At 50.0% G+C, this 115,343-nt stretch carries 118 protein-coding genes and 1 other annotated feature (2 of these 119 running past the window's edge); of the genes, 12 read left to right on the plus strand and 106 right to left on the minus strand.

Annotated elements, in window-relative coordinates; genetic code table 11:
- From bsh to BQ7367_RS02090, 9 genes are all read right to left on the minus strand, one after another.
- Positions 1-536, minus strand: the 5' portion of a protein-coding gene (gene bsh / locus BQ7367_RS02050; RefSeq protein WP_072523980.1) for a choloylglycine hydrolase. It extends 598 nt beyond the left edge of the window; 536 of the gene's 1,134 nt are visible here — the first part of the coding sequence; it begins with the start codon at positions 534-536; the stop codon falls past the left edge of the window.
- Between the two features lie 72 nt (positions 537-608).
- Entirely contained in the window at positions 609-2,207 is a 1,599-nt protein-coding gene (locus BQ7367_RS02055; protein ID WP_072523981.1) for a xylulokinase, read from the minus strand.
- On the minus strand, positions 2,204-2,833 hold the full coding sequence (locus BQ7367_RS02060; protein WP_072526036.1) for an SIS domain-containing protein: 630 nt from the start codon (positions 2,831-2,833) through the stop codon (positions 2,204-2,206). Before BQ7367_RS02060 ends, BQ7367_RS02055 begins: the two co-directional genes overlap by 4 nt.
- A gap of 114 nt (positions 2,834-2,947) precedes the next feature.
- The gene (locus tag BQ7367_RS02065; RefSeq protein WP_072523982.1) at positions 2,948-4,105 is read right to left on the minus strand and encodes a Gfo/Idh/MocA family protein; all 1,158 of its coding nucleotides are present in this window, start codon (positions 4,103-4,105) and stop codon (positions 2,948-2,950) included.
- Between the two features lie 6 nt (positions 4,106-4,111).
- On the minus strand, positions 4,112-4,798 hold the full coding sequence (locus tag BQ7367_RS02070) for a KpsF/GutQ family sugar-phosphate isomerase (protein WP_083588849.1): 687 nt from the start codon (positions 4,796-4,798) through the stop codon (positions 4,112-4,114).
- Positions 4,755-5,447 carry an L-ribulose-5-phosphate 4-epimerase AraD gene (gene araD / locus BQ7367_RS02075; RefSeq protein WP_072523984.1) on the minus strand — a complete coding sequence of 231 codons (693 nt, stop codon included), beginning with the start codon at positions 5,445-5,447 and terminating at the stop codon, positions 4,755-4,757. The genes BQ7367_RS02070 and araD overlap by 44 nt, the downstream gene beginning before the upstream one ends.
- 18 nt (positions 5,448-5,465) lie before the next feature.
- Complete coding sequence (locus BQ7367_RS02080) at positions 5,466-6,434, minus strand: ABC transporter permease (RefSeq protein WP_072523985.1); 969 nt, start codon at positions 6,432-6,434, stop codon at positions 5,466-5,468.
- Positions 6,435-6,450: 16 nt separating this feature from the next.
- On the minus strand, positions 6,451-7,941 hold the full coding sequence (locus tag BQ7367_RS02085) for a sugar ABC transporter ATP-binding protein (protein WP_072523986.1): 1,491 nt from the start codon (positions 7,939-7,941) through the stop codon (positions 6,451-6,453).
- A 56-nt stretch (positions 7,942-7,997) separates the two neighbouring features.
- Complete coding sequence (locus BQ7367_RS02090) at positions 7,998-9,002, minus strand: sugar ABC transporter substrate-binding protein (protein ID WP_072523987.1); 1,005 nt, start codon at positions 9,000-9,002, stop codon at positions 7,998-8,000.
- Positions 9,003-9,398: 396 nt separating this feature from the next.
- On the opposite strand from BQ7367_RS02090, the gene BQ7367_RS02095 reads away from it, so the two are divergent.
- The gene (locus BQ7367_RS02095) at positions 9,399-10,247 is read left to right on the plus strand and encodes a MurR/RpiR family transcriptional regulator (RefSeq protein ID WP_072523988.1); all 849 of its coding nucleotides are present in this window, start codon (positions 9,399-9,401) and stop codon (positions 10,245-10,247) included.
- 48 nt (positions 10,248-10,295) lie between these two features.
- On the plus strand, positions 10,296-10,970 hold the full coding sequence (locus BQ7367_RS02100; protein ID WP_072523989.1) for a transaldolase family protein: 675 nt from the start codon (positions 10,296-10,298) through the stop codon (positions 10,968-10,970).
- Between the two features lie 6 nt (positions 10,971-10,976).
- Here the strand turns inward: BQ7367_RS02100 and BQ7367_RS02105 are convergent, their stop codons facing one another.
- From BQ7367_RS02105 to BQ7367_RS02145, 9 genes are all read right to left on the minus strand, one after another.
- Positions 10,977-12,260, minus strand: a complete 1,284-nt coding sequence (locus tag BQ7367_RS02105; RefSeq protein WP_072523990.1) for a sensor histidine kinase — start codon at positions 12,258-12,260, stop codon at positions 10,977-10,979.
- 54 nt (positions 12,261-12,314) lie between these two features.
- Positions 12,315-13,043, minus strand: a complete 729-nt coding sequence (locus BQ7367_RS02110; protein ID WP_072523991.1) for a LytR/AlgR family response regulator transcription factor — start codon at positions 13,041-13,043, stop codon at positions 12,315-12,317.
- Positions 13,044-13,125: 82 nt separating this feature from the next.
- The gene (locus tag BQ7367_RS02115; protein WP_072523992.1) at positions 13,126-23,364 is read right to left on the minus strand and encodes an InlB B-repeat-containing protein; all 10,239 of its coding nucleotides are present in this window, start codon (positions 23,362-23,364) and stop codon (positions 13,126-13,128) included.
- Positions 23,365-23,622: 258 nt separating this feature from the next.
- Entirely contained in the window at positions 23,623-24,504 is an 882-nt protein-coding gene (locus tag BQ7367_RS02120; RefSeq protein ID WP_072523993.1) for an Abi family protein, read from the minus strand.
- A 144-nt stretch (positions 24,505-24,648) separates the two neighbouring features.
- Positions 24,649-24,951 (minus strand): hypothetical protein, encoded by a 303-nt coding sequence (locus tag BQ7367_RS02125; RefSeq protein WP_143142939.1) that lies wholly within the window; start codon positions 24,949-24,951, stop codon positions 24,649-24,651.
- Complete coding sequence (locus BQ7367_RS02130) at positions 24,893-25,615, minus strand: nitroreductase family protein (protein ID WP_072523995.1); 723 nt, start codon at positions 25,613-25,615, stop codon at positions 24,893-24,895. Before BQ7367_RS02130 ends, BQ7367_RS02125 begins: the two co-directional genes overlap by 59 nt.
- 102 nt (positions 25,616-25,717) lie before the next feature.
- On the minus strand, positions 25,718-26,542 hold the full coding sequence (locus tag BQ7367_RS02135) for an anti-sigma-I factor RsgI family protein (protein ID WP_072523996.1): 825 nt from the start codon (positions 26,540-26,542) through the stop codon (positions 25,718-25,720).
- Positions 26,535-27,020: an RNA polymerase sigma factor gene (locus BQ7367_RS02140; protein ID WP_072523997.1), complete on the minus strand. Its 486-nt coding sequence runs from the start codon at positions 27,018-27,020 to the stop codon at positions 26,535-26,537. Before BQ7367_RS02140 ends, BQ7367_RS02135 begins: the two co-directional genes overlap by 8 nt.
- Before the next feature lie 50 nt (positions 27,021-27,070).
- On the minus strand, positions 27,071-27,433 hold the full coding sequence (locus BQ7367_RS02145) for a hypothetical protein (RefSeq protein ID WP_072523998.1): 363 nt from the start codon (positions 27,431-27,433) through the stop codon (positions 27,071-27,073).
- 234 nt (positions 27,434-27,667) lie between these two features.
- Here BQ7367_RS02145 and BQ7367_RS02150 point away from each other — a divergent pair, with 234 nt between their 5' ends.
- Complete coding sequence (locus BQ7367_RS02150; protein WP_072523999.1) at positions 27,668-30,145, plus strand: excinuclease ABC subunit UvrA; 2,478 nt, start codon at positions 27,668-27,670, stop codon at positions 30,143-30,145.
- Between the two features lie 65 nt (positions 30,146-30,210).
- Here BQ7367_RS02150 and recD2 read toward each other — a convergent pair whose 3' ends face one another.
- The gene (recD2, locus tag BQ7367_RS02155) at positions 30,211-32,358 is read right to left on the minus strand and encodes an SF1B family DNA helicase RecD2 (RefSeq protein ID WP_072524000.1); all 2,148 of its coding nucleotides are present in this window, start codon (positions 32,356-32,358) and stop codon (positions 30,211-30,213) included.
- A 93-nt stretch (positions 32,359-32,451) separates the two neighbouring features.
- Entirely contained in the window at positions 32,452-33,681 is a 1,230-nt protein-coding gene (locus tag BQ7367_RS02160; protein WP_072524001.1) for a hypothetical protein, read from the minus strand.
- 97 nt (positions 33,682-33,778) lie between these two features.
- Between BQ7367_RS02160 and BQ7367_RS02165 the strand changes: the two genes are divergently transcribed.
- Positions 33,779-34,459: an alpha/beta hydrolase gene (locus tag BQ7367_RS02165; protein ID WP_328586512.1), complete on the plus strand. Its 681-nt coding sequence runs from the start codon at positions 33,779-33,781 to the stop codon at positions 34,457-34,459.
- A gap of 70 nt (positions 34,460-34,529) precedes the next feature.
- On the opposite strand, the gene BQ7367_RS02170 is transcribed toward BQ7367_RS02165, so the two are convergent.
- The 8 genes from BQ7367_RS02170 to BQ7367_RS02210 all read right to left on the minus strand — a co-directional run bounded on the left by BQ7367_RS02170 (position 34,530) and on the right by BQ7367_RS02210 (position 42,770).
- Positions 34,530-34,892, minus strand: coding sequence for an arsenate reductase family protein (locus tag BQ7367_RS02170; protein WP_072524003.1), 363 nt, complete (start codon positions 34,890-34,892; stop codon positions 34,530-34,532).
- Between the two features lie 37 nt (positions 34,893-34,929).
- Positions 34,930-36,000 carry a DUF5714 domain-containing protein gene (locus BQ7367_RS14975; protein WP_442855331.1) on the minus strand — a complete coding sequence of 357 codons (1,071 nt, stop codon included), beginning with the start codon at positions 35,998-36,000 and terminating at the stop codon, positions 34,930-34,932.
- Positions 36,001-36,563: 563 nt separating this feature from the next.
- On the minus strand, positions 36,564-37,703 hold the full coding sequence (locus BQ7367_RS02185) for a DUF4062 domain-containing protein (RefSeq protein WP_072524004.1): 1,140 nt from the start codon (positions 37,701-37,703) through the stop codon (positions 36,564-36,566).
- A 28-nt stretch (positions 37,704-37,731) separates the two neighbouring features.
- Positions 37,732-38,598, minus strand: a complete 867-nt coding sequence (locus BQ7367_RS02190) for a KilA-N domain-containing protein (RefSeq protein ID WP_442855332.1) — start codon at positions 38,596-38,598, stop codon at positions 37,732-37,734.
- A gap of 41 nt (positions 38,599-38,639) precedes the next feature.
- A complete protein-coding gene (locus BQ7367_RS02195) occupies positions 38,640-38,933 on the minus strand; it encodes a hypothetical protein (RefSeq protein ID WP_072524006.1) in 294 nt (97 codons plus the stop codon).
- Positions 38,934-39,036: 103 nt separating this feature from the next.
- The gene (gene rlmD, locus BQ7367_RS02200) at positions 39,037-40,410 is read right to left on the minus strand and encodes a 23S rRNA (uracil(1939)-C(5))-methyltransferase RlmD (RefSeq protein ID WP_072524007.1); all 1,374 of its coding nucleotides are present in this window, start codon (positions 40,408-40,410) and stop codon (positions 39,037-39,039) included.
- 70 nt (positions 40,411-40,480) lie between these two features.
- Complete coding sequence (locus tag BQ7367_RS02205) at positions 40,481-41,425, minus strand: 3'-5' exoribonuclease YhaM family protein (RefSeq protein ID WP_072524008.1); 945 nt, start codon at positions 41,423-41,425, stop codon at positions 40,481-40,483.
- 64 nt (positions 41,426-41,489) lie between these two features.
- A complete protein-coding gene (locus tag BQ7367_RS02210) occupies positions 41,490-42,770 on the minus strand; it encodes a S1C family serine protease (RefSeq protein ID WP_072524009.1) in 1,281 nt (426 codons plus the stop codon).
- 141 nt (positions 42,771-42,911) lie between these two features.
- Here BQ7367_RS02210 and BQ7367_RS02215 point away from each other — a divergent pair, with 141 nt between their 5' ends.
- The 3 genes from BQ7367_RS02215 (at position 42,912) to BQ7367_RS02225 (ending at position 47,553) form a co-directional block, all read left to right on the plus strand.
- The gene (locus tag BQ7367_RS02215; RefSeq protein ID WP_072524010.1) at positions 42,912-45,287 is read left to right on the plus strand and encodes an endonuclease MutS2; all 2,376 of its coding nucleotides are present in this window, start codon (positions 42,912-42,914) and stop codon (positions 45,285-45,287) included.
- A 107-nt stretch (positions 45,288-45,394) separates the two neighbouring features.
- Positions 45,395-46,093 carry a response regulator transcription factor gene (locus BQ7367_RS02220; protein ID WP_072526037.1) on the plus strand — a complete coding sequence of 233 codons (699 nt, stop codon included), beginning with the start codon at positions 45,395-45,397 and terminating at the stop codon, positions 46,091-46,093.
- 53 nt (positions 46,094-46,146) lie between these two features.
- On the plus strand, positions 46,147-47,553 hold the full coding sequence (locus tag BQ7367_RS02225) for a sensor histidine kinase (RefSeq protein ID WP_072524011.1): 1,407 nt from the start codon (positions 46,147-46,149) through the stop codon (positions 47,551-47,553).
- Between the two features lie 190 nt (positions 47,554-47,743).
- Here BQ7367_RS02225 and BQ7367_RS02230 read toward each other — a convergent pair whose 3' ends face one another.
- From BQ7367_RS02230 to BQ7367_RS02415, 38 genes are all read right to left on the minus strand, one after another.
- Positions 47,744-48,499 (minus strand): aminoglycoside phosphotransferase family protein, encoded by a 756-nt coding sequence (locus tag BQ7367_RS02230; RefSeq protein ID WP_072524012.1) that lies wholly within the window; start codon positions 48,497-48,499, stop codon positions 47,744-47,746.
- A 236-nt stretch (positions 48,500-48,735) separates the two neighbouring features.
- Complete coding sequence (adhE, locus tag BQ7367_RS02235; protein ID WP_072524013.1) at positions 48,736-51,357, minus strand: bifunctional acetaldehyde-CoA/alcohol dehydrogenase; 2,622 nt, start codon at positions 51,355-51,357, stop codon at positions 48,736-48,738.
- Positions 51,358-51,602: 245 nt separating this feature from the next.
- Positions 51,603-51,740 (minus strand): LPXTG cell wall anchor domain-containing protein, encoded by a 138-nt coding sequence (locus BQ7367_RS14410; RefSeq protein ID WP_159431612.1) that lies wholly within the window; start codon positions 51,738-51,740, stop codon positions 51,603-51,605.
- A gap of 207 nt (positions 51,741-51,947) precedes the next feature.
- Positions 51,948-52,268: a DMT family transporter gene (locus BQ7367_RS02240; RefSeq protein ID WP_072526038.1), complete on the minus strand. Its 321-nt coding sequence runs from the start codon at positions 52,266-52,268 to the stop codon at positions 51,948-51,950.
- Between the two features lie 188 nt (positions 52,269-52,456).
- Positions 52,457-52,993, minus strand: coding sequence for a bL17 family ribosomal protein (locus BQ7367_RS02245; protein WP_072524014.1), 537 nt, complete (start codon positions 52,991-52,993; stop codon positions 52,457-52,459).
- Positions 52,994-53,315: 322 nt separating this feature from the next.
- A complete protein-coding gene (locus BQ7367_RS02250; RefSeq protein WP_072524015.1) occupies positions 53,316-54,275 on the minus strand; it encodes a DNA-directed RNA polymerase subunit alpha in 960 nt (319 codons plus the stop codon).
- Positions 54,276-54,337: 62 nt separating this feature from the next.
- Positions 54,338-54,931: a 30S ribosomal protein S4 gene (gene rpsD / locus BQ7367_RS02255; protein WP_072524016.1), complete on the minus strand. Its 594-nt coding sequence runs from the start codon at positions 54,929-54,931 to the stop codon at positions 54,338-54,340.
- A gap of 85 nt (positions 54,932-55,016) precedes the next feature.
- Positions 55,017-55,412 (minus strand): 30S ribosomal protein S11, encoded by a 396-nt coding sequence (rpsK, locus tag BQ7367_RS02260; protein ID WP_072524017.1) that lies wholly within the window; start codon positions 55,410-55,412, stop codon positions 55,017-55,019.
- Positions 55,413-55,552: 140 nt separating this feature from the next.
- Positions 55,553-55,921 carry a 30S ribosomal protein S13 gene (gene rpsM, locus BQ7367_RS02265; protein WP_072524018.1) on the minus strand — a complete coding sequence of 123 codons (369 nt, stop codon included), beginning with the start codon at positions 55,919-55,921 and terminating at the stop codon, positions 55,553-55,555.
- Between the two features lie 518 nt (positions 55,922-56,439).
- The gene (gene rpmJ, locus BQ7367_RS02270) at positions 56,440-56,553 is read right to left on the minus strand and encodes a 50S ribosomal protein L36 (protein WP_003497809.1); all 114 of its coding nucleotides are present in this window, start codon (positions 56,551-56,553) and stop codon (positions 56,440-56,442) included.
- Positions 56,554-56,698: 145 nt separating this feature from the next.
- Entirely contained in the window at positions 56,699-56,917 is a 219-nt protein-coding gene (infA, locus tag BQ7367_RS02275) for a translation initiation factor IF-1 (RefSeq protein ID WP_072524019.1), read from the minus strand.
- A gap of 3 nt (positions 56,918-56,920) precedes the next feature.
- Positions 56,921-57,238, minus strand: coding sequence for a KOW domain-containing RNA-binding protein (locus BQ7367_RS02280; RefSeq protein WP_072524020.1), 318 nt, complete (start codon positions 57,236-57,238; stop codon positions 56,921-56,923).
- Positions 57,235-57,888 (minus strand): adenylate kinase, encoded by a 654-nt coding sequence (locus BQ7367_RS02285; protein WP_072524021.1) that lies wholly within the window; start codon positions 57,886-57,888, stop codon positions 57,235-57,237. The genes BQ7367_RS02280 and BQ7367_RS02285 overlap by 4 nt, the downstream gene beginning before the upstream one ends.
- A gap of 86 nt (positions 57,889-57,974) precedes the next feature.
- Positions 57,975-59,327, minus strand: coding sequence for a preprotein translocase subunit SecY (gene secY / locus BQ7367_RS02290; protein ID WP_072524022.1), 1,353 nt, complete (start codon positions 59,325-59,327; stop codon positions 57,975-57,977).
- Entirely contained in the window at positions 59,327-59,767 is a 441-nt protein-coding gene (gene rplO, locus BQ7367_RS02295) for a 50S ribosomal protein L15 (RefSeq protein WP_072524023.1), read from the minus strand. Before rplO ends, secY begins: the two co-directional genes overlap by 1 nt.
- Before the next feature lie 20 nt (positions 59,768-59,787).
- Complete coding sequence (rpmD, locus tag BQ7367_RS02300; protein ID WP_072524024.1) at positions 59,788-59,970, minus strand: 50S ribosomal protein L30; 183 nt, start codon at positions 59,968-59,970, stop codon at positions 59,788-59,790.
- Positions 59,971-60,028: 58 nt separating this feature from the next.
- A complete protein-coding gene (rpsE, locus tag BQ7367_RS02305; RefSeq protein ID WP_072524025.1) occupies positions 60,029-60,538 on the minus strand; it encodes a 30S ribosomal protein S5 in 510 nt (169 codons plus the stop codon).
- Positions 60,539-60,554: 16 nt separating this feature from the next.
- On the minus strand, positions 60,555-60,923 hold the full coding sequence (gene rplR, locus BQ7367_RS02310; RefSeq protein ID WP_072524026.1) for a 50S ribosomal protein L18: 369 nt from the start codon (positions 60,921-60,923) through the stop codon (positions 60,555-60,557).
- 17 nt (positions 60,924-60,940) lie between these two features.
- A complete protein-coding gene (rplF, locus tag BQ7367_RS02315) occupies positions 60,941-61,483 on the minus strand; it encodes a 50S ribosomal protein L6 (protein WP_072524027.1) in 543 nt (180 codons plus the stop codon).
- A gap of 216 nt (positions 61,484-61,699) precedes the next feature.
- The gene (gene rpsH / locus BQ7367_RS02320; RefSeq protein ID WP_072524028.1) at positions 61,700-62,101 is read right to left on the minus strand and encodes a 30S ribosomal protein S8; all 402 of its coding nucleotides are present in this window, start codon (positions 62,099-62,101) and stop codon (positions 61,700-61,702) included.
- A 238-nt stretch (positions 62,102-62,339) separates the two neighbouring features.
- A complete protein-coding gene (locus BQ7367_RS02325; RefSeq protein WP_059067910.1) occupies positions 62,340-62,525 on the minus strand; it encodes a type Z 30S ribosomal protein S14 in 186 nt (61 codons plus the stop codon).
- 12 nt (positions 62,526-62,537) lie between these two features.
- Positions 62,538-63,077, minus strand: coding sequence for a 50S ribosomal protein L5 (gene rplE, locus BQ7367_RS02330; protein WP_072524029.1), 540 nt, complete (start codon positions 63,075-63,077; stop codon positions 62,538-62,540).
- Positions 63,078-63,099: 22 nt separating this feature from the next.
- The gene (gene rplX / locus BQ7367_RS02335; RefSeq protein ID WP_072524030.1) at positions 63,100-63,411 is read right to left on the minus strand and encodes a 50S ribosomal protein L24; all 312 of its coding nucleotides are present in this window, start codon (positions 63,409-63,411) and stop codon (positions 63,100-63,102) included.
- 12 nt (positions 63,412-63,423) lie between these two features.
- Positions 63,424-63,792, minus strand: a complete 369-nt coding sequence (gene rplN, locus BQ7367_RS02340; protein ID WP_072524031.1) for a 50S ribosomal protein L14 — start codon at positions 63,790-63,792, stop codon at positions 63,424-63,426.
- Positions 63,793-63,814: 22 nt separating this feature from the next.
- On the minus strand, positions 63,815-64,072 hold the full coding sequence (gene rpsQ, locus BQ7367_RS02345; RefSeq protein WP_072524032.1) for a 30S ribosomal protein S17: 258 nt from the start codon (positions 64,070-64,072) through the stop codon (positions 63,815-63,817).
- A 13-nt stretch (positions 64,073-64,085) separates the two neighbouring features.
- Positions 64,086-64,295 carry a 50S ribosomal protein L29 gene (rpmC, locus tag BQ7367_RS02350; protein WP_442855334.1) on the minus strand — a complete coding sequence of 70 codons (210 nt, stop codon included), beginning with the start codon at positions 64,293-64,295 and terminating at the stop codon, positions 64,086-64,088.
- Entirely contained in the window at positions 64,276-64,713 is a 438-nt protein-coding gene (rplP, locus tag BQ7367_RS02355) for a 50S ribosomal protein L16 (protein ID WP_072524034.1), read from the minus strand. The genes rpmC and rplP overlap by 20 nt, the downstream gene beginning before the upstream one ends.
- On the minus strand, positions 64,713-65,369 hold the full coding sequence (gene rpsC / locus BQ7367_RS02360; RefSeq protein ID WP_072524035.1) for a 30S ribosomal protein S3: 657 nt from the start codon (positions 65,367-65,369) through the stop codon (positions 64,713-64,715). The genes rplP and rpsC overlap by 1 nt, the downstream gene beginning before the upstream one ends.
- 9 nt (positions 65,370-65,378) lie before the next feature.
- Positions 65,379-65,765 (minus strand): 50S ribosomal protein L22, encoded by a 387-nt coding sequence (gene rplV, locus BQ7367_RS02365; RefSeq protein ID WP_072524036.1) that lies wholly within the window; start codon positions 65,763-65,765, stop codon positions 65,379-65,381.
- A gap of 31 nt (positions 65,766-65,796) precedes the next feature.
- Positions 65,797-66,078 carry a 30S ribosomal protein S19 gene (gene rpsS / locus BQ7367_RS02370; RefSeq protein ID WP_072524037.1) on the minus strand — a complete coding sequence of 94 codons (282 nt, stop codon included), beginning with the start codon at positions 66,076-66,078 and terminating at the stop codon, positions 65,797-65,799.
- A 26-nt stretch (positions 66,079-66,104) separates the two neighbouring features.
- On the minus strand, positions 66,105-66,947 hold the full coding sequence (gene rplB / locus BQ7367_RS02375; RefSeq protein ID WP_072524038.1) for a 50S ribosomal protein L2: 843 nt from the start codon (positions 66,945-66,947) through the stop codon (positions 66,105-66,107).
- A 304-nt stretch (positions 66,948-67,251) separates the two neighbouring features.
- On the minus strand, positions 67,252-67,551 hold the full coding sequence (gene rplW, locus BQ7367_RS02380; RefSeq protein WP_072524039.1) for a 50S ribosomal protein L23: 300 nt from the start codon (positions 67,549-67,551) through the stop codon (positions 67,252-67,254).
- A complete protein-coding gene (gene rplD, locus BQ7367_RS02385; RefSeq protein WP_072524040.1) occupies positions 67,551-68,171 on the minus strand; it encodes a 50S ribosomal protein L4 in 621 nt (206 codons plus the stop codon). Before rplD ends, rplW begins: the two co-directional genes overlap by 1 nt.
- Positions 68,172-68,201: 30 nt before the next feature.
- Positions 68,202-68,885, minus strand: coding sequence for a 50S ribosomal protein L3 (rplC, locus tag BQ7367_RS02390; RefSeq protein WP_072524041.1), 684 nt, complete (start codon positions 68,883-68,885; stop codon positions 68,202-68,204).
- Positions 68,886-68,970: 85 nt separating this feature from the next.
- Positions 68,971-69,288 (minus strand): 30S ribosomal protein S10, encoded by a 318-nt coding sequence (rpsJ, locus tag BQ7367_RS02395; protein ID WP_004607300.1) that lies wholly within the window; start codon positions 69,286-69,288, stop codon positions 68,971-68,973.
- A 299-nt stretch (positions 69,289-69,587) separates the two neighbouring features.
- Complete coding sequence (locus tag BQ7367_RS02405; protein ID WP_072526039.1) at positions 69,588-70,961, minus strand: MATE family efflux transporter; 1,374 nt, start codon at positions 70,959-70,961, stop codon at positions 69,588-69,590.
- Positions 70,962-71,124: 163 nt separating this feature from the next.
- Entirely contained in the window at positions 71,125-72,483 is a 1,359-nt protein-coding gene (locus tag BQ7367_RS02410; protein ID WP_072524043.1) for a sensor histidine kinase, read from the minus strand.
- Entirely contained in the window at positions 72,470-73,174 is a 705-nt protein-coding gene (locus tag BQ7367_RS02415) for a response regulator transcription factor (protein ID WP_072524044.1), read from the minus strand. The genes BQ7367_RS02410 and BQ7367_RS02415 overlap by 14 nt, the downstream gene beginning before the upstream one ends.
- A 188-nt stretch (positions 73,175-73,362) precedes the next feature.
- Between BQ7367_RS02415 and BQ7367_RS14280 the strand changes: the two genes are divergently transcribed.
- Positions 73,363-73,671, plus strand: coding sequence for an iron-containing alcohol dehydrogenase (locus tag BQ7367_RS14280; protein ID WP_143142941.1), 309 nt, complete (start codon positions 73,363-73,365; stop codon positions 73,669-73,671).
- 65 nt (positions 73,672-73,736) lie between these two features.
- Here BQ7367_RS14280 and BQ7367_RS14865 read toward each other — a convergent pair whose 3' ends face one another.
- The 23 genes from BQ7367_RS14865 to BQ7367_RS02520 all read right to left on the minus strand — a co-directional run bounded on the left by BQ7367_RS14865 (position 73,737) and on the right by BQ7367_RS02520 (position 91,773).
- A complete protein-coding gene (locus tag BQ7367_RS14865; RefSeq protein WP_268874763.1) occupies positions 73,737-73,862 on the minus strand; it encodes a hypothetical protein in 126 nt (41 codons plus the stop codon).
- 51 nt (positions 73,863-73,913) lie between these two features.
- Entirely contained in the window at positions 73,914-74,057 is a 144-nt protein-coding gene (locus BQ7367_RS14415) for a hypothetical protein (RefSeq protein WP_159431613.1), read from the minus strand.
- Positions 74,058-74,296: 239 nt separating this feature from the next.
- A complete protein-coding gene (locus BQ7367_RS02430; RefSeq protein WP_072524047.1) occupies positions 74,297-74,764 on the minus strand; it encodes a nitroreductase family protein in 468 nt (155 codons plus the stop codon).
- Between the two features lie 87 nt (positions 74,765-74,851).
- Positions 74,852-77,143 (minus strand): transglutaminase-like domain-containing protein, encoded by a 2,292-nt coding sequence (locus tag BQ7367_RS02435; RefSeq protein ID WP_072524048.1) that lies wholly within the window; start codon positions 77,141-77,143, stop codon positions 74,852-74,854.
- A 15-nt stretch (positions 77,144-77,158) separates the two neighbouring features.
- A complete protein-coding gene (locus BQ7367_RS02440; RefSeq protein WP_072524049.1) occupies positions 77,159-78,256 on the minus strand; it encodes a DUF58 domain-containing protein in 1,098 nt (365 codons plus the stop codon).
- Positions 78,253-79,209 (minus strand): AAA family ATPase, encoded by a 957-nt coding sequence (locus BQ7367_RS02445; protein WP_072524050.1) that lies wholly within the window; start codon positions 79,207-79,209, stop codon positions 78,253-78,255. The genes BQ7367_RS02440 and BQ7367_RS02445 overlap by 4 nt, the downstream gene beginning before the upstream one ends.
- Positions 79,210-79,232: 23 nt before the next feature.
- A complete protein-coding gene (locus BQ7367_RS02450; RefSeq protein ID WP_072524051.1) occupies positions 79,233-79,829 on the minus strand; it encodes a flavodoxin in 597 nt (198 codons plus the stop codon).
- A gap of 122 nt (positions 79,830-79,951) precedes the next feature.
- On the minus strand, positions 79,952-80,638 hold the full coding sequence (locus BQ7367_RS02455; protein WP_072524052.1) for a DUF4405 domain-containing protein: 687 nt from the start codon (positions 80,636-80,638) through the stop codon (positions 79,952-79,954).
- A complete protein-coding gene (locus BQ7367_RS02460; protein WP_072524053.1) occupies positions 80,635-80,997 on the minus strand; it encodes a MerR family transcriptional regulator in 363 nt (120 codons plus the stop codon). Before BQ7367_RS02460 ends, BQ7367_RS02455 begins: the two co-directional genes overlap by 4 nt.
- Before the next feature lie 221 nt (positions 80,998-81,218).
- Positions 81,219-82,094, minus strand: coding sequence for a LysR family transcriptional regulator (locus BQ7367_RS02465; protein WP_072524054.1), 876 nt, complete (start codon positions 82,092-82,094; stop codon positions 81,219-81,221).
- 59 nt (positions 82,095-82,153) lie between these two features.
- Complete coding sequence (locus tag BQ7367_RS02470; RefSeq protein ID WP_072524055.1) at positions 82,154-82,570, minus strand: EamA family transporter; 417 nt, start codon at positions 82,568-82,570, stop codon at positions 82,154-82,156.
- Between the two features lie 45 nt (positions 82,571-82,615).
- Positions 82,616-83,164: a flavodoxin family protein gene (locus tag BQ7367_RS02475; protein ID WP_072524056.1), complete on the minus strand. Its 549-nt coding sequence runs from the start codon at positions 83,162-83,164 to the stop codon at positions 82,616-82,618.
- 12 nt (positions 83,165-83,176) lie between these two features.
- The gene (locus BQ7367_RS14700) at positions 83,177-83,398 is read right to left on the minus strand and encodes a hypothetical protein (protein ID WP_328586513.1); all 222 of its coding nucleotides are present in this window, start codon (positions 83,396-83,398) and stop codon (positions 83,177-83,179) included.
- Positions 83,328-83,699: a hypothetical protein gene (locus tag BQ7367_RS14705; protein WP_235837523.1), complete on the minus strand. Its 372-nt coding sequence runs from the start codon at positions 83,697-83,699 to the stop codon at positions 83,328-83,330. Before BQ7367_RS14705 ends, BQ7367_RS14700 begins: the two co-directional genes overlap by 71 nt.
- An 88-nt stretch (positions 83,700-83,787) precedes the next feature.
- A complete protein-coding gene (locus BQ7367_RS02485) occupies positions 83,788-84,825 on the minus strand; it encodes an aldo/keto reductase (RefSeq protein ID WP_072524057.1) in 1,038 nt (345 codons plus the stop codon).
- Complete coding sequence (locus tag BQ7367_RS02490; RefSeq protein WP_072524058.1) at positions 84,822-85,373, minus strand: flavin reductase family protein; 552 nt, start codon at positions 85,371-85,373, stop codon at positions 84,822-84,824. The genes BQ7367_RS02485 and BQ7367_RS02490 overlap by 4 nt, the downstream gene beginning before the upstream one ends.
- Positions 85,374-85,785: 412 nt before the next feature.
- Positions 85,786-86,013, minus strand: a complete 228-nt coding sequence (locus BQ7367_RS14710; protein WP_235837524.1) for a hypothetical protein — start codon at positions 86,011-86,013, stop codon at positions 85,786-85,788.
- 27 nt (positions 86,014-86,040) lie between these two features.
- Positions 86,041-87,075 (minus strand): helix-turn-helix domain-containing protein, encoded by a 1,035-nt coding sequence (locus tag BQ7367_RS02495; RefSeq protein WP_235837525.1) that lies wholly within the window; start codon positions 87,073-87,075, stop codon positions 86,041-86,043.
- A gap of 270 nt (positions 87,076-87,345) precedes the next feature.
- Entirely contained in the window at positions 87,346-88,197 is an 852-nt protein-coding gene (locus BQ7367_RS02500) for an aldo/keto reductase (protein WP_072524059.1), read from the minus strand.
- 39 nt (positions 88,198-88,236) lie between these two features.
- Complete coding sequence (locus BQ7367_RS02505; RefSeq protein ID WP_235837526.1) at positions 88,237-89,313, minus strand: alpha/beta hydrolase; 1,077 nt, start codon at positions 89,311-89,313, stop codon at positions 88,237-88,239.
- 91 nt (positions 89,314-89,404) lie between these two features.
- Positions 89,405-90,022 (minus strand): flavodoxin family protein, encoded by a 618-nt coding sequence (locus tag BQ7367_RS02510; protein ID WP_072524060.1) that lies wholly within the window; start codon positions 90,020-90,022, stop codon positions 89,405-89,407.
- Between the two features lie 81 nt (positions 90,023-90,103).
- On the minus strand, positions 90,104-90,901 hold the full coding sequence (locus tag BQ7367_RS02515) for an EFR1 family ferrodoxin (RefSeq protein WP_072524061.1): 798 nt from the start codon (positions 90,899-90,901) through the stop codon (positions 90,104-90,106).
- 20 nt (positions 90,902-90,921) lie between these two features.
- Complete coding sequence (locus BQ7367_RS02520) at positions 90,922-91,773, minus strand: aldo/keto reductase (protein ID WP_072524062.1); 852 nt, start codon at positions 91,771-91,773, stop codon at positions 90,922-90,924.
- A 127-nt stretch (positions 91,774-91,900) separates the two neighbouring features.
- Here BQ7367_RS02520 and BQ7367_RS02525 point away from each other — a divergent pair, with 127 nt between their 5' ends.
- Positions 91,901-92,734 (plus strand): LysR family transcriptional regulator, encoded by an 834-nt coding sequence (locus BQ7367_RS02525; protein ID WP_072524063.1) that lies wholly within the window; start codon positions 91,901-91,903, stop codon positions 92,732-92,734.
- Positions 92,735-92,833: 99 nt separating this feature from the next.
- The gene (locus tag BQ7367_RS02530) at positions 92,834-93,865 is read left to right on the plus strand and encodes a 3-deoxy-7-phosphoheptulonate synthase (RefSeq protein ID WP_072524064.1); all 1,032 of its coding nucleotides are present in this window, start codon (positions 92,834-92,836) and stop codon (positions 93,863-93,865) included.
- Positions 93,866-93,983: 118 nt separating this feature from the next.
- Here the strand turns inward: BQ7367_RS02530 and BQ7367_RS02535 are convergent, their stop codons facing one another.
- From BQ7367_RS02535 to BQ7367_RS02575, 9 genes are all read right to left on the minus strand, one after another.
- Positions 93,984-94,997, minus strand: a complete 1,014-nt coding sequence (locus tag BQ7367_RS02535; RefSeq protein ID WP_072524065.1) for an aldo/keto reductase — start codon at positions 94,995-94,997, stop codon at positions 93,984-93,986.
- Between the two features lie 78 nt (positions 94,998-95,075).
- A complete protein-coding gene (locus tag BQ7367_RS02540) occupies positions 95,076-95,612 on the minus strand; it encodes a flavodoxin family protein (RefSeq protein ID WP_072524066.1) in 537 nt (178 codons plus the stop codon).
- A 12-nt stretch (positions 95,613-95,624) separates the two neighbouring features.
- A complete protein-coding gene (locus tag BQ7367_RS02545; RefSeq protein WP_072524067.1) occupies positions 95,625-96,791 on the minus strand; it encodes an iron-containing alcohol dehydrogenase in 1,167 nt (388 codons plus the stop codon).
- Between the two features lie 107 nt (positions 96,792-96,898).
- Positions 96,899-97,804 (minus strand): LysR family transcriptional regulator, encoded by a 906-nt coding sequence (locus tag BQ7367_RS02550; RefSeq protein ID WP_072524068.1) that lies wholly within the window; start codon positions 97,802-97,804, stop codon positions 96,899-96,901.
- 115 nt (positions 97,805-97,919) lie between these two features.
- Positions 97,920-98,807: a prolyl oligopeptidase family serine peptidase gene (locus BQ7367_RS02555; protein WP_072524069.1), complete on the minus strand. Its 888-nt coding sequence runs from the start codon at positions 98,805-98,807 to the stop codon at positions 97,920-97,922.
- Positions 98,808-98,868: 61 nt separating this feature from the next.
- Positions 98,869-100,233, minus strand: a complete 1,365-nt coding sequence (locus tag BQ7367_RS02560; protein ID WP_072524070.1) for an MATE family efflux transporter — start codon at positions 100,231-100,233, stop codon at positions 98,869-98,871.
- Positions 100,234-100,247: 14 nt separating this feature from the next.
- On the minus strand, positions 100,248-101,393 hold the full coding sequence (locus tag BQ7367_RS02565; protein ID WP_072524071.1) for an iron-containing alcohol dehydrogenase: 1,146 nt from the start codon (positions 101,391-101,393) through the stop codon (positions 100,248-100,250).
- 191 nt (positions 101,394-101,584) lie between these two features.
- Positions 101,585-103,081, minus strand: a complete 1,497-nt coding sequence (locus BQ7367_RS02570; protein ID WP_143142942.1) for a beta-barrel domain-containing protein — start codon at positions 103,079-103,081, stop codon at positions 101,585-101,587.
- Positions 103,078-105,276 carry a peptidase domain-containing ABC transporter gene (locus BQ7367_RS02575; protein WP_072524073.1) on the minus strand — a complete coding sequence of 733 codons (2,199 nt, stop codon included), beginning with the start codon at positions 105,274-105,276 and terminating at the stop codon, positions 103,078-103,080. Before BQ7367_RS02575 ends, BQ7367_RS02570 begins: the two co-directional genes overlap by 4 nt.
- Positions 105,277-105,625: 349 nt before the next feature.
- Between BQ7367_RS02575 and BQ7367_RS02580 the strand changes: the two genes are divergently transcribed.
- On the plus strand, positions 105,626-106,894 hold the full coding sequence (locus BQ7367_RS02580) for a sensor histidine kinase (RefSeq protein WP_072524074.1): 1,269 nt from the start codon (positions 105,626-105,628) through the stop codon (positions 106,892-106,894).
- A 120-nt stretch (positions 106,895-107,014) separates the two neighbouring features.
- Complete coding sequence (locus tag BQ7367_RS02585) at positions 107,015-107,797, plus strand: LytR/AlgR family response regulator transcription factor (RefSeq protein ID WP_072524075.1); 783 nt, start codon at positions 107,015-107,017, stop codon at positions 107,795-107,797.
- On the opposite strand, the gene hydF is transcribed toward BQ7367_RS02585, so the two are convergent.
- The 8 genes from hydF to BQ7367_RS02625 form a co-directional block, all read right to left on the minus strand.
- A complete protein-coding gene (hydF, locus tag BQ7367_RS02590) occupies positions 107,751-108,986 on the minus strand; it encodes a [FeFe] hydrogenase H-cluster maturation GTPase HydF (RefSeq protein WP_072524076.1) in 1,236 nt (411 codons plus the stop codon). The genes BQ7367_RS02585 and hydF overlap by 47 nt on opposite strands.
- Positions 108,987-109,021: 35 nt before the next feature.
- Positions 109,022-110,245: a tyrosine--tRNA ligase gene (tyrS, locus tag BQ7367_RS02595; protein WP_072524077.1), complete on the minus strand. Its 1,224-nt coding sequence runs from the start codon at positions 110,243-110,245 to the stop codon at positions 109,022-109,024.
- A 235-nt stretch (positions 110,246-110,480) separates the two neighbouring features.
- Positions 110,481-110,725 (minus strand) — a binding site (T-box leader).
- A gap of 98 nt (positions 110,726-110,823) precedes the next feature.
- Positions 110,824-111,591, minus strand: coding sequence for a copper homeostasis protein CutC (locus BQ7367_RS02600; RefSeq protein WP_442855335.1), 768 nt, complete (start codon positions 111,589-111,591; stop codon positions 110,824-110,826).
- Between the two features lie 116 nt (positions 111,592-111,707).
- Positions 111,708-112,439, minus strand: coding sequence for a glucosamine-6-phosphate deaminase (gene nagB / locus BQ7367_RS02605; RefSeq protein WP_072524079.1), 732 nt, complete (start codon positions 112,437-112,439; stop codon positions 111,708-111,710).
- 178 nt (positions 112,440-112,617) lie between these two features.
- The gene (gene truA, locus BQ7367_RS02610) at positions 112,618-113,439 is read right to left on the minus strand and encodes a tRNA pseudouridine(38-40) synthase TruA (protein ID WP_072524080.1); all 822 of its coding nucleotides are present in this window, start codon (positions 113,437-113,439) and stop codon (positions 112,618-112,620) included.
- 43 nt (positions 113,440-113,482) lie between these two features.
- Positions 113,483-114,307 (minus strand): energy-coupling factor transporter transmembrane component T family protein, encoded by an 825-nt coding sequence (locus BQ7367_RS02615; RefSeq protein WP_072524081.1) that lies wholly within the window; start codon positions 114,305-114,307, stop codon positions 113,483-113,485.
- 38 nt (positions 114,308-114,345) lie between these two features.
- Positions 114,346-115,209 carry an energy-coupling factor transporter ATPase gene (locus tag BQ7367_RS02620; protein ID WP_072524082.1) on the minus strand — a complete coding sequence of 288 codons (864 nt, stop codon included), beginning with the start codon at positions 115,207-115,209 and terminating at the stop codon, positions 114,346-114,348.
- On the minus strand, positions 115,185-115,343 hold the end of the coding sequence (locus tag BQ7367_RS02625) for an energy-coupling factor transporter ATPase (RefSeq protein WP_072524083.1). The gene runs 702 nt beyond the window's last position; the window shows 159 of its 861 coding nt (coding positions 703-861); its start codon lies off the right edge, out of view — the gene reads right to left on this strand; the stop codon is at positions 115,185-115,187. Before BQ7367_RS02625 ends, BQ7367_RS02620 begins: the two co-directional genes overlap by 25 nt.

Below are 115,343 nucleotides of genomic sequence, written 5' to 3' on the forward strand. Positions count from 1 at the left end.
CCGACCGGATTTTCATAGATCTTAAGTCCTCCTTCCATCTGTTCCAGAACCAGGCACTGTTCCCGATCCGCCAGCATCCAGTGCAGCGGAGCCGGAGGCATATCCGCCGAAAAGGCGTCATCCGTAATATTGAGTGTCCGAAGCTGTTCCTGTGCCTCACGGACCGTGCCACAGGTTCCCAGGATCCACGGGATCAGCTCAAAGGAAGCCAGATTCCTGCCGCCCTCTGCCGGCTTCCTGTAACAGGCGCTGCCGGGAAAGTTCAGTCCCGCCATGCACAGCCCTTTCTCATTGACCGCCTCTGCATAGAGCGGAAACGGGGAAGTCCCCCCGCCGCTCTTTTTTCCGGCGGTTGTCATACCGGCCGATGACGCCATCCCGATCATCGCGTAATGGGCCGCCTGATCCGGAGCATGGCGGAATTGAAGATGGAAATTCCTGGGAGTCACGACGATCTGCTCTCCAAAGGAATACTCCAGATCCAGGTTCCTTCCAAAATAAAAGTCTCCGTTTTCAAAAGTAATACATGTACACATAAAATGTCCCTCCCGGAATGATCTCTGTCTCTCATTCTGACCGGAAGGGACATCTCTGTCAAGCACCCATTCTTATTCTGTTTTTATTTTTTCGACAGCGGTCCTTTCAATATCCAGCCCCGCCCGGAATCTTTCCATAAAAGTACAAAATCCCCTGCTTTCTCCGCCATCCGGTTGTATCACGGTTCCTTCCGCTCCCCGGAAGACTTTCTGCTCCAGATAATCTGCCAGCGTCTCCCCCAGCTCCCGGCAGATCATATAGGACGCCAGGACCGCAATCCCCCAGGCACCTCCTTCGCCTGCGGTGGCCATGACTTTTACGGGCACCTCCAGGGCATCCGCCATGATCTTCTGAGTGGTCCCTTTCGTCTTGAAGAATCCGCCGTGCCCGACGATAACATCTACTTTTACGCCTTCTGCCGCCAGGATATCCATCCCGATTTTAATGGTTCCCAGCGAAGCATACAGATTCGTCTTCATAAAATTGGCCAGATCAAACCGGCTTTCCGGAGTGCGGATAAACATCGGCCTGCCGTCTTCCAGCCCGGTGATATGTTCTCCGGACAGATAGTTGTAAGCCAGCATGCCCCCGCCGTCGGGCTCTCCTTCCATTGCCTTGTTATACAGGATCCGGAAAATATCCTCTCTTTTTATCTGCAGTCCCGCGGCTTCGGCAAACTCCCGGAAAAGCCCGATCCAGGAATTCAGGTCGGAGGTCAGATTATTGCAGTGTACCATTGCTACCAGATGGCCGTCCGGAGTCACCACCTGGTCGATCTCCGGGTATACTCTGCTCAGCTCTTTTTCCAGAACCAGCATGGCGAAGACAGAAGTTCCTGAGGAAATATTTCCAGTGCAGGGCCTGATGCTGTTGGTCGCCACCATTCCCGTTCCCCCGTCACCTTCCGGCGGACAGAAAGGAATTCCCGCCTCCAGTGTACCGGACGGATCAAGAAGTCTGGCTCCTTTTTCTGTCAGTTCCCCGGCATTTTCTCCCACGTCTACGATCTCCGGAAGAATATCTCCCAGTTTCCACGGATACCCTTTTCCCCGGATTGCTTCCTGGAACTTACCGATCATCGTACTGTTAAACTTCCGGGTCTTCAGATCAATGGGGAACATTCCGGACGCTTCGTTAAGCCCCACTGCCTTCCGGCCCGTCAGCTTCCAGTGCACGTACCCCGCCAGCGTGGTCATAAACGCGATCCGGGGCACATGGGGCTCCTCATTTAAGACAGCCTGATACAGGTGGGCGATACTCCACCGCTGGGGGATCGGATAATGGAACAGCTCCATAAGCTCCTCCGATGCTTCCTTTGTGATCGTATTTCTCCATGTCCGGAACGGTACCAGCTGATTTTCCGCTCTGTCGAACACCATGTATCCGTGCTGCATGGCGCTGATCCCGATGGCTCCGATTTTCGTAAGTTCCGCCCCGTACTGACCTTTCACCTGTTCTTTCAGATTCTGATAGCTCCCCTGAAGTCCCTTCCAGACATCCTCAAGAGAATAAGTCCATATCCCGTCCAGGATCTGATTTTCCCATTCAAAACTTCCCACGGCAAGGACGTTCGTCTCAAGATCCGTGAGTACCGATTTTATGCGTGTTGACCCCAACTCGATTCCCAGAACGGTTCTTCCGTGTTCTATCTCATACTTTTTCTCGTTCATAACATCACACCTTCACTTCGAAGAATATCACCGACCCCGCCGCCGGTATGGATCAGATAAAACTCTTCCTTTGTATACCCTGTCTCTTCCATGGCAAGAAATGCTGCCGCGTCAAATGCCGAAATAAACGCCAGCGTGCTGGCCGAGGAAATGATCCCCCATTCATCCGGTTCTTTACCGATATCAATCCGGAGAACAATATCACTTTCCTTCCCAAGCCGGGAGTCCTCGTTTTCTGTCACCCCGATAACTGTCAGGCCCTTTTTATGTGCCGCGGTCAGATAATTTAATATTTCCTGTGTGTTCCCGCTCTTGCTGAAGAGGATCAGGATATCTCCCTGCTGCATGGCTCCCATTCCGCCGTGGACCGAATCCGCAGGTGATAGGAAAAATGCGGGAATCTCTACGACACACAGCGTGTGGGCAACCCGCCTGGCCGCCATCCCCGCGGTGCCACATCCGGCCAGGATCACCTTCTTACTGTTCTTCTTCACCGAACAGAGCAGTTCTGTGATCCGGCACAATACAGAATAGTCAATCTCCCCGGCCATTTTCAGGATCGCGTTTCCCTCGTCCTGTATCACTTCTTTTAATCTTGCCTGTCTTCTCTCTTCCGTCTGTCCCAAAATCTCTTTCCTCCACTGAAATGCTTTCCGAAATATAGCCCGTTCTTCCACAAAAAGACTCCTGAACGGGCAAAGCGGCCCGCTGTTTCCCGCAGCAGACCGCCCAAGATCAGACTAGTTCACTTTTACCCACACATTGCCCTGTTCCTGGCTGTCTACACAGGCATTGAAGAATTTCACTCCGTCTACGCCCATGTCGATCGTCGGATAACCATAATCGTCCTCGTTGATCTCTTTTCCGTCCATTTTATCGTAGATCGCGTCGCAGAAGGAACGGTAGATATTGCCGAACGCCTCTGTCAGTCCCTCCGGATGTCCCTTGGGTGTCCGGACATATTTCAGTGATTCTTCCGTACAGTAAGTACTTCCTCTGGAAATTCTCTCCATTGGTTTGTTTCTCGGCCGGAGAATCAGATAGTTGTTGTCCTCCTGCCAGAATTCCATGGATCCCTTCTCGCCCAGAAGCATGACTTTAAAGGCATTGTCATATCCTACAGCCACCTGGGATCCCCAGAAGAACCCGGATGCCCCGTTCTCATATTTTACGATTACCTGGAAGTTGTTGTCCAGCATGGTGCCGGCGCCGACCGCTTCCAGATTAGCCAGTACTTTATCGATCTTCAGTCCCGTTACAAACTCCACCCAGTTCTGCATGTGGGACCCGATATCTCCAATGGACGCTCCTCTTCCAGACATTTCCGGGATCGAACGCCATGTCTTTTCATCTTCTGTCTCTTTCTCAAGCGCGTCTACGAGCCAGTCCTGGGGATACTCAACCACGACCGTCCGCAGATCTCCGATAACTCCTTTCCTGTACAGCGCCCTTGCCTCCCGGGACATCAGATGGCCGGTAAACGTATGGGTCAGACAGAAAAGTGTCTTTGTCTTCTCAGCTGTCTTCTTCAGATCTTCAGCTTCCTCCGGGGTCAGGCACAGAGGTTTGTCACATGCCACATGGATCCCCTTCTCCAGAAAAGCCTTCGCCGCCGGATAGTGGAAACAGTTGGGGGTACAGATCACGACAAAATCAATACCGTCCTCTCTGGCTGCTTCTGCTTCGGCCATTTCCTCATGGGACCGGTAGATCCTGTCCGGATTTACACCAAGCTCTGCTCCCACTGTTTTTGACTTTTCAAAGTCATGAGAGAAGGATCCTGCCACCAGATCCGCGTCATTGTTCAGGCGAAGAGCATTCCTGTGGATCACTCCCACACTGCCCTGCGAGCCTCCCCCTACCATTCCGTATCTCAAACGTCGTCTCTTGTCTGCCATAATATCTCAAGCTCCTTTCTTCTCTCCAAATTTTATAACATCCGTCTCTTCTGATAATTTTTCTCCGACCGCTCCGCCCGGATGGATCATGGCGAAATCTTCTCTGGAGAACCCGGTCTTCTGCATCACGCATACAGCGATGGCATCCATCACAGAGATGACGGACAGTGTGCTGGCAGTAGCCAGCATATTGAATTCATCCGGCTCTCTGTCTACCCTGACTTTCAGCCAGATGCCGCACACATCGGTCAGAGGTGTTCCATCCTTCTCTGACACTGCTACCGTCGCCGCGCCTCTCTCATTACAAATGCGTGCCAGCCGGACCAGTTCCGGCGTAGCGCCTCCCTTTGACAGAAACACCGCCACGTCTCCCGCCGCGACTACGCCCAGACCGCCATGGGGCGCGTCTGCCGGATTGAGATAGACAGCCGGACGGTCGATACAACAGAGTGTATGGGCGATCTTTTTCGCCGCGGCTCCGGAAGTACCGCATCCTGTGACAAGGATCTTGCCACGGCAGTCACAGAACAGATCCACCACTTTCGCGGCGGCATCCATGTCGATCACGTTCAGCTGATCCATAACAGCTCTGCTCTCCGCAGTGATCACATTTTTGATTATTGTCTCTATATTGATCATTTCCATACCTCTATTCCTGTCCGTAGTAAGCGTCCTCTCCGAATTTTCTGTCATAATGCTTTTTCAGCTGAGCGCTTCCCAGTTCCTTCGTTCCGGAATCCGCCGCCATTTTTGTAAACAGATCCATCTTGGCCACATTTTCCAGCACGATGGCGTTGTGCAGCGCGTCGGAAGCGGAACTTCCCCATACGAACGGCCCATGGCCTTTCACCAGAACAGCCCGCATTACCTCAGGATCAATGTCCCGGAAGGTCTCCACAATAACTTCCCCTGTGCTTTTTTCATAATCCGCCTTGACCTCATCCGGTGTCAGCTCCCGCGTTACCGGGATCACGCCCGGGAAATAATCCGCATGGGTCGTTCCATAGCAGGGAATCCCGGCCCCGATCTGGGCCCACACAGCCGCGAAAGTAGAATGGGTATGTACGATCCCATGGATATTTTTAAAATTCCGGTACAGTACCAGATGTGTCGGGAGATCGGTTGACGGGTGAAGTTTTCCCTCCACGACATTTCCCTCCGGATCTACAACAACAAGATCATCCTCGGTCATGATGTCATACCGGACTCCGCTTGCCTTGATCACGATCAGCCCTGTTTCCGGATCCCGGCCCGAGACATTTCCCCACGTCAGCACGACCAGATTCTCTGTCTGCAGGCGCTTGTTGGCCTTAAGAACTTCTGTCTTTAATTGTTCAAGCATATTGAATTACCCCATTTCTTAAACCACTACATTTTTCGCCTTAACGCGCTGTGAAAAACTGTCAAACGCGACTGCCGCGATCAAAACAAGTCCCTTGATCACCTGCTGCGCGTAGTCATTGATGTTGTTCATGACCATTCCCGTAGTCAGAGTTCCCATGATCACGACTCCGACGATCACAAGCCAGATATTTCCCTTGCCTCCGTTCATGCTGACACCACCCAGAACGACCGCCGTAATAGCGTCCATCTCCGCGCCGTCCGCGGCAGAAGGCTGTCCGCTGTTTGTCCTGGAAAGAAGCACAAGGCCCGCTACAGCTGCCAGAAAACCGCTGACAACATATACAATGATCTTCGTCTTTACCACTTTTACTCCGGACAGCCTGCTGGCTTCCTCGTTGCCGCCGACTCCGTAAATATAACGTCCGGTCCTGGTACAGAAGAGAACAAACGCTCCGATGATAAAGATCACAAGCATCAGGATGACCGGATAGGGTATCCCGGCGATGCTTCCCTGAGAAAAGTTTTTTATATTCGGATCAAACCCGTAGATCGGACTTCCGTTTGACAACAGGTACGCGGCTCCTCTGAGGGAGGTCATACTTCCAAGAGTCGCGATCAACGGCGGAATATGGAATATTGTCACGCAGATACCGTTGATCAGGCCGCAGACCGCCCCCACCAGAAGACACAGAAGACATGCCGCCACTGTCGGCAGTCCGCCTGATGTCATCAGCCATGCGGCGAGAACGCCTGCCACCGCCGCTACGGAGCCCACGGAAAGATCGATCCCTCCTGTCAGCATGACAAAGGTCATACCAACAGAAATAATACCTGTCACGGCCACCTGTCTCAGTATGGTAAATATCGTGCTGGAAGACAGAAATCTGTCAGACAGCAGAGAGAACAGGATAAACAGAGCGATCAGTACGATTACGATCCCGTAATCCAACAGATAATTTATTGTCTTTTGATTTTTATTTTTCATGTTCATTTCCTCCAATTCAGACTTTACTGGACGCATATTCCAGAATCGTTTCCTGGGCAAATTCTCCCCGGTTCAGTTCTCCGGAAACACTTCCGTTGCTCATAACGATGATCCGGTCCGACATGCCGATCAGTTCCGGCATATCTGAGCTGATCATAATGATGCTCTTTCCCTTGGAGGTAATTTCCCGCATCAAAGTATAAATTTCCTGTTTCGCGCCGACGTCGATCCCTCTGGTCGGCTCGTCAAAGATCAGTACATCACAGTCTGCCGCCATCATCTTCGCAAGTACGACTTTCTGCTGGTTTCCGCCGGACAGATTTTTGACCAGCTGGCCGGCCGACGGTGTCTTGATCTTGAGTTCTTCTATATATTTTCTGCTGCACTCGTGCTCTTTTTTCTTATTTAATGAAATATGGTTCGTAACCATCTGTTTCAGTATGCTGATCGTTGTGTTGCCCTCCACTGACATTTCCATGATCAGTCCCTGGGTCTTTCTGTCTTCCGGGATCAGACCGATCCCATGGGCAAGGGCATTTGACGGATTTTTAGGGCTGTACGGTTTTCCTTTCAGGATAAGCTCGCCTTTTTTGACCGGATCCGCCCCGAAAAGAGCCCGGGCCATCTCCGTCCTTCCCGCTCCTACCAGACCTCCAAATCCGAGCACCTCTCCCTTTTTCAGGTAAAAGCTTACATCTTTGAGCTTTGAGTTGGTAAGCCCTTTCACTTCCAGTATGTTTTCTTCCGACGCCATGTCCCCTTCCGGGTAGGTATCGGCCAGCTCACGCCCTACCATATAGGAGATAAGCTGTTTCCGGTCCACGTCTTTTACATCTTTTGTTACAACGAACTTTCCGTCACAGAATACAGTCACTCTGTCACACAGTTCAAAAACTTCCTCCAGCCTGTGGGAGATAAAGATGATCGTCGCTCCGTTTTCCTTCAGCTGACGGATGATCTTGAAAAATGTCTCCGTCTCATTCACAGTCAAAGGCGCCGTGGGCTCGTCCATAATGAAAAATTTTGCCTTGTTGGACACAGCCTTTAAAATTTCCACGATCTGCTGCTGCGCGATTCCAAGCGATTCGACTTTTGCCTTTGGATCAATGGAAATTCCGATGGATTCACAGAGTTTTCGCGTCTCTTCTTCTGCCTTTTTTCTGTCTCTTATAATTCCTTTGACAGGCTCCCGTCCGAAAAACAGGTTATCGGCCACCGAGAGGTAGGGTACAAGAGTAAACTCCTGATAGATCGCCCTTATCCCGGCCTCCATGGCCTTTCCTGGATTCATTTCCGTATAGGTCGCGCCGTCAAATTCAAAATTTCCACTTGTGGGCCGGATGGCGCCGGTCAGGATCTTAATCAATGTAGATTTCCCGGCGCCATTCTCCCCGCACAGAGCATGCATTTCGCCTTCCTGTATTTCAAAGCTGACATCATCCAGAGCCTTTACACCGGAGTAATATTTTGAGATGTGGTTCACCTTTAAAATACTTCTTGCGCTCATAATTTATTCACTTTCTTCATTCTTTCATGATTTGTTTTGATCACTGATTATCTGTTTTACTCGCTGTCCTCATTCATCAGATCTTCTTTTGTCACAGGACCCATGTCGAGCGTCACACTCTCGTGTTCTTCCGGCAGCCCGTTCTTAAGATATTCAAGAATCATCTCCACTGCCTGATAACCGCTCTCATACGGATAAAGATCTGCTGTCCCACGGTAGATGCTGTCCGGGATCTTGATGTATTCTGCAGCTTCTGTCGTATTGTCCCCGGAGAAGATCGCGCGGTCCGCCTCTGTAGCCAGTCCGGCGTTCTCAAATGCCTGGTAAGCTCCGATTCCGCCGGAGTCATTGCAGGCGATGACCACGTTCAGGTCCGGATGCTGGATAAGGAGTGTCTCAACAACGGAAAGGCCCTGTTCAGGAGTATTTCCCTGCTGCCTTGCCACGATCTCCATATCCGGGCACTGCTCTTCGATCGTATCGACAATAGCGTCACCTCTGCGGATAGAAGATTCAATATTATCCTCCGCAAGAACGGCTACTTTTCCCTTTCCTCCGAGAGTCTCATTGATCCACTCTACCGCGTTTTCAGCGATGACCTGGCCATACGCATAGTCGTCAAGTTCGATGCCTGCCGTCGCCGCGTCCGCTTTCTGAGCTACCGTCACACTTGCAATCCCTTTTTCTGTCGCCTGATTCAGCACGGATTCAAGCGCGTTCCCGTCGATGGGGTTAAAAACGATCCCGTTGTATCCGCCTTCGATAGAGTTCTCGATATCTGACACCTGCTGCTCCACATCGCTTCCCGCGTTCAGAGACACGCACTCGATCCCGTTGTCTTCGCAGGCCGCTTCAAATCCGTCTTTTACCATGACGACCCAGGGGTTCGCCAGGTCAGATCCGGAGAAGACCAGTTTATATTCTGATGATGATTCTGTATTTTCTGTTTCGGCGGAAGAATCTGCATTTGTGTCGTCTGTGCTGTTATTTCCGCATCCGGCTAATCCCATAGCCGCTACCATTGACACTGCAAGTACCATTGATAAAATTTTTCTCTTCATAATTTACCTCCATTAAATTTTCTCCCCGGCCGTACGCTTCCGGGAAAAACGCGTTTTCTGTTGTGGATATCTTACTACAGACGTTATTTTTTGTCAATTATTATTTTATATTTTGACAACTTTTTAATGTTTTATTTTTGATTTATCCCTATTTTACGCTATTTTAAAATCTTATCCGGTTAATTTTTTGTCATTTTTAAACATAAAAAATGTTGATTTTGTTTGTTTTTTATTTTATAATACTTTCAACACATATGCGGTTTAAAAAGTATTTCACGGTGTTCTCCTGAAATAAAGTTTGCTATAATAATGCTAAAATTATGAGCGTTTTATAAAATACCCTTCCGGGGGGAATCCGGAAAATTTCAGGGGATTGTTTATGGAAAGGAGATCTGTATGGACAATACAAGCAGTGAAATTTTTGTCAAGATCAAATTCTTGTACCCATCGCTGACAAAATCTGAAAAAAGAGCGGCCGACATTGCTCTGGAAGAGCCGGAGAAAGTCATAAACTACACTTTATCCGACTATTCAAAAAATGCCGACTGCAGTGACGCTTCCATTATGCGTTTCTGCCGTAAGCTGGGATTAAGCGGACTGAAAGAACTAAAACAGCAGCTCTCGGATGTCAGCAGTACCGCATATGACAACGGTGTCAATAAAATTCGAAGCGGAGACGATGCCTATACCATCTTTAAAAAAATTGTCTGGCAGTATGAGAAGACCCTGCAGGATACACTGTTTCTCTGCAATGAAGATTTCGACCGGGCCATTTCAGCCGTAGCCGAGGCGAAACGCATTGTTTTTTTCGGGATCGGCGATGCCTGGGTCGTATGCAACTTCGCCTTCACCAAATTTCAGCGGCTGGGGCTTAATGCCGCCACCTACACCGACACAGCACAGGCTCTTGTATCTGCCGGTCAGCTGAGGGAAGGCGATCTGGCCGTCGGCATTTCCTTTTCCGGAGAGACAAAACTGGTGGTAGACGCTCTGAGACTTGCAAAAGAAAACAGGGCGACCACTCTGTGCATCACCCACTATCCCAGCTGTGAGCTGGTCAAATATTCGGATATCAAAATATTCACGGCGACCACAGACTATACGCCGGGACATGAGGAGATCGCCCGCAGGACAGCTGAGTTTGCGATCATCGACACTCTGTATATGGGAGTTGTTGTAAGAAATTCAGATGGATTTGACAAGAACAGAAGAAAGGCGATCCAGGTCATTATTGACAATAAATAACCAAGCGAAAATTTTATCGCAGCGCACTTGATTGTTAGGAGGCAGACTATGAAATTTCTAATTGATAATGCAGACCTGGATAAGATCAGAAAGATCTACAATTACTATCCGGTGGACGGTGTAACAACCAATCCGTCTATTCTCGCAAAAACAGGAAGAAAACCTTATGAGGTTCTGAAAGAAATCCGAAAATTTATCGGACCCGGAGAGGAACTCCATGTTCAGGTCATTTCCCGCAAAGCAGAGGATATGGTTTCAGAGGGGCGCAGCATCGTCCGGGAGCTGGGAGACGGCACCTATGTAAAAGTGCCTGCCGTACCGGAGGGCATCAAGGCGATCGGACTGTTGTCCGGAGAAGGGATCGCGGTCACAGCCACAGCAGTCTACACACCTATGCAGGCTTTCCTGGCAGGCAAAGCAGGAGCCGACTATGTAGCCCCTTATGTAAACCGGATCGATAACCTTGGGGCGGACGGGATCCGGACCGCCCAGACTATTCATGACATTTTCAGGATGAACGGTCTGAAAACCCAGGTCCTGGCCGCAAGCTTCAAAAACTCTCAGCAGATTCTTGAACTGGTCCGGTATGGCATTGGCGCGGTCACCGCTGCTCCGGACGTGATTGACGGACTTCTTCGCTGCGCGGATGTGGACCGGGCTGTCGAGGATTTTACCTCAGATTTTGAAAAACTCTGCGGGGAAGGGAAAACGATGCTGCTGTAATCCGTTTTACGGCAGTTCCTCAGCAGATGATCTCCTGGGCAGGTTCAGAATGATCCTGCAGATGAACCTGCCCTTCTCATTTCTAAAATCCGCGTCTCCTCCATATTTTTCTACGCTTTTCATCACACTGGAAAGACCGATTCCCCGGCGGGGGGATTTTTGACCGGATCCATCCCCCGTATCCGTCTGATCCGCACATGTATTTTCCACAAGAAAAGAAAGCTTCTGTTCTTTTGTGCGGATCTTCACATGCAGATACATCCGGCTTTTCCCAGAATTAAGGCAGCCGTTTATGGCGTTCTCCATAAGATTGGCCAGGATCGCCACCAGATCTACGTCACGGATGCCGATTTCTTTGTCTGTCTTCACGTCAAAATCTGCCTCGATCTCATTCTGATCTGCCCGGCGGGCATACACTGTCAGTATATTGTCAACCGTCTGATTCGCGCACAGATGGTTCGACTCTGTCCCCTCTATATCCGCGCCGTATTCTTCGAGATAAGAAAGCAGAGCCGCGTTTTCTCCCTTTCTCGCATATTCCGCTATATTTATCATGTGATGCCGGAGATCATGCCGGAGACGTTTTGCTTCCCGCTCAGATTCCCGCATGATTTCCAGCTTTTGTTCCAGGATCTTTTCATGCTGTTCGATCTCTCTGTTCAGAAAGGCTTCCTTCATGTAATGGATCGTATGGAAGATGACTCCATATCCTGTGATCATCACGGCCAGCAGAAGCACAAACAGCACCATCTCTGTCTGGCCAAGCCGGTTCACCTGCGCCCTCATGCTGAGATAGCCGATAAATCCGGTATACAGAACGGACAGCAGGCACATCGGCAGCCAGCCCTCCGTGATCCGCGCCTTGATGTCATCCACTTTCTTTTTAAACAGCGCGACATACAAAATAAGAAACGCGATGTGCAGGAACGTGCGGATCCACATCGTTGCGTCGAGGTCTGAACCAAAACAAAACTTCGAGATCAGATTGGACAGAAAGATCAGGACCAGAAATACCTGTGAATACGTCATTGCTACAAACAGGGACTGCGCGGGCGGTTCTGAGGATACAATAAGACAGTTTGCCATCATAACTACAAATGCCAGGCCAAACAGCGGATATGCCCAGGCTGCACTCCTGTCGGGCGAAGGAAGGCTAAACAAGATTATGATCTGCGCGGCCGCCATGCCTCCGCAGATCAGCAGCGTCTTCTTCCGGCTGAACCGGGAACGGCAGAGCAGAAACACAGCTGCAGAATGGAGCAGATATACAATAGAGATTCCGATATACATATCAATATCTTCCTTTCCTGTCCGGATTCCGATTTCTCCTGAGCGGAAGAACCGTCACTCTTCTTCACAATAATAGCGGAAATACTGCTCCCGAAGGGGTTTATATGATCCCCTCGGAAGATAGATGATTCGCTGTCCCGCCATCTGTATCTGGCGGGCATTCAGGTTCTCTACGTGCATCAGGTTTACGATATACGTAGCTCCCACTCTGACAAATTCAGAACAGTCTGAAAGTTCCCCGTATAAAGCTGTCATCGTCATATGGAGCCGAAGCTGCGTCCCGTCCGTCAGATAGATGATCTGATATTTTTTCTGGGCTTCACAGAAGACAATACTCTGGGGCGACACCCTGCGGATCCCGCCTTCCGTTTTGAACAGAAAATATTTTTTCTTTTCTTTGTCAATCACATCCCAGAGCCTTTCCAGAACAGGAAATAATTCCTGCTCTGTAACGGGCTTTACCAGATACTGGACCGCCTCTACCTGAAACGCCTCCAGCGCATGTTCTTTCGAAGTGGTCAGAAAAATGACCCCGGCCCCGCTTCCCAATTCCCTCAGTTCCCGGGCCGCCTCTGTTCCAGACTTTCCCGGCATATAAATATCCATCAGGATCAGATCCGGACGGTAATCCTCTTTTTCTACTGCGCAGAGCAATTCCTCCGCGCTCTCAAACCGCTGTGTCAGGACAGCGGTGTCAGGACGGCTCTCACAGTACGTCCTTAGCATCGCTTCCATTTTATCCAGTTCCAGTTTCTCATCATCGCACAATGCCGCCAGATACATATCCTGTCTCCCTTTTCGCTGTCATCTGTTGTGCCTATTATATCTCCCGGGATAACGACTATCAAGTTCCGGCCTTATTCTTTTATCTTCTTTTCTTATTCCGGTATCCCAGCGCGCCGAATCCCGCGGCTGCTGCTCCGGACACGATAAGGAGAAGGAGCCAGGCCGTAACTCCGGCCCCGTCCCCGGTGTCTGCCGCTCTGGCCGCCTCTACGGTCCCATCTGCCGCCGCGCTTAACTGACCGGTATAAGCCTCTATTCCATATACTGTCAGTGAGATGGTATGGCCGATATCGTCTGCCGTCAGCCGGTAAGAGCTCTCTGTCCCAAGGATTTCATCGCTTCCGCTCCGTCTCCACTCATACCTGACGTCCGCGTCCGCCGGAAGGACTCCGGACAGGTCTGCAGCCAGGGTCTCCCCGCTGATCATTTTTCCGCTGATCCGGAGGATCCCGCTGATCTCAACCGGCACATACTCCGGCACGGAGATCTCGGAACACGGGGAAGCAAAGGCCGTTTCTGTGGCCTGGTAACGCACCTCGTACATTCCCGCGGCCAGACCTTCAAGAACGTCGCCTGCCAGCATGTCTTCCGTAACCGGGATCCAGGTCTCATCTCCGGATCTGCGGTACTCCATGGCTGAAGTGACGCCGCTGATGGTTCCGTCCTCCGACTGATAGGACACGGCTGTCCCTTCAAGGCCTTCAGGCGCGTCCGGCCTTGCGTCCACTGTCAGGATCTGGGCGCCGCTGTCCCGGCGGTCAGCCCCGTTCCCATTTCTTATGATGACGAGTTCCTGTCCCATCCATCGCTCCGGGATATCCGCTGTGCCGTCTGCAGATGCCGTGACCGTCCCGCTTTCCAGGGCGTTGCTTTCTATCGTATAGGATCCTTCCGGGGCCAGGCCGGTCAGCGTTTCCGCTCTGTAATCAATCACTGCCTGAGGCATCTCCCACTGTTCGCTGATCCGGACCGTGATCTGCTGTGTATTCGTATTTCCTGCATGATCCACTGCAGTGACGCTCAACAGATGCTCTCCCCTGCCGGAGATCTCCACAGTAAAATCACAGGACTCCGTAAGGCCGTCTGCTCGTCCTTGGCTGACCGGCACGGCTTCTTCTCCGTCCAGCGACCAGGTCACCTCCGCGATCCCGGAAGAGACCGCAGGAGACGCTTCTGTCCCGGCATCGGCAACTTCCACGATCACAGTTTCCTGATCCGGCAGCCATTGGGTCAGGTCAGCCCCTTCTGTGGCCGCCCGGAAACAGATCTCCGGGGCATTGTCCTCTACGATAATGCCGCCCGTACTGCTCAGATTCTTTGCGTCGGATACATTCCCCGCCGTATCTGTACAGGTGATGTCTGTCACCGTTCCCTTCCAGTCCGCTTCAAAGGTAAGTTCCGCCGCCTGGCCGTCGCCGTTATCTTCAAGCCGGACCGTCACGGTCTGTCCTTCGCCGCCGTCCTCCCGGACTGTACAGGTGACCGCATCCGCCCCGCTTCCGTTCTCCTCCACGGGGATCCGGATGACCAGGCGCTCTTCCCCGACGATCCAGCCGGAAACTTCTTCTTTATACTCACAGGTGATCTCCCCGATCACAGGAGCTGCGGTATCCAGATTTACGGCAACAGACTGTTCCGTCCGGTTCCCTTCCGCGTCTTCCGTCCGGAACGTATAGGTGTGCTTTCCTTCCTGAAGATCCGTGTATTCATACTCCGTATCCACAGTCGTCCCATCTCCTGTCCCGGCCTCCGCGATTTCTGAGTATTCTCCTTCATCCACCTTTACATACAGCGCCGCCACGCCCTCATTGTCCGAATAAGTGAGCCTGATCTCCGGCTCGGTCTGCGCATTGTGCCAGACTGTTCCGTCGTCCGCTTCTCCTCCCTCCCGGGTAAGTTCCACAGACAGCGAGGGGCTGGCGATATCTGTCCACCCCGCGTAAAGTGTCAGATCGTCTTCCACTTCATCCCGACTGAAATCCCATGCATCCTGCAGCGCGCTGTCCTCATACCAGCCGTCAAACCTGTATCCTTCCCTGACAGGTTCTGCCGGCTCTGTCACCCTGTTATGCCATGACAGCCCTGTCTCATTTTCCACAGCGCTGCCGCCATTGCTCTCAAACGATACGGTCAGCGTCCTTCCCTCCCGGATCACAAATGTTTTTACAGGGCCGGGTTTGCTGACCTCTGTTTCCTGACAGCGTACATCATAGCTGCCCGGAGCCAGCCCCGTCAGCGCCCCTTCCGTCAGCATCTGCTCTGTGACCGCAATATATGCATCTTCTGTGGACAGCTTATATTCCATGGCCGTTGTGATGCCGGTGATGGTGCCGTCCGTTCGATTGCGGATCGTCTCATCTGTACTGCCGGCTCCGCTGATCTCCGCTCCGTCCGCTTTTTCCACCCGGGCCGTCTCAGCGCTCAGTTCCCCGGTATAAGCCTCTGTCCCGTATACTGTCAGAGTGATCGTATGTCCGATGTCGTCCGCCGTCAGAAGATAGGTCTGCTCTGTCCCGAGAACGTCCGCACTGCCGCTTCGCTTCCACTCATACCGGATGGTCGCCTCTCCCGGCGTCATCCCGGAGATGTCTGCAGTCAAAGTCTCCCCGTATTTCAGGCCCCCGCTGACCGCAATGCTTCCGCCGATCTCAACCAGCGTATATTCCGGCACAACGACACTCTTCGTCGGCGACACAAAACTGCTGTCTGTCGCCTGGAAACGCACCAGATATGTCCCTGCGGCAAGACCGGTCAGGCTGCCTTCCGTCAGCATGTCTTCCGTGATCTGGATCCAGGAAGTCTCTTCGTATTTCCGGTATTCCATCGCTGCAGTAACATTGGTGATGGTCCCGTCCTCCGACTGGTAAGACACGGACGTTCCTTCCAGGCCTTCGGGCGCGTCCGGTCTCTTATCCACCGGCAGATACTGCTCCTCACTGTCCCTGTAGTCGGTTCCGTTTCCCTGTCTCACGATCACAAGTCCCTGGCCCATCCACTGCTCTTTGATATCCACTGTACCGTCATCGGAAGCAGTGACTGTCTCGCCTGCTGCCACGCTGCTTTTTATTGTGTAAGAGCCGCCCGGCTCAAGGCCGGTCAGCGTTTCTTCCCTGTAATCAATGCCCGCGTCCGGCGTTTCCCGCTTCTCGCTGATCTTCACCTTAATGCTCTGTGTATTTGTATTTCCCGCATGATCCACCGCAGTTACATTCAGCGTATGCTCTCCCCTGCCGGTGATCTCCACAGTAAAATCACAGGAATCTTCAAGGCTGCTGTCAAATCCCTGATCACTTACGGACACTGCGTCCCCGCCGTCCAGCGACCAGGTCACCTCCGCAATCCCGGAAGAGATCCCATCGCCCGTTTCCTCCCGGGTATCGGCGACCTCCACGCTGACCGTTTCCTTATCCGGCAGCCATCCGGACAGATCCGCTCCTTCTGTAACTGCCTCAAAACTGATCTCCGGGGCATTGTCCTCCACGATGATGCCGCCCGTGCTGCTTAAGCTCTTCACGGCGGACACATTCCCCGCTGTGTCGGTGCAGGTGATGTCTGTCACCGTCCCCTTCCAGTCTGCTTCAAATGTGAGCACAGCCTCCCGGCCGCCGTCGGTATCCGCCAGTTCCGCAGACAGTTTCTGCTCTTCACCGCCGTCCTGCTGAAGTGTATAGTCGATGGTTTCCGCCCCGCTTCCGTATTCTTCCACAGGGATCGTGATCACCAGGCTTTCCTTCCCGATGATCCAGTCAAGAAAATCTGCCGCCTTATATTCATAAGTGATCTCTCCGATGACGGGCGCTGTGGTATCCAGGTTCACCGTGACAGACTGCTCCTTCCAGTTCTCTGCCGCGTCTTCCGCGCGGAACGTATAGGTATGCCTGCCCTCCTGAAGATCTGCATACTCATACTCTGTATCCTGGGGGGTTCCGCTTCCTGTCCCGGCCCCGGAGATTTCTTCAAAGTCTCCGTCGTCCACTTTTACATACAGGGCGGTCACGCCTTCATTGTCTGAATAGTTCAGTCTGATTTCCGGCTCGGTCTGCGCATTGTGCCATACTGTACCGTCGTCCGCCGCGCTGCCCTCCCGGGTAAGTTCCACAGACAGCGAGGGATCTGTCACATCGATCCAGCGCCCGTAGAACGTGCGTGTTCCGGTCTCCTCCGCTCCGATAGCTGTCTGGCGCTCCCCGTCGCTGTAATCGGACTGCAGATACCATCCGTCAAATGTATAGCCTTCTCTCGCCGGCTGGGGCAGGGTCAGCCCGACCCCGTAAGTATAGGACTGATAAGAGATGTCCGGCGTATAGGTCTCCCCACCGATCTGGTAGGACACGGAATACTCTTCCGCCTCCCACTTTGCGTAAAGTGTCGTGTTTTCTTTTATCTGCGTATCAAAATCATAGGCCTCTGTGCAGTCCTCGTCCGTGTACCAGCCCTCAAATGTATGGCCGGTGAGTTCCGGATCTGACGGTTTCTGCACTTTGCACTGTACAGAAGTATCCTCCGATCCTTCCGGAAGAGTCGTCCACACCAGCTGAGAAGAGACACTGCTGCCTTCCCCTGTATCAAACGTCACCTCATGGACATAGACCGTGTCATATCCTGTATTTCCCGCTCCGGTCATATATCTGAAGTAATAAGTTCCGGAATCTTTCACCGTATATGTGTCCGTCAGAGCACCGCTGTCCTGTCTGGAGTCCAGTTCTTCCATGGCTTCCGCGTCGCTGCTGTCTCCCGCCAGGATGCTCCCGCCGGAGGGTCCGTACCCTTCCGCTGAAACTGTAAAGGTAATGCCGTCCGCAGCCGTCTGCCCGGCGGACGGTCCCGAAACCTCGAGCTCCGGCTCTGAAGAATCTTTCTTGATGGCCTGGGAATATCCGCTGGTACTGTTTCCCGCCTGATCCGTCACCAGGTAATACAGATACCAGGTCCCGTTGGCGGAATCTGCCGCCGCTGTCCCCAGAGAGACCGTCCCGCCGCTGGCGGGCAGATCCTGCAGTTCTTCTTCCGCCGGCACGTCCGTATTGCCGGTCACAAAAGCGTATTTCGCGTCTTCAATGCCGCTGGGCTCTCCGCCCTCGCTGCCGTTGGCGCCATCCGCATAGGTTACGGCAACGGAAACCGGCGTGGTCTTAAACCATCCGTCCTCCCCGTCGGGCGTCAGGCTTCCCAGCGTCACGGTGGGATCCGTAGTGTCGATCCCGCTTACTTCTACGGTATATGTCCTGCTGTTTCCCGCCTGGTCCGTCAGCCTTACACTGTATGTGCCGTTGACCGCCACGGTAAATGTATTTCCGGTAAACGCTGTCCAGCTGCCGCTGTTTCCCAGCCGGTATTCCCGTGTCCGGATGCCGCTTCCCGAACGGCCGGTATAGTTTCCGCTGCTGTCATACTGAGAAGTATTGTCATCTGTCGGCGTCGTAAGAGTAACTGTCGCCGTCTGCCCCTGGGATGAGGCGCTGATATTCCCCAGAGAAGGCGCTTCATTGTCCAGATAATTGACGATAATCTCCTCCGTGTCTGTATTTCCGTATTCATCGATCACAGAGAACACGTACATGCCGTTTTCCGTCACTGTACAGCTTCCGGAAGAAGGAAGCGCCGTCACGCCGTCGCTGATGCTCATTCCGTCCGGTGTGACAATGGAAGAGATATCTCCCGCCCCCGTTCCCGTACCGGCGGTCACGCTCCATTCCAAAACAGCGGAACCTGAAGTCCAGCCGGTGGGGTTCCCCGTGACCGTGATGGACGGGAGCGCGGTTCCCGATGCCGGAGCGATGACGTCGTATCCGTCGGAATGTGTGGTAAAGGTATTCCCCGCCCCGTCCGTGGCTCTGACATAAAGGTATCTGGTCGTCCTTGTGCTTTCCGTGGCGGTGTATTCCGCTGTATAACTTCCGTCCGCCCGGGGGTTCAGCGTACTCCATGCCGACGGTTCGCTCTCACTTGTGGTCCAGGCATACTCCACCGAGGCAATGCCGCTCCCTCCGGTATCCGAAGGGCTCACGGAGAAGGCAAGCTCATTGTACACCGCGCCCGTTCCGCTTCCGCTCCGCAGTGTGACCGACGGCACTTGCGTATCGATCATCTGTACATTCACCGTCCTGGTCAGGACATTCCCGAAAGAATCTGTCAGCGTGACCGTATAAACGCCGTTCTCCGTCACTCTCAGATAACGGGTCCCGCCGCTGTCCCGGAAGGTCTGGCTGTCGTTCTGGGGCCCGCTGAATGTCAGCGTAGTATCGGAAGCAGACTGGGTCCCGGTGTATTCCACCACGATGTATTTATATGGCCTCCATACACTGGACACATCTGCGCCGGAGGCAGATCCGCTCTCCCGGACAGACACGCCTGTGATGGCCGGCTGCTGAAAACTGAAACTTTCATAAGTATGGGCGGAAGCTCCTGTATCGGTTGTCGCCAGCACATGGAGATACCACGTGGACACCGCTCCGGCTGTCCCGGAATCCTGGGCCGCCGTAATGGTCTCCCCGCTACTCACCTCTGTCCACCCGTAGGCGGGCAGGGCTGTATCCGTCGTCCACACATACTGGACGCGATCCGCGTTCGCCGCAGTGATGGTCGCCGTGTGGCTGGGACGCGCCCCTGTCGTATTGGCCGTGATCGTCGCAGAAGGCTGCGAGGCATCCACGGTTACGTTCGTATTGCCGCTCACGGCGGATGTGGTTCCCGTCGTGGCGCACATATCCTTGATCCCGCCGGCATTGCTGACCGACGTCACCTGCAGCGCACTGCTGCCGTCCAGGCTGACGGACGTATCTACCTCACCCGTAAAATACAGCACATTTGTGTCCGCTCCTCCGGCATAAGTCAGAGTACCCACATTGGTGGTGATGGTGAGCCCGTTCAGGGTGCTGTTCTGACTGTCCACGATCTCGTCAAAGACCAGGGACACCGTGATGGTATCGCCCGGGAGATAGGTTCCTCCCGCCATGGGCGCCACGCCCAGCAGCCGGGGTTCCGTCCCATCGCCCACAACGGCATAGCTGGTCAGCCCGTCCAGGTACCATCTGTCCTGGCCGGAGCCATTGGCCCCGAAATAGATGTACGCGGTCTGGTCCGTGGCCAGAGAGACATATTCCCTGCCATTGTAGGACGTGGCGCTGTTGGAGATCCTGTGGGGACGATAGCTGTTTTCACCGCCTCCGCTGCTGGAAGACGGGAACGAGTACTGCCCGGCAGCATCCCTCTGCCCCTGCAGGAACGTACATGCCCAGAGCTGTCCGGCAATGCCGGACACCGCATTTGCGCTCCCTCCTTTGTCGTAATACCGGTCCTCCACAGGCTGGGTGCCGATATAAGCGTTCTCATAGCCGTCTTCATCCTCATAGACCCACATCTGATACCGGTAGTACCAGTTCCCGGCCGTGGCGCTTATGTATTCCCGTTCCCGGTCTGTATAATAATCCGATAAGTCGGCGTCATCATGCCAGTTCTGTACATTGTTGCGGTTGGTCAGGAAATTTACATTGTATTCTCTGGCTCCCTGTCCTCTTTCTCCGTCCGCGATATACTGCCCGTCCGTCGTCTTGTTCGCCGTCTCCGCCAGCTGGACCAAAGACCGCTCGGAGGTATAGATATCCCGGCTGACCGTGTAATCTCCGCTGCGGGTCATCGTGCGGGTCATGGACGCACCGTCCCCGTCGATGGACGCGCCGCCCTCCACACGGAAGATCTCCAGGGAATAGGTGCGGTCCGCGTTGGAATACCGGGTTCCCGCGTCGCCGTCATAAGCCGCGGTCACCCCCTGTTCGGTGACAGTAACTGTCTTCGCGGAAGCATCTCCGTCCGCAAAGGTCACCGATCCGGACGCATGGGTAAAGTGGGTCCCTCCCACAGCGGATCCGTTGACGGTGCGGTAGTACACGGTCTGCGCCCCGTCGGATCCTCCGGTCCGGCTGATGGTAAAGACCGCCTGCCCGCTCCCGCCGCTTACTCCGCTTATGGAGATGGTTCCATAGTCCGGGATCCCGGATCCAAACTGGAGGGGATCACTGTACACCACATCACCGTCAGAAGTGCGGGCATAGGCCCGCGCATAGTACACAATACCGCCGGCGATCCCTGTGGCCGTCCCGGACAGCGTCCCGCCTTTCACCGTTACAGGGCCTGATGTCTGAACAGTCCCGTTGTTCAGATCCAGCGTGGGATTGGCCGTCACTCCCCAGACAAAACCGGTCTCAGTAATCGCCTCTCCCCCGGTATATGTCAGCACGGCGGACAGAGCAAAGCTGTCCCCTGTGCCCTCCTGGGCCTCCTCCATCGTCAGCGTCAGCGGCAGCGGCGTCACTGTGACGGCACAGTCTTCCTGCGCCGTGTTCCCCACTGAGTCCACAGCTGTCACCCGGACATACTTTGTCCCGGGAGCGCCGGTGATATCATCCGGGATGGTGTAGGAAAGAGGCTCCTCCGCCAGCCTTACATTGTCAGAGACGGTCAGCTCTTTCGCGAAAAGCTCCCTTAGTTCCTCTACATCCGTCTCCTCTGTCACAGACACTGTATGATACTGGATCTCCGGCGGCGTCTTATCAATGTTTGTGACCTGCACCGTATAGGTACATGTTGTGTCAGTCCCATCCAGCTTATAACGGACCACAAACGTATATATCCCGTTAACTTCTGCTACTTGTACCGGTACTGGCACAGACACATCCGTGACTCCCAATTCTTCCGATCCCTCCGCGCTCACCGTGATGGTCACGCTGCCCGCCGTCGTCTCCTCTGTAGACAGCGTATGGGTGATCCTGGGACCCAGTCCGGCCCCGCTGACAAAATAAAAGGTGATCTCGTCTGTCGCCTTGATCTGTTCATTCTCATCCTTCAGAATTCCTGTGATCCTGTAAAGTCCGGACTCCGAGTTCAGCGGCATGTCAAGTCCGATGGTCTCGGCCCCGTTGCCCGCAAGGCTTCCGAAACAGGCGTCCAGGGCGTTGCCTGTGGCGTCCTGGATCAGCGTATATTCCGTCATATACGTCTCATTCCCGTTCTGGCGGACTTCCACGTCTGCCTCTACAGTCACTGTACGGTCCGCCACAGAGGCATCTGCCAGATCCAGAGAGAAACTTTCAATGTTCTCATCCGATTCGCCGCCGTCCAGGATCAGCTGCATCCAGTCTATCTGAACACACCACCCGGTGGCGATGGTGACAGAGATTACATTTTTCCCGAGCTGGAGTTTTTCCAGAGGGATCTCAAGCACGGTCGTGTTCCACGTATTATTGGTTCCGGACAGATACCCGATAGTCCCGTCATTATAGGAGTGTTCGTGACTGTTCTCCTGATCCATGGGGTCGTAAATATCGTCGTTGATGTATACATAGTCGGTCTCCCCGGAGTCCTCGTCCACGTCGTACGCTTTGACCGCCAGGTAAGCGCTCTGGGTGGGCAGTTCATCCAGTGTAAAAGCGATCTCTATGGGATGGGACGAACGCCACTCGGACATGCTGGCATCAATATCCCCGTCGCGGCTTCCGGTATGGGCGTTGTTCTCATTGTCCTCGGTGACCATCAGCGTCTGTGGATGCGTCTCCTCTGACTGAAGTGACACGGCCGTACTGTTCCTGGAAAAACTGCGGAGCATGGAGGAAGTCTGTGTATTCTCCTCGGGAAGCGTTACCCCGTAGTCTTCCACAAGATCTTCCAGCGTCAGAAGTTCCGGCACTTCATCCTGTTCCATCTCTTCCCTGACAGCCTCCGGATAATGGATGGGACAGTCCAGATCCATACAGTCCCCTTCCGTCTCCGCGATGTGGCGCGCCGCCTCGTCATCTTCCGATTCCTGATCTGTACTTTCTCCACTTTCTCCGGACGTATCCTGATCCGGTACATTGCCGTCATTCCCGTCTTCCGGCACGCCGGCCGTCCCGTTATCCGCCGCATCATCCGTCACTGTTACAGAGACCGCCGGAAGGCTGACATCCTCCGGCAGGACATATTCCTCCGGGAGCACAGGCGTGAATACATATTCTCCCTCAGCCAAGCCGTCATACTCCGGTTCGCTCTCCCATGTAATATCCGTAATACTGACCGTTTCATCCGCCGTATCCTGTATGTATGCTTCCAGCTCCTCCGGCAACGGCAGATCTTCCTTCTGCGTCCCCACCGGCACCGTCTGCCGGGCTTCCTCTTCCGAAAGTTCCGCGAACCCGGCCACGCTGACAGTTTCATGCCCCGAAAAATCTGCTGATTCAGCCGTCCCGGAATCTGTCCCCGCAGATACCGCAGTGATCCCCGCCTGTCCTGACAACAGCGCGGCGGCCAGAATTCCCGCCAGTACTCTCTGTCTCATATATCTCATATCGACGTTCTCCTCTTCCGTATCTCAGTTTATTTTGTCCCCCCGCCGATCCCTGATCTGTAACAGCCCGCAGCAACCTCCCGAAACATGCGGAGGAAATATGCTGCGCAGCCGTTGCTTCTTATATTATATCAATATTCCATTTCCCCGGAAAATCAGGGGAACAATCTGCGCTTTTTCGGGTATAATCTGCATAAAAAAAGAGACCTATGAAAGTCTCTCTTCTGTCCGGTATTTTTGTTGTCATACTGTTATCATCTAAGTATCATGTTGCAGCAGGTCTTTCCAATTTAGAGGAAATCCCATCGTTTTTATTTCAACACTCTCATATTTCTCAAATAGTAACTCGATCCTTTCCACAAACAAATTCCAATGTCTGTCATTCATCAGCAGATGTTTTAAGCATAATAACACTCCAAATATCCTATTATTTCTAATTCCAGCTTTTGAATATTCTTTATATAATATTGGGGTCTTTGACAATTTTGCATTATATAAACGTCCATAATGTGCACATATATTTCGGACATATGCAATGCACTCCATCCAGCTTTCGAGATATGTATATCCAACACCAAATGATTTTGCTACTATCTTTTTATCTCCATTCTTCATATTCTTGTAAAATTTTGATAATGTACCAAAGCTGAACACCTCAACCAGCGCATAAATCGGCAATTGTCCACCTTCATAATTCTCTCGAAAATTTCTCACAGACGGAGCCTTAAAGTTTCTATGTATTTCCGCCTCTATATCATTTAAAAAACTTTTATGGTATTCCGGATTTATAAATTTATCCGAATCCAAATAGCCTAAAACACCATAGTTTTCCGCAAAAAAATTTGAAATCCGGCATCTTACATTAATTTCTACTTTTTCTATTTCCGGAAATATCAATTGACGGAAATTTGAATTAAAAAGATATAAATCTACAATCTGTTCAAAAGTTACACCTTTATAATAATTCCCATTCTTCGGCTTTAAATTCAGGCTGTAAGCTTTAATTAATCTAAAATAAGATATGTCATTCAATATTTGTTTTGCGTATTCTTCATCGTTGACAATCAGTCCTATACTTTTTAGATTTTCTACTTGTTCATCAATTGTCATAGGCGGCTGATGTATTTTTTGTTCACCCATACAATATTCTCCCTGAAATTAAAAGACCCAACGTGGTCCGCATCGTTGAGAGGCGTGTTGGGTTCTGTTAATATGTATTATATGCGCCCATGACAAAAAAATCAACCCGAAAATCAGCCTTTGGGAATTTTTCCGCTCTGCTCATTACCTACGCGAACATTGACCGGTAATAGATACCGCTGTATCTGATTCTAGCATTCGGCCACTCTCATGGAGAGCGAACATCTCTTCGCAGATCTTTCTCCCGATCCCTGTCCTGAATATTTTATCCAGGACAGACTCCGCGCTGTTTTTGCCCATCTGGTCTTCATACAGGTTCACAAGGAAATCTGCCTCCACCAGAATCTGATAATCCGCTCCGTGAATATCTGTATATGTGACACTCCCTCTAAAACACGGGGCGATGGATGCGGTTCTCACCGACTGTCCTCTGTGCGCCTCTGGCATAACGAATCTCCGGATATCCGAACCCGATCAGCATCCCGACATAATGATCTCCGGGGATTTCGAGCATTGCCTTAATCTCCGGCATCCGGTCCAGAGCCCCCAGCGGAAACGTCAGCATCACTGCCCCCAGTCCCCGGGAGGCACAGAGCAGTTCAAAATACGTTCCCGCGATCAGCACATCCTGCACCGGTTCCCCCTGTCCCGCCGGTGCATGAGGAATCAGCAGGTGAGGCGCGCCGCAAAATAACATATCCGGGCGGACGGTCCCTTCCCAGCGCTTCATATCTTCATAGGAGGCCCGGTCAAACCCTTCTGGATAGATTCCCTGTCCGGCCAGGCGTTCTGTTTCCTTCCGGACTGTCTGACGGAAACGGGCCATCTTCTCTTTGTCATCGATCAATGTGAACTCCACCTGCTGCTTATTCCCGCCATTGGGAGCGTTTGCAAGTCGGTGGATCATGTCATCAATTACTTCAGGAGCAACATTCCGGTCCTGATACCGTCTGCAGGAATGTCTGTTGGCGATCAGTCCATCCAGCATCGGCGCGGCTTCTTTTGTATTTACAGGCGTCAGGCTGTCCTCCGGCCTGTGCCCGAAAATAGAGACCGCCCCGGTGGGACAAACCGCCAGGCAATGTTCACATTTCCAGCATCCTTTCTTCAAATATCAGTCCGATGTTTCATTGCTCTGATCTTACCTGTTATACATTCTGAATGCAAGTACGCACTTTTATCTGCCTTAGTCACCTCCCGGTAACCATTCGTTTCACTGGCTCTGTGTCCTCCCGGACGCAGAGCCATGGCGCCGGTTTCCACTGCTGTTTCCGCCGTTCTTTCCACTGTTTCCTTCATTGTCTTCCCCGTTCCATCCATGGCCGTGGTTCCCGGCATTGTCCTCTTCCGCCATATCTTCTCCGGAACCGGACAGTTCTCGGATCAGCTCCCGGATTTCTCTCATGGTCATGCCCTGCACTTCTTCCGGCGTTATGTCCGGATCCAAAGCCTGCACTTCCAGAAAGACCCGGTATTTTCCAAGGGAAAGACCGGCTTCATGGGCATTTTCCACATCTTCCATGGAGGCAGAGTAGCAGCGGGCATTCGCTTCATCCTCCGTGGACGTCTCCAGCTCTGACAGGATCCTGCCGCACTGCGCGTCATTGTTTCCCGCAACCGTGATCTCCAGGATCCCGTCCCCGGATATCAGGCCGGAAACCGTCTCGCTTTCCAGGATCTGGGCTACCGCTTCCTCACAGTCCATGAACCGGATGGCCAGAGAATCTGCCAGTTCCTGTCCGTCCTCATTGAATCCGATCACTGAGAGCACCCGGTCAAACCGGTTGACCTCCAGTTCCACGGACGGGTTGATATCTATGCTGACGGCAGCCGTCGGCGTGAAATAAAGCTTCCATCCCCCGGCACAGACGCAGACCAGCAAAAGACAGACCGCGGCGGCGACAGCAGGCCCGAAATGTTTCCACACTTTCCGGCTCTGCTTTTTCCGCATATATTCCAGGAGGTAAGTTTCCGTATGCGCTTTCAGTTCCTCCTCCGCGCGGATCCCTTCCAGCGCTTTCCTGATCCTGTCATCCATCGTCCTCACCTCCCAGCCTTTCTCTCAAAAGACCCTTCGCCCGGGTCAGCAGCGTATAAACAGTATTGGCGTTCTTCCCCAGGATCCGCCCGATCTCCGGGGCTGTGTATCCTTCATAATAATGGAGATACACGACATCCTTATATTTCCCCGGCAGCGACAGCACGGCCTCCAGCACCTCCCTGTCCTCCCCTGTAGGAGCCGCGGCCGGTTCTCTCACCAGTTCCTCCAGAGGGACGGTGCGGCTGCGGAAAAAACTTTTCAGAAGATCCCTGCAGGCATTTACCGTGACCCGGATGATCCAGGCCTTCTCATGCTCCTTGCTTTCAAAAGAAACGGAACTTAGGACATACTTCAAAAATACCGTCTGAAATATGTCCTCCGTATCCGCGTAGTTTTTCAGATGAATCATACAGATCCTCCGGACTGTGTCCGCATATTGTTCTACAGCCCGGACTGCGTCCGCTTCACTCCGCATAGCTCTTTCCCCCGAAGTCTCTATGGTTCCGTTTCATCTTTCTGTCCTGTCTATCTGTTCCGTCCCCCTCGGAATCCCGCATGACACCCGTTCCCCGCATGACGTCCTGTTCCCTCCTGGCGGCCGACGCAGTTCCCGGTCCCGGCATTTCCCGGCGTATTCCCGGCTCCGGTGTTTCCTGTCCCGGCGTTTCCGGTTCCATAGTTGTCACAGATCCCATCTCCGTCCTCATCCGTAAAGTTCATCCCGCCTCCCCGGATGCCGTCCGTCAGGGATGTCTCCAGATGATCACAGATCCCGTTTCCGTCGCTGTCAGTAAAATTCTGTCCGCGTCCGGGAGCCGCCAGCACACCTGTCCCTCCGATACACAATACTGATGCCGCAATCAATGTTCCTGCCAATAATTTTTTCATCGTCTGTTTCCTCCATCATATCACAGCGCTTACTTCTGTTACACTCTTAATACGACTGACAGAGGAAAATCCATTCACACTTTTTAAAATTCTTTTTAATTCTTTCATTATCAACGCCGGACCCGCTCTCTTTGCGGATCCGGTCTTGTAACTGCCGTTCTCCTGATCTATACTGTAAGCAGTGTCCGGTATATGAATCGTGCAGAGAAGGATACAGAAAGAAGGAGAAATCCCATGCCTGACAAAATACTGATCCGCGGCGCGCGGGTCCATAACCTGAAAAATATAAATGTAGATATCCCCCTGGACCGGATCGTCGGCATTTCCGGTGTCTCCGGTTCCGGCAAATCCTCCCTGGCCCTGGGAGTCCTGTACGCGGAGGGGTCCCGCCGGTATCTGGAGGCGCTGTCCACCTACACCAGACGGCGGATGACTCAGGCCGCCAAGGCTGATGTGGACGAAGTCCTGTATGTTCCCGCCGCTCTTGCGCTGCACCAGCGTCCGGGCGTCCCCGGCATCCGCAGCACATTCGGCACTGGAACGGAGCTTCTGAACAGCCTGCGGCTGATGTTTTCCCGACTTGCCAGCCACAGATGTCCCAACGGGCATTATCATCCTCCCACACTTGCAGTGGCCGCTGAACAGGAACTGGTCTGTCCGGAGTGCGGCGAACATTTCTATGCACCTTCCGCGGAAGAGCTGGCCTTCAACAGCCAAGGAGCCTGCCGCACCTGCGACGGCACCGGAATCGTCCGTACGGTGGACCGTTCGACTCTTGTCCCGGATGAATCCCTGACCATCGATGAAGGCGCCGTCATCCCCTGGAAAACGCTCATGTGGTCATTGATGACAGAAGTGTGCCGGGCAATGGGTGTGCGTACCGATGTGCCCTTCCGCGATCTTACAGACCGGGAAAAAGACATCGTCTACAACGGCCCTGCGGAAAAGAAGCACATTTTCTATAAAGCAAAAAATTCAAACGATGCGGCAGAGCTGGATTTTACTTATTTTAACGCTGTTTACACCGTGGAAAACGCCCTCTCGAAAGTCAAGGATGAGAAAGGAATGAAGCGGGTCGCAAAATTCCTGAAGGAAGATCTCTGTCCGGACTGCGGCGGCTCCCGTCTGTCCGAAGCGGCAAGGGCGCCCAGGCTTAAGGGCATCTCCCTGGACGAAGCCTGCAGGATGACTCTGTCCGACCTGACCGGATGGGTGGCAAAAGTCCCGGATTCTCTGCCCGGGGAAATGCGTCCCATGGCAGAGAGCATCTGCGAATCTTTCCAGACCGGCGCCAGACGGCTCATTGACCTGGGCCTGGATTATCTGACCCTGGACCGTGCCTCCTCCACCCTCTCCACCGGTGAACGCCAGAGGATGCAGCTCGCCCGGGCCGTGCGCAACCGCACCACCGGCGTCCTGTATGTGCTGGATGAGCCGTCCATCGGACTCCATCCCTCCAACATCACCGGGCTTACCGGAGTCATGCACGACCTGATCGCGGACGGGAATTCTGTCATCCTTGTGGATCACGACACCCAGATCCTCCGGGAATCCGACTGGCTCATTGAGATGGGCCCGGGAGCCGGCTCCGACGGCGGACTTGTGATCGCGGAAGGAACTGTGGACGAGATCCGAAGAAATCCAGAGTCAAAGATCGGCCCGTTTCTTTCTGAAACAGCGGAGATCCACAGCAGAGACCGGGCTTTGGCCTCTGAAATGTTTGCCGGCGGAACGGTCCATCTGTCCACCGGCCCGATCCATACCGTAAAGCCTCTGGACGTGGATATCCCGAAAGGGAAACTGACCGTGGTGGCCGGTGTGTCCGGCTCCGGCAAGACCACGCTGATCCTGGAAAGTCTGGTTTCGGGGCTGGAGGCCTCCATCCAGGGGAAAAAACTTCCGGACCATGTGCGTTTTGTGGAGGCGGAGGGCATCCGGCAGGTCAAGCTCATTGACGCCACGCCCATCGGCATCAACGTCCGTTCGACTGTGGCCACCTATGCCAATGTCCACGACGAACTGCGGAAGATCTTCGCCCGGACTCCGGACGCAAAGACGCAGGGATACAAAGCCGGAGATTTCTCCTACAATACCGGCCGGCTCCGCTGCCCGGTCTGCGACGGGACCGGACAGATCAGCCTGGATGTCCAGTTTCTTCCCGACGTAAATATTCCCTGCCCTCAGTGTCGGGGATCCAGATACGGAAAAGAAGCGGGGAAAATAAAATATACCGATAAAAAAGGACACCGCTATTCCCTTCCAGAACTGATGTCCATGGATATCAATCACGCACTGGAGGCCTGCCAGGATCTCCGTCTCGTCCGCCAGCGTCTGCAGGTCCTTAAGGATCTGGGGCTCGGATATTTGACCCTGGGAGAAGAAACGCCCAGTCTGTCCGGCGGAGAAGCGCAGCGCCTGAAGCTGGCCAGCGAGCTTGGAAGGACTCAGTCTGATTCCCTGTTCATCTTCGACGAGCCTACCATCGGCCTTCATCCTCTGGATGTACAGACACTGATCGGCGTTTTTCAGACACTGATCGAAAACGGCGCCACTGTGGTGGTCATCGAGCATGACCTGGATGTCCTCCGGAACGCGGATTATGTGATCGACATGGGGCCCGGCGGCGGAGAGGCCGGAGGCAGGATCGTAGCCGCGGGAACCCCGGATGAGATCCGGCAGGATCCTTGCAGCATTACCGGGAAATATCTGTAAAAGAGGCATTCAGAATAGACATTCAGAACAGGCAGATAAAATGTGGAGCCCGCAAAACGCGGGCTCTATTTCCCGTCCGGCAGGTTCCCTTCCGAGAGCCTCCCGGCCAGCTTTGTATTCCGGGAAGCTGTCGTCTCATTCCGGACAGCGTAATACAGAGCTTTCTTCTCGCCGATCAGCACCAGGATCTTTTTTGCCCTGGTGACCCCGGTGTACAGAAGATTTCTCTGGAGCATGACAAAATGGCTCATGGTAAAGGGCATGACCACAATGGGGTACTCGCTCCCCTGGGCTTTGTGGATGGTAGTGGCATATGCCAGGGTCAGCTCATCCAGTTCACTGACGTCATAAGGCACTTCCCGCCCGTCAAAGTCCACCCGCAGTTCCCGGTCCTCCAGATCCACTCTGGAGACCCTTCCGATATCACCGTTGAAGACTTCCTTGTCATAATCGTTGCGGATCTGCATGACTTTATCTCCCAGCCGGTACTGGGTCCCTCCTCTTTTCAGACAGACGGTGGAAGGGTTCATTGCTTCCTGCAGCACCTGATTCAGGTTCGCCGCGCCGCAGACTCCCCGCTGCATGGGCGTCAGCACCTGGATATCCCGCATCGGATCCACATGATAATACCGGGGAAGGTTGACCGTGCAGTATTGTACTACCGTCTCCACCACCTCTTCATTGGTCTCCTTTGACGCGAAGAAGAAATCGGCGTCTTTCCCGCCCCGCAGATCAAGGGGCTCACCCCGGTTGATCCGGTGGGCGTTCATGATAATCCTGCTGCCCTGCGCCTGCCGGAAGATCTTTGTCAGCCGGACCACCGGGATCCTGCCCGAGGCCATAATGTCCTTCAGCACATTCCCCGCTCCGACACTGGGCAGCTGGTCTGTGTCGCCTACCAGGATCAGGGTCATATGATCCGGAACGGCCTTCAGCAGATTGTACATCAGGATCACGTCGATCATGGAACACTCATCCAGGATCAGCACATCGCCTTCCAGCGGATTCTCTTCCTTCTTCTGATATCCTTCCGGCGGCTTGTATTCCAGCAGCCGGTGGATCGTTTTCGCCTCCATGCCGGTCGCCTCTGACATCCGCTTGGCCGCTCTCCCTGTAGGTGCGGCAAGAAGGATCCGGCATCCGGACATCCGATAGGCGGAAATGATCCCCAGAGTCGTGGTGGTCTTCCCGGTGCCGGGGCCTCCGGTCAGGACCATAACCTTGGAAGAGACTGCGGTCCGTATGGCTTCCAGCTGTACTTCGTCGTAAGGGATCTCTGTGTCTGCTCTCACCCTCTTCATCACATTTTCCACATCCGGCCGCACATTGCGGTCCGCGCTGAGGAGCCGGAGCAGGCGTTTTGCGCACCCGGATTCTGAGAAATAAAACGGTGGCAGGTAGATGGCCTCCTGATCCTGGATCACATCCTCCGTGCGCAGCATTTCGTCCAGAGTGATCTCCAGCTCCGCCGGTTCTACCTCCAGAAGCTCCTCTCCTTTCCCGATCAGCTGTTCCCGGAGGGCATAGCAGTGGCCCTCCTCCGACAATTTGTTCAGAGTATAGAGCAGGCCGCTCCTGAGCCGGACAAACCGTTCCTTTCCGATGCCCAGCTTCTCCGCGATCGTATCCGCCGTCTTAAACCCGATCCCCCAGATATCATCCGCCAGACGGTATGGATTTTCCCGGACAACCTCAATGCTCTCGCTCCCATAGGTCTTAAAGATCTTTGTGGCATGGGAGGTGCTGACCTCATGGCTCTGGAGAAAAAGCATGATATTCTTGATCTCCTTCTGCTCCTGCCAACTCTTCTTGATGCGCTCCACCCGGATCTTCCCGATTCCTTCCACTTCCAGCAGGGCGTCAGGATCCTCCTCTATGACATCCAGCGTATCCTTCCCGAATTTCCCAACGATCCGCTTCGCGAACTTGGGCCCCACGCCCTTGATCAGACCAGAGCCCAGATATTTTTCAATTCCATACACTGTGGCAGGAAGGGTCTCCTCAAATTTCTCCACCGAAAACTGGCGGCCGTACCTGGCATCCATCTTCCAGACGCCCTCCAGCGACAGTACAGAACCCACATGCGTATCCGGCATGACGCCCACCACGGTCACCAGATCATGGTAATCCTTTACCGCAACCTTCAGCACAGAATACCCGTTTTCCTCATTCTGATATGTGATCCGCTCCACAACACAGCGCAGACGCTCCATGGCAGGTCCCCTCCTGTTCTTTCTCTGTTCTTTCTCTTTTCTCCCTGTAGTTCCCCTTTTTCTCTGGTGTTCTCTTATCTCCTGTTCCCGCGGTCAGCGGCCTGTTTCATGTCCGGCCAGGCGGGGGATGATTTCTGACAGGTAGTTTCTTAATGACTCTTCATTTAAGACAGTACTCTGATCCCGGATATACACTTCCACGTTGCGCAGCCAGAAATTCAGGGAAACCTCCCCGCCTTCCTGCATAAGACAGATCAGGTCTTTCAGATATTCCTGCATCATAAAATCCGGATCCCCGCTTTTGATCCGTTCTTTGTATTTCTCTGTAAAATCACATTCCGGGACCAGATTCCCGACAAAATAGCCCGGCTCGATCTCCCCGGAGCACCTGATCTGATGCAGCATCAGATACGCATAGTGCAGCACATAAAGCAGTTCGCTTTCCGAGAGTTCTCTCTCCCGGGCCAGCAGGATCAACTGGGAAAATGCCCCTGTAAGATCCCCTTTCTTTAAAAAAGCCGCAGCGTCATTCAGGATGCTTTCCCTGTAAGAAAAACGGTCTTCAGAACGGGAAGCGTGAACTGCCAGAAGCTCCGCCAGACTGCAGTACCGGTCGCTTCCGATATATCTGACGATATTGGATTCCCCGGCGCCCTTCTTCCTGTAAAAATGCCACCCGGTCCTGATACAGGGCAGATAGACAAAATATACGCTGTCATTTGCCGCAGTCACCGCAGACAGAACGAACCATCTCAGGCCTTCCGCCGCGCCCGCGCCTTCTGCAAAGCGGTCCGGGCTTATTTCATCTCCGTCTACGGAACCACCTATATAAACCGTTTTTTCTGAACAGATCTCCCCTTTCGCCCGAATATCATCTAAAATGGTAAAATCATCTTTGATCCATCCCAGTTCGATCTTCACATTTAAAACAGGTGAGCTGTGCGGGCTTCTGACAAACACAGCCCTGTCCTTTACATAGAAAAACGGCAGGGATCTTTCAAATTTATCTCTTTCAGCCTTTTCTTCTTCCTTCTGCTTTTCCTCTTCTTTTTTCCGTTTCTCTTCTTCTTTTTCCGCCCGGTCCCGTGCATCTTTATTCCGCTGATAAAAATAGACCAGACTTGGGATCGTCAGAGGAAGGGTCAGCTCAATAAATCTGATAAATGCCTGCTGTCCGTTTAACAGATCTGTGATCGTATCATTGCCGAAATAGATCATAATCAGAACGATAATGTAACTGAATATAAATACAGGGAGAAACATCCGGATACCTCTTTTCCGGAGCAGCCGCAGAAGATCCTTTCCTCTTCTGCCCGGCTCCATTGTCAGCGCATTTGATTCGTCTGATCCAATGCGTTTGATTTTACATCTGGATATAGTATAATTTTTATGAAAATAATCGTCAATAAGAAAGAGGGGAATGAAAATGATCTCGTTTACACTGGAGAAGGAAAAGATTTCTGTTTATCCGGCTTTGATCCCTCATGCTCCTGTGATCTGTATTCACACATTCGGAGACGACGGAGACCAGATTTACCGTCTGCTGCAGAACATGGATTGTCCGGACTTTTCCCTTGTGGCTGTCAGCGGTCTTCACTGGGAACATGATATGGCGCCCTGGGATTGCCCTCCTGTCACAGAATCCGGCTCTCCCTTCACCGGCGGCGCGGACGATCAATTGAGCCTTCTGACCGGAGAAATCCTGCCGGCCGCAGAACAGTATATACCCGGGCCTGTACTCTGGCGGGGCATCGCGGGATATTCCCTGGCCGGACTGTTCGCTGTATATTCTCTCTGGCGCACTGATCTGTTCTCCCGGGTAGCCAGTATATCCGGCTCTCTGTGGTTTCCCGGATTCCGGGAATACATCCTGTCCCATGAAATGGCTGGAAAGCCGCAGCATTTATATTTTTCTCTTGGAGACAGAGAACACCGGACACGCAATCCCTCTATGAAATCCGTGCGCAGAAACACGGAAGAGATCCAGGCCTTCTTCCAGAGAAAGGGGATTGATACGGCCTTCCGGCTCAATCCGGGCAATCATTTTCAAGACGCGGCTGAACGGACCGCGGCAGGGATCGCCTGGCTCCTGGACAGATAGAAATATTCCCGCAATATATTTATGATATTCCTACAGTATTCTCCTGTATCCGGAGCCTGCCGTTGTCTGGTCACAGCAGCGCCTCCTGCCACTCCGGTTCCCGGAAACCGACAAGAACCTTATCGCCGGCCACCAGGATCGGCCGTTTTACCAGCATTCCGTCAGTGGCCAGCAGCTGTAGCTGTTCTTCCTCGCTCATTTCCCCCAGCCTGTCCTTCAGGTTCATGGACTTGTACAGCTGTCCGCTGGTATTGAAAAAACGCTTCAGGGGAAGCCCGCTCTTCTCTTTCCATTCCCTGAGCTCTTCGCAGGACGGATTCTCTTCCCTGATGGGGCGTTTCGTGTAGTCGATCTTGTTCTCATTCAGCCATTTCTCGGCCTTTTTACAGGTACCGCACCTGTCATAGCAAATAAAAGTATAAAAAGTATTCATAGTCTCCTCCTTTATTTTTCTCTGTGCAGGGAACTGATTACTCCCGCTCTCTTAAATCCCTTATATTTCTTTCGATCTTCCGGATCACATCCAGAAAGGCATCATCGACCTTTCCCGTTGGATCATCCAGCCCCCAGTCGATCATTTCTTTTCCGGGAATATTCGGACAGGCCACATTGCATCCCATAGACACATAGAGATCCATCTCCGGAAGATCCCGGAGCATCTTCGGGCGCTGATCCCTTTCCATATCGATTCCGTATTCCTGCTTCATCAGCCTTACCGCGTCCTGATTGATCTGCGGCCCGATCTCTGTTCCGGCTGAATAACAGTCATAAAAATCAGACAAATATTTCCGGCCTAACGCTTCTGCGATCTGGCTCCTGCATGAATTATGGACGCAGACAAAGGCTATCTTCTTTTTCTTTTTGCAAAACGGACAGCGCTTTCCGATACACTGATTATTCTGGCTGCTGTAGGAACAGCAGATCTTTGGCCGCTCCATATGGATCCCCAGGTTTTCCCTGACAAAATCAACCGCCTGAAGGATAGAGAGATAAGAATCCCTCTTACAGCACCGAGGCCCGCCGATCTCCCCGATGGTCCCAAGCGCGCTGGCAGTCATCCTGTGGGACAGCCCAAAATTCTCGTTCCCCAGGGGCGTAGAACCTGTAACAATGGAAATAAACATTCCCGTACTGATCCCGGCGCCGCAGGCGCCCCAGAAACCGCATGCTCCTCCCGGCACCAATCTGCCCCTGCTGTTCATCTCGACCAGCGCTTTTTTCAGGTCAAGATCCCCGCCGGAATTTCCGTAGGCCGTCAGAAGCGCCATCCCCACCATGATGTGATGCTCCGGGCCGTGCATATGGCAGAAAGGCTGGGCCATCATTTGATTCAGGATGATCGCCGGATTTCTCGACGTCTCCTCCAGGCAGATCCCAATGAGGCTGTCAATCCCCTGCATATGACATTCATTGCATACATAATGCCCATTCACACATCGGGTTTTACTATTTTCCTTTTTATGGCACAGCTCGCACTCCATTTCAATATCTTCCCTGAGATATTCCAAGGGCGCTTTGCAGATCAGACATTCCTCTTTCATGTTCATATATTCCTTTTACATAATGTATATTCCGGTACTGTTTTGGCTACCGGGGTATGTGTTGTTGTCTGGGGTGATTATAACAAAGATCTTTGGAGGGTTCAATCATGGATGCTTCGGATAGTCTGGCTTTAATCCGTCTGGCTTTAATCCGTCTAGCTTCACTGTCTGGCCGTTTACAATCTCAGACACGTACCCCTACTGGATCGTAAAACTTACGCCTGATTATTTACGGTCCTGATGTCTACCAGCCTTCTGCCACACAGCGCTTTCTGGAGATAATATCTCTCCTTTCAATCCTTTCCAACTATCACTAAAGAACACGCATAGGAATGATTTGTGATCTTGATCTGATGCAAAATGATGCCAACAGCCCAATAATAGAAGTTACGTTATAAAAGAAAATTTTGTCTGCCTTTTAAAGTTCGGGCAGACAGGAGGTAGGCAAAACACTTTATTTCAACCTCACATTTCTCAAAAATTCTCGGTTTTACGGGACAGCAGGCATACAGTCTCCACGGTATTATCCTTTTCCCACAAAATCTTTTACTGATTTGCTTTCTTTATTTTTTATTATCATAGTATCTTTCAAACTCTTTTAACTCGTCAAGCGGGTCTTTTGAAGTATCAATCCCCATATTATCTTTCAACCAATCAGCTTTATTGTAACCAGTTCCTGTCAATTCGAATATTTCTCCTTTATACCCTAAAGCTTTAACCCATCCCCATTCTATAAGTCGGTCTAACGCCTCTATCCACCTTGCTGATTCTCTTTTTGAGTTATCAGCCATAAACTGCTTACCCGATGTAAAAATCTGAGCAGGCGAGGCAAGTGTCTGTATCTTTATGATTTGACCATCACCATCAGCTGCGTACACTAACAGAAAAGCCGAGTCCAACGGAATATTGCCAACATTATCTAGACCTAGAACTGATTTATCTCCCTTTGGATTTTCACTATTTAATGTCTCATTTTCAACCTGAAACAATTTATTGATATCTTCATTCGTTACTGTGGGAATTTCCTCCCAGGTTAACTGGTTATTCTCTAGTTCACTGAGTCTACTTCCAAATTGAGAAAACATCTTTTTCATATCTTCAAACATTTTCTGTTGATGCTCTACAACTTCAGCATTAATCTTATTCCGCCCTTCTGCCTCTTCATTGATTATGTCTACTATATCTCGATATCGAACCCATCCAGCATTATCATCAACATAATCAATGACATTCCTGAATGTCGGTGATGCCACATATTTTAAACTGTTGAGATCCGTAAAATGATCAACAGTATTTCCATCATTTTTGACCCTTTTTCTGAACTCATCAAGTCTTTTCATTTTATCATATTTGTCGTCTCCAGTATCCTTTTCACTTTCAGCAATAGCTGAAGACTCTTTAATCAATACAAGCACTGGTAGTCCTCTGGTTTTTGCGTAATTGTATTCCTTCTCTGTGTAACTTATTCCAGTTTCTTCATCGATTGATCCATACCTTCCTCCAATAACAAGAAGGTACAAATCGCACTCATCAATCATCTTTGTTATAACATTCCATTGGCTTGTAGGAGCAGCATGAAATTGCTCCATTCCTACAGGGATGAAATTATTCTCAAGTGCTACACCTACCAATGCCTGTCTTTCTTCTTTAAGGTCTTCATAGGTAGAGCTTATAAAAATAGAAAACTTTCGTCTATTCTTCATATCAATATTCTCCTCGTATATTTGCCGTTTATCTCCTCTGCATTTCCATTTCAATTCTCGGTAAATCATTTAAACTTACCGTCTCCAATGTCCGCAACTGCTGTACCGCTAACTGTCTTAATAATTCCATTCGTTCTTTTTGACTTTTTCCCTGATTAATTAAAACCGCATTATAACTTTCCAAATTCGCAAGTACCAGTAATTGATTCAGAGTTGCTACATCCCGCATATTTCCTTTCGATGTTGGATTTTCATCTTTCCACTGTTTTGCGGTTTTTCCAAATAAAACAACATTCAACATATCTGCTTCATTCGCATAGGTATATGCCACCTGTGCAGGCGTTAATTCTGGGGGAATCAGATTTTCTTTAATCGCATCCGTATGTATCCTATAATTCAATTTAGAAATCTCTCTATTCAAATTCCAATTCAAAGACAATCGACTGTTTTCATCTGTCTTTAAACGCCTATAGTCTTTCATAATATATAACTGGAACTCTGGAGAAATCCATGTTGCAAAAGACATGGCAATATCGCTATGAGCATATGTTCCTCCATAACGTCCTGCTTTTGAAACAATGCCAATGGCATTCGTGGCTTCTATCCACTTCTTTGGTGACATTGTAAAAGCATTCGCTCCAGCCTGCTTTTTAAACCCCTCGAATTCGAGGGGTTTAAAATCTGGATTATGCAGCCTTTCCCAGAGACCTAAAAATTCTATCACATCCCGATTCCTCATCCAGTTTTGAATAACTGCTGCCGGATCATCGCTCTTATATCGAGCAATATCCGTCAAGGAAATAAATTCATTTTCAAAATCCTGCGTATAAATTCCAATATCAACTCCAGCCGCATGAATTGTATCTTTAATTATTTTCCCCATTGTACCTCCCATAAGCAAACCATAACATTTTGAAACACCGTATCCTTTTCCCTTTAAGAGAAATCTGCTGAGTAACTATCTTCATCTTCCCACATTTCCCGATATGCTTCAATATAATCCCTAATACAACCGGGATATACATCCAAATACTTTCTACATACCCTTTTGTACAATCCCAACATTTTTTCATCACACGCAAAGTCCAGTAAATAATCTAACAAATGTGACAATTCATCTTCTGACACAGTTCTATTGCACACATCTTCAACCAATGGCAGATAAACCTCATAGGCTTTCTGATGTAATTGGACTATCTGCTCCGCAATCTGGTAAATATTTTCCTCCATTTAGATTACCTCAAAATACTTAAGCGCCTCCATTATCGCTTCTGCCTTTTCTTTCGGCGGACGTTTCCTCGAATGCTTCAATTCCTCTGTCGCATTAGGCGCATCATACACTGTCCGGGGATTTATGGGATAACAGTACTACCGTCTCCACATGGACAGTCATCGGGAACATGTCCACCGCCCGCACCTTTTTCAATTCATACCCTCCCCCGCACAGCACTTTCAGATCTCTCGCCAGTGTCGCGGGATCGCAGCTTACATACACAACTTTCTCCGGCTGCATCTCCAGGATCGTCTCCAGCAGCGTCCGATCGCATCCCTTTCTCGGCGGATCCACTACGATCACGTCCGCCCGCTTCTCCGGGAACCGGGGCAGCACTTCCTCTGCCTTCCCCACATAAAACCGGGCGTTCTTTATCCCGTTAATCTCTGCATTCTTTCTTGCGTCCTCAATGGCCTGGGGCACGATCTCCACCCCATATACCTGCCCGGCTTTCTGTGCCAGAAAAAGAGAAATGGTGCCGATGCCGCAGTACAGATCCCACACGGTCTCCCCGCCTTTCAGGTCTGCGTATTCCAGTGCCAGCTCATACAGTTTCTCTGTCTGGACCGGATTCACCTGATAGAAGGAAAGCGGTGAGATCTGATATCGGATCTTCCCGATATAATCTGTGATATACCCTTGTCCCCAAAGTACTTCACAGCGTTCCCCCATGATCACGTTTGTCTGTTTCGTATTGGGACTTATAGTGATGCTGGTCATTCCATCTATCTCAGTCAATCTACGGATCAGCCTGTCCACATGGGGGATCCGGTCCCCGTTGATCACAAAGCAGACCAGGATCTCTTTTGTCGTAAATCCGGACCGGATCAGTACATGGCGGATCAGTCCCTTTCCAGTCTTCTCATCATACGCAGCGATGTGCTCTGTTTTCATAAAGTCCAGGATGATCTCCAGGATCTCCCGGTTCACAGGCAGTCCCAGCGCGCAGTCTGTATTGGGAATGATATCATGTGTCCTTCCCGCATAGAATCCGGTTATCGGGTTTCCCTCCCGGTCTGTGCCGAACGGAAACTGTGCCTTATTCCGGTACCCGAACGGCTCCTTCATCCCGATAACGGGATCCATGATCTGATTCAGAAGCTCTCTGTCAAATCCTCCCAGACGCTCCAGATTCCCGCGGACTTTCTGTTCTTTGAAAGCCAGCTGTTTCTCGTAGGACATTTCCTGGATCTGGCACCCGCCGCACTTCCTCGCATAAGGACAGCGTGGCTGGACTCTGTCCTCAGAGGGACGGATCACTTGTACCAGTCTGGCATACCCGTAATTCTTCTTTGCCTTCACCACTTTCACTTCCGCCAGATCGCCGATCACCGCGTCTTTTACAAACAGGGTGTATCCGTCCACTTTCCCGATTCCTTCCCCGTTGACTCCAATGTCCGTGATCTCCACCACGGCCGTATCATTCTTCTGCATAGCATTCTCCTGTAATAAATCCTGTGATAAAGAAAAGGCTGCGCCTCCAAGCGCAGTCTTTCTGACGTTTCTAAACTCCTGATGTCCTTCTGAGATTGGATTCAAACAGCCGGTTATATCCGATCCAGTCCGTTCCTGTCTTGCCTTTGAAGATCTCTGTCAGCGTCTGCATCTTCGCATCCGCGTTATCTGCCAGATTAAGAGCCAGCGCTTCTGCCAGCGCCGGTTTCTTGGGCGACCCGTACTCCAACTCGCCATGATGGGCGATCACACAGTGCTTCAGCTCATTAGCCAGGCGAGCCGGGAAATCTGGCAGAGTCCGCAGAGCCTCGTCGATCATCTCCACTCCGATCACGATATGTCCGATCAGCTGTCCTTCATCTGTATAATCGTTGTCAGGGAAGGAAGACAGCTCCCTCGTTTTGCCGATATCGTGGCACAGCGCCGCCGCAAAAAGCAGATCCCTGTTCAAAATAGGATATGCCCCGGCAAAATATTCGCACAGATGCAGAACACTCAGCGTATGTTCCAGCAGTCCTCCGGAAAATCCATGATGTACAGTCTTCGCGGCGGAGTGTTCTTTGAATTTCCTGATAAAATCCTGATTGCTGACAAAGAAGTATTCCAGCAGCTGCCGCAGATGAGAATTCCCGATGCCCCGGATATACGCAGTCAGCTCCTCGTACATCTGGTCTACATTTTTCTCTGTCACAGGCATATAGTCCGCCGGATCATATTCCCCGGTCTCTGCCTTTCTGATCTGCTTGATATTAATCTGAAGATTCCCGTTATAGCTGATGACTTCTCCGTAGACCTCAATGAAGTCCTTCTCCTCATAGTCCGAGATCCCCTGAGAATTGGGATCCCATACCTTTCCGTCCAGAATTCCTGTCTTATCCTGCAAAAGCAGATTGTCATAGGGTTTACCATTTCTCGTCTCCGCAGACCGCTTTCCTTTGCACAGATAGACATTGCGGATCGTCTCACCTTCATGCAGCCCGTTAATATATCTCATGTCTTTCCTCTTTCTATTCTGTTAATCTATTTTTTATGATAACGGATCACTTTCTGTCCGGCATCTATTCTTTACTGCCGACTGTGACCGTAAAGTCCACATCCACATAGCCCCCGGCTCCCAGGCGCTGACCTCTGATCCTGACGTCTGTCCCGGCCCGCGTCTCAAGGACAGCCTCCCGGTATGTCACGATGCTGGAAACGTCCGTGTCGGAAACCTGGCAGATAATGTCTCCACTCTGGATTCCTGCAGCCATCGCCGGAGAATCCGGATCCACGTCTACCACATAGATACCCGCAGGCATTCCCTGATTCTCTTTCAGCTCAGTGGTCACTGTCGTCCCGTAGATTCCAATGTATGGAACGCTCTGTCCGTTTGCCATCAGCTCGATCACTGATTTCAGATCTGAAATGGCACAGGCATTTGCCGTATTATTCCCGCTGTCATCCCAGACGGAACCGAGGATCAGCCCGATTACTTCCCCTTCCATGTTGAACAGGAACCCGGTTCCATTTGAGCTCACCGGTATATCAGTCGCCAGCACATCACAGCCCCCATCAAAAAAGGCTTCTTTATAATCAGTGGAACTGATCAGTCCATATCCCATCCCATCCGGATAGCCGAACATATTTCCCAGAGCCATGACAACATCCCCCTGGACAACCAGATTGGAATTCCCGAGCGCCGCCACTTTTATATTCGACCACGTAGATTCGGAAATACTGGTTCTTGGAATACTGAACATAGCCAAGCCTGTGTTTTTATCCTGTTTTTTTAAAGCGGCGCCGCAGCTTTTCCCGTCCTGAAATGTAACGGTCCACTCCGCAGCTCCCTCACACACAGAATTATCCGCAAGGATCAGCAGTTCCTGTCCGTTGTCTGCCGTGATCACTCCGGAAGAACCGTTTCCCACCCCGGTCATCTGTGCGTTCCAGTCATCTTCATCCGTCACTGCCTCAACGGAGACAACACACTTTCCCGCTTCCGCAGCCCGTTCATTCATACTGGCCAGCATTTCCTCATAACTCTCAGCGGTCAGGGTCGGAACAGTCTCTTCTTCTGCAGCCTGTACATCTTCCTGTTCTTCTGCCGGCTCCTCATCTTCCGGGATCGTCACAGTCTCCGGATTTCCCCTGAACCAGTTCTGAGCCCATGGTCTGAGCGCAAAAAAACCAAGGCAGGCAAACACACCCAGAATCACTCCATACAAAGCGATCCGGATAATCTGTTTCACAACCTGTTCCCTGCTCATCGGTTTCGATTTTATCGTCTCCTGGAGGAAAGAATATTTTTTCTCTTCAAAGCCTTCCTCCTGACTCTGCTGCTGGTCTTTCTCGTTGGGCATGGATCTTTATCTCCTCGAACTCTAGTATAACCGATTCGCCCGGATTGTTCAATCCTATGTTACTTTCGGAAAAACCTTTTCTTTATCCTGAGAATAGGGTAAAATATTTAGGGTAAATCATTTAGGACATAAGGTGGGTCAATGAATCAGAAGACATTAATCAAACTGGAATTTGACAAGATCATCGCTCTTCTTGAGGAAGAGGCGGGCTCTTTCCGCGGCCGTCAGCTGTGCCATCGGTTAAAGCCCGTAACAGATATTGAAAAGATCGATACCCTTCAGGAGCAGACTGCTGCCGCATACACACGCATCGTACAGAAAGGCCGGGTCTCTTTCGGCGACGCTTCCCCTGTGGAAGAGTCCATGAAGCGTCTGGAGATCGGAGGCGCTCTTAGCATCCCGGAACTGCTGCGGATCTGCCGTCTCCTGTCTAACGCCGCCCGTGTGAAATCTTACGGCCGGCATGATACCCAGGAGGATTCTGCGGACTGTCTGGACATCTATTTTAATCAGCTGGAGCCTCTCGCTCCCCTCGTGTCGGAGATTGAACGGTGCATCCTTTCCGAAGATGAGATCAGCGACGATGCCAGCAGCACGCTGAAACATATCCGCCGGAACATTGCGGGGATTAACGACCGGATCCACTCTACTCTCTCGGGTCTGGTAAATGGTTCACTGCGCACTTATCTGCAGGACGCTATCATTACCATGCGGGGAGACCGTTACTGCATCCCCGTTAAGGCAGAGTACCGGTCACAGGTACAGGGACTCATCCATGATCAGTCATCCACCGGATCCACACTGTTCATTGAGCCCATGGCTGTTGTAAAACTGAATAATGACCTGAAAGAACTTTATGCCAAAGAGCAGGAAGAGATCCAGGTCATCCTGGCCCGCCTGAGTGAAGAAGCCGGGCAGTATGTCGAAGAAATCCGCGCAGACTACCGGGCCCTTACTGACCTGGATTTTATATTTGCAAGAGGGGCTCTTGCTCTGTCTATGAAGGGCAGCCGTCCTGTTATGAATCAAGAAGGCCGGATCCATATCCGGGAAGGACGGCATCCGCTTCTGGATCCCAGAAATGTCGTGCCTATCACGGTTTCTCTGGGAGAAGATTTTACGCTCCTGATCATCACCGGGCCAAATACCGGAGGCAAGACCGTTTCTCTGAAGACGGTAGGACTTTTTACCCTCATGGGCCAGGCCGGGCTTCACATTCCCGCCGCAGACCGCTCTGAACTGGCTGTATTTCACCAGGTCTACGCAGACATTGGGGATGAGCAGAGCATTGAACAGAGCCTGAGTACGTTTTCCTCGCATATGACCAATATCGTTTCTTTTCTCAAAAAGGTGGATGAACATTCTCTCGTCCTTTTTGACGAGCTTGGCGCGGGGACAGATCCTACAGAAGGAGCAGCTCTGGCCACGGCCATTCTTTCTTCTCTGCACAGCAGGAATATCCGTACCATGGCGACCACTCACTACAGCGAGCTGAAGGTGTACGCCCTGTCCACTCCGGGCGTGGAAAATGCCTGCTGTGAATTTGACGTGGAAAGCCTGCGCCCGACGTACCGCCTGCTCATCGGAATTCCGGGAAAAAGCAACGCCTTTGCCATTTCCGGGAAACTGGGGCTTCCCGATCATATCATTGAGGATGCCAAAAAACGGCTGAGCGAGCAGGATGTATCATTTGAAGATCTGCTCAGTGACCTGGAATCCAGCAGACGCACGATGGAAAAAGAGCGGGAAGAGATCGCCGCTTACAGGCAGGAGGCAGAGACCTTAAAACAGCAGGCCGCACAGCGCCAGGAAAAGCTGGACGCGCAGCGGGACCGGATCATCCGGGAAGCCAATGAGAAGGCCAATGCTATCCTCCGGGAAGCCAAGGAAGTAGCGGATGAGACGATCCGCAATTTCCACAAATTCGGAAAAGAGAACATATCTGCGGCAGAAATGGAAAAAGAACGGGAACGTCTCCGCAAAAAGATTAAGGATACATCTTCCGCCTCCGCTCTGGAAACCCATCGTCCGAAAAAGACTCACAAACCCTCCGACTTCAAACTGGGAGAATCCGTGAAGGTTCTCAGCATGAATCTTACCGGCACCATCAGCTCTCTTCCGGATTCCCGAGGAAATGTCACAGTTCAGATGGGCATCCTCCGGTCTCAGGTGAATATTTCTGATCTGGAGATCATCGAGGAGCCGTCCTCCTATGCTCCCAGAAAATTAAACCGGACCTCTAAAGGAAAAATCGGTATGAGCAAGTCCCTGTCCGTAAGTCCGGAGATCAACCTGCTGGGCAAAACAGTAGATGAAGCAGTCATGGAACTGGATAAATATCTGGATGACGCTCTTCTCTCTCACTTGAACACCGTCAGAGTCGTACACGGGAAAGGCACCGGGGCTCTGAGAAAAGGCATCCATGAATATCTGCGGAGACAGAAACATGTAAAATTCTACCGGCTTGCCGAATACGGTGAAGGTGATGCCGGTGTGACGATCGTAGAACTGGCGTAAAATTGTTACAAAATTGTAAAGGGGCCGTGTACCTGTTAAAAGGAGCCTGTCCCCTTTTTCCAATGTATTCTGAATATTCTGACATCAATTATAAGGAGGTACTGAACATGCCCGGAAAACAGAAGATTCTGATCGTAGATGACGATGAGAACATTGCAGAACTGATCTCCCTCTATCTGACGAAGGAGTGTTTTGACACGAAGATTGTATATAATGGCGAAGATGCTCTGTCCGCTTTTGAAACTTACCAGCCCAGCCTGATCCTGCTGGATCTGATGCTGCCGGGGATCGACGGCTATCAGGTGTGCCGCGAGATCCGGGCGCATTCATCCACCCCAATCATTATGCTGTCAGCCAAGGGCGAGGTATTCGACAAGGTTCTTGGCCTGGAGCTGGGTGCAGACGACTATATCATGAAGCCGTTTGATTCCAAAGAAATGGTGGCCAGAGTCCGCGCTGTCCTGAGACGTTACCAGCCCGTCCGTCAGGAAAAAACAGAGGACAAGACAAAATGCGTTGAGTACGAAGATCTGGTGATCAATCTTACCAACTATTCTGTTCTCTGCGATGGACAAAATGTGGAAATGCCGCCTAAAGAACTGGAATTGCTTTACTGTCTTGCCTCTTCTCCAAATCAGGTGTTTACCCGGGAACAGCTTCTGGACCGGATCTGGGGCTACGAATATATCGGTGACACACGTACTGTAGATGTACATATCAAAAGGCTCCGCGAAAAAATCAAGGATCATCCTCGCTGGAGTCTGAGCACAGTCTGGGGGATCGGCTATAAATTCGAGACAAAATAGTAATTGAAACGAAATATCGTCCGGTTCAGAGCCGGACGCGGAGAAGCGTTGCCATGAAAAGTTTACTTCACCTTAAATTTATCGCTTTATATATCATATTCGGCTTCCTGTGTCTGTTCACAACAGCTACTCTCACAACACAGCTTGTGACAAATCGGCTCGAGGAAGACACTTCCCGAACTCTTTACCGGGAGGCCACCCTGATTGCCAGCGATTATCTTCCTTCGTATTTTACAGATGATTCCTCCATATACGCCGTGCAGGCACAGCTGGCCGCAATGCGTCTGTATCTGGAATCTTCTCTGTGGTTTGTGGACAGTACAGGAACCATGATCACATCTTCCAATATAGAAAATACTTCCGCGCCCGAAGCCATCGAGGAATTTGATCCCGCAGAAATTGGAGGAAATCAGTATATTTCCGGTACTTACCACGGATACTTTGACGAAGAAGTCATCACTGTAATGGCGCCGGTCACCCAGGGATTTTCCACAAAAGGATATCTTCTTATCCATTCGCCGGTATCCAGTATCGAAGAAAGATGCCGGCCGATCATGGTGCCGATCTATATTTCTCTGGGCGTCATTTATATCCTGTCCTTTATTTTTCTTCTGGGCTTTCATTTTCTTGTATACCGCCCGCTGCGCAGGATCGTTGAGGCCGCTCAGCAATACGCTCTGGGAAATCTGGATTATGAAATTCCCGTTACATCCCACGATGAAATGGGCTATCTTTCTGCCTCGTTGAATTATATGTCAGCTCAGCTAAGTGATATGGATGACTATCAAAAGAAGATTGTGGCAAATGTTTCTCATGATTTTCGTTCCCCTCTTACTTCAATGAAGGGGTATGTAGAGGCCATGGCCGATGGAACAATCCCGCCGGAGCTTTATGGAAAATACCTCAATATTATCCTGTTTGAGACAGAACGCCTTACAGATTTAACGGGAGATCTCCTTACCCTGAATGAATTTGATACAAAAGAACTTATGCTGGACAAAGAAAAATTTGATATTCAGGAAGTGATCAAAAATACTGCCGCGTCCTTTGAGGGCGTTTGTACACCGAAACATATTTCCATAGAGCTTCTCCTTCTCCCCGGAACAGTCCTCGTTTATGCTGACAGACGCAAAATTCAGCAGGTGCTTTACAACCTCATCGATAATGCGGTAAAATTCAGCGAAAATGAATCTACTGTCACTATTGAGATAACCGGAAGAAATGACAAAGTGTATGTTTCCATAAAAGATCATGGCATCGGGATCCCCAGGAGAGAGCAGAATAAGATCTGGGAACGTTTTTATAAATCTGATCTTTCCCGCGGGAAAGATAAAAAAGGAACCGGGCTCGGACTTTCCATTGTCCGGGAGATCATCCAGGCGCACGACGAACATATCAACGTGATCAGCACTGAAGGTGTAGGCACAGAATTTATTTTTTCTCTGAGCCGCGCAGAATAAGCGCTGCAGCACAGTTGTAAAAAATAAATATTATTATCAAAGAAACGACCTTAAACAGATGGCAGGCGTCATACCGTATTTAACAAAAACGTGTATGGCGCCTGCCACGTACTGCTATAGGAGGTTTATATCAGATCAGCAGTTCGGCTGTCGGTCAGCTTTCGGATCTGACCTCGCCGTCAATATCATCTTATTGATAATCGATAACATCGATCCATTTCATCAGGAATTCCTTTTCCAGCGCATTATCCTTCGTAAGCTGGGCAGCAGCCACGATCGGAAGCCATTGCTGCACATACTGCCTCGCTGTATCACTTCTCTTACAAAACAGATTCAGATACAGATCTGCCGTCTCCTGATCTTTCAGGGCAAATAAAAGATAGGTCATTGCAGCATCGGCGCTGGCATTTCCCTGGGTCGCATGAGCCCAATCGACTACTGTCATCTTCCCGTTCTTTCCTACGATCACATTACTGGGATTAAAGTCGCCGTGGCAGACTTTGTTATGCTTCGGCATACTCTCAAGCCGGGTCAGAAGCTCATACCTAGTGGTCGCGTCCAGCTCTTTGAGCCCGTTGATCTGACGGGACATCTTATCTTTCATTCCTTTGAGCAGAGGCGATACTTTTTTATGCACCTGGATCTGAAGATCAACAAAATCTTCCATATATTTTTCTATGTTTTTCTTATCCGACCGCATCATCTCCTCCAGCGTTTTTCCGGATTTATATTCAATCTCGATTGCCCACTTCCCCTCAATCTGAGTAACTCCTTTCACCTTTGGGATGTCAAGTCCGGTCTCTTCGATCCTCGAAGTAATCAATGCCTCATTAAATACATCTGATTTAGGGTGAGACTCTGCAAAAACTTTTACAATACTGTCATCACATTTATAGACAGTCTTGTAAGGACGTTTTACAATAATATTTTTTTCTTCCAGTTTCATAGGGTGTTCCTCCTCAATTCAACTTTCTGCTGCCTTTGTGATGGTCTCATTATACATCAGAAATCCCTGCAAAGTAACCCCTATCAGATGTTTTTGTATAATTTTTAACTAATTTTTTTGTTCTATATTTATTGTTATTTTTTTATCATTATTAGTAAAGGGGCCGTGTACCTGTTAAAAGGGGCCTGTCCCCTTTTAACAGGTACACGGCCCCTTTTATCACTTTACCACATCATCTATTTACCATAATAGCATTTCAGATAGATCTCTTTGATCTCCTTAATAAGCGGGTATCTCGGATTTGCCGCAGTACACTGGTCATTGAATGCCTGCTCACACATATCATCCAATGTATCCAGGAAGTATTTCTCGTCAATACCGTAATCTTTGATTGTCTTCTTGATACCGATCTTTTCTTTCAGATCCTCCAGTCTTGCAATGAAATCTTCAAAAACTTCTTCATCTGTATTGCCCTTGCAGCCCGCGAATCGTCCCAGCTCCGCGTATCTTGCGAGAGCGTGCGGATACTGATACTGAGAGAATGTTCCCATCTTTGTCGGCGCCTCTGCCGCATTGTATCTCATGACCTCTGTCAGAATTAGCGCATTTGCGACACCGTGTGGCAGATGATGGAAAGCGCCCAGTTTATGTGCCATTGAATGATTGACTCCCAGGAACGCGTTGGCAAATGCCATACCGGCCATACAGGATGCATTGTGCATTGCTTCACGAGCCTTCGGATCATTTGCGCCGTTCTCATAGGCAGACGGCAGATTCTCAAATACCATCTTCACTGCCTTCATGGCAAGGCCGTCTGTATAGTCTGTCGCCATGATGGATACATAAGCTTCGATGGCATGTGTCATTACGTCGATACCGGACGCGCTTGTCAATCCTTTCGGTGCGGTCATCGCATTGTCCACATCCACGATCGCCATGTTCGGAAGCAGTTCATAGTCCGCGATCGGCCATTTCACACCGGTTGTGGCATCTGTAATGATCGCGAACGGAGTCACCTCAGATCCAGTTCCAGAAGATGTGGGGATCGCCACGAAGTAAGCTTTTTCTCCCATCTTCGGGAAAGTATACACCCTCTTGCGGATATCCATGAAATCCATGGCCATATCCTCAAAGTTTGCCTCCGGATGCTCATACATCAGCCACATGATCTTGGCCGCGTCCATCGCGGACCCACCGCCCAGTGCGATGATCGTATCCGGCTCAAAGGATCTCATCTGTTTCACGCCTTCCTCCGCGCACTGCAGTGTCGGATCCGGTGCCACATCGTAGAAACATGTATGCTGAATTCCCATTTCATCCAGTTTATCCTCGATGGGCTTTGCATATCCATTTTTATAAAGGAATGTATCTGTCACGATAAACGCTTTCTTCTTGTGCATCACTGTGCCAAGCTCATCCAGAGCAACCGGCATGCAGCCTTTCTTAAAGTATACCTTTTCAGGCGTCCTGAACCACAGCATATTCTCTCTCCTCTCGGCAACAGTCTTCACATTCAGAAGATGTTTTACTCCAACGTTCTCTGATACGGAGTTCCCGCCCCAGGATCCACATCCGAGGGTCAGCGACGGAGCCAGTTTGAAGTTGTACAGGTCGCCGATACCGCCGTGGGAGGAGGGGGTATTGATCAGAACACGGCAGGTCTTCATCGCCTCATAGTGTTTCTGGATCTTCTCCTTCTCTGCCGGATGGATGTACAGGGATGAGGTGTGCCCGTATCCGCCGTCTGCCACAAGCTGCGCTGCTTTTTCAAGCGCTTCGTCAAATGTTTTCGCCCGGTACATGGCAAGCACAGGCGAGAGTTTTTCATGAGCAAATTCTTCCGAAATATCAACAGACTCTACTTCGCCGATGAGGATCTTCGTATTCTCCGGCACTTTCACTCCTGCCAACTTCGCGATCTCATACGCGGACTTCCCGGGGATCTTGCTGTTCAGCGCGCCGTTTATGATGATCGTCTTACGGACCGCGTCAAGCTCTTTGCCGGGTTTCAGGAAATAGCACCCTCTGTACTCAAATTCTTTCTTTACTTCATCATAGATACTGTCCATTACAGTCACAGACTGTTCAGAAGCACAGATCATTCCATTGTCAAATGTCTTGGAATGGATGATAGAATTTACCGCCATCCTGATATCTGCCGTCTCGTCAATAATGACCGGTGTATTCCCCGCGCCAACTCCGAGAGCAGGTTTACCAGAGGAGTATGCTGACTTCACCATTCCCGGCCCTCCGGTCGCCAGGATCAGATCCGACTCCTTCATAACTGTTGTGGTCAGCTCCAGAGACGGAGCGTCGATCCATCCGATAATCCCTTCCGGAGCTCCGGCCTTTACTGCTGCGTCAAGCACTACTTTCGCGGCCTCGATCGTGCATTTCTTCGCCGACGGATGGGGACTGATGATGATCGCGTTTCTTGTCTTCAGACAGATCAGAGTCTTGAAGATTGCTGTGGAAGTAGGATTTGTCGTGGGGATCACTGCCGCGATCAGTCCGATCGGCTCTGCTACTTTCTTAATGCCGTAAGCCGGATCCTCTTCGATCACGCCGCAGGTCTTTGTATTTTTATACGCATTGTAAATGTACTCTGCCGCATAGTGGTTCTTGATCACCTTGTCTTCCATGACACCACGCTGCGTTTCCTCTACTGCCATCTTTGCAAGGGGGATACGCTGTTTGTTAGCCGCCATAGCTGCCTCGTAAAAAATCTTGTCCACCTGCTCCTGAGTAAATGTGGCGAAAACTTTCTGCGCCTCGCGCATCGCTTTCATCTTAGCTTCCAGCGCCTCTACATTGTCGATAAACTCAGGCACTGTCGCTTTTTCCTTCTTTGCTGCCATTTTGATAACGCCTCCTGTTATTTTTTAAATCTGTTTTTCTGTCTGACCTTAGTATAATCCCATCGTTAAATAATTGTCAATATGATATTTGTTAATATTTTAACATTATTTTTCTGCTTTTATTTGTGTATTTTTAACAAGACCACAGTAATCCCCCAAAATTGAAAAAGGGACCGTCAACTTACTGTTAACTGTCCCTTTCTTAGATATACGCTCTCAACTGCCGGAAGCTTTTTACATAAGATTTATCCTTTTTTCTCTTTCCTTTTCAGGATAGCAGAAGCTATGGCTATGAATCCACTCATAAACAAGATAAGCACGTACAATCCTAATTTCAAGGTATCCCCTGTCTGCGGGGTGGCACCATTTTCTCTGCTTCCCATGCCTGTCTGATCTGTCCCTGTAATATGAAACTGAAATCACATCAATGGAAAATACTCTTTATACTTTTAATAATTACGGACATGTAGAAATACATTTGAAAGAACATATGGATAAAAGAGGAATCACCCGAAATGCTCTGGCACGTGCTGTAAATACACGTTTTGAGCTGGCAGACAGTCATTTTTTATTTTATACACTATATTTCTTCAATGCCCCGATGTCGCTTTCAGCCCGATAATCCCGATCAACAGCAGTGATACGAAAAAGATCCTGGCCGCCGTCACCGGCTCCTTAAATAGCACGATACCTACGATCACCGCGCCCAGCGCTCCGATACCGGTCCAGATGGCGTACGAAGTTCCCAGAGGAAGCTGCTTTGTTGCCTGGGAGAGGAACAGAAAGCTGAAGATCATTCCGACAACCGTCAGGATTGTATACTTCAAATCTGTAAATCCTTCAGAAAATTTCATACATGTAGACCAGAACACTTCCAGTCCGCCTGCAATGATCAAACATACCCATTCCATAATTTCATCCTCTCTTTCTTCTCTTTTGAAATATATAATCAGATGCTTTACCTGCCGCCGCAAAAGAAAAGCGCTGAACCTGTATCTTCTATGGCCTAATGATACAGGATCAACGCTTTTATTTACCCGGCGGTAAATTTTCTCTTTATAACTGTTTTTCTTTACTCAGTCTGTTCTCTTTCTGATCTTTAAACGAGTTCGATCAGAACTTCCATGGCCGCATCGCCCTTACGCTGGCCGATCTTGACGATTCTTGTGTAACCGCCGTTACGGTTTTCATATTTGGGAGCGATCTCTGTAAAGAGTTTCTCCACCATGTCTACTTTCTTTGTGTTGGCTTTCTTTCCGGCAGCCTTTGTCGGAACTTCCTTCACGGGGCAGAGAACCTTGAGCATCTCACGTCTTGCGTGAAGTCTGCTGGGCTGATCTTTCTTGATCTTCTTCTCTGTCTCGTCATAGACCGTTACCTTCTTTCCGTCTACGACTTCTTTTACTCTCTTGCCGTCCTTGTCCTTGCGCGCAACTTTCGCTGTCACTGTCACTTCGTCATAATTGTCTTTCTCTCTGACAGCCATAGCGATCAGGCCTTCTGCTATCTTACGGATTTCTTTTGCCTTTGCCTCTGTTGTAATGATCTTTCCGTTATTTAACAGCGCTGTTACCTGATTTCTCAGCAATGCCTTTCTCTGGTTCGATGTCCTGCCAAGTTTTCTATACTTTGCCATTTTAAATATCCTCCTAAACTTTCCGTTATAGTTCAGACGCGTCATTCGCAAAACCGCACTTACGTGCTGCCCACGGCTGCCGCCGCTTTTTTGCTCATGAGCAGGCGCTCAGAGCATACATATGTCCGCTCGAAAAAACATGCAAGCATGTTTTCTTCTCCCGCCCAATGTATGCATGAACTATAACCACACATTTGGTTATGCATCTTCGGGCTTATTAATCAAATGCCCCTGCCGCGCTCTTCGGGCTTACCGGCAGAGTATTCTCTCCCCCGGGATATCTCATTTTAAGATTCCCCGGACTGTTTCAGGACCTTTTATGCTATTCATCGTCCTGATTTAATTCCAGGTTAAGCTCTTTGAGCTTCGCAAGCACTTCTTCCAGAGACTTGCGCCCCAGATTACGGACTTTCATCATATCTTCCGGAGTTTTATTGGTAAGCTCTTCCACGGTATTGATCCCGGCTCTCTTCAGACAATTGTAGGAGCGGACAGAAAGTTCCAGCTCATCAATGCTCATCTCAAGAACCTTCTCTTTCTCGTCATCCTCTTTCTCGATCATGACTTCCGCTGACTGCGCAACTTCTGACAGATCCACAAAGAGTTTCAGGTGCTCGCTCAGGACTTTCGCCGCAAGGCTGACAGCCTCATCCGGAAGCATGGTGCCTTTTGTCCAGACATCCAGTGTCAGCTTGTCATAATCCGTGATCTGCCCCACACGGGTATTCTCCACTGTCAGGTTCACACGGTCCACCGGTGTATAGATCGAATCAATCGGGATCACGCCGATTGGCATGTCCTCTGTCTTGTTCTTATCCGCGCTTACATATCCCCTGCCCTTTGTAATAGTAAGTTCCATGTAAAGCTTGCAGTCTTTCCCGCCGCTGAGTGTAGCGATGACCTGCTCCGGATTCACGATCTCAATATCGGAATCCACCTGGATATCGGCTCCTGTCACAACACCCTCGCCCTCATATTCGATATATGCGGTCTTCACTTCATCGGAATCAGATGTGCTTTTAAGCGCCAGAGATTTCAGGTTCATGATGATCTCTGTCACGTCTTCTTTTACTCCCGGTATGGAGCTGAACTCATGGAGCACGCCGTCAATCTTCACCGAGCTGATTGCCACACCAGGCAGAGAAGAGAGCATGATCCTTCTCAGGGAGTTTCCAAGCGTTGTCCCATAACCTCTCTCCAGAGGCTCAACGACAAATCTGCCATACTTCTTATCATCTGAAACATCCGTAATTTCAATATTCGGTTTATTAAAATCAAACACTACACAGACCCTCCTTATGGGTTTTAAAATGTTGAGGGATTCATACACTGCCGCAGCCGATATTACTTGGAATATAACTCGACGATCAGCATCTCATCTACAGGAACATCAATAGCTTCTCTTGCCGGAAGCTCTTTTACTGCCCCTTTCAGATTCTCGGAGTCAACGTCAAGCCAGTCGGGGATCATATTTCCGCCTGTCACTTCGAGGATCTCTTTGTATCTCTGTGAGCCTTTTTTGTTTTCTTTGATCTCGATCGTATCTCCGGCCTTTACAAGGTAAGACGGAATGTTCACCTGTTTGCCGTTCACAAGCACATGCTTGTGGTCAACGATCTGTCTTGCTTCTTTTCTTGTTCTGGCAAATCCCATACGGAATACAACGTTGTCCAGTCTGGACTCAAGAAGTCTCATCAGGTTGTCACCTGTCATACCTTCCATCTGTTTTGCCTTAGCATAGTAATTTCTGAAAGGTTTCTCCAGAACACCGTAGATGAATTTTGCTTTCTGCTTCTCACGAAGCTGAAGGGCATACTCACTCATCTTTCTGTTTGATCTTTTCAACTGTCTCCTAGATTTTTTATTGATGCCAAGATAAATCGGATCCATGCCCAATGAACGGCATCTTTTAAGAACAGGAACTCTGTTTACTGCCATGTCTATCCTCCTAATTTCATACACAAGCGGTATCTGCCCGCTTTCACTTTTACTTTCCGTTATCCATCAGTGATCAGAACCGCAATTATACTCTTCTGCGCTTAGGCGGACGGCATCCGTTATGCGGAACCGGAGTTACGTCCTTGATGCTCACGACATCAATACCGCACGCCTGAAGGGCACGGATGGCAGCCTCTCTGCCTGATCCCGGTCCTTTTACAAATACGTCTACAGTCTTAAGCCCATGTACCAGAGCAGCCTTAGCCGCTGTCTCAGCCGCCATCTGCGCTGCATACGGAGTAGATTTCCTTGAACCTCTAAAGCCCAGGCCGCCGGCACTTGCCCATGAAAGAGCATTTCCCTGTGTATCTGTTAATGTAACGATCGTATTATTAAAAGATGACTGGATATGTGCCTGCCCTCGTTCAACGTTTTTCTTGACACGCTTTTTTGTTACTTTTTTTGCAACCTTCTTTGCCATTTAAACTAACCTACTTTCTTTTTTCTTAAAAGGTGGTTCGCTCAACTAAGCTCATGCCACGCATTCGCCAAGGTTCGCGAACGGCCTCGCACTAAATTCAAACTTCGCTTTCAGCTCGTTTTCACTAAGTTGCTTTCGGCCTACTTCTTCTTGTTTGCTACAGTTCTCTTCGGACCCTTGCAAGTTCTTGCATTTGTCTTTGTCTTCTGACCACGTACCGGAAGTCCTTTTCTGTGACGGATTCCACGGTAGCATCCGATCTCTTTGAGTCTCTTGATATTGAGCTGGATCTCTCTTCTGAGATCACCTTCCACCATCTGAGTCTCATCAATTACTGCACTGATCTTCTTTACTTCCTCACTTGTAAGATCTCTTACGCGGGTATTCGGATCCACTCCGGCCTCTGCCAGGATGCGGTTAGAGCTTGCTCTTCCGATTCCGTAAATGTAAGTCAACCCGATTTCTACACGTTTGTCTCTTGGTAAGTCTACACCTGCAATACGAGCCATGTGTCTTTCCTCCATTTTCTTTGTTGATATTTACTTTAACTGAGGCTGCGGATGCTCTGAAAGGCTTTTTATGCCCGCTGGTGTTCTGCATCCTACCAGGCTTTCACACCTCCTGCTTTAAGGCAGAGGCATCATCCGCCCGATATCCCAGCCCAGGCGCGTTTTTCTCTTCGCGCCCTTTCCCGGCACGGACCTTTCTTCATGATCCGCCAATGCAAATGCCGGGTATTAGAAGCAATATACAATCGCATTTTCCCTGGTCATGTCTTTTAGTCCTGTCGTGAAAATGCCAGAACACGCGCCCTGCGGTACCTGTTACAGGTGCGGTGTATCCTTACTTGTATATGAAACAGCCCTACACACTGCCTTGTGTGTCGCGCTGTCAGCCGCCTAAATTAAAATCCGTTAGCATCGATTGATATATTTTCAACCAATCGCCACTCGTCCGTGCGCCTATATCTGCATAAGGAAGATACACCCTCATTTCATTCGGGGTATCTGCTTTCGCACTAAGTGTTCTAGCCTTGACGCTGTTTATGCTTCGGATTTTCACAGATTACTCTGATGCTTCCTTTTCTTTTAATAATCTTGCATTTTTCACAAATTGGTTTTACTGATGATCTAACCTTCATGTCAAATCCTCCTTCCCTTCTTTGCTTTGCCTGCATTTCCCGGTCGTTTGGGCACACCATCCCAATCGTGACCATCTCACAGTATAGCATCAAATGCTTGTTGAAGTCAACTGTTAATTTTTCCGCTTTTAAGAAGCGCTTTCGATCATTTATCTCTCCAGATAATCCTTCCCTTGCTCAGGTCATACGGAGACATTTCCAGCGTCACCTTATCCCCCGGCAGGATCTTGATGAAATTCATCCTCAGCTTTCCGCTGATGTGGGCGAGAACAACATGCCCGTTCTCCAGTTCCACTTTAAACATTGCGTTTGGAAGTTTCTCCACTACAACTCCCTCGATCTCGATTACGTCAGCTTTTGACATATATTAATTCCTCCTGCGCCCTGGCCCCTCTGCCAGACTCTCATACGATGTTCCCCTGTCCGGGGTGTTTCCGTTACAGCCCACCCGCGCGGCATATTGCCTGATGGCCTCACATATGGAGCTGTCATCTGTACCGCCGGCAGTTCCCATCTTCAATATAGGCTGAAGATGCCTGCTGTTTTTGCGTTTTGCATGGCGGAGGGGTCTTTTCTCCCCATCCGCCACATACACATATTCATTTTCCACATATACAACAGCGTAAATCTTGTCTTTGTCCCGTCCTGCCTTTGACTTTACCAGCATTCCCGGTTCCAGCTTCATCCGGCCTGCTCCCCCAGAATCTTTACGATATTGGCAAATACATCATCGATATCAACCGTGCCGTCAACCTCTCTGAGAATCCCCGCCTGTGTATAATATTCGATCAGAGGCTGTGTCTGCTCATGATAAACACCCAGTCTTTTAAGAACGGTCTCCGGTTTGTCGTCATCCCGTAAGATAAGGCTGCCGCCGCACTTGTCGCAGATCCCCTCTTCTTTCGTGGGGGCATATACAATATGATAAGTAGCTCCGCAGTCAACACAGGCTCTTCTTCCGGACATACGGTTTACGATATTGTCATCGGGCACTTCCACATTAATCGCATAGTCCATTTTCTGCCCCATCTCAGCAAGAGCCGCGTCCAGCGCTTCCGCCTGGGGGATCGTACGCGGGAATCCATCGAGGACATATCCGTTCGCGCAGTCGTCCTGTTTCACCCGATCCACTACCAGATCAACCACAAGCTCATCAGGTACGAGAAGTCCCTGATCCATATAGGTCTTGGCCTTCTTTCCGAGTTCCGTGCCGTTCTTGATATTGGCGCGGAAGATGTCACCGGTCGAAATATGCGGGATCCCATATTTGTCCGCGATCTTTTTCGCCTGCGTCCCTTTTCCTGCGCCGGGTGCTCCCAGCATGATGATCTTCATAATCTTACCTCCCGTCTGATACACCATGAGCCCGCTAAGTCCCATCCCTTTCAAACGGGACAGAACAAGGCGAGCTGTATGGTAATTTAATATCCAAGAAAGCTGTTTGTCATATTGCTTCCTTTATTATTTAAAAATCCTGTATAATTTCTCACAAGCATCTGTGACTCGATCTTCTTGATCGTATCGAGTACCACTCCCACGATGATGATGATGGATGTTCCTCCGAAGGAAACATTGGCACCAAACACACCGTTAAAGAAGAACGGGATGACCTGAACGATGACCAGCCCGCAGGCGCCTATGAAAATAATGTAATTGAGGATCTTCTGGAGATACTCAACCGTCGGCTTGCCCGGGCGGATACCCGGTATGAAACCGCCGCTCTTCTTCATGTTATTCGCGATCTCCAGCGGATTGAATGTGATCGATGTATAAAAATACGCGAAAAATATGGTAAGAATGATATACACGATCAGCCCGATCGAATAGATCGGCCTTGACGGATCACACCAGTTGCTGGAATTCATTCCCGCCAGTATCTGGCTTCCGATTCCGTTTCCATCTCCTTTTCCGAGAAACTGGGCGATCATGATCGGAGTCTGCATCAGTGACGACGCAAAGATAACCGGAATAACTCCCGCTGTATTCACACGCAGCGGAATATGCGTGGACTGTCCTCCGTATGTCTTTCTTCCCAGCACTTTCTTGGAGTACTGTACCGCGATCCTTCTCTCACCGCTCTGAAGGATCACAACAAATACTACGACCGCCAGGATGATCGCCAGGATAATAACAGCCGCAAGCGCTGCCTGCGCGATCTTTTTGCCGCTGATGAACTGTTCATACAGTGTCACAAAATCATTGGGCACCCGGGATAAAATATTGATCAGAAGAACAATAGAAATTCCGTTGCCAACACCATTCTCTGTAATACGCTCACCGATCCACATAAGGAACGCGCTTCCCGCTGTCAGTGTACATACTACGATCGCGCAGTTTACGAAATTATATTCTTCAAGAAGTCCCTGCCGGCCCAGTCCTACCGCGAGGGCGGTAGACTCGATCAGCGCCAGCCCGACTGTCACATATCTCGTAATAGCCGCGATCTTCTTTCTTCCCTCTTCCCCTTCCTTCTGCATCTCCTCAAGCTTCGGTATAGCGATCGTCAGGAGCTGCATGATAATGGAAGATGTGATGTACGGCGTAATGCTCAGAGCAAATACCGAAAAATTTGTAAAGGAGCCGCCGGTAAACGCCTCAAAAAAGTTGAGGGCGTCACCGGTCTGCTGCTCAAAAAACTGCTGAATAAAGGTTGGATCCACCCCTGGCGTCGGAAGCTGTGATCCAAGCCTCACAACGATGAGCATTGCAAATGTATAGAGGATCCTTTTTCGGATATCTTCTATCTGAAATGCTCTGCGTACTGTCTTAAGCATTAGATCACCTCTGCTTTTCCACCAAGTGCTTCAATCTTCTCAGCTGCCTTCGCGCTGAACGCGTTTGCCTGAACTGTAAGCTTCTTAGTTAACTCTCCATTCCCAAGAATTTTGACTCCGTCTCTCGGATTCTTAACAATACCGCTCTCGATCAGTGTCTCTACAGATACTGTCGCGCCGTCCTCAAATCTTTCCAGCGCCCCCAGATTGATCCCTATGATCGTCTTGGAGTTCCTGCAGGTGAACCCTCTCTTCGGTATTCTTCTGTATAAAGGCATCTGGCCACCTTCAAATCCAGGTCTTGCGCCGCCTGAACGGGCTTTCTGTCCTTTATGGCCTTTGCCGGCTGTCTTGCCGTTTCCTGAACCATGTCCACGGCCTCTTCTGAAATTATCGCTCTGTTTAGACCCGTCTGCCGGTCTCAAGTTTGATAAGTCCATGACGTTACCTCCTTATCTTTCTATGCCTCTTCTTCAACCTTCACCAAATGTCTGACCTGCTGCACCATACCTCTGGTAGCCGCATTGTCCGGCAGCACGACTGTCCTGCCTGTCTTTCTGAGACCAAGAGCCTCAACTGTCTTTTTATGCTTTGGTATGGCGCCGATTGTAGACTTTACTAACGTAACTTTCAAGTTTGCCATTTCAATCTTACCTCCTTATGTGATAGATCTGATCTTTCAATAAACAGATCCTATCCTCTTAGCCCGTGATCTCCTCAATTGACTTGCCGCGCAGTCTTGCAACATCTTCCGGTGATTTTGTCTCTTTCAGGCCTTCGATCGTGGCGAGCACCACATTCTGCTTGTTATTTGAACCAAGAGATTTTGTACGGATATTCTTGATCCCCGCCATCTCGATCACGGCACGCGCCGGACCTCCGGCGATCACACCGGTACCGTCCGGAGCATTCTTAAGGAGTACGGACGCGCTTCCGAACTTTCCGATCACATCGTGGATCACACTTGCGTTGTTGTCAAGTGCCACTGTGATCATCTTCTTCATCGCGTCTTCTTTTCCCTTGCGGATCGCTTCCGGGATCTCGGTAGCTTTTCCCAAACCTGCACCAACATGGCCGTTGCCGTCTCCGACAACAACTAAAGCTGTAAAACGGAAGTTACGACCACCTTTAACAACTTTGGTAACACGTTTGATCGATACTACTTTTTCTAATAATTCCATCTGACTAGCATCAATACGTTCCTGTCTCATCTGTGTTCTCCCTTCCCTAGAAATTCAGCCCGGCTTCTCTTGCCGCGTCTGCCAGTGCCTTGATCTTACCCTGGTAAATGAAGCCGCCTCTGTCAAAGACAACTTCCGTGATGCCTTTCTCTTTTGCCTTCTCAGCGATCACTTTGCCGAGATATGCAGCTGCCTCAACATTGTTTGTCTTCTCCAGCTCTGCCTTCACATCTTTCTGAAGAGTGGAGGCTGCGACCAGTGTATTTCCAACCGTGTCATCAATGATCTGAGCATACATATGATTGTTGCTCCGGAAAACAGCAAGACGTGGTCTCTCTGCTGTTCCGCTGAAACGGTTGCGTAATTTCATGTGTTTTTTTCTACGAACTTCGCTTCTTGATTTCTTACTAACCATTTTCACACTCTCCTTATTTATTTCTTACCAGTCTTACCGACTTTGCGTCTGATCACTTCATCCGCATACTTGATACCCTTGCCCTTATACGGCTCAGGTCTCCTCTTGTCTCTGATCTCTGCGGCATACTGTCCGACTTTCTCTTTATCGATCCCTTTTACAGTGATCTTGTTCTGGCCTTCCAGAACCGTCTCGATGCCTTCCGGATCCGTCATCTCGACTGGATGAGAGTATCCAAGGTTCAGTGTCAGTTTATTTCCTGATTTTGCTGCTCTGTAACCAACACCATTTACTTCAAGAACTTTCTCATAACCCTGAGTTACACCTACCACCATGTTGTTGATCAGTGTTCTCGTCAGGCCGTGAAGAGATTTCATCTTCTTGAGATCATTCGGTCTTGTTACAGTTACTTCTTCGCCTTCAACTTTAATTTCCATCTCAACCGGGAGTTCTCTTGTCAGAGTTCCCTTCGGACCTTTCACGGTCACTACATTGTTCTCTGCAACTTCCACAGTAACTCCTGCGGGAATCGCAACCGGCAGTCTTCCGATACGTGACATACCTGTTTCCTCCTTAACTTAGATTTTCGGAGCAGCGGCTTTAGGCTGCTCTGTTTTCAGTTACTTCGCGCCTGTCGGCGCAGCGCCTTTTATAAGGAAGTTCTTTTCGCTAAGCTCGGGCTTCGCCTACAGCTTGCCCTTGCCAATCTCAAAGAACGGCCTCGCACTAAATTCACCGTTCGCTTTACAGCTCCGGTTCATTAAGTTGCTTTCGGCCTACCAAACGAAGCACAATACTTCTCCGCCTACGCCCAGTTTTCTTGCTTCTTTGTCTGTCACCACACCTTTGTTGGTGGAGATGATCGCTGTGCCAAGGCCTCCGAGCACTTTCGGGATATCTTCCGAGTTTGCGTAAACACGCAGGCCCGGCTTGGAGATTCTCTTGAGACCGGAGATTACCTTCTCATTCTTGTCAGCGCCGTATTTCAGCGTGATATGGATCGTCTGGAAATGTCCGTCTTCTACAAGGTCATATTTTGCGATATATCCTTCATCCAGCAGGATGTTTGCGATAGCAATCTTCATCTTGGATGCCGGTACATCTACTGTATCATGTTTTGCAGTATTTGCGTTACGAATTCTTGTAAGCATATCTGCAATCGGATCGCTCATAGTCATGTGTTGTTTCCTCCTATATTTTTCTCAGTTTATAATCATGCTGAGGTTGGGGATGTTCCGGGCCGGCAGTAAATGTGTGTACTTTTCCGGGGCCGGACCAGTTCCGTGCGCCTAAGCTGCCCGCGCTGTCAAGGAAGTTCTTCTCGCCGGGCTCGAAAATACCTCGCCAGGCTCCAAGAACGACCTCGCACTAAATTCGTGCGGCGCCTTCAGCTTGCACTCATTAAGTGCTTTCGGCCTACCAACTTGCTTTTTTAACACCGGGGATCTGTCCTTTGTATGCCAGTTCACGGAAGCAGATACGGCAGATTCCATATTTTCTCAGATAAGCGTGCGGACGTCCGCAGATCCTGCAGCGGCTGTACTCTCTTGTAGAGAATTTCGCCTTGCGCTGCTGTTTGATTTTCATTGATGTCTTTGCCATGAATTTCCCTCCTTACTTTGCAAACGGCATATTGAACTGTGTCAATAATTCACGTGCTTCTTCATCAGTCTTGGCTGTTGTAACGAAGATCACGTCCATACCTCTGACTTTGTCGATCTTATCGTACTCGATCTCAGGGAAAATCAGCTGCTCCTTGATTCCAAGTGCGTAGTTTCCTCTTCCGTCAAACGCGTTCGGGTTTACGCCTCTGAAGTCACGTACACGGGGAAGTGCGAGGTTGATCAGACGGTCAACGAACTCATACATTTTCTCCCCTCTTAAGGTAACTTTGCATCCGATCGGCATTCCTTCTCTGATCTTGAAGTTAGCCACGGAATTCTTCGCTCTTGTAATAACGGCTTTCTGTCCTGCAATCTTCTCCATATCAGCGACCGCGGACTCTAAAACCTTTGCATTTTCCTTTGCCTCGCCGACGCCCATGTTGATAACAACTTTGTCGAGCTTCGGCACTTCCATGATATTCTTATATCCAAATTTCTTGATCATTGCGTCAATGATCTCATTCTGGTACTGTTCTTTCAGTCTACTCAAAGTCCTGGACCTCCTTCCTCAATTAATCGATCACTTCGCCGGTCTTCTTGGCGAAACGCACCTTCTTGTCACCGTCCATCTTGAAGCCGACTCTCGTCGCCTGTCCTTTGTGCACATACATAACATTGGACGCGTCGATGTAGCTTTCCTGATGTACGATACCGCCATTCTGGTTCGCCGCACTGGGTTTTGTGTGCTTCGTCACCATGTTGACGCCTTCGACCAGGACCTTACCGTCTTTTTTATTCACGGCAATTACTTTGCCTTCTTTGTCTTTGTCTTTTCCGGCGATGACCTTTACAGTGTCGCCTTTTTTAATCTTCATTGTTGACATCTTGGGCACCTCCTACAGTACTTCCGGAGCCAGTGAAACGATCTTCATAAAGTGTTTCTCTCTGAGCTCACGGGCTACTGGTCCAAAAATACGCGTTCCACGCGGATTCAAATCGTCTTTTATAATAACAGCAGCATTTTCATCGAATCTGATATAGGACCCGTCTTTACGGCGTGCGCCTTTTACAGAACGGACAACTACAGCTTTCACGACATCTCCTTTTTTAACAACGCCGCCTGGTGTTGCATCTTTGACAGTCGCAACGATGATATCACCGATATTTGCATATCTTCTTGTAGAACCGCCAAGCACACGGATGCACAGCAGCTCTTTCGCGCCTGTGTTGTCTGCTACTTTCAGTCTGCTTTCTTGCTGTATCATGCAGGTAAACCTCCTTCAAAAATTATTTTGCTTTCTCCATGATTTCCACAAGTCTCCATCTCTTGTCCTTGGACAGCGGCCTTGTTTCCATAACTTTTACTGTATCTCCGATCTTACACTCATTGTTCTCATCGTGAGCTTTCAGCTTGTAAGTTCTCTTTACAATCTTCTTATAAAGCGGGTGTTTTACATGGTCCTCAACTGCAACGACGACTGTTTTGTCCATCTTGTCGCTGACAACCTTGCCCACACGGGTTTTTCTAAGATTTCTCTCTTCCACGGCTTACTCCTTCCTATCGCCCAGCCTCTGTGATCAGAGTCTGAATACGCGCGATATTCTTCCTTACTTCCTTGATCCTGCTTGTGTTGTCCAACTGGTTTGTGGCATTCTGGAACCTTAAGTTGAAGAGTTCCTTCTTAGCAGCTACTAATTCCTGATTTAATTCCTCTACGGATTTTCCTCTTAATTCTTTTACAAATGTATTAGTTTTCACTGTTATCACCGCCTTCTAAGTCTGCGCGAGAAACAATTTTGCATTTGCAAGGTAACTTATGCATTGCAAGTCGAAGTGCCTCTCTAGCTGTTTCCTCTGGTACTCCTGCAATCTCAAACATTACACGGCCCGGCTTCACAACTGCTGCCCAGTACTCCACTGTACCTTTACCGCTACCCATACGGGTCTCAGCCGGTTTTGCAGTGATCGGCTTGTCGGGGAAAATCTTGATCCAAACCTTACCGCCACGCTTGATGTAACGTGTCATGGCAACACGGGCTGCCTCGATCTGGTTGGAACGGATCCAGCACGGCTCTGTAGCGATGATGCCGTACTCACCATATGCGATCGTGTTACCTCTGAGGGCCTTGCCCTTCATGGTGCCACGGAACTGTTTACGACGTTTTACTCTTTTTGGCATTAACATTATTTATCTCTCCCTTCCTTATCTGCTTTAGTCGGAAGAACCTCGCCTTTGTAAATCCAAACCTTTACACCGACTTTTCCGTAAGTTGTGTCAGCTTCTGCGAAACCATAATCAATGTCAGCTCTTAAAGTCTGCAGCGGAATTGTACCCTCGCTGTAGAACTCTGTACGCGCCATATCAGCTCCACCGAGACGCCCGGAAACGGAAGTCTTAACACCGAGTGCGCCTGCCTTCATTGTCCTTGACATACAGGACTTCATCGCGCGGCGGAAAGAGATACGGTTCTCAAGCTGCTGGGCAATGTTCTCAGCCACGAGCTGCGCGTCCTTATCCGGTCTCTTGATCTCTTTGATGTCAACGATAAGCTTCTTGTCAGTGAACTTTGTAAGCTCAGCCTTCACCTTCTCGATCTCGGAACCGCCCTTGCCGATGACAACGCCCGGCTTGGCTGTATATACAACGATCTTCACGCGGTCGGAAGCTCTCTCGATCTCGATCCTGGAGATTCCGGCGCTGTATAATCTCTTCTTTAAAAATGTTCTGATCTTGTGGTCTTCAACCAGGTTGTCAGCGAAATCTTTCTCTGCGTACCATTTGGAATCCCAGTCTTTGATAACGCCGACTCTCAAGCCATGAGGATTTACTTTCTGTCCCATAATGCCCTCCTATCTTTCATTCAGCACGATCGTTATGTGGCTCATTCTCTTCTCGATCCTGTAAGCCCTGCCCTGTGCTCTCGGTCTGATTCTCTTCATTGTCGGTCCTTTGTTTGCGTAGCACTCCTCAATGTAGAGGTTTGCAGCATTCATGCCATTGTTGTTTTCAGCGTTGGCGATCGCTGACTTCAGCAGTTTCTCTATCACTGTAGAAGCATATCTCGGATTGTACGCCAGGATTCCGAGTGCTGTTGTTACATCCTTGCCTCTGATGGCATCAAGAACAAAGCACGCCTTCTGAACAGATACTCTTGCGTAAGAGATCTTGGCTGAAGGTCTTGTATCTCTCTGCTCGTTTCTCTCTCTCTTGATCTGGGATCTGTGTCCTCTTGCCATGGATGTACCCTCCTTTCAAAATATAAGAATCTTATTTGACTTTTGATTTTTTCTCGTCTTTTCCATGCCCTCTGTAAGTTCTTGTAGCAACGAACTCACCGAGCTTGTGTCCTACCATGTCCTCAGTAACATATACCGGCACATGTCTCCTTCCGTCGTGTACGGCGAATGTATGGCCTACAAATGACGGGAAGATCGTAGAACGGCGTGACCATGTCTTAATAACTGATTTATCACCTGATGCATTCATAGCGTCTACTTTTTTCAGCAAGCTTTCGTCTGCAAATGGTCCTTTTTTAAGTGAACGAGCCATAGGTTCTAACCTCCTTGTGAATCTGATTATTTAATCGCTCTGCCATCTCTTCTTCTTACAATCAGCTTGTTGGAAGATTTATTCTTCTTGCGGGTCTTAAGGCCAAGTGCCGGTTTACCCCACGGTGTACACGGACCCGGACGGCCGATACCGGTCTTTCCTTCACCACCACCGTGCGGATGGTCATTCGGGTTCATGACAGAACCGCGGACTGTAGGTCTGATACCCATGTGACGCTTACGTCCTGCTTTACCGACATTGATCAGATTGTGCTCCCCGTTTCCTACCACACCAACTGATGCGCGGCAGATGATCGGAACCATTCTCATTTCACCTGACGGAAGTCTCAGTGTCGCGTATTTTCCTTCTTTCGCCATGAGCTGCGCGCTGTTTCCCGCGCTTCGCACAAGCTGTCCGCCCTTTCCGGGATAAAGCTCAATGTTGTGGATCTGCGTACCAACCGGGATCTGGGAAAGCGGCAGGCAGTTCCCTACTCTTACTTCCGCGTCCGCGCCGTTCATAACAGTCATGCCGTCTTTCAGGCCTTCCGGAGCCAGGATGTATGCCTTCTCACCATCCGCGTAGCAGATCAGGGCGATGTTGGCGCTTCTGTTCGGATCGTACTCGATCCCGATAACCTTGGCCGGAATGCCGTCCTTCTTTCTCTTAAAGTCTACAATTCTATATTTCTTTTTTGCTCCGCCGCCACGGTGTCTTACAGTAATCTTGCCCTGCGCGTTGCGGCCGGCCTGTCTTTTCTTGGAATCCAGGAGGGATTTCTCAGGAGTTGTCTTTGTAATCTCAGAGAAATCAGAACCTGTCATCTGTCTTCTGGAAGGTGTATATGGGTTATATGTTTTGATTCCCATTACTTTCTCTCCTTTCGTTAGCTCTAATTATTCATTTCACGGAATTGCACCGTATATCCGGGATAAACAGAGTGAGGATGATTTCAGATAAGACTGCCATGCTTGCATGAGCAGGATTATATGAAATTATCTGAGCGTGTAACGCGACCGAGAGGCTTTTGCCTCGAGGGTGCTCTGTTTATCTGTTACTATTTCATCAATCGGCTTACAGTCCGGCTCGCTAAGCTCGATAAGACCTCGCTAAGCTCCCCGAACGGGGTCCGACTAAGCCTCAGCCTGCGCTGACGCTTGCCTTCGGCAAGTCTTATAACCCCTCAAAAATCTCGATATCTTTGCTGTCTTCTGTAAGCTGTACGATCGCTTTCTTTGTCTTAGCTGTCTTTCCGAATGTCATACCACGTCTCTTGTTCTTTCCCTCAAGATTCATTGTGTTGACGCTCTTTACCTTTGTTCCGTCGAACATTTTTTCAACAGCTTCTTTGATCTGATTCTTTGTAGCCTCTGTGTGTACAAGGAATGTATATTTCTTGTCAGCCATCAGATCCATACTCTTCTCTGTGATGACCGGTTTCAGGATCACATCATAATACTGAATGTTTGCCATTATGCGTACACCTCCTCGATTGCAGCAACAGCAGCTTTCGTCGCGATAACTGTGTTGTATTTCAGGATGTCATATACGTTGATCGTGTTTGTGCGGGCCGTCTTCACGTCCGGGATGTTCTTTGCGGAGATCTCTGCGTTCGCGTTTCCGTCTTCCAGAACGACAAGCGCTTTGCTCACCTTCAGATTGTTCAGGACATTCTGCACGTTCTTTGTCTTGATCTCATCAAATTTCAGCTCGTCAACTACGATAAACTTGTTCTCTTCTACTCTGGAAGTAAGCGCAGACTTGAGAGCCGCTCTCTTCTCTTTTCTGTTCATCTTGAAAGAGTAGTCTCTCGGAACCGGAGCGAATACTACACCGCCGCCTGTCCACTGCGGAGCTCTTGTTGAACCCTGCCTTGCATGGCCTGTTCCTTTTTGCCTCCACGGTTTTCTTCCGCCGCCGGAAACTTCAGAACGTGTCTTCGCTTTCTGTGTTCCCTGACGATTGTTTGCAAGCTGATTTACAACTGCCATGTGTACCAGGTGCTCGTTTACCTCAACACCGAATACAGCATCATTCAGTTCGATGGTATCAACTTCTTTACCTTCGATATTGTAAACAGATACTTTTGCCATCTGTGTGTTCCTCCTTTCTTATTGTCACCCTTAGCAGCCCTTAACGGATTCTTTGATCGTTACGAGGCACTTCTTCGGTCCCGGTACAGATCCCTTTACAAGAAGAAGGTTGTTCTCTGCGTCAACTCTTACAACCTCAAGATTCTGAACTGTGATCTTCTTGTTACCCATCTGTCCAGGCATCTTCTTGCCCTTGAACACCTTGCTCGGATCAGATGCAGCGCCGTTAGAACCAGCGTGACGATGGAACTTGGAACCGTGTGTCATAGGTCCTCTGCTCTGTCCGTGACGCTTGATCGCGCCCTGGAAACCTTTACCTTTGGAGATTGCCGTCGCATCGATGTGATCGCCTTCCGCGAAGATGTCAGCCTTGATCTCCTGAGCCAGAGCATATTCCTCTGCATTGTCAAATCTGAACTCTTTTACATATCTTTTTCCGGATACGCCTGCTTTGTCAAAGTGGCCTTTCTCAGCTTTTGTCACACCGTTTCTGTGCGCAACCTGCTTTCTTCCGCTTCCGTCTTTTGTGACAATCTTTTCTTTCTTGTCAACAAATCCGACCTGAACTGCATTGTACCCGTCATTCTCAACAGTCTTGATCTGTGTCACCACACACGGACCTGCCTGCAGCACCGTTACTGGAATCAGAACTCCGTCTTCGTTGTTGAAGATCTGAGTCATGCCAACCTTTGTAGCCAAAATAGCTTTCTTCATTATTAATACCTCCTGTGATTTACAGCGGAGCGCATCTCGCGCTCATCCTAAATGTTAGGATCGTTACTGTTAGTGGATGTTCACCTTACTTATTTTTCATCTTGATATCAATGTACACACCTGCCGGCATTTCCAGTCTGGAAAGCGCGTCCACAGTCTTCTGTGTCGGCGTGATGATATCGATCAGTCTTTTATGAGTCCTCTGTTCGAACTGCTCTCTGGAGTCTTTGTACTTGTGTACCGCTCTTAAGATGGTCACTACCTCTTTCTTTGTCGGCAGCGGCACCGGTCCGCTCACCTGTGAGCCATTCTTCTTTACAGTTTCGATGATTTTCTTTGCGGATGCATCCACCAGCTGGTGATCATACGCTTTCAGTGTGATTCTCATTACTTGACTTGCCATAAAAAAAGTCGCCTCCTTTTCGTACTTTTAACTTCAGTACGACAAGCGGTGACTGTACACTCTCCCGTGTGTGTCGTGAGAAACATACACGGCGCTCCCGCTTTTCAACTCCTGCCGCGGTATTGTACCGCACACAAAAACGGGATACTGTTGTGATTCGTACAGTGACTTGTCGCCAGTTTCCTAACTTGACATTCGCTCCACGGAAAACCTGCCTTCGCTTATTTCTTCGCTGGGCAGCAACCTCACGCTTCACAGCTATCATGTCACAGCCCTATTAGTATATCTGATGGTGGAATTTATTTCAAGTAGTTTTTGATGAATATTGTATTTTTTTTAGTACAATCTGTGTCTTCTGATTTTCCCGTATATTTAAGCATTCTGTTTACCACATATACTGCCACGATCACTTCTGTGAACACCATGGCAAACCAGATCGAGTCCGCTCCGGCAATAACCGGGAGGAAGTATATAAAGATGCCGCTGATCACAAATCCTCTACCCACCGAAACGATGAACGCCGCCTTGGGTTTGAGCATTGCCTGAAAGTAATAAGTAGAAAATATATTCAACGGCAGCAGCAGGAATGAGACAGCGTAACATCTTATGATCCCGGGCGCGATCCGCAGGATCTCTTCCGTCGGCGACATAAAGACCCTGACATATACATTAGGCACTGCCAGGCTGAGGGCCGTCCAGAAGATGCTGAAAAACGCCGCGGTCCCCAGAGCAAATTTCAGAGCCTCCCGGATCCTCCCGCCGTGACCGGCGCCAAAATTGGTGGAGATGATCGGCTGAGCCGCCTGTCCCACGCTGTAGGCACAGCACTGTACAAAGGAACTGATATTCACGATAACCCCGTACACTGCCAGCGCGTCGGTGCCCAGATATTTTACGATCTGTCTGTTAAACAGGATCGTAAGGATCCCCATTGCCACATCGATAAAGAATGTAGAAAATCCGGTCACGCTGATCTCTCTGAGTTTCACAGAGAGCCGCCGCGGCCTCATCAACCGCAGAGTATTCTTCTTTGTAAAAAAATGGGACAGCATCACGAGAAAGGTGATCCCTGATCCGATGGCCGTGGCCAGCCCCGCTCCAAAAGCTCCCATATCACATGTAAAGACAAAGAAATAATCCCCGAATATGTTAAAAATACCGCCGGACAGCACGGCCGCCGTGGCCAGGCCCGGGTTCTTGTCGTTTCTCAAATACGCCGCCAGCATCTGGTTAAACAGGAAGAGCGGTATTGCAGGTTTGATCGGCTGTACATATTCTCTCGCCAGAGGAAGCAGATTCTCTTTTGCCCCGAAAGCGATCAGAAGCTGCCTGTCAAAAAGACCGATCACGATCCAGACGATCACGGCCAGAATGACTGCTCCGATCACAGAGGCCGTAAAATATTCGTTTGAGCGGTCTTCTTTCCCTTCAGATTTTCCTCTCATGGCACTGAAAAGAACAGAACCCCCGATTCCCATAAGGAGACCCAGACTGTATATGATGTTCCAGACCGGGTTCACCACCGCCAGAGCCGCAGACCCGTCCGGCCCATGGTACTGTCCTACCATCGCCATATCGACGATCGAATAGATCGAGGTGATCAGCGCACTTCCAAAGGCTGCCGCCAGGTACTTAAAATAGATTGTTTTGATCCTGCTATTCAGAAAATCCATGGTAACTGCCTCCTTGTAAACAAAATAAAAAAGCCGGATAAGGTGCAGGCATTCCAGCCTGTGCCTTATCCGGCTTATCATTTCTTCCGAATGATTCGCCTCCGAGCAAGCATCCCCTATTATAATACTTATATCTTTATTGTCAACATATTTTTTTAGTTTTTTATGCCTCTCCATGGCATGTTTCATCTGTTTTTCTGTCGTTCCACGGAAACATCAGTATGATCTCAAACATCTCTCCGTTCTGCTGCGCAGCGCACGACCCGTTCATGCTCCGCATCATGTTTCTGACATTGTGCAGCCCGATATTTGTACTCCCTTCTGTCCTCTTCTTATCTTCCGCATCATCACAGACCCTGTTCTGAAATTTCAGTCCTCCGGATACATCTGTATATACCGTACCTATTTTTACCGGAGCCTTCCTGTCCGCATACTTTATAATATTGGAGACCAGATTGTCCAGGATCCTGTTTATAAACTCCTGATTCACGCAAACCTTCCTTTCGTCCTTATCTATATCTGTCTGGATCATATACTCCCTCTCCTCCAGATATGCTGTCATCTCTGACAGCGGATCATGAAAAGCTTCCCAAAGCGTCTCCGGCTCCCCCGGTTCTGTTTCTGTTTTTTCCGTGACCAGCGCATATTCGAAAATATTATCGGACAGACGTTTGATCTGCTGCGCTTTTTTTCTGATCTTCTGTATATACTCCTGCAGTTGTCCCGTATCCCTGATTTTCTTTTTCTCAAGGATTTCCGTATAGATCAGAAGGGAGGTAAGAGGTGTGCGCAGATCATGAGACATTTCTGTTATCATCCTGTGGTTGGCAAGCATCAGTTCCGCTTCCTTGCCATTGCTCTCTCTGAGGGCTCTGCGCATGCTGTCCATGCCCGCGGCCAGCAGGGCAAGTTCATCTTTTCCCTGTATGGTGACCCGGTAGTCCAGATTCCCACTCCCCAGGATCTCGCACTCATCTTTCAGTTTTCCGATATACCTGACTCTCCTGCGGATTCCAAGTATCACGATCGTGATCAGAAGAAGTACGGACAGCAGGATCTCCAGTATAAGGGCATAGCTGTAGAACGGATAGGAAAAAAATCCATACAGAAACACATCCGCGTTTCCGTCCGTAAATTCTGCCGTATAATAATCCTCCCACTCATAATATTCCCCCTCTGCTTCGGCATCTTCCACGGGAGCGTCAGGATAATTGGAATCATAAGTAAGGATCCCATCTTTATACACCTGGATTGACAGGATCTTCTGTTTTCTGACCCATTCTGTCAGCTTTTCAGAATCATTTGACGCCACCTGATTTTCATCAATATAGGCCTGAAGCTTTTCGATAGATTCTGTACTCAGTTTCCGGATATAATCACTGTCCGAAAACCGCTCTGAGATGACAAGGATTCCCGTCTGATTGATCAGGACAAAAAAAACTCCCGAGATCACTACTGCGGCAAGCACAAGCCCCGCCAGTTCAAAATACAGAGAATGCAGTTTTGATCTAACGTTCGCCAAACCGGTACCCCTTTCCCCACACAGTTACAATAAGCTTCGGGTCTTGGGGATCTTCTTCGATCTTTACCCGGAGTCTGCGGATATGCACCATCACCGTTGAGTTGCAGTTATAAAAATACGGTTCATTCCAGATACTTTCATACAGATTCTGGGCAGAAAATATTTTTCCCGGATACTTCATCAGCAGAAGGAGGATGTGATACTCTAAATCCGACAGTTCAACAACATTTCCTCTTACATGCACTTCGTTGAAATCTACATTGACCCGTATCCCCGCCAGCTCAATCTGCTTTTCCTTCGGATCACCCTCTGGTTCTTCCTTGCCCCGGTACACCTTCCATCGTCTGACCAGCGCCTTGACCCGCCCCAGCAGTTCAGAATAAGTAAAGGGTTTGGGCAGATAGTCATCTCCCCCGGCCATCAGCCCGATCAACTTGTCAGATTCCTGCGACCTTGCTGTCAGGAACAGAACCGGTACATAAGAAATTTTCCGGATCTCCTCGCAGGTCTTAAGCCCCGACATCCCCGGCATCATTACGTCCAGAATAACCAGATCCGGTTCTTCCGCGAGAAGTTCCAGGCCTTTTCTTCCATTCTCCGCCTCCGACACAGAATATCCTTCACCCTCCAGAAGGATCCTGACCCCCTCTCTGATGTCTTTATCGTCCTCAATCATCAAAATTTTTTCCATAAATCACCATACTTTCAGTAAAACCGGCCCAAAAGCCATTTTACAATTTTTATACACAACGGAACGGGTGCAGTCTCTTTTGAAGATCACACCCTGTTGTTTCTTTCACCGTATAATAAACTGTACTGTTTTAGTTTGCTGCTTTCCTGGAGGAAGTACTGCTGCCTGACTTCTTTCCGGATGCCTCCTTGTTAGAAGAACTCTTGCTGCCTGACTTCTTTCCGGACGTTCCTGTGTTGGAAGAACTCTTGCTGCCTGACTTCTTTCCGGACGTTTCTGTGTTGGAAGAACTCTTGCTGCCTGATGTACTGCCGCGGGTACTGGCGCTGCTTGATGAGCTGTCAGATTTTTTACTGTCTTTTCCTCCACAGGCCGTTGCCGATACTGCCATGACCGCAATCATTGCCAGAATCAGTCCTCTCTTCAAAAATCCTTTTTTCTTCTTATTTACTGTTACTCTTGTCTGCATGTTTTATATCCTCTCTTTCTCAAAATAAAATTTCAAAGGCTCTGCGTCAGTCATTTGTTATCATCTTGTTTCCGCCTTTGATGGATTTTATTATCACGTACAGACCTTAACTGTTTCTGAACGAAATCTTAATAAATCTAAAAAATGGAGAGTGCCGGTCTTATCTGTTCCCACAGGCTGCCCGTTGTTCGTTCTGTTGATTACAGCTTTCGTATTCATAAAATATCCTCCTGTTTTTTTCGAATATACGCCTGATCGGTTGGATTGGTATCAGTCACCCTGATCCTGTGTGGCTTTTCTGAGACTTTCGATCTCACGCCGGATCTTTTGACAGATGCCGTAATTATTTCTGTCGTTTGTTTCCAGGCGGTTCAGCCTGTCTTTCAGTAATCGGATCTTCTGTATATTCTCCATCGTCTTCCATCCTCGCCTTCCTGAATAAAAAAAGAGCGCGCCCGGTTATCTTTCCAAATAACCGGGCGCACCCGACATCTTCTCTGACCCTGACAGCTGCGGCTGCAGGTCCTCAGATGATCTTATAAAATTAAATGGTATCTTTTCAAATATCTTTCTTTGATCAGGCACACTCATTATAATACTTATATCTTTATTGTCAACAGATACACAGATAAATTTTTGCAACTCTGACGCTTTCATCCGCGTCTGGTCTTCCTCCCCGTAACTGCCTCAAAATGATATCTTACAATCCCCAGATCCATTTTGGTATAAAATCCCCGTTTTGTCGTAACAGTCACTTCATCGTCTTTTAAAGAAAAACAAAATTTCTGCTGATTCATGGCCGTCGGCGCAAGCTGCGCTGCCTCCACTCCTTCGCGGAACCAGCCGGGCATTGTTCCCTCTGTCCGGCACAGCTCTTCAAGATCACTCCTCTTTTTCCCGATCATCGCGATATAATCTGTCACTCCCGAAAACTTGCCATAATGTGCCATAAATCCGCTGAATGCTTCGGGCTCATCTGTAATGAGCTGGATATGTAGCCCGCTTTCCCTGTTGCAGGCATCGATTTCCTGAGCCAGCCTTTCTTTCACACTGTCCTCCAGCGGTCTGTCCTTATATTGCCGCACGCTGTGGCGTGCCCTGATCGCTTCCATAATATTCATTTCATTTTTACCTCCCAGCCTGCTGATGGAACTATTTTCTGGCAGAACTCTATAAAAGCACTGAATTAATCGGTTAATTTGGAACACTTATGTTCTCCGTTTCTTCCTGGATCTGATCCACGCTTCTACACGGAAACAGATACCGCGCACGAATTCATCCTCCGCCTCTGAAGATCCCTCCGGCCCATAGGCCGCCCGCCTTACTGTCTCTGTCAGCCTGACTGCCTCCTGCCTTTCCACACAGGGCAGTTCTTCCGAAAGTTTCTCCGGAAAATCTACCTCTGTCCCGTCATATCCGGACAGATAACCTGCTGTATGAAGCATACGTATAAATACGGCGAAAATTTCCCGGCATTTCATCTGCTCTGTTTTTCTTCTTATCCGAAGTTTTCGATAATCCAGAAACAGCGGCAGTAAAATCAAGGTCTCCACGACAACCGTTATGATCACTATGATCAGCTCATGATATCTGTCCAGATCGATCTCCGGGAAAAAATCCCAGGCTCCGCCTGTACCCTGCCCCCTCTGCTCTGTCTGCGTAACAGCTGCTTCGCCCGAATTGCCGGGCAGTTCTATATCCAGAGATATTTCAGACAGAGAGGTTGCAAGAGCCTCGGAATCCAGGCCCGGATAAGATACATCATAACTTCCGTCCGACGCAGGAGTAACTTCAACAGGGACCCATCCATAGTCTTCCAGAAAGATCTCCGTCCATGCATGCGCATACTCATCCGTCACTTCCGCTGTCCACATGCCGTCCTCTCTCTGCACAAAATCAGACGGAGGAACGGCGTATCCGGACACATATCGTGCCGGGATTCCGCAAAGCCGGTACATCAGTGTTGCCGCCGAAGCAAAATGCACACAGAAACCTTCATGATTGTCAAACAGATAATATTCTACAACATCCTCATTCAAAGGAGCTCTCCCCGGAGTCAGAGTATAGGAGGCATTCTCCCTGAGAGCGGCAATGATAAAGGCAGTAACTTCATCGACGGGATCGCCGTATCTGTCCCGGCACAGTTCTGTCAGTCTTGGCAGAAGCTCCTCAGGGACCACAGTATAGGCATCGGTGATCACCTGCATATACGCCGTCTGGATCTGTTGATACCAGTCCCTCACGGTACGAAAGTCCTCCGGTACATTATCCCAGTTGATATTCATTTCACTCTCATCATAAAAATTAAATCCGTACCCGGGACGAACAGATTGAGCGCTGGTCCGGTCGATCCAGCTGCTGTAGTATGGCATATACAGGGTACCGTAGGACTCGTCAAGATGGCGTACGAACATTGTTCCAGGTTCCACATCTTCTCCTGCTGATGCCATATTCATAGAATAATACAGATTATAATACAGACCACTGATCCAGTACTCCCATGTCTCCCAGTTCATGGACAGAGCCATTTCATGGAACAGGGGTGCCTCATCTACAGGCTCCCAGTCACCTCCTGTGTACTCTCCTCCCGTAAATCCTTTCAGATACAAAGTATCCTCCGGCTGCTGCAGGAGAGTCAGCTGCAGCTGGGATTCCCCTGTCCGGTAATTATTCCCACCGCTTACATGACCATCTGAGACAGACTGCCGGGCCCTTCCTGTCATCCTCTGCACGCTCCGGGAGACAACCCCTTCCCCACTGTAGACAAGTTCTGACAGTCCGGAACCCCAGAGCGCGGTTATAACTATGGAAACACAGACCAGCACAGCCAGAACTCCACCCATGAGGACACTGCACCTGACCGGCAGGGACCATTTCCGGCTCTCTTCCGGATGCCGGCTCTTTTCCCCTCGTCTGTTTTCTACAAAGCTTCGGCGAAACACCGGTCTGTCCGCCATATGCATCACCCAGAACAAAATCTGAAATACCAGTCCGAGAAGCGTCGGAGCTGCACCTATATGAAGGCCAAAAACCGGAGCTCCCGCCATAATCACTGTAATGGTCAGGTACGGCAGCCAATGGCATTTCCAGACCATGTCCAGGATAAAAAAGCAGACAGAAATTACTGTCCCTGCCAGCACAATCAATAATGTAATATTCTCTTCATTCTGTACCCCTGCCTCTGTCAGACCTGCCATCAAGGCAGATATTTGGACTGTGATCCGGTCTCTTTGGACGCCTGCTAAGACACCGCACGCCATAAAAAGAACTGCAATTTCTATAAAGAGCCATTTCCTGCGGATACCAAACAATATATACATGCTGAAACAGACCGCAAGGATCACCGGGAAGACCACTCCTTCACGGAAAAATACATGCGGGATCGGACGGATGACAAGGAGAAGGCCGCAGATCCCCGCAAACAGAACTGCCAGTTCCAGTGCTGACCTCTTGTCTCTGACTGTGCTTTTTCCTGTCATTTTGTGCCCTGTCTGATCCATAATCCTTTCTCCTGTCTATATCCGGAATGATCTGTCCGCCAGCTCTTCCTCAAGATTCTCCCTGGAAAACCGGAATATCAGACGGTTTCCCTTATACCACGACAGATCCGGGGTAAGCCGCATCACCTGACCCGAAGAAATATCTCCCTGTCTGAATCTGTTTTCTTCTTTATCCCTGTTTTCTCTTTCGTCTCCGCAGAGATCTAAAGTCTGATAGAGCAGACAGATCAGATTCCTGCACTGAATATCATCCTGGACTTCCACCTCAGTTATTCCCAGAGACTCCTTCTTTCTCCAGCTGACGAGAACAGAAGGAAGCGTCCGAAGAAGTCCTGTTACCAGCGCATATAAAAGCGTATAAAAATCATCCTCATCAGGGGCCAGCGCATTCTCCCCGGCGTACAGATCGAGGAACAGTCTTGCCTGTCCTTTTGTCTCTTCCTCATATTCTTTCACCCATAGCTGTCCGGTTCTGGCAGTCTGGTTCCAGTGTATATGCCGGATGGAATCCCCGTCCCGGTATTCCCGGATCTGCCGGATCTCATCATACCCGCTGCCGGGGAAAAAGGAATCCTGGCGGTATTCCTGTCCACTCCCTTCAAAGGCAGTTTCTGTCTCTATCTTCATCCTGTATTTCGAAGGAAATACCACAATCTCCATCTCTCCTCCAGGCTTTGTTTTTCCGGAAAACAAAGACAGATAATCAAATACTCTCAATCGTTCCATCCGGTATGCATATATTCCACAATGCCTGATCCTGTCCTCCAGAATAAGACCATGCACTCCAAGGTCACAGTTTCCTTTTACCTTTTTTCTTTTCCCTGACTTTTCCCCCTGCCGGAATATTTTAAATTCCAGCATAAATTTACCCACAGGAAGTTTTCCGCTGTTGTCTGCGCTTAATTCCCACTGAAAATCCCGCTCTCTTTCTGCCCATACTACGTTTTTCGTGAAAAAAACTTTCAGATGTTTTTTCAGATAAAAGGACAGAAACAACATGGTTCCCATGAGCAAAAGCTGGGTCAGGAAGACTACCATCAATGCCGGGCTTTCATACATTCCTGCGATGTAATAGACCAGAAAAAGCAGGAGGAGAAAGGCAAATTTCATCATCTGCGTTCCTCCCCCATCGGTGGCATCTTAACAGAGTCCAGGATCTCTCCCAGTATCTGCTTTTTTGTTTTTCCTTCCATTCCGGCTGATCCTGACAGAAGGATCCTGTGTGAGGCCACATAAGAGAACTGGCTGCTTACATCACCGGGCGTGACATAATCTCTTCCTTCCATCCATGCCCATGCCTTCGCCATTTTTACCAGCGCGATCGTGGCCCTGGGGCTTGCGCCCCTCTCAATATCTGAGCGGCCCCGGGTTGCGCGTACCAGGTCCAGAATATAATCGTAGATCGCATCTTTCATATAGACCTGATAGATTTCTCTCTGTATCCCAAGCAGCATATTTCCTGTGAGCACGGGCCGGATCTTTTTGTAGTTTTCTTCGGGGCCAATGCCTTTTGCCATGGCAAGTTCGCTCTCGTAATCCGGATATCCCAGGCTCATACTGATCATAAACCGATCCATCTGCGCTTCGGGAAGATATTGTGTGCCGGCGGTCCCCGCCGGATTCTGGGTCGCTATAACAAGGAAGGGCTCAGGCACTTCCCTTGTCACCCCGTCCACAGTCACTTTTCTCTCCTCCATTACTTCCAGAAGCGCTGACTGGGTCTTCGGTGAAGTCCTGTTAATCTCATCCGCTAGGAGCAGATTGCAGAAAACGCTTCCCGGCTGATTGACAAACTTTTCTTCTTCCCTGCGGTAGACCGAGAATCCGGTCAGATCTGAAGGAAGGACATCCGGTGTAAACTGGATCCTTTTATAACCAAGCTGCATCACCCTTGAAAATGCCATGGCAAGAGTTGTCTTACCCACACCCGGAATATCTTCCAGAAGAACATGCCCATTTGCCAGAAATGTGGTCATGATTTCTTTTATCTGTTCCCTTTTTCCCAAAATCACACGGTTCACCTGCTCCAATGCCTGCAGAACCGCCGGATGTAATGTTTGTTCCATTTTTTTAACTGTTCTTCCTCTGTTTATAAGTTCAGTCCTTCGATCCATGCCTGTACATCGGCCTCGTCAGCTCCGGAACGGAACCTTTCGCCTTCCTGCCATTCCCCGGTTCCTGCCATCTCTTCCAGAAGATTTCCGCTGTCCCCTATGCTGGAAGAAGCTGATGTACAGAATGGGATCACTGTCTTGCCTGAGAAATCATTATTCTCTACAAAACTGTCCACCGGCCACGCGGCGATTCCCCACCAGATCGGATATCCGATGAACACGGTGTCGTAGGATTCCCAGTTATCTACTGTTGTTGATACCAGTTCCACATCCCTCAGACTCTCATCTTCATGTTCCTGGGTCACACGGCTGTTTTCATCTGTCCAGTCAAGATCTGCGTCCGTATACGGCTCCGCAGGTTCCAGCTCAAAAAGGTCTCCTCCTGTTGTATCCGCAATGATATTGGCTACTTCTTCTGTATTTCCTGTCGCAGAATAGTAGACCACAAGCACATTGCTGCTCCCTGCGGCTGTATCTGCCTGCCCGCTTTCCTGATCAGATCCACATCCCGCCATAAGACTCATTGCCGCCGCGCCGACTAAAATCATGGACAATATTTTTTTTACTTTCATTATCATCATTCTCCCTTCACATCAGAATAGTAATCTTTCTCTGTTACACGTTCAGTATATCTGAAAAATAAACGTCTGAGAATTTTCCTTTTGTTAGCCAGTAAAAACCTCCAAGTAAATACTTATTTCCCTCGATTTTCACGGCTTTTTGCCCTTATCATACCTTTTCGCAGATAATGGCCCGCGAAAACAAAAAATCCCATCACCGTGGCATAATCCAGAAGAAAAAATATGAGTGGTTCCGTAAAATCAAAAAACACAAAATGCATCCTCAGGAACATATAACTTAACAGATCCCGTTTTATAAACGCATAAAATCCATATCCGGCGATCACAAAACCTGACAACTGTGCGGCCAGCCTCCGCGCCGCGGAGGGCTTCCCATACATTTTCCCTGCTATTCCTGTCATAACACCCCAGTGCAGGCCAAGATGCAGAGACATCAGCGTAAATCCCCAGTAGGCGCTGATCATATGGATCGTCCTGGCAAGACCGCTCAGCCCTCTGATATCCAGGAACCTGAATACATGCCGGGACAAAATAACGCCGCTGACCATGGATCCGGCCATACAAAGTAAGATCAGTATTACCAGCGCGGTCTGCACAGACCGGAACAGGGAATACTTCCCTTTCCCGATATTCCCGGTCCATTTCCGGTTCAGAATATGATGGATAATAAAAAGAATAAACATTCCCATCCCGATCCACTCGTGGGCCGCGTCTCCTACCATCTCAAAAGACATAAGCAGCAGGAGCGCCACTGTCAAAAGGATATCCACCCCGATTTTTAATTTCTGTTTCCTCTTCATGTCCTGTCTCCCGTCTTTTCATTCTGGATCTTAAATCTTAAATAGTCCAGCCTGTCCAGCTGCTTTTCCCTGAAATGGATTTCGTCCAGAGCGATTCCCCTGCGCTTGTTCAGCATTTCCATCCGCTGTTTTTCTGTATCCTCTCCTTCCAGAAGAAGCCTCATATATTCCTCTACTTCATCATTTTGAAATCCGATATCATGGAGAGTCATGATCAGACTTAAACGCTCCAGATCCTGATCATCATACTGCCATGCGCCCATGACAGTCTTCACTGTACCACACAGCCCCCAGCTTTCATATTCTCTTAATACTTCCAGCGGAATCTGGTAACGCTCACTTGCTTCTTTTATCGTCATACTTGCTCCCTGCCTTTCTCATGGCTACACTATATCACCCCCGGAACAACGGGTCTAATGCTTGTTTTTTATTACGCCCCATGCCTCAGCCGTATGTCTTTGCCTCCTTCCTTTTCCCTGTGGGTGGAAAATATCGCGCCGCTATGCAGTCTGAGATGACAGGTACATGGAAAAGAGGCGGATAACTCCTTTCAGAGTCATCCGCCTCTTTTCCACGCAGATTATTCTTCCGTTTCCCGGCATTCTTTCATAAAACTGATGAACTGATGCATCGTCCTTGAAACCATCTGTGCCTTTTTCCAGACAAGCACCGCCCCGGTCTCCAGGGACGGAGCCAGAGGAATAAATTCCAGATTATCGAACCTGTTCTGGATCCGGAAACAGAATGCCACGCCAATATTGTTTTCCACCATGACTGCTACATTATTGATCAGATTAAAAGTCCCGGCAATATGGATCTGATCATAATAATCCCCGAACCATCCTTCTATTTCATTTTTAATAAGAGCCCTCTGTGCCAGGAAGACCGGTATATCCAGAAGATCCTCCGGCCTGACCGAATCTTTACCCGCAAGTCTTGAATCTTTCCTCACCAGGACCCCCCATCGTTCTTTCCGTGTCAGCCGGATGAAATTATATTTTGTAATGTCTACCGGCTCCATCAAAAGCCCCATATCCAAAAGGCCTTTGTCCAGCCGCTCTTTAATATCGTCCGCATTGGCTGTATACAGGTCATACTGAACCAGCGGATGTTTCTTCTGAAAAGCCCGGATTACACCCGCCAGCTCCTGTACGCTGTTGCCCTCTCCGCTCCCGATCGCGATATTGCCTGACAGTTCTTCTCCTTTCTGGAATTCTCCGGCTGTCTTGTCTGCAAGCTGAACCAGTTCCTGAGCTCTGCGTTTTAACAGCATGCCGTCTTCCGTCAGCCGGATACTGTGGCTGCTCCGCTGAAGCAGCTTCGTGCCCAGCTCATCCTCCAGCTGCATAAGCTGTCTGGAAAGAGTCGGCTGGGTAATATGGAGGAGTTCTGCGGCTTTCGTAATGTTCTCTTCTCTGGCCACCATCAGGAAATATCTCAGCACTCTTAATTCCATAATCGTTCACCTCATAACGAGGATAACATCCCACAATATTTTTTTCAATTCTTTGTTTTTTATAACAAGGCCATCACTACAGTTCCTGACGTCAGCAGAAAAAGTCCGGCCGCTGACCTCCTATCCAGCTTTTCCCCAAACACAAAATAGGAAAATACAACCGTTACGACCACGCTTAACTTATCGACAGGCGCCACCACACTGGCAGGGCCCTCCTGAAGCGCCCGGTAATAGCAGAGCCAGGGCGCTCCCGTGGCTGCTCCGGAGAGTATAAGAAACAGAAGGGTCCTGCCGTCAACCGACCAAATCTGATCAAAAGACCCGACGACCCATACCATAATCCAGGAAAACAACAGAATTACAACCGTCCGCACTGCCGTCGCTACAGTCGAATCTGTCCTCCGTATTCCACATTTTGCAAGAACAGATGTCAGCCCCGCGAAGAAGGCAGAGCCCAGGGCATAGAGCATCCACATGATGTGTTCTCACTTCCTTTATAGATTTTCGTCCTAAATGCTGTATCAGCCTGACTGTCCCGTCCCGTACCTTCCCAGTTCGTACGCCATCCGGGGGAACCGGCTGTTTTTCGTCATGGACGGACTTCCGCATCCTCTGCCAAGTACCATGCCCTGATCCTGCAGATCCAGGTACCTCACCAGTGTCCGGTAATGGTTCTCCAAAGCATCAAATGTCCAGTCGTCGCTGTTCCAGGCCACTGCCAGCAGCGCGGACTTCATCCGTTTCCGGGTGATGCTGCTGTTATAGGAACAGAACCGGTCTACTGCGATCTTCAGCTGGGCGGACATTCCATAGTAATAGAGCGGAGTGGCAAAAACGATCATATCGGCACTCAGGATCTCCGACCGTATCTTCTGATTCTCATCATGCTGCACGCACGGGCCTTCATAGCCACAGGACACACATCCTGTACATGGGGCGATATTCATCTCTGCCAGATCAAACCGGACAACGTTGTGCCCTGCCTCTGTCGCGCCTCTTGTAAATTCTTTCACCAATATATTTGTGGAGCCCCTTTTATTCGGGCTGCCCTGTAAAACAATAATCTTCATAAATATTCCCTTTCAATTTTCCTCTGCAGAAAGTATAACACATTGTCCGGATCTGGAGGCAAATACGGATTCAAACTGTTCCCTGTCATATTCAACCTGCCCGGAGATGGGATCTGCAATGATCACGGTCTGCGGAGTATAACCGATCAGGACCGCGCCGTGGTCATTTGTTGCCCAGTCCACATATTCTCCGGTTTCCGTATACCACCCCCGGGTCATTCCCCGATCCGCCATCCCGATCGTACACCAGACAATGACCGGAGTCCCCGCCGATCGTGTAAGAATCGGGGATTTCTCCGTCCGCTTCTGCCGGATCTTCCGCTTCTGCCACATTTTCCATTTCTGTCACATTTTCTGTTTCTGCCTCTGACGGATCTGACAGATCTGTCTCTAAAGCGGCCTGTTCCTCTGCTGTCAGGATCTCGGCTTTTGTCTGTCTGGCTGAAGACAGATCCAGAATATATCCTGTTGTCAGAACACAAGCCAGACTTACTGCCGTTATGATTAACATCTGCTTCCTTTTCTGTATTTTCATGAGCCATCTCTCCCTGCTGTCTGATCAAGTTTTCAATCCTGCCGCTGCTTTTCCCGCCCTTCTGTTACAGAATAAGTCTGTCCTGCTGTTACAGTTTCTGGCTTCCGACAGACCAGACATGTTTTTCTCCTGCCTGATCCGCTGTATTCTGCGCCATAACTCCCACCAGCCTGTGAGGAACATAAGGTTCTTCAAGATAAGCCGTCTCCTCCTCTGTCAATGTAAGTTCCGCCGCATTAGCCATTCCTTCAATATGGGACAGCTTCGTCGCGCCCACCACCGGAGACGTCACCTTTGTCAGAAGCCATGCCAGAGAAATCTCTGTCATGGATACCCCGCGCTTTGAAGCCAGCTCCTGCACACGGGAGATGATGACAGAGTCTTCCTTTGCCGTCCCGTCATATTTCAGTCTGGCATAGTCGTCCTCTTCCAGACGTTTCGAGGTCTCGCCCGGAGCCTTGGAAAGCCTTCCTCCCGCCAGAGCGCTGTAAGGCGTCATGGCAATATTGTCCTCACGGCACAGCTTGGCCATCTCCCGTTCCTCCTCCCGGAAGATCAGGTTATAGTGTCCCTGTATGGAGACAAATTTCGCGAATCCTTCCTTTTCCGCCAGGGCATTGGCCTTCGCCAGCTGGTAGGCATAACAGTTGGAGATGCCGATATATCTTGCCTTTCCTGCTTTCACCACATTGTTCAGGCCTTCCAGGATATCATAGAGAGGCGTGGCATAATCCCACATATGGTAAATATACAGATCCACATATTCCGTCCCCAGATTGTCCAGACTTTTATCGATCATACGCTGAATATGTTCCTGTCCGGAAATTCCTTTTTCAATTTCCTCCGGCGTGCGGGGAAGAAATTTCGTCGCCACCACGACTTCGTCCCTTTTTGCATAGTCTTTCAGCGCCCGGCCCAGGTACTGCTCGCTGGTGCCGCTCTGATATGCGATGGCCGTATCATAAAAATTAATTCCGGATTCCAGTCCCCGGCGGATGATCTCCCGGGTGCGCTCTTCATCGATCGTCCAGGTGTGCTGCCCGTTGGCCGCGTCGCCGAACCCCATGCATCCCATACAGATGCGGGAGACATTCAGATCGGAATTTCCCAGTCTTGTATATTTCATTTTGACTCCTCCTTAAAAGACAGACATTTGCCAATCACATCGCCGGTTTCCAGATACTCATACGTGGGGAACTGGAACAATACCGGTTTTAATACCCGGTAGTCCGGCTTCCCTTTCTCGTCCAGACACGTTTCTTCCACATAGGTGGCGTCGATCGTACAGATAAAACTTTCAAATCCTTCTGTATTGTAGATATCGGCCACGGTACATTCCATCGTCAACGGTGCCTCCTTTATGACCGGCGCGCCGTTCTCCCCTGTCTCGTACGCAAACAGCCCGGATTTATCTTCCTTTGCTCCACTCACAGAACCTGCAATATCCGTCTGAGGAAGCATTTCCCTGCTGACGAGATTCACCGACAGCTTCTTTGTTTTTTTGATCACACGATTGATAAAATGCGGAGCGGCCAGACTGATCAGCACCCGGTCGTGTCCGATGATCCCCACATGGGCTACAAGCGTCCAGGTCGGAGCGTTCTCATTCATGGCCCCGATCACCGTAACGGGCATGGGATATAATGCCAATAATGATCCGACATTTTTCTTCATCAAATTCTCTCCTTTCATTCTGACACTGTGTCAGTTTAAATTCCGATATTATTTTGACACAATGTCAGCTCACAGGCAAATACTTATCATGCATATATCATCATGCCTTCCGGGTATTGCTATCTTTGTTCCTGCACCTCCTGGTTAATTGAAATTCTAAATGCAACATTGAAGTTGTAACTGCACATTGAAAACTTTATGAAGTTGTAACTGCATAAGATCATGAGTAACTGCAACAGTTTTAAGCTGTTTTTCTGGCTTTGGATTGCCTTTTTCCGATTTTCCTTGTAAAATTTCTTAAAGGAAGGCATGACAAAACACAGACTGCATTTTTTACTTTTCGCAGAAGTTGTAAATGCACCCTGTTTGTGTTCCCTTTTTTACCGTGTCCTGTCTTCTCTAAAATTCCGGTTTACTTCTTAAACAAAGCCGGTGTAAGGGTTATGGAATCGGATGGGATCTTTTCAAGGCCCAGGAGGTTCGCAGTCTCCTGGCCGTAGATCTTGATAAAAAGATCTATAGGAGCCTGTCCGTTCCACTTTTTTCGTGGATAGGAATTGATGTGGTTCATCATTTCCCTGATCTCTTCTTCCGTATATTCATCCTTTGCATGATTTTTAGGTATGATATAACGGATCAATTCATGGTTCCGTTCACAGTTGCTCTTCTAATCTGTATTCATCGGGTCACAATAGAATACCCGGCACTGGATCTCTCCGGTCTCCATATCTGCTTCGATTTTTTCGGGATCGCTGAATTCGCTTCCCCGATCGGTAATAATAACCTGAAAAAGCATCCGGAATTTCTCATCTCCAAGTGCTTCCCGCAGCCGGCAGAATATTTCTGTTACTGATCCCGCTGTGTTGCGCTCTCTCAGGAACATGAGCTGTACGTCACAGTTGGTAAACAAGATTGTCAGCAGTGTCTGGCTGCCTTTGTGTATGACCACACTGTCCATCTGGCTGACTATGGCATCTGGATTCTGGCGCATATATTCCTCGCATTCTTCATAGCTGCGTCCGATATGGCATTTTCGATCTACCCTGAGAACCGGACCGCTCTTTTTACGTTCCGACCTGCGTAGTTTCCTTCTCAGGTCTATATTTCTGGCATCCAGAAGACCTGCGTCAATATAGGAATAGATTGTCCGGTTCGATACTGGCAACTCATCTCTGTAACGTTCACAGATAACAGGAAGTGACTGTCCTTTTTTTAACAGTGGCGTAATCGTATCATTGATCCGATTTAATTCCTGCTCTGTGAGGGAGATTCCTTTCCGGGACTCCGAGAGCATCTGTTCATACTGCTGCTGAGCATACTTGGCATCATAGAGCATCCTGCGCAGACGGCAGCGAAGCCGGTGGTCACAGGCATTACATACAAACGGTGACTTTTCATAGTCTGTACAGAATTCTTCCCGATAATCAGGGCATCCTTCCTGGCATCGTCCACATGCTGTCTGGCACTGCTTCTTTCCATGGAAGCAGCCTGAACGACAGTTCGGGATTCTGGTACAGGTGCGATGGTGGATACAGTTGTTCCCTTTGGAAGTGGCAACCAGTCTCCTGTGTGCTTTGATCTCTCTGCCGACAGTAGACCGATCCTTTCCAATGTTTTTGGCGATCTGTGCGATCTTCAATCCCTGCTGCAGACCTGCCTGGATAGTAAGCCTGTCATCATATGTAAGGTGTTTATTACTCATGGTTACCTCCAATCCGAAGACAGGACAAGGATAGTATACTGGGAAAAAAGCAAAAAGAAACCATGAAGTTACAACTGCAACTCCATGGCTCATATGCCTTGTAATTCTAACTGCAACAACCTATGTTGCAATTAATTTTTCAATTAATCATTGCGCATCCTTCATTCTTATCCGCATATAATATCACCGCTTTATATGCAGATATAATTAATGCGGCCGGGTTTCCGCCTTTCGTGGAAATCCGGCCGCATTGCCTGTCTTTTTTCCTTTTTAATCGTGGATCCGGTATGCCCTGAGAAGGTTCTCTCCCACTCCCGGCGCTTCCGGATCATGAGTCCCCTTCCCGGTATCCAGGGCTCTCATCTCTTCCATCTCGCCTTCCGTCAGTTCAAAATCATCCAGCCGGATATTTCCGGCAATCCTCTCCGGATTTGTGGATTTCGGGAGAATGATCTGTCCGTCCTGAACCTCAAAGCGCAGGATGATCTGTCCGGCATTTTTTCCGTACTTTTCCGCCAGTTTCAGGATGACCGGATCTGAAAGAAGCTTCGGATCACCGTGTCCCAGCGGGAAATATGCCTCGATCTTCACCTGATCTTTTTCCAGCAGCGCACGCAGCTCTCTCTGCTGAAAGAAGGGGTTGCATTCCACCTGATTTACAGCAGGGACCGTCTCAAACTGAGGAACATACTGGTTCCAGATCTTCGGCGTCATATTGCTCACTCCGATGGATCTCAGTTTCCCCTCTGCCTTCGCCTCTTCCAGCGCCTTCCAGGCCCCTGCCACATCGCCGTAAGGCTGGTGCAGAAGATATAAGTCGATATAGTCCGTGCCCAGATTGGCAAGAGAAGTCTCGATCCCTTTTTTCGCTGCCTCATATCCGTAATCCTGCAGCCACAGTTTACTGGTGATAAAGATCTCGCTCCGGCTGATCCCGCTGTCTTTTACCGCTCTTCCCACATCTGATTCATTCATGTAGGCAGCCGCTGTATCAATGTGGCGGTACCCTGCCTTTAACGCCTCTGATACTGCGTCGTAAGTCGGTCCGTCACTGGGGATCTGAAAAACGCCGAATCCCACTGCCGGTATGCTGTTTCCGTCATTTAATCTTACATTTAACATCTTGTCTTCCTCCTGTATTATTTCTAAAATTATTCCCATTTATTTCATATTTCTCTCCCAGAAGCTGACCGCATGATCGATCCATCCTTCTGCCACAGTCCCTTCCCCAAGTCCGAAGCCGTGGCGCAGTCCGTCAAACACTTCAATCTCTGCATCCGTTCCGTTGTCCCGGATCCGGCTGACATAGCGTTCCATGGACTGCCAGGAAGCGATCCCGTCGCTGGTCCCCACGCAGGCATAAGTGGGAGGTTCATTTCCTGTCACATCGGACAGGCCTGTATACTGCATAATGACTGCCGCGGGTGCCGGATACTCCCGTTCTCCAAAAGATTCTGTCCCGTAGGATCCAAGCCAGGCCGCCATGCGCGCTCCCGCGGAGCCTCCCCACAGAGAATAATCGGTCATGTCGATCTTCAGCTCTTCCGCATGCTCATGGAGAAAGGCGATCGCCCTTGCCAGGTCTTCACATGCCGTGTCCGCTCCGGGCCGGTAGATCAGGGCAAAGGCATTGTATCCCCGGCGGGAGAGCTCCAGCGCCTGCGGAAAACTGTCATGCATGGCTGCCACATAGACAAAACCGCCGCCCGCATTTACGACTGCAGTCTTCTGCCCCGGATCTCCCCGGAAAAAGAACAGCCCGGTATCTTCCTTGTCCGGATCTTCGGCTTTTTCTTCATCTGTGTAGATGTCATAGAATATCTGCTCGCCGGCAGATGCCTGATCCTTCAGATAATTAGCGATTCCCACGGTCCGCTCCGGATTTACATTGTTGTACCATGTCAGGATCCGCCCCACGTCTTTAAGCTCCAGGTTTCCGTCTATGGACCGGTCCGCCGGAAAGATCAGTCTTCCATGATCTCCGAAGACCGGATCATTGATTACATCCACCACTCTTGTATCCGGTGTATACTCCTGCGCACTGCCTGTGTTTTCCATGTCTGTCATCTCTTCATCCACATTCCCTGTACTTTCCGTCTCCTGTCCGGATGCCCCGGACGGGGTCCTCTCTGCTGTCTGTCCGCCGCATCCTGAGAGCAGGAATATGGCAGACAGAAACACTGCAAGGATCAGAAAAACCGACTTCATGCTCTCTCCTGTCTTTCTCTGTCCATCCATTGATCGCCGCCTCCTTCTCTCCCGCCGCGGCCGCGTGTCAGCCTGCTGCCCCGGCTGTACTACTTCAGGGCCGCCCCGGCTTCCCGGATCATTAACGGATAAAATTGGTTCTCTCGAACGGCTCTTTTTCCGGGAGCCCGTACTCTTTCTTCCCGAGTTCTACCGCTCTCATAAGAAACGCCATATTTCTTGCCAGCGTACGCATGCCCTGCAGTCCCTCGGCATCTCCCACGGCCTCGCCGATCTCCCTGCCGTGTATGCTGTTCCAGTACTGTCCGGAAGCCACCGGCATCCCGCAGATCGTAAAATATTTATTCAGCTCATCGAATGTTGAGGACAATCCCCCTCTTCTGGCCAAGGTAACGCACGCGCCGACTTTCATGGTTTTATCGAACGGCGTACTGTAAAACAGCCGGTCGAGGAAAGAGACCAGGGTTCCGTTGGCCGACGCGAAATAGACCGGGCTTCCGATGACCAGTCCGTCACATTCTTCGAATTTGGGAGCAGTCTTATTGACACAGTCTTCAAAAACACATTTCCCTCTTTCCGCGCAGACACGGCATCCGTTACAGCCGCGGATGGCCTTGTTTCCCACCTGAATGATCTCACTTTCAATTCCTTCCTGTGTGAAGATTTTCTCCATTTCTTTCAGCGCGATATACGTATTCCCCTCCTTATGAGGGCTTCCATTGATCATCAATACCTTCATGTTCATCCTCCTGTAGATCTTTCCTGTCGTCTTTATTATAAATTGAGGCTCTGTGAAACAGTAGCCTCAATTAGTTTTTCACTATATACCTCTGGGTTTGTACAGTTCCGGATGCTGATCATTGGCGTTTACGATCTCTGTCAGCCGGATATGGCTGTTATGGTACCTGGCCTGCGGATTCTTTTCCGGAGTGTTCAGGCGGATGGCGTTCTGCGGGCAGTGGTGAATGCATGCCATGCACATCTGGCAGTTTTCCATTGTGTAGACCGCTCTCTGTCCTTCCAGACGGATACAGCCTGCCGGGCAGACTCTCGTGCAGATCCCGCAGCCGATACAGTCCTCTGTCACTCTGTATATATGGCTCCACAGATCATCCGGCAGCAACTTCTGCGCTTCCAGATACTTTCTGTGCCACTCCCGGTCTTCTTCACCGGCCGGCTGTATCCACCGCCGCCGTCCGGCGATGTCTCTTCTGATCCTGTCGATCTGCTCTTCCACTCTTTTCTCCGGTTCTGAACCCATCTGCTCTTCCATGTCAAACGCAGGCAGAAAATTATCGGCCATCTTCAGAGTATTGATATAGTCCGCTCTTTTCCCGGCGGCCCTTAATTCTCTTTCCGCCAGGGACGCCGCCCCGCCGTGGAAATTTCCAAAAGTCAGGACCAGGTACAGATAATCCGTGCAAAACTTTGCCTCTTTTAGAAAATCTTTCACCATGGAAGGCATCTCATGCCCGTATACCGGGCAGACGATGCCGATCGTGTCCGCTTCATAAGTCTGATCTTTTCTGTGGATGGCCTGAGGTATGCTTACCACTTCGGCGTCCAGCTGCTTTGCGGCATACAGGCTGTTCCCCGTCCCTGTAAAATAAAAGATCATCCGTAGACCCTCCTGCCGGCTCAGTCATGAACTTTCATACTGTGCAGCATTTTTACAAATTCCGGATCGTCATGGTTGACGATCTCACTGTGACCAAGATCCAGCTTCACGATCTCGGCCATATCCTTCTCGCTGAGTTTAAAATCCCAGATATTCATGTTCTGTTCCATCCGGTCTTTGTGTACGGATTTCGGGATTACGGCCACGCCTCTCTGTACATTCCAGCGAAGGGCCACCTGTGCGGCACTCTTGCCATACTTCTCTCCGATCTTCGTCAGAACAGGATGGGTGAAGATTCCATGATTTCCCTCCGCGAACGGTCCCCAGGCCTCCGGGCACACCCCGTATTCTTTCATCAATGCCAGGGCGTCCTCCTGCTGGAAAAACGGATGGAGCTCTACCTGGTTCACCGCCGGTGTGACTTCAACCGTCTCACAGAGATCCGCCAGCCGGGCCGGGTAAAAATTACATACTCCGATGGCACGCAGTTTTCCTTCTCTGTACGCTTCCTCCATCGCCCGGTATGCGCCGATATAATCGCCCATAGGCTGATGGATCAGATACAGATCCAGATACTCCAGTCCCAGTTTGTCCAGAGAGGTCTGGATTGCCTGTTTCGCTTCTTCATACCCTGCGTCCTGTACCCACAGTTTTGTAGTGATGAACAGCTCTTCCCGGGGCACGCCGCACTTCGCGACGGCTCTTCCGACAGCTTCCTCATTCATATAGGCCGCTGCCGTATCGATCAGCCGGCAGCCGCCGGCGATCGCATCCAGCACAGCCTGCTCACACTGCGCGGGATCCGGCACCTGAAACACTCCAAAACCTTCCATCGGCATCTCGATTCCATTATTTAAAGTTACATATTCCATGATCTCGTCCTCCTCTTTCTTTTTTCTCCTCTAAATTATAAAAAAGCCAATTGAAAATGTACAATATGAATGTCGCATTGTGCTATACTGTATATGAATAGTAAATTTCAGAAAGGTGGATCCCTCAATGACAGAACTGTATCAGCTGGAGCAGCTTGCCGCGTTTGCCCGGTACGGCACCTTGTCCAGGGCCGCGGAAGAACTCCACATGTCCCAGCCCACACTCACGCGCTCTATGCAGAAACTGGAATCTGATTTCCGTGTTTCTCTCTTCCGGCGCACGAAAAACCGGCTGGAATTCAATGAAAACGGAAAGCTGGCGGCAGAATACGCCGTAAAGATACTGGAACAGACGGAGGATATGCTGGACCGTGTCCGCGCACTGGACCGGGCCAGCCGTACGATCTCCATCGGTTCCTGCGCGCCCATGCCCATGATCACAGCAGTCCGGAACGCGGCCCGGCTGTATCCGGACAAGACCATCTCTTCCGAGTGCAAAGACTGCCTGCCTCTGGAAGAAGGATTGAGAAACAGACTCTATCAGATCATCATCCTCCCCTATGAGCCGGAGGATAATGATCTGTACTGGCAGGAGGCTGAAACAGAAAAACTGTACTTTGCCCTTCCGCCTACCCATCGTTTTGCGGACCGTGACGGTCTGTACATGGAGGAAATGGACGGAGAAAATATGCTCCTTTATTCGGATATCGGTTTCTGGTACAGCCTTCCCCATCAGAAGATGCCCCACTCCCGGTTCCTGGTACAGACGGAACGCTTTGCCCTGAATGAACTTATCGCTTCCTCTGTCCTTCCCTGCTTTGTTTCTGACATTACGATAGCAACAGACGGCGCGCCGGAAAACCGGGTCGTCGTCCCTGTCCTGGATCCGGAGGCGTCCGTTACTTATTACACGGTCTGCGCCAGAAGTGAATTCCCAAAAGTAAAAAAATTGTTTACATGACTCGAAAAAATGTCGACAGCTCGATCACCGTATATTATAATCTATTTGTTGTTTTGGATTTCAGCTGACAGTTAAGCTGACAGATAGGAGAATGATATTATGAGTTTTACATTTATCAGACAGCTTCCTTCTCCGGACGAGATCAAAAAACAGACACCCCTGTCCGAAGAACTGAAGCAAAGAAAAGAAGAACGTGACCGGCTGATCCAGGATGTGATTACAGGAAATTCTGATAAATTTCTTGTAATCGTAGGCCCATGTTCTGCCGATAACGAGGATGCCGTCTGTGAATATATCGGGCGGCTGGCCCGGGTTCAGGAGAAAGTGGCGGACCGTCTTGTGCTGGTTCCCCGCATTTATACGAACAAACCCCGCACAACCGGAGAAGGTTACAAAGGAATGCTCCATCAGCCGGATCCAGAGGCAAAACCGGATGTTCTGGCCGGGATCCTGGCCATCCGGCACATGCATATGCGTTCCATCCAGGAGACCGGCCTGACCGCCGCGGATGAGATGCTCTACCCGGATAACTACCATTACCTCTCGGACGTTCTCTCTTACGTAGCCATCGGCGCCCGTTCTGTTGAAAACCAGGAACACCGGCTCATGGTCAGCGGACTGGATGTCCCGGCAGGCATGAAGAATCCTACCAGCGGAGATTTCACGGTGATGCTGAATTCAGTGGTGGCGGCCCAGCACGGCCATGATTTTATTTCCCGGGGCTGGGAAGTCCGCACGAAAGGCAATCCTCTGACCCATACCATCCTGAGAGGCGCGGTCAACAAGCATGGAAACACGATCCCCAACTACCATTATGAGGATCTTCAGCTTCTTCTGGAAATGTATGAAAAACGGGATCTGAAAAACCCGGCAGTAATCGTTGACGCCAACCATTCCAACTCGGGCAAACAGTTTGAACAACAGATCCGTATTGTAAAGGAAGTTCTCCACAGCCGCCGGGTCTCCCCGGATATCCAGAAGCTGGTCAAAGGGGTCATGATCGAAAGTTATCTGGTAGAAGGCTGCCAGGAGATCGGTCCCGACCATGTATACGGGAAATCCATCACGGATCCCTGCCTGGGATGGGAGGATACAGAAGAGCTTCTGTACACCATTGCGGAACAGTGCTGATCGCCCGGCGCTGCCTCCATGTGATACATTGTTATACGTTATACGTTTCTCACCAGTCCGGCCAGGTTCTCCACCACGGCCGGATCCCGGTGGTCAAAGAAGCAGTTCCTTCCCGATTTTACTTTTCATCCTGCTCTCTCTTGATCTTCGATCCACCGAACACTTCTGACATGGGTACCGTATCCAGCATCCGGTCAATCTCTCTTACTTCCTGCTCTGACAGCTCTACATCCGCCGCCTGGGCGTTCTCGATCAGCCGGCCGTACTTCCGTGTCCCCGGGATCGGCACGATCCACGATTTCTTCGCCATCATCCAGGCCAGAGAAATCTGGGCAGGTGTGGCGTTTTTATTGTCCGCCATTTCTTTCAGACGCCGGATCAGCTCCTCGTTTTTGTCAAAAGCCTCCGGAGTAAACTGGGGCATCGCGCTGCGGTAATCTGTTCCCTTCTCGAATTTTGAATCTTTATGATACTGTGCGCTCAGAAGTCCGTTGGCCAGCGGGGAAAAGGCCACAAATCCGATCTGGAGCTCTTCCAGTACCGGGAACAGAGATTCATAATCTCTGTACATCATAGAATAACGGTTCTGCACCGCCGTCACCGGACACACACTGTGCGCGCGTCTCAGCGTCTCTTCGTCCGCCTCCGAGATTCCCCAGTGGGTGATCTTTCCCGCGTCCATCAGCTCCTTCATGGCTCCCGCTGTCTCCTCGATGGGTACGCTCCGGTCGATCCTGTGAATGTAGTACAGATCCAGACGGTCCGTGCGGAGCCGTTTCAGAGATCCGTCGATAGCTTCTTTGATGGTCTCCGGTCTGCCGTCCGGGATCAGCGGCTTGTTCACTGCGTCTGAAGTCTCGTCAAACCGGATTCCGCATTTAGATACAAGGACGATGTGGTTCCGGTACGGCGCCAGCGCCTCTCCCAGAAGTTCTTCGTTGTCATGAGGATTCTCGGGCGTGCCGTAGACCTCCGCTGTGTCAAAAAAGGTATAGCCTCTGTCCACAGCCTCAGAAAGCAGCTCTTTCATCTCTTTTTTGTCCGCCGCAGGGCCATAGGCATGGCTCATCCCCATACAGCCCAGTCCCACCGCCGACACTTCCAGATCTTTTCCTAAAATACGCCTTTTCATGCTGTTCTTCGCCTCTTTCTTCCATATTTTCTGTTTCTCATGCCCCGCCCTGATCCGGGGCCTGACATCATCGGATATCTATCGGATCTTCCGGCCGTCTTCGTAGGCTCTCAGATATGCCGGCGTGTCTTCCACCTCACCCTTCTGGTAGACGCCTTCCCCGTAGATCTCATCCCGTACTTTTGCACCGGGCAGACAGTCGGTAAAGCCTCTCAGGGCATCCATCGTCCGCTCCATAAGATGTTCTCCCGCCGCGGCAGTAGCGATAAAATAGACATCTTTATTGCGAATCTCTGTGTATCGCGGCAGTGTGCGGTCAATCATGGTCTTCAACTGTCCATCCATCGAATAGAAGTAGACCGGCGTTGCCAGCACCAGGACGTCTGCTTCCACCATCTTGTCCAGCAACTCTTTCATATCGTCCTTCTGAACACACGTCTTCGTGCCCCTGCATCCGTAACAGGCCATACAGTGTCCGATCTTCAGCTCCCTAAGAGCAACCTTTTCCACGGTGTTCCCCGCTTCCTCGTCCCCCTTCTGAAACTGATCACAGAGAAGATCTGAATTTCCTCCCTTCCTCGGGCTTGCAGATATAATCAGTACTTTTTTGCTCATTTTTCTGTCCTCCTAAAACACTTCCTGAAATATTTCGAGGATTTCATCCGGATCCAGTCTCCGGTAGCTGCCCGGAGAATAATGGCAGGACCCGGCGATCTCCCCAAGTTCCTTCCGGTCTTTTATTCCCAGTCCCCGCAGATCCGCGGGCAGGCCGATCTCCCGGATAAATCCTTCCAGAGCGTCGACCCCGGCCAGGGCCAGCTCCTCCTCTGACTTCCCCTCCGCCGGAATCTCCCACACATTCCGGGCAAACCTGGCAAACTTCTCCAGGCCGTCTTTGTAAATGTGCCGGTAATAGGCCGGATGAAGAACAGCCACCGCCTGTCCGTGGTTGCAGTCTGTATAAGCTCCCAGCTGATGCGCCATCAGGTGGCACGCGAAATCGCATTTCTTTCCCAGCTTGATCAGCCGGTTCTCAGACAGGGCAGACTCCCATAAAAGATTGCTCCTGGCCGTGTAATCTCCGGGATTTTTCATAGCCAGCCTGATATTCAGGATCACATTCCTCATCAGAGCCTCGGTGATCTCATCCGAAACATTCTGTTCATCCGGTTCGCTGAAATAAGTCTCCATCATATGGGAAAGGCTGTCAAATGCCCCCGACGCCAGCTGCCTGCGCGGCACGCTGAACGTATACGCAGGATCCAGCAGAGCAAACAGAGGATTGCACGCAGGATAGTCATATCCGGTCTTGATCTTCTGATTCTCGTTGGTAATGACCGCCGCGCCGTTGCACTCGCTCCCCGTCCCTGCCGTGGTGGCGATCACGCCCAGGGGTACCGGGCGGAAATCAATGATCCCCCTCCTGGCCCAGTAGTTTTCCCAGGGATCCCCTTCACAGCGGGCTGCCAGGGACACTGCCTTGCAGCAGTCCATGACGGAGCCACCGCCGATCCCCAGGATCAGCTCCACCTTGTTTTCCCGGGCAAGCTCCGCTCCTTCCAGGACTTTCCTGTAAGTGGGGTTGGGCATGATCCCGGGAAATTCCACCACATTTTTCCCTTCTTTCATAAGAATGTTGAGGATCTCGTCGTAGATCCCGTTCTTCTTCAAAGACCCCTGGCCGCAGGCCATCATGACCGTGTCATAATCTTTGACCAGACAGGTGAGAAATTCCTTCACACAGCCCTTTCCGAAATAAACTTTTGTCTGATTCTCGTATATAAAATTATTCATTTCCAGTAAAACCCCTTGTATCTGTATTGCCTGTCTCTATTATAAAAAAAAGAGACTCTCCACAGAAGTCTCCTTTAGTTTCTCAGTTAATACCTTTTGCTTTATACTCAATTTCCCTGTCCCATCCCGGCTGTCTTCTTCATCGCTTTTAGAAATCTCTTCACCAGATCTGACGGTTCCCTGGAATAAAGGATACCGTAAGGGATCGTATATTTCCACTCCACAGGAATGATCTTCAGCAGCGGATGGGCGTCTTTCCAGTTCTCCACCACCATCAGGATGTCATCGCTGTTCTCACACTGATTGAAGATTTCCATACTGTAAATATCAAAATCCACCACATGGATCCTCGGATGGTTCTTCCAGATATCATCCCGCAGTTCATCCACATAGTTGCTCCATCCCCTGTGCATCATAAGCAGGTTCTCATCGTACAGATCCTGATAGGTCAGGATCTCCTTCTCCGCCAGGCGGTGGGTGGCGGACACGGCGCAGCAGATCCTCTGTCTGGAGAGTTCCATCCCTGAGCACTGCCGGAGCTTCAGCATGGTCTCGTCAAAAATCCCGGCCACCACATCGATATTGCTGCCCAGATTTTTCAGGATCTCTCTTGCGCTCTCCAGGCTGTTCATAAAAGGAACCATCTGCAGCCTGATATCCGGATATTCCTTCTGCACTTTCGCCCATTCCTGCACGAGAGGCGCCGCGGGAGTCATCGGAGAGATCCCGACCCGGATCAGGTTGTCCTTCTCTTCCATGGCCTTTCTCGCCCGCTCCACCGATTCTTTACAGTACTGGATGATGTATCTTGCGTCTTTATACAGAGATTTTCCCGCCTCTGTCAGCGCAAGCCCCCGGTGCGTCCGGATGAACAGCTTCAGATCAAGATCTTTTTCCAGGAGATTGATCTGTTTCGTGACAGCGGGCGGAGTGATGTAAAGGGCTTCTGCCGCTTTGTTAAAGCTTCCCAGATCTGCCACAACGATAAAAGTCTCAAGCTGCAGGTTGTACATGGATCCGTCTCCTCCTTTTATCCGTTCTGTTTTATCTATGATTAAAACTATAATTCAGCCTTTTTTATCTGTCAATACGGATAAAACAGGAGCCGCGCCCACCGGATCTGGGCTGTCATTTCCCGAACAGCCAGCCCATGATCTCTTCGTCGGCGGCAAACAGACTGCCTCCGCCGTGCTGGACAGTGATCCCTCTGCTTTCAAAATAGTCCGCGTCTTTCACGTCCAGCACCAGGATCCGGTCGATCTGTTCGTCAGACAGCCCCTCTTCCCGGTACATGTCCCGCAGAGTCTCATAGGCCTCCCGGGTAGGACCGGAGCCGTAATACTCATCGTCCTGGCCGATCACAAAGTATACCGGCGTCCGGCTCTGAACCACCGGTTTATAGTCTCCGTCCCACTGAGAACTGCACTGAAGATAAGCGGTGAAAAGTTCCGGCCTTTTCCCCATTACCCGGGACATCGTCTCTCCTCCGCCGGAATATCCTTCCGCGTACACTCTGGAACTGTCAATGTTATAGTTTCCCAGAAAATACTCCACAAGCGCGATGGTCTGATCCGCCGAGGTCTCGCCCCAGTCGGAAAGCTGCGGAGCCACAATGATCATATCCTCCACATAATGCTGCGCCTCGAACCCGAAGTTCTCACTGTACAGGTTCTCGCCCACTCCCTGGAAATACAGCCCCTCATATCCGGGCAGAGTAAAGAACAGGGCATAGGGTTCACTCCCGTCATAGCTCTCCGGGACATAGAGATTATAGTGGATCTCTCCGTCGTTTTCAGAATGCAGTACATTGTCAAGGATAAATCCCCGGTATTCTTCGGTCCCCTCTGTCACGGAGGTGGTCCCCTCTGCCACAGCATCGGCCCCCTCTGTTTTTTCTGATCTTTCCGTTCTGTCTGTATCTGCTTCTGTGTAAGTCATCCTGTCTTCTCTGTTTCCGCATCCTGTCAGAGCCAGGATCATCCCCGTCAGCAGACAGCAGATTATTTTCTTCTTCATATCCTTCTGATCACCTCGTTCTTCTTCTGATCATCCCGTTTCTGTCCGCCACAGGGGGCTCCTAACCGTCTTTTAGTGCCTGCGGCTGCTTCAGCCGCCTCCATGTATGCATGTACATTCCGAAGGAGACCGGAAGCATGATCACCTCCACCAGAAGCTGCGTCCAGATCATACCGTAAAGGCCCACCGTCAGATCCATCACGATAAGCAGCGGGATATTCAGAAGACCCTGCCTGCTGAAGGTAAGGATCGCGGACTGGGTCCCTTTTCCCATGGCCTGAAGGGTATAGCTGATCAGAAAGTTGACTGCCGTCAGCGGCACCGCCAGACACGCGATCCGCAGGAAGCTTGCTCCCAGCGTGCTGGTCTGGGCCTCCGGGATGAAAAGATGCAGGATCTGCGGCGCAAATATGGCAAAACATGCCACAAAGCAGGCCGACATGATGATTGCGGCCTTCCAGGAGAAGAAAGAAACCGAACGCATCCTCTTATAATTCCCTGACGCATAGTTATAGCCCACCAGAGGCATGAACCCCTGGCACAGCCCCATGGAAACATTTAACGGGAACTGGTCGATCCGCTTGACGATGCCATAGGCCGCCACAGGGATATCTCCGTAACCCGAGGACAGCTTCACAATCACCATGTTGGAAGCGTTCCCCAGCGCGGTTGCCAGAGCAGAGACCAGTCCCACGGAAAAAATCTGCCCGGTAAACCGGAACGTAAAATACTTTGGAAACAGGGAAACGGACGTCCGCTCCCCAAGACGTGCGTACATGATCACAAAAAAGACCACCGAAGCCAGGTTTGAAAACGCCGTTGCTATGGCCGCGCCGGCCACGCCGAGCTGAAACCCGAAGATCAGCACAGGGTCCAGCGCCACATTCAGGATGCCGCCGAACATCATCCCCCCGCTTGCCGGCCGGGCATGGCCTTCGCTTCTCAGCAGATGCCCCAGAGTCAGGCTGAGCATGGTCGGGACGCCGCCCAGCACTACGACCCAGTTCAGATAACTCTCTGCATACTCATACGTATCCGGACTTGCCCCGAGGGACTCGAGAAGAGGGGTCCGGAACGCAAACGTCAGCACAGAGAAGAGAAGTGTCGTCACTGCGCCGCCCCATACGCTGAACGCGGAGACATTCTTGACATTCTTATGGTCCTGCCTTCCCAGCATCCTGGAGATCAGGCTGCCTCCGCCCAGCCCGAACAGATTGCCCAGAGCCGTGAGCAGGTTGAACCATGGGGATACCAGGGATACTGCCGCCACCATATAAGGGTTTCCGATCTGCCCCACGAAAAAGGTGTCCGCCAGATTATAGATCATGGTCACTGCCTGGCTGATGATCGTGGGGACTGCCAGTGTGGCGACAGCCCTCGGCACCGGCATGGTTTCAAAAAGTTCTTTTTCCGATACTTCACTCATTCCAGTTCACCGGCTTACATACATTCCATCAGAATGTCATAGATCTCGTCCCGGCTCAGTTCTCTGGGCCCGCACTTGATCACATTGCAGGTGTCCGCCACCTTTCTCAAAAGCTCCGGCGTGATCTCCGTTTTTGACCTGAGCTCTCCCATCTTTGTGGGAAGTCCGCATTCTTTGATAAAGTCTGCCAGCGCTTCCACCGCTTTTTCCGCAGTATCCACGCCGAATACCTCTTTCCCGAGTCTGGCGAACTTCTCTTCCGCGTCTTTTACGACATGGCGGTAGTACGCCGGATGGATGACCGCCAGTCCCTGTCCATGGTTGCAGTCCGTATAGGCTCCCAGCTGATGCTCAAGCTGGTGTGCCTGGAAGTCCGTCACCCTGCCGACTTTCAGGATCCCGTTCTCTGCCATAGCGGAATCCCACATCAGGTTCCCTCTTGCCTGCATATCATTGATATTTCCCATCAGACGCCTCATATTTACGACTGTGTTGCGCATGATCGCAAGAGCCACATCGTCCGACACATTGTCCTGATCTGAATTCCCGAAATAGGTTTCCATCGCGTGGCTCAGTGTATCGAACGCGCCCGAGATCACCTGCATTCTCGGGACGGAGGCGGTATATGCCGGATCCAAGATGGCAAACCGGGGCGCCGCGGCAGCCATTCCCGCCTTGACCACTTTCTCCTCATTGGTGATCACCGCTCCTCCGTTCATCTCTGCTCCGGTACCTGACGCAGTGACGATGGCCCCCATGGGAAGGATCTCCGTGGGGAACTGATGCTCCGTCATCTCCATCTCCCAGAGATCCCGGTCCGTCTTCGCCTGTGCCGCCACGATCTTACAGCAGTCAACGACAGAGCCGCCTCCCACCGCAAGGATAAAATCGATGTCCTCTTTTTTGGCCAGTTCCGCTCCCTCCTGCACTTTTGCATAAGTGGGGTTGGACATGATACCGGAAAAATCCGTCACTGTTTTCCCCGCATCCTCAAGGATTTTTTTCACCTCATCGTAGATCCCGTTCTTCTTGACAGAGCCGCCGCCATAGGCCAGCATAACGTTCGGTCCATAGCCGGATACAGCCGCTGCCAGGTGTTCTTTCGCCGCTCCTTCTCCAAAATAAACCTTCGTCGCGTACTCATAAACAAATTTCTGCATGGTAACCCTCTCCTTTCCTGTCTGTAATCATTATAAGCCGCTTTGTATTCTGATTGAAGAAACAATAAGTTCCAGTGTATATACCCTGAGGTTTCTGCCTTTCTCCTCTATAACCAAAAAAGAAAGGAGCCCGTCCTTTCCTGGGTATACCTTTCTAAGACCAGCTCCTCTTATACTATCTCCCTATTCCCTCATTCATCTACCAGATCGATCTTCTCCAGCAAATATTCCAGTACACTCTTTTCCCCCGTCACCAGTTTGGCCCTCACTGCCATTCCCTGTATAAATTCCGGATCCTCTTTCCCGGCCGTTCCGCCCCGGGCAGTGATCGTAGCTTCCACCTCATAATAACCTGTTCCGGTCTCACTGTTGACCTTGATATCCCTGGACACAGAAGTTACTTCGCCTTCAAAAACGCCGTAGCCGCCTGTCTGAGGATACGAAGCCACTTCATATCTTACCTTCTGCCCCTCACGCACAGATCCAATATCCTGATTTTCCACATAGATCACTGTCTGGAATGTGCCTTCCCCTTCCGGAACGATGCTCCCGATCTGTTCTCCGGCAGACACATGGTCGCCTGCCGTCTTTTCCGCACTCAGGTTCAGGTAGCCATCGGCCTGGGCTTTTACGTCACATTCCCCAATCCTTGTTTGAATCGTCTCCAGTGTCTCTTTATATTCTCTCTCCCGTCCCTCATATGTGTTGATCTCTGTATTGACAGCATTTTTTTCATTATTCACGATCTGTTCTGTGCCAAGTTCCAGAGATCCGTTATTCAGACCCTTTAAATTTCCGGCGGTCTCATTCCGGGTTGTCTGCAGTGATTCCAGATTGCTTCGGATCGATGCCAGTGACTGTTCCGCGGACGCGGCAGCCTCTGTCTCGAGCTGACTTAAGGCCAGCGCTTTCTGGTTTTCCAGTTCAGCGATCTTATCACGATTGTCCGATGTCTCCTGGGAATTTTCCAGTTCAGCGATCTGCATATCATACTGTCTGGCGGTATAGTTATATTGATCAATATACCCCTGTACGGCAGTGTAATAATATACTTCATCCGGGCTGAAACTGTTCGTCCGATTACGCATATCAGAAAGCATACGATCCAGCTTTGTTTCCTGATCTGTCAGATCCGCGATCGAACTGTCGATGCCTGCCAGGCTGTTCTGGTACTGTGTCTGCTGAGCATCCGCGTCTGCATACAGGATGTCCCGGCTGATATTGACAGCCGCAAGCTTTGTCCGGAATTCTTCATAATAGATATTATCTCTTTGCTGTTCCAGCGCACCCGCTCCGCCGTCCAGCTCCTGATAATACGCCTCCAGGATCTTCAGACGCTGACTGATATTCTCCAGTTCGACAGCGCAGCTTTCCTCCTGCCTCTTAAGTTCCGAGGAATCGATCGAGAATATGACCTGTCCTTCTGTCACATATTCCCCATCCTGCGCGTCCCACGAAAGAACATTCCCGTCTGTCAGATTTGTGATCGTGGCCGTCGCCCGGCTGTTTCTTATGATACCGTCCGCGCGCGTCACCACATCGATGTGAAACAGCCCCATCCAGGCAAGCGCCAGAACCAGGATCCCCGCAAGTGTCCAGATCAGTACCGCGAAAACCGGGCTTGGCCTTTCCTCGTATACCTCTGTGCTGTCAGACATCTCGTCCATCCTAATTACAACCGGGTTCACAGTTTTTCACCTCCCAGGGACTGGTGCTTTACAAGCTCCGCGTACTTCCCGCCCATTTTCTTCAGCTCTTCGTGAGTCCCTGACTCAATGATCCTTCCTCTGTCCATTACATAGATCCGGTCACAGTTTTTAATCGTGCTGAGTCTGTGGGCGATAAATATCGTCGTCATGTCCTTTGAAAACTCCCGGATCGTATCATCCAGCGCCTGTTCCGTCACGGCATCCAGGTTGCTGGTGGCCTCGTCCAGGATCAGCACGTCCGGTCTTCTCAGCATGGCTCTGGCAATTGCCAGGCGCTGCCGCTGGCCCCCGGAAAGATTCGCGCCGTTTTCCTCCAGACGTGTCTCATAGCGCAGAGGCATCTCATTGATGAATGTATGAGCCTGTGCTTTTTTCGCGGCATCCACCACATCTTCCATAACCGGATGGTCGATCCCAAGCGTCAGATTTTCATAAATACTTCCGCTGAACAGGAAGGTTTCCTGCGGGATATAGGCGATCCGTTCCCGCAGTGTTTCAATCCGGATATCCTCTATGTTGTTTCCGTCTATCAGGATCTCGCCTCTTTCTGCCTGATAGAGGTGAAGAAAAAGTTTTGCCAGGGTCGTCTTTCCGGAACCGCTTTCACCGACAAATGCCACATTTTCTCCTTTTCGGATCGTCAGGCTCACATCCTGAAGAACCAGCTCTCTCGTGCCGTACCGGAAATCAATATGTTTCAGTTCAATGTCCCCGGCAATGCTCTCCGGATGCATCTTCCGCCTCTCGTCATCCCCCTTCTCCGCCTCCAGGTCCAGGATCTCTCCCAAACGGTCTGCCGCCACTACCGCGGTCTGCATCTGAGGCTGGAGATCGATCAGGTTTTTCACCGGATCCAGGAAATACACCAGCAGAGACTGGAAGGTGATCAGCTGTCCCATCGTAAGCGTGCCATGTATCACATCCACGCCGCCAACCCACAGGATCACGATCCCTCCGACCAGCTCTACAAATACTTTCAGGGCATTCTGCATGTTTCCTATAAAATTAAGTCGGAATACACTTTTCAACAGTTTTACGAACCGGGTCTCCGTCTCATAATTTGCTTTTCGTTCCGCATTAAAGGCTTTCACCGTCTGCATTCCGTTCAGAGACTCTACAAGATAAGAGGTGAGCTGAGCATTGTCCTCCATCTGGTTCCGGTTCCATTTATCATAACTCTTTCGGAACCCGGCTACGATCACCCCATACAGAACTGCCATGATCACCGCGATCCCGAACATCTTTGCGTTCTGCATATACAGGACAACCGCTCCGCCTGCTGCCATCAGCGTATCGATCATGATCGTAAGCGTCGCTCCGGAGATCGCGTCTCTTACATTGGACGCGTCGGTGAACCTTGATATGATCTCACCGATCTTCCTGCTGCCAAAGAAGTTCATGGGCAGTTCCAGGATATGCCTGTAGTACCCCAGGAGCAAAGCGATGTCCAGCTTCTGGCTCAGATACAGCAGCAGATGCGATCGCACGGCATCCAGGATCACTTTAAAAATATTCAGAAAAATAACGCCTGCCGACAACGTCGTAAGCGTTCGAAGCAGCCCGTCCGGCAGGATATCATCCATCAGAGCCTTATAGTAGAATGCTCCCGCAATTCCGAGTACGGTATAAATAAGAGACGCCGCAAAGATATTCAGCAGAAGCTTTTTCTGGGGCCGAAGCAGATAAAAAAACCGCTGAAACAGTCCCTTTGTCTCATCGCCTTTTACAAAGTCTGCCGCTTTTACCAGCAGGATCAGCACTCCTGTCCATCGATATTCGGAAGGTTCGCCGGACCTGGATTTTTCTCCGAAGAATTCTCCCGGAGTCAGTCTGACGATGCCGCTGGCCGGATCCGCGATAATAATCTCTTTCTTAGTGATCTTATGGATCACGACATAATGCATAAGACTTCCGCGGACCACGACATGAGCGATACAGGGCAACGGGAATTTAGAAAAAAACGCTTTCTTATCACCCTTGACGGCTTGGGAGGAGAAACCAAGCTGCTCCGCCGCCCTGATCATCCCATAGGCATTTGTCCCCTGCTTGTCTGTTCCTGCAATTTCCCGGATTCTGGATATCGGTATCTTATAACCGTTCTGTTTTGCAATTGTAGCCAGACAAGCCGCACCACAATCAGTTATGTCATGCTGCTTTACACAGTAGTATCTCATAACTTTCCCGCCATGTTTCTTTTTCTTTTGTCTGAGCGGCACTTTTATACAAAACCTGGAACAGCGCCCTCATCTGTCGATTATTTGAACAGGCCGATAAACCATTCGAGCACAGCCCCTCTGCCCAGCTTCGCTCCGCCTGTACATTTATATAGTTCTTTTTCTGATAGTCTTTTCCACATATTTTCCACCTCCGTACCTTTGTTATATCTTGAGTGAACCTCTTTCAGGTCGAAAAGTCAACATACTTGTGGTATTCGGTCGCTTAATCGTGCTATTTGGGGAAAATCAAGCTTTTCTTTCTTCCCGTTTCTTATTATAATTAAATCCAACGAGGAGGATTACATACATGAACAGTTTGTTCCGCATATACATGGATCTTCTGGGAAATACCATCGATACCTTTTTGTTTTTCCGGTTCGCAGACAATACTTTATCCCATAAGATCAAAAATGAATACAAATTCATACTGCTCTGCGTTTATGCGGTATACTCCCTGCCTCCTGACGCGCCTTACTCCACATTTATCAGCCTTGCCGTAAATCTTGTTTTTCTGCTCGTCTCGGCATGGCCTGACTGGAAAAGATCCCTCTCTGTTCTCATAAAATATACCGTATACAGTTATATCAGCATGTTCCTGATCCTGTTTCTCCATTCATTGGCTTTTAATGATTATACAACCCTTTTTTCTTCGGATATTTATGAACAGTATAAACTGATCATTGTACTGTTCCTCAGCTACGTCGCTTATGTACTGTATACAAACTACAGACAGAACCGCCGGATCCGCTCCCAGTATTATCTTTATTTCAGCATAATTATCGGAGCCGTTTGTCTGCTGGTCAGTTATTCCACCCTTTATATCTGCCGCAGAGAACCGTCATCTCACATGCTGCCTCTGCTTTTTACAACACTGATCATCCTGATCCTTTTGTGCATCTCGCTCTATGACAGATTTCTTGAACTTATTGCCGAGAATGCCAACTATAAAATTCAGGTAAAGATCAACCGTCTGCAGGAAAATTATGCTCTGCAGATAGAAGAAAATCTGAAAAATCTCCGTTCTCTCCGGCATGATATAAAGAATCATCTGATCATTATTGACGGATACGCGTCACAGAAAAGGTTTGATAAGATACATGAGTATATTCAAAAAATCGGGGAACATTTCAATGATACCGCGCCGATCCAGACCCCGTCCACTTCACTTTCCGCCATCCTGAGTGAAAAAATGACTCTGGCACGGCAGCAAAAAATCGCCTGTGAGATCACATGCAGCCTTCCTTATCTGAAAATTGACGATTTTACAATGATCACGATTCTTGGCAATCTGCTTGACAACGCGATCTGTGCCGCCTCTAAATGTACCGACGGATGGATCAAGGCCGCTCTTTTACAGGAGTCATCCGTTCTTCTGATCACAGTAGACAACAGTCACGCGGAGGAAATCCAGGAAAAGGACGGAACCTTTATCACCACAAAATCCGGGCGGTCAGAAGCCCATGGGATCGGTATTAAAAATGTCCGCAGAGCAGTAAACAATCTGAATGGACAGATGGAGATCAGTTATACGGAAAATGTATTTCATGTCAATATCATACTGCCCAACTACAGCTGAAGCCAGAATATTCCATCCGGTGCCGAATATCACCGTTTGGTCGCCAAATGTCACATGCTGATTGCGGTTCCTTAAAGGACATGGTAGCATAATCTGAGACAATAGAAAGGGATGATATTAATGCCAAATATCAGAGTTGCCGTCTGCGACGATGAGGAATTTTATCGGGAAGAGCTTTCAAAACTGATCGTAATCTACGGAAATGAAACAGGGCATCCTCTTTCACCTGACATATGGGACAGTGCGTCTGCTCTCCTTGACGCGGTAAAAAGCGGGGAGAAAGAATACGACATGATCTTTCTTGATATCGAAATGCCGGAGCTCTCCGGTATGGAGGCGGCGGAAGAGCTCCGTAAAATGGAAAAGCACGTGACTCTCTGCTTTGTGACCAGCCACATCAATTACGCATACAACGCCTATCTTATCGATGCTGACGGATATGTACACAAACCGATCCAGTATCTGGACGTAAAAAGGCTGATGGAGAAAGCTGAAATGCAGCTCTGCTACCGTATCAGCGTGGAACAGGCGGAGAAACGCTATCTGGAAATCAAATCCGGACGCAGGAACGCCATTGTCGATTTAAATAAGGTAGTTTATATCGAAAAACGCAGGAATCAGTGTATCTTTCACTGCACCGACGGGGAACAGATCTGTTATGATACACTGAAAAATATTTATAAACGCCTGGATCAGGAACGTTTTGTCTATATCCATCAGGGATTTATCGCAAATTACACCCATATCAAAGAGGTGCAAAACGACCGTGTCTGCTTCGGCTCCGGCATGGAAGCTCCTTTAAGCCGCCGGTACTACCCCCGTATCCACGGCTGGTATACAGACAAATTAAACCGGATCATAGCAGAGCACAGACCTCCGGGAATGGCTCCACGCTCCTCTTAAGGATTCCTTTCATATAAGCGATCAGGATCCCGTAATTGGTCACAGGGATCCCCTGATCCCCGGCACAGCTTAAGCGGTATTTCATTTCCCGTTCATTTAGCATACAGCCGCCGCAGTGAACGATCAGCTTATACTTTGTCAGATCATCCGGGAATTCTGTTCCGGAGGTAGTTTCAATTTGGATATCCTTTCCGGTATATTCTCTGATCCAGCGCGGCAGCTTCACCGTGCCGATATCGTCACACTGCCGGTGATGGGTACAGCCCTCGCTGATCAGGATCGTATCACCGTCTTTTAACGTATCCAGCGTGGTCACCCCTTTTACGACCGTCTCCAGATCCCCTTTATATCTTGCAAACAGAATAGAAAAGGAAGTAAGAAGAATATCTTCCGGGGTATCTGCGGCCACTTTTTCAAAAGCCTGACTGTCCGTGATCACGATCTTCGGTTTATGTTTAAATTCCCCCAGAACCTTCTTCAGCTCTGTTTCCTTGACTACTGCGGAGACCGCGTCCGCCTCCAGAATATCCCGGATCGTCTGCTGCTGGGGAAGGATGAGTCTGCCTTTGGGAGCGGCTTTGTCGATAGGCACCACAAGTACTGCGATATCTGAGGGCTTAAGCAGGTCACGGACGATATACCGCTCCGGTTCTTTTACATCGGCCGCCGCGGCAATTTTTTCTTTCAACGCGCAGATTCCCTCTCCGGTAGCCGCGCTTACACAAAGGAGCTGCTCTTCTCCCTTATTTTCCCCTCTCAGCTCTTCCCCTGTTTTCTTCAGCACATCCGGGGCAGCCAGCTCCATCTTATTCAAAGCGATCACATAAGGGATCTTCTTTTCCCGGATCCTCTCCAGAAGGGCTTTATCCTCCCGGGCCGCTCCGGTACATCCGTCGATGATAAGAACTGCTATATCTGTTTTGTTTAATACCTGATAACTCTTTCTGACACGGAGAGCGCCCAGCTCTCCTTCGTCGTCAATCCCGGGAGTATCCATCATAACCACCGGTCCCAGCGGAAGAAGCTCCATGGATTTGTACACCGGGTCTGTTGTGGTCCCCCGTACATCGGATACGACCGCGATATCCTGTCCTGTTACCGCGTTCATAACACTGGATTTCCCGGCGTTTCGTCTGCCGAAAAACCCGATATGCACCCGTTCGGATGTCGGTGTCTGGTTCATGCTCATAATTCATCCCTCCATTGATCTGAAACAGGACACTCTTATTTCACCACAAGCCTGTGGAAATTTTTCTTTCCTTTTTTAAGGATAAGTCCCTCGCCTCCAAAGGCTTCTTTTGAGAACTCTGCCCGGATATCTGTCACCTTTTCGCCATCCACTGCAGTCCCGCCCTGCTGCACCGCGCGTCTTGCCTCGGATTTTGACGGAACGAGTCCACTTCTTACAAGCATGGTCAGGATATCAATGCTTCCCTCTGTAAAATCAGCGTCAGTAAGCTCTGTTGTCGGCATCTCTGCCGCGTTTCCTCTGCTGAACAGGGCACGGGCGCTCTCCTGGGCCTTTTGGGCTTCCTCTTCTCCATGTACCAGCTTTGTCAGTTCAAATGCCAGGATTTCCTTTGCTGTGTTCAGCTGAGCGCCTTCCCATGAATCCATCCTGTCGATCTCTTCAAGAGGCAGGAATGTGAGCATACGGATACATTTCAGCACATCCGCGTCTGCCACGTTCCTCCAATACTGATAGAATTCGAACGGGGACGTCTTGTCGGGATCCAGCCATACTGCGCCGGACTGTGTCTTACCCATCTTCTTTCCCTCCGAATTAAGCAGAAGAGTGATGGTCATCGCCCCTGCGTCCTTGCCCAGTTTCCGGCGGATCAGTTCTGTGCCGGCCAGCATATTACTCCACTGGTCATCGCCGCCAAACTGCAGATTGCAGCCATATTTCTGGAACAGCGCGTAAAAATCATACGCCTGCATGATCATATAATTGAACTCAAGGAAACTTAAGCCCTTCTCCATCCTCTGCTTATAGCACTCTGCCGCCAGCATCCGGTTTACAGAAAAATGGGGACCCACCTCACGGAGCACGTCCACATAATTCAGGTCAAGGAGCCAGTCCGCGTTATTTACCATCAGAGCCTTTCCTTCCGAGAAGTCTATAAACTTGCTCATCTGCTTTTTAAAGCAGTCGCAATTGTGCTCGATCTGTTCCGGTGTCATCATGCTGCGCATGTCGGTCCGGCCGGACGGATCACCAATATAGCCCGTTCCTCCTCCGATCAGAGCGATCGGCTTATTGCCTGCCTCCTGCAGGCGCTTCATCAGGCACAGTGCCATAAAGTGACCCACATGGAGACTGTCCGCTGTTGGGTCAAACCCGATATAGAATACAGCCTTCCCATTGTTTACCAGATCTCTGATCTCCTCTTCGTCCGTCACCTGGGCGATCAGTCCTCTCGCCTGAAGTTCTTCGTAAATTCCCATCTTCTTTCTCTCCTTTGCTGACTCATGATTTTTTCTGAAATTCCCACGGAAATCCGGGGGACTCTGCAGTAAATCGGATAGGGGAAGATTCCTTTCCCTACCCGCTCACCGCGATACCTCGCTCATCTCGCGGCATAGCCGCTCGATGACCGTTGCCCGTCGGATACCCGCTCGTGCAAGCACGGCGGTCGCCCTCCGGGCGTATCGCACAAAAAACCGTCCTCACTGCTTGTGCAATAAGGACGGCTGCTGACCGTGGTACCACCTTTATTTACCGGATGATCTGTCTCTGCATCCGGCCTCATCTGGCACGATAACGTGTGCCGTTCCGTCACAGCCTACTTACGCCTGTCATTCTTCCGACATGTTCGGTGTGAAGCTCCGGGATGTATTCACAAAGACCGTATCATGCGCCTCTCATCAGCCGGCAGCTTTCTGTTTTTGCGGTCGCCTGCTACTTCTTCCCTTCACAGCCTGTATCATATGAAGCAATCTTAGCCCATCATCCTGCATTTGTCAAGATAGTTCCCGGTTGTTTTTCGATGGAGCCGGACTTACTTTCCAGCCCTCTTTGAATTTCACCCTTCCTGATCCTGTATCTTAAGCTCTTTTAAGATCCGGGCCGCTTTTCTCACCTGAGCCGCATCCGTCTGCCATATCTCAAACTCACTGATTCCCGGGATTCCCATAGGCACTCCATCGCGGCGAAATTCCATCCTGCTGTCCACGACTTTTTTCCCGGACATATGAAATGCTTTCACTCCTGTACAGAAAGCCAGCTTCCTGATCACATCCGGTCCGATCCCGGCTCCTGCCAGGATATTGATTCTTCCGTCTGCTCTTTTTACCAGTCCGGCAAGCAGCTCTCTGCCCTCCCAGGCACAGCTCTTCTGTCCGCTGGTCAGGATCGTATCGATCCCCAGGGAAATACACTGCTTTAGTGCTTCATAAGGATCCCTGCATACGTCAAAGGCCCGGTGCAGCGTAATCCCTGCCCCGTCCGCCACTTCGATCAGCTCTTCCATCCTCTCCATGTCCAGCGCTCCGTCCGGCCGCAGGATACCGATCACAATCCCGTCCGCTCCCAGACTCCGGAACATTTCCACCTCTTCTTTCAGTATCTTAAATTCATGCTCATCATAACAAAAGTCTCCAAACCTGGGGCGCAGCAGTACACGTACCCGCAGATCCGTATATTTCTTCACCAGCCGGAACATGGCCGCTGACGGAGAAAGCCCGCCGATCACCAGGCCGGAGCACAGTTCGATCCTGTCCGCCCCTCCCTCCTGGGCCGCTATCGCAGACTGCACACTGTCCGCACAAACCTCGAGAATATATGACATCATAACTCCTTTCAGAATTTTCTGAAAATATTGATAAAAGGGGACAGACACCTTTTAAAAAGTACCTGTCCCTTTTTGCCGCCATTATCTGAATATTCGATCAATTTATGTTCCCGCTTTTATCGTGGGATTCTGGACAGAGCCGCGCTGTCTCCCACGATCACTACATCGCTGTGCAGCTGAAGGATCGACGCGGGCACCTCGGGTGTCACCGGTCCGAAAAATGCTTTTGCGACGATATCTGCCTTTGCCTCTCCATTTACGATGAGAAGTATCTTCCTGGCCTTCATGATCGTTCCGATCCCCATGGTATAGGCCTGCCTCGGTACGTCATCCGCAGAGGCGAAAAACCTTTTATTGGCCTCGATCGTGCTTTCAGTCAGATCAACGCAGTGGGTCGTCTGCGCAAAAGAGCTGTCAGGCTCATTGAATCCGATATGGCCGTTGTGTCCCAGGCCGAGCAGCTGAATATCTACCCCACCCAGATCCTGGATCAGCTTTTCATATCTCTCACATTCTTTGTCGGCATCCGGCTGTGTCCCATCCGGAACATTTGTGTTCTCCGGCCTGATATTGATACGGTCGAAGAGATGCTCATGCATAAAATAATAATAGCTCTGGTCATTATCCCTGGTAAGTCCCCTGTATTCGTCCAGATTGACTGTCTTAACTTCCGTAAAATCAAGATCTCCCTTCTCGTACCGTTCAACAAGCCGGTCATATGTACCGATGGGAGTGGATCCCGTAGCCAGCCCCAGCACGCAGTCCGGTTTCAGGATTACCTGTGCTGAAAGGATATTCGCCGCTTTTCTGCTCATCTCCTCGTAATCTTTTGCTTCGTAGATCTTCATATTCTGTTTCCTCCTACAACAATATATATTTGATATATATTTCACCGGAACCGTACAAAAAACCAGATTCCCGAATCATAAAGCAGGACCTTATAATCTGAAAATCTGGTTCTCCTTCCCCGATCACCTTCCCGGTGATATTGCTTAAGAATTATACTATCAACCAAACTGTAAAATGTCAAGAAAAACGAGGATTCCTGCCAGTGTACTTGGAATCGGTCCAGTGCTCTATACCTCCGCATTCTTTTCCTTCGCCATCGAGTGTGGGAAATTCAATCCCCATCAGCGTCAGCCCCCACGGAGGCGCGGTAGCGCCGGCTTTTTCCCGTTCTTTTGCCTCCAGTATCTCTTTAACATTTTCCGGCTTGCGCAGCCCTCTGCCCACCTCTGTCAGCGTTCCGGCCATGATCCGCACCATGTTGTAAAGAAATCCGCTTCCCCGTACCAGGATTGTAATCAGCTCCCCGTTTCTCCTTACATCCAGATCATAGATGGTCCGGACAGTATCGGTTACTTCTGTATGGACACTGCAAAAACTCCTGAAATCATGCTCTCCCGTGAGATACTGTGCCGCCTGCCGCATACGTTCCACATCCAGCGGATATGACACATGCCATGAAGTCCTCCGCATAAGAGGATTTGGCATCTCCCGGTTCAGGATAAGATACCGGTAGGTCTTCACGGAACTGCAGCGTCTCGGATGCCATCCCAAAGGGACTTCTTCTGAACGGACTGCCACAACATCCGCCGGCAGTTCTCTGTTCAACGCATAGGCGATCCGCTCCGGAGGAATTGTAGTATCTGTGTCAAACACCGCTGTATTCCCCAGAGCATGCACACCCGCGTCTGTCCGGCTGGCGCCGACCACTTTCACCGGCTCACCGGTGAGCCTGAACAGAGCTTTATTCAGCACCTCTTCGATTGTAATCCCGTTGGGCTGGATCTGCCAGCCACAGTAATCCGTTCCATCATATGCAACAGTCAGTCTGATTCTTCTCATTTTACCCGCATTTCTTCCGATCTTCCGGAATAATTGAATGTATTTAAAAGATCCACAGTTTAAAAGGCACAAACCTTCCCACTGCAAATATAATCACAACATACAGCAGAGTCAGCGCGTATGCCAGTCTGTCCCGCCCTTTATACCGCAGAGGTTTCATCTTGGTCCTGCCGTCGCCCCCATGATAGCATCTGGCCTCCATCGCCATGGCAAGATCATTTGCCCGGCGGAACGCGGAGACAAACAGCGGCACCAGGATAGGCAGCATGGCCTTTGCTCTCTGGATAAGATTTCCGCTCTCAAAATCAGCTCCTCTGGCCATCTGCGCCTTCATAATCTTATCCGTCTCTTCCAGCAGGATCGGTATGAATCTGAGCGCGATAGACATGATCATAGCCACTTCATGGACCGGTACATGGATCCGGTTGAGAGGATGAAGAAGCTTCTCCAATCCATCTGTCAGAGCATTTGGCGAAGTGGTAAAAGTCATGATCGATGAGCCGGCTACCAGATACATCAGGCGCACTGCCATAAATACCGATGTTCTCAGGCCGTTCTCCGTGATCGTAAATATCCAGAAATGGGCCAGTGTCTCTCCGCCCCTGGTAAGAAACAGGTTCATTACTACTGTAAACAGCAGAAGAATTACTATAGGCTTTAAGCCCTTCACTATATATCTGAGCGGTACTCTGGACAGGCAGATCACCGCCGCGAGAAAAACTGTGGCGATCACATATCCCGGCAGGCTGTTCTGGATAAATAAAGATACAAGAAACAGCAGGGTGCAGACGATCTTCACTCTGGGATCCAGCCTGTGTATCCGGCTCTCGACCGGATAATACTGCCCGATCGTTATATCTCTGATCATAATAATCTCCTCATCATCTGGTCAATCTCCTCACAGCTCTATTCCCCTCTTCTTGATCCCGACAGGCTTCGCATGATCTCATCGGCCGCCTCCCCAATGGTCGTCACATCCGGTGATACCGCGAATCCTCGTTCCCGCAGATCGTGCATTACATAAGTGACCTGAGGTGCCGCCAGGCCTACCCGTTCCAGCTCTCTGTAGTGTCCAAACACTTCCCCCGGAGCCCCGTCCAGCATCTTCTCTCCCCGGTTCATCACGAGAATACGGTCCACATATCTGGCTACATCTTCCATGCTGTGAGACACAAGGATGACCGTCATTTCCGTCTCTTTGTGCAGCCTGTCTACCTGATCCAGTATCTCATCTCTCCCTTTCGGGTCAAGCCCGGCGGTAGGTTCGTCAAGAATAAGCACTTTGGGCTTCATCGCAAGAACTCCTGCAATGGCGGCACGGCGCTTCTGACCGCCTGACAGCTCAAAAGGCGACTGCCTGTAATATTTCTCCGGCAGTCCCACCAGTTCCAGCGCCCACTTCGCGTTCGCTTCACATTCTTCCTTAGACAGCCCCTGATTTTTTGGCCCGAAACAGACATCGCTCAGCACATCCACCTCAAAAAGCTGGTATTCCGGATACTGGAACACAAGCCCAACCTGACTCCTGAGCTTTTTCATATCATACCCGTCCGCGTAAATATCCTGTCCTTCATACAGGATCTTTCCGGATGTCGCCCTGACCAGGCCGTTAAGATGCTGGATCAATGTAGATTTCCCGGAACCGGTATGTCCGATGATGCCCACGAACTGGCCCTGCGGTATCTCAAAAGTTACGTCTTTAAGCGCCTGTTTCTCGTATGCCGTCCCCGGGCTGTATATATAATTTACATGTTCCGCTGCAATCGACATAATGCCTCCACCAATTCTTCTCTTCTAAGGATTCCCCTGGGGAGATCCAGCCCTCGTTTTCTGAGTTCTTCCGCCAGCAGTGTCACCTGGGGCACACTCATCCTGTACTTCTTCAGCTCATCTACTCTGCTGAA

Source organism: Clostridium sp. Marseille-P3244, from assembly GCF_900120155.1.
Lineage (GTDB): Bacteria > Bacillota > Clostridia > Lachnospirales > Lachnospiraceae > Mediterraneibacter.

Coding starts and splice junctions, on each gene's coding strand:
- BQ7367_RS02055 (WP_072523981.1), bottom strand. CDS start 2,207: ATGAACGAGAAAAAGTATGAGATAGAACACGGAAGAACCGTTCTGGGA.
- BQ7367_RS02065 (WP_072523982.1), bottom strand. CDS start 4,105: ATGGCAGACAAGAGACGACGTTTGAGATACGGAATGGTAGGGGGAGGC.
- BQ7367_RS02070 (WP_083588849.1), bottom strand. CDS start 4,798: ATGACAGAAAATTCGGAGAGGACGCTTACTACGGACAGGAATAGAGGT.
- araD (WP_072523984.1), bottom strand. CDS start 5,447: ATGCTTGAACAATTAAAGACAGAAGTTCTTAAGGCCAACAAGCGCCTG.
- BQ7367_RS02080 (WP_072523985.1), bottom strand. CDS start 6,434: ATGAAAAATAAAAATCAAAAGACAATAAATTATCTGTTGGATTACGGG.
- BQ7367_RS02085 (WP_072523986.1), bottom strand. CDS start 7,941: ATGAGCGCAAGAAGTATTTTAAAGGTGAACCACATCTCAAAATATTAC.
- BQ7367_RS02090 (WP_072523987.1), bottom strand. CDS start 9,002: ATGAAGAGAAAAATTTTATCAATGGTACTTGCAGTGTCAATGGTAGCG.
- BQ7367_RS02095 (WP_072523988.1), top strand. CDS start 9,399: ATGGACAATACAAGCAGTGAAATTTTTGTCAAGATCAAATTCTTGTAC.
- BQ7367_RS02100 (WP_072523989.1), top strand. CDS start 10,296: ATGAAATTTCTAATTGATAATGCAGACCTGGATAAGATCAGAAAGATC.
- BQ7367_RS02105 (WP_072523990.1), bottom strand. CDS start 12,260: ATGTATATCGGAATCTCTATTGTATATCTGCTCCATTCTGCAGCTGTG.
- BQ7367_RS02110 (WP_072523991.1), bottom strand. CDS start 13,043: ATGTATCTGGCGGCATTGTGCGATGATGAGAAACTGGAACTGGATAAA.
- BQ7367_RS02115 (WP_072523992.1), bottom strand. CDS start 23,364: ATGAGATATATGAGACAGAGAGTACTGGCGGGAATTCTGGCCGCCGCG.
- BQ7367_RS02120 (WP_072523993.1), bottom strand. CDS start 24,504: ATGGGTGAACAAAAAATACATCAGCCGCCTATGACAATTGATGAACAA.
- BQ7367_RS02125 (WP_143142939.1), bottom strand. CDS start 24,951: ATGCCAGAGGCGCACAGAGGACAGTCGGTGAGAACCGCATCCATCGCC.
- BQ7367_RS02135 (WP_072523996.1), bottom strand. CDS start 26,542: ATGGATGACAGGATCAGGAAAGCGCTGGAAGGGATCCGCGCGGAGGAG.
- BQ7367_RS02140 (WP_072523997.1), bottom strand. CDS start 27,020: ATGCGGAGTGAAGCGGACGCAGTCCGGGCTGTAGAACAATATGCGGAC.
- BQ7367_RS02145 (WP_072523998.1), bottom strand. CDS start 27,433: ATGAAAAAATTATTGGCAGGAACATTGATTGCGGCATCAGTATTGTGT.
- BQ7367_RS02150 (WP_072523999.1), top strand. CDS start 27,668: ATGCCTGACAAAATACTGATCCGCGGCGCGCGGGTCCATAACCTGAAA.
- recD2 (WP_072524000.1), bottom strand. CDS start 32,358: ATGGAGCGTCTGCGCTGTGTTGTGGAGCGGATCACATATCAGAATGAG.
- BQ7367_RS02160 (WP_072524001.1), bottom strand. CDS start 33,681: ATGGAGCCGGGCAGAAGAGGAAAGGATCTTCTGCGGCTGCTCCGGAAA.
- BQ7367_RS02165 (WP_328586512.1), top strand. CDS start 33,779: ATGAAAATGATCTCGTTTACACTGGAGAAGGAAAAGATTTCTGTTTAT.
- BQ7367_RS02170 (WP_072524003.1), bottom strand. CDS start 34,892: ATGAATACTTTTTATACTTTTATTTGCTATGACAGGTGCGGTACCTGT.
- BQ7367_RS14975 (WP_442855331.1), bottom strand. CDS start 36,000: ATGAAAGAGGAATGTCTGATCTGCAAAGCGCCCTTGGAATATCTCAGG.
- BQ7367_RS02185 (WP_072524004.1), bottom strand. CDS start 37,703: ATGAAGAATAGACGAAAGTTTTCTATTTTTATAAGCTCTACCTATGAA.
- BQ7367_RS02190 (WP_442855332.1), bottom strand. CDS start 38,598: ATGGGAGGTACAATGGGGAAAATAATTAAAGATACAATTCATGCGGCT.
- BQ7367_RS02195 (WP_072524006.1), bottom strand. CDS start 38,933: ATGGAGGAAAATATTTACCAGATTGCGGAGCAGATAGTCCAATTACAT.
- rlmD (WP_072524007.1), bottom strand. CDS start 40,410: ATGCAGAAGAATGATACGGCCGTGGTGGAGATCACGGACATTGGAGTC.
- BQ7367_RS02205 (WP_072524008.1), bottom strand. CDS start 41,425: ATGAGATATATTAACGGGCTGCATGAAGGTGAGACGATCCGCAATGTC.
- BQ7367_RS02210 (WP_072524009.1), bottom strand. CDS start 42,770: ATGCCCAACGAGAAAGACCAGCAGCAGAGTCAGGAGGAAGGCTTTGAA.
- BQ7367_RS02215 (WP_072524010.1), top strand. CDS start 42,912: ATGAATCAGAAGACATTAATCAAACTGGAATTTGACAAGATCATCGCT.
- BQ7367_RS02220 (WP_072526037.1), top strand. CDS start 45,395: ATGCCCGGAAAACAGAAGATTCTGATCGTAGATGACGATGAGAACATT.
- BQ7367_RS02225 (WP_072524011.1), top strand. CDS start 46,147: ATGAAAAGTTTACTTCACCTTAAATTTATCGCTTTATATATCATATTC.
- BQ7367_RS02230 (WP_072524012.1), bottom strand. CDS start 48,499: ATGAAACTGGAAGAAAAAAATATTATTGTAAAACGTCCTTACAAGACT.
- adhE (WP_072524013.1), bottom strand. CDS start 51,357: ATGGCAGCAAAGAAGGAAAAAGCGACAGTGCCTGAGTTTATCGACAAT.
- BQ7367_RS14410 (WP_159431612.1), bottom strand. CDS start 51,740: ATGGGAAGCAGAGAAAATGGTGCCACCCCGCAGACAGGGGATACCTTG.
- BQ7367_RS02240 (WP_072526038.1), bottom strand. CDS start 52,268: ATGGAATGGGTATGTTTGATCATTGCAGGCGGACTGGAAGTGTTCTGG.
- BQ7367_RS02245 (WP_072524014.1), bottom strand. CDS start 52,993: ATGGCAAAGTATAGAAAACTTGGCAGGACATCGAACCAGAGAAAGGCA.
- rpsD (WP_072524016.1), bottom strand. CDS start 54,931: ATGGCAGTAAACAGAGTTCCTGTTCTTAAAAGATGCCGTTCATTGGGC.
- rpsK (WP_072524017.1), bottom strand. CDS start 55,412: ATGGCAAAGAAGGTTGCAAAAAAAGTAACAAAAAAGCGTGTCAAGAAA.
- rpsM (WP_072524018.1), bottom strand. CDS start 55,921: ATGGCTCGTATTGCAGGTGTAGACTTACCAAGAGACAAACGTGTAGAA.
- rpmJ (WP_003497809.1), bottom strand. CDS start 56,553: ATGAAGGTTAGATCATCAGTAAAACCAATTTGTGAAAAATGCAAGATT.
- infA (WP_072524019.1), bottom strand. CDS start 56,917: ATGTCAAAAGCTGACGTAATCGAGATCGAGGGAGTTGTAGTGGAGAAA.
- BQ7367_RS02280 (WP_072524020.1), bottom strand. CDS start 57,238: ATGAAGCTGGAACCGGGAATGCTGGTAAAGTCAAAGGCAGGACGGGAC.
- BQ7367_RS02285 (WP_072524021.1), bottom strand. CDS start 57,888: ATGAAGATCATCATGCTGGGAGCACCCGGCGCAGGAAAAGGGACGCAG.
- secY (WP_072524022.1), bottom strand. CDS start 59,327: ATGCTTAAGACAGTACGCAGAGCATTTCAGATAGAAGATATCCGAAAA.
- rplO (WP_072524023.1), bottom strand. CDS start 59,767: ATGGACTTATCAAACTTGAGACCGGCAGACGGGTCTAAACAGAGCGAT.
- rpmD (WP_072524024.1), bottom strand. CDS start 59,970: ATGGCAAACTTGAAAGTTACGTTAGTAAAGTCTACAATCGGCGCCATA.
- rpsE (WP_072524025.1), bottom strand. CDS start 60,538: ATGAGACAGGAACGTATTGATGCTAGTCAGATGGAATTATTAGAAAAA.
- rplR (WP_072524026.1), bottom strand. CDS start 60,923: ATGGTTAGTAAGAAATCAAGAAGCGAAGTTCGTAGAAAAAAACACATG.
- rplF (WP_072524027.1), bottom strand. CDS start 61,483: ATGTCACGTATCGGAAGACTGCCGGTTGCGATTCCCGCAGGAGTTACT.
- rpsH (WP_072524028.1), bottom strand. CDS start 62,101: ATGACTATGAGCGATCCGATTGCAGATATGCTTACAAGAATTCGTAAC.
- BQ7367_RS02325 (WP_059067910.1), bottom strand. CDS start 62,525: ATGGCAAAGACATCAATGAAAATCAAACAGCAGCGCAAGGCGAAATTC.
- rplX (WP_072524030.1), bottom strand. CDS start 63,411: ATGTCAACAATGAAGATTAAAAAAGGCGACACTGTAAAGGTCATCGCC.
- rplN (WP_072524031.1), bottom strand. CDS start 63,792: ATGATACAGCAAGAAAGCAGACTGAAAGTAGCAGACAACACAGGCGCG.
- rplP (WP_072524034.1), bottom strand. CDS start 64,713: ATGTTAATGCCAAAAAGAGTAAAACGTCGTAAACAGTTCCGTGGCACC.
- rpsC (WP_072524035.1), bottom strand. CDS start 65,369: ATGGGACAGAAAGTAAATCCTCATGGCTTGAGAGTCGGCGTTATCAAA.
- rplV (WP_072524036.1), bottom strand. CDS start 65,765: ATGGCAAGAGGACACAGATCCCAGATCAAGAGAGAGAGAAACGAGCAG.
- rpsS (WP_072524037.1), bottom strand. CDS start 66,078: ATGGCTCGTTCACTTAAAAAAGGACCATTTGCAGACGAAAGCTTGCTG.
- rplB (WP_072524038.1), bottom strand. CDS start 66,947: ATGGGAATCAAAACATATAACCCATATACACCTTCCAGAAGACAGATG.
- rplW (WP_072524039.1), bottom strand. CDS start 67,551: ATGGCAAACATTCAGTATTATGATGTGATCCTGAAACCGGTCATCACA.
- rplD (WP_072524040.1), bottom strand. CDS start 68,171: ATGGCAAAAGTATCTGTTTACAATATCGAAGGTAAAGAAGTTGATACC.
- rplC (WP_072524041.1), bottom strand. CDS start 68,885: ATGAAGAAAGCTATTTTGGCTACAAAGGTTGGCATGACTCAGATCTTC.
- rpsJ (WP_004607300.1), bottom strand. CDS start 69,288: ATGGCAAGTCAAGTAATGAGAATCACACTGAAAGCGTATGATCACCAG.
- BQ7367_RS02405 (WP_072526039.1), bottom strand. CDS start 70,961: ATGGATTTTCTGAATAGCAGGATCAAAACAATCTATTTTAAGTACCTG.
- BQ7367_RS02415 (WP_072524044.1), bottom strand. CDS start 73,174: ATGGAAAAAATTTTGATGATTGAGGACGATAAAGACATCAGAGAGGGG.
- BQ7367_RS14865 (WP_268874763.1), bottom strand. CDS start 73,862: ATGAATACGAAAGCTGTAATCAACAGAACGAACAACGGGCAGCCTGTG.
- BQ7367_RS14415 (WP_159431613.1), bottom strand. CDS start 74,057: ATGGAGAATATACAGAAGATCCGATTACTGAAAGACAGGCTGAACCGC.
- BQ7367_RS02430 (WP_072524047.1), bottom strand. CDS start 74,764: ATGAATATTATGGAAGCGATCAGGGCACGCCACAGCGTGCGGCAATAT.
- BQ7367_RS02435 (WP_072524048.1), bottom strand. CDS start 77,143: ATGGATCAGACAGGGCACAAAATGACAGGAAAAAGCACAGTCAGAGAC.
- BQ7367_RS02440 (WP_072524049.1), bottom strand. CDS start 78,256: ATGATGAAATTTGCCTTTCTCCTCCTGCTTTTTCTGGTCTATTACATC.
- BQ7367_RS02445 (WP_072524050.1), bottom strand. CDS start 79,209: ATGGAACAAACATTACATCCGGCGGTTCTGCAGGCATTGGAGCAGGTG.
- BQ7367_RS02450 (WP_072524051.1), bottom strand. CDS start 79,829: ATGAAAGTAAAAAAAATATTGTCCATGATTTTAGTCGGCGCGGCGGCA.
- BQ7367_RS02455 (WP_072524052.1), bottom strand. CDS start 80,638: ATGAAGAGGAAACAGAAATTAAAAATCGGGGTGGATATCCTTTTGACA.
- BQ7367_RS02460 (WP_072524053.1), bottom strand. CDS start 80,997: ATGACGATAAAAGAAGCAAGTGAGCGTTACCAGATTCCGCTGGAAGTA.
- BQ7367_RS02465 (WP_072524054.1), bottom strand. CDS start 82,094: ATGGAATTAAGAGTGCTGAGATATTTCCTGATGGTGGCCAGAGAAGAG.
- BQ7367_RS02470 (WP_072524055.1), bottom strand. CDS start 82,570: ATGTGGATGCTCTATGCCCTGGGCTCTGCCTTCTTCGCGGGGCTGACA.
- BQ7367_RS02475 (WP_072524056.1), bottom strand. CDS start 83,164: ATGAAGATTATTGTTTTACAGGGCAGCCCGAATAAAAGGGGCTCCACA.
- BQ7367_RS14700 (WP_328586513.1), bottom strand. CDS start 83,398: ATGGCGGATCGGGGAATGACCCGGGGGTGGTATACGGAAACCGGAGAA.
- BQ7367_RS14705 (WP_235837523.1), bottom strand. CDS start 83,699: ATGAAAATACAGAAAAGGAAGCAGATGTTAATCATAACGGCAGTAAGT.
- BQ7367_RS02485 (WP_072524057.1), bottom strand. CDS start 84,825: ATGAAATATACAAGACTGGGAAATTCCGATCTGAATGTCTCCCGCATC.
- BQ7367_RS02490 (WP_072524058.1), bottom strand. CDS start 85,373: ATGAAGAAAAATGTCGGATCATTATTGGCATTATATCCCATGCCCGTT.
- BQ7367_RS02495 (WP_235837525.1), bottom strand. CDS start 87,075: ATGAGTAATAAACACCTTACATATGATGACAGGCTTACTATCCAGGCA.
- BQ7367_RS02500 (WP_072524059.1), bottom strand. CDS start 88,197: ATGTTAAATGTAAGATTAAATGACGGAAACAGCATACCGGCAGTGGGA.
- BQ7367_RS02505 (WP_235837526.1), bottom strand. CDS start 89,313: ATGGATGGACAGAGAAAGACAGGAGAGAGCATGAAGTCGGTTTTTCTG.
- BQ7367_RS02510 (WP_072524060.1), bottom strand. CDS start 90,022: ATGAAGGTATTGATGATCAATGGAAGCCCTCATAAGGAGGGGAATACG.
- BQ7367_RS02515 (WP_072524061.1), bottom strand. CDS start 90,901: ATGATCTTTTATTTTACAGGGACGGGGAACAGCCTGTATGCCGCAAAG.
- BQ7367_RS02520 (WP_072524062.1), bottom strand. CDS start 91,773: ATGGAATATGTAACTTTAAATAATGGAATCGAGATGCCGATGGAAGGT.
- BQ7367_RS02525 (WP_072524063.1), top strand. CDS start 91,901: ATGACAGAACTGTATCAGCTGGAGCAGCTTGCCGCGTTTGCCCGGTAC.
- BQ7367_RS02530 (WP_072524064.1), top strand. CDS start 92,834: ATGAGTTTTACATTTATCAGACAGCTTCCTTCTCCGGACGAGATCAAA.
- BQ7367_RS02535 (WP_072524065.1), bottom strand. CDS start 94,997: ATGAAAAGGCGTATTTTAGGAAAAGATCTGGAAGTGTCGGCGGTGGGA.
- BQ7367_RS02540 (WP_072524066.1), bottom strand. CDS start 95,612: ATGAGCAAAAAAGTACTGATTATATCTGCAAGCCCGAGGAAGGGAGGA.
- BQ7367_RS02545 (WP_072524067.1), bottom strand. CDS start 96,791: ATGAATAATTTTATATACGAGAATCAGACAAAAGTTTATTTCGGAAAG.
- BQ7367_RS02550 (WP_072524068.1), bottom strand. CDS start 97,804: ATGTACAACCTGCAGCTTGAGACTTTTATCGTTGTGGCAGATCTGGGA.
- BQ7367_RS02555 (WP_072524069.1), bottom strand. CDS start 98,807: ATGAAGAAGAAAATAATCTGCTGTCTGCTGACGGGGATGATCCTGGCT.
- BQ7367_RS02560 (WP_072524070.1), bottom strand. CDS start 100,233: ATGAGTGAAGTATCGGAAAAAGAACTTTTTGAAACCATGCCGGTGCCG.
- BQ7367_RS02565 (WP_072524071.1), bottom strand. CDS start 101,393: ATGCAGAAATTTGTTTATGAGTACGCGACGAAGGTTTATTTTGGAGAA.
- BQ7367_RS02575 (WP_072524073.1), bottom strand. CDS start 105,276: ATGAGATACTACTGTGTAAAGCAGCATGACATAACTGATTGTGGTGCG.
- BQ7367_RS02580 (WP_072524074.1), top strand. CDS start 105,626: ATGAACAGTTTGTTCCGCATATACATGGATCTTCTGGGAAATACCATC.
- BQ7367_RS02585 (WP_072524075.1), top strand. CDS start 107,015: ATGCCAAATATCAGAGTTGCCGTCTGCGACGATGAGGAATTTTATCGG.
- hydF (WP_072524076.1), bottom strand. CDS start 108,986: ATGAGCATGAACCAGACACCGACATCCGAACGGGTGCATATCGGGTTT.
- tyrS (WP_072524077.1), bottom strand. CDS start 110,245: ATGGGAATTTACGAAGAACTTCAGGCGAGAGGACTGATCGCCCAGGTG.
- BQ7367_RS02600 (WP_442855335.1), bottom strand. CDS start 111,591: ATGATGTCATATATTCTCGAGGTTTGTGCGGACAGTGTGCAGTCTGCG.
- nagB (WP_072524079.1), bottom strand. CDS start 112,439: ATGAAGATCTACGAAGCAAAAGATTACGAGGAGATGAGCAGAAAAGCG.
- truA (WP_072524080.1), bottom strand. CDS start 113,439: ATGAGAAGAATCAGACTGACTGTTGCATATGATGGAACGGATTACTGT.
- BQ7367_RS02615 (WP_072524081.1), bottom strand. CDS start 114,307: ATGATCAGAGATATAACGATCGGGCAGTATTATCCGGTCGAGAGCCGG.
- BQ7367_RS02620 (WP_072524082.1), bottom strand. CDS start 115,209: ATGTCGATTGCAGCGGAACATGTAAATTATATATACAGCCCGGGGACG.